At 46.9% G+C, this 115343-nt stretch carries 89 protein-coding genes (2 of these 89 cut by a window edge); 54 read left to right on the top strand and 35 right to left on the bottom strand.

Features of this window, described 5'->3' with window-relative positions; translation table 11 throughout:
* From Q369_RS0101580 to Q369_RS0101545, 8 genes are all read right to left on the bottom strand, one after another.
* Window positions 1-547 carry the 5' portion of a hypothetical protein gene (locus Q369_RS0101580; protein WP_031525894.1) on the bottom strand. Its footprint begins 149 nt before the window's first position, so only the first 547 of its 696 coding nucleotides appear in the window; its start codon is at window positions 545-547; its stop codon lies off the left edge, out of view.
* Window positions 548-552: 5 nt separating this feature from the next.
* Entirely contained in the window at window positions 553-1233 is a 681-nt protein-coding gene (locus Q369_RS0101575) for a hypothetical protein (RefSeq protein WP_031525892.1), read from the bottom strand.
* A gap of 292 nt (window positions 1234-1525) precedes the next feature.
* Window positions 1526-2836, bottom strand: a complete 1311-nt coding sequence (locus Q369_RS0101570; protein WP_031525890.1) for a TolC family protein — start codon at window positions 2834-2836, stop codon at window positions 1526-1528.
* A 17-nt stretch (window positions 2837-2853) separates the two neighbouring features.
* A complete protein-coding gene (locus tag Q369_RS0101565) occupies window positions 2854-3516 on the bottom strand; it encodes an ABC transporter ATP-binding protein (protein WP_031525888.1) in 663 nt (220 codons plus the stop codon).
* Window positions 3517-4056: 540 nt separating this feature from the next.
* Window positions 4057-4329 (bottom strand): Txe/YoeB family addiction module toxin, encoded by a 273-nt coding sequence (locus Q369_RS0101560; RefSeq protein ID WP_031525887.1) that lies wholly within the window; start codon window positions 4327-4329, stop codon window positions 4057-4059.
* Window positions 4326-4577, bottom strand: a complete 252-nt coding sequence (locus Q369_RS27470) for a type II toxin-antitoxin system Phd/YefM family antitoxin (protein WP_035332806.1) — start codon at window positions 4575-4577, stop codon at window positions 4326-4328. The genes Q369_RS0101560 and Q369_RS27470 overlap by 4 nt, the downstream gene beginning before the upstream one ends.
* Window positions 4578-4689: 112 nt before the next feature.
* Window positions 4690-5595 (bottom strand): winged helix-turn-helix domain-containing protein, encoded by a 906-nt coding sequence (locus Q369_RS0101550; protein WP_031525885.1) that lies wholly within the window; start codon window positions 5593-5595, stop codon window positions 4690-4692.
* A gap of 13 nt (window positions 5596-5608) precedes the next feature.
* Window positions 5609-5833, bottom strand: a complete 225-nt coding sequence (locus Q369_RS0101545; RefSeq protein ID WP_031525883.1) for a hypothetical protein — start codon at window positions 5831-5833, stop codon at window positions 5609-5611.
* 188 nt (window positions 5834-6021) lie between these two features.
* On the opposite strand from Q369_RS0101545, the gene Q369_RS0101540 reads away from it, so the two are divergent.
* The 3 genes from Q369_RS0101540 to Q369_RS0101530 are packed head-to-tail and all read left to right on the top strand — an operon-like array spanning window position 6022 to window position 7945.
* Window positions 6022-7266, top strand: a complete 1245-nt coding sequence (locus Q369_RS0101540) for an MFS transporter (RefSeq protein ID WP_031525882.1) — start codon at window positions 6022-6024, stop codon at window positions 7264-7266.
* Window positions 7267-7323: 57 nt separating this feature from the next.
* Window positions 7324-7545 (top strand): DUF8507 family protein, encoded by a 222-nt coding sequence (locus Q369_RS0101535; RefSeq protein WP_031525880.1) that lies wholly within the window; start codon window positions 7324-7326, stop codon window positions 7543-7545.
* The gene (locus Q369_RS0101530) at window positions 7538-7945 is read left to right on the top strand and encodes a putative toxin-antitoxin system toxin component, PIN family (protein ID WP_031525878.1); all 408 of its coding nucleotides are present in this window, start codon (window positions 7538-7540) and stop codon (window positions 7943-7945) included. The genes Q369_RS0101535 and Q369_RS0101530 overlap by 8 nt, the downstream gene beginning before the upstream one ends.
* A 4-nt stretch (window positions 7946-7949) precedes the next feature.
* On the opposite strand, the gene Q369_RS0101525 is transcribed toward Q369_RS0101530, so the two are convergent.
* Both Q369_RS0101525 and Q369_RS0101520 read right to left on the bottom strand, forming a co-directional pair.
* Complete coding sequence (locus Q369_RS0101525; protein WP_031525876.1) at window positions 7950-10352, bottom strand: ABC transporter permease; 2403 nt, start codon at window positions 10350-10352, stop codon at window positions 7950-7952.
* Between the two features lie 154 nt (window positions 10353-10506).
* Entirely contained in the window at window positions 10507-12900 is a 2394-nt protein-coding gene (locus tag Q369_RS0101520) for an ABC transporter permease (RefSeq protein WP_031525875.1), read from the bottom strand.
* A 210-nt stretch (window positions 12901-13110) separates the two neighbouring features.
* Between Q369_RS0101520 and Q369_RS0101515 the strand changes: the two genes are divergently transcribed.
* On the top strand, window positions 13111-14595 hold the full coding sequence (locus tag Q369_RS0101515) for a glycine--tRNA ligase (protein WP_031525873.1): 1485 nt from the start codon (window positions 13111-13113) through the stop codon (window positions 14593-14595).
* A 70-nt stretch (window positions 14596-14665) separates the two neighbouring features.
* Here the strand turns inward: Q369_RS0101515 and Q369_RS0101510 are convergent, their stop codons facing one another.
* A complete protein-coding gene (locus tag Q369_RS0101510; protein ID WP_031525871.1) occupies window positions 14666-14923 on the bottom strand; it encodes a helix-turn-helix domain-containing protein in 258 nt (85 codons plus the stop codon).
* Between the two features lie 387 nt (window positions 14924-15310).
* Here Q369_RS0101510 and Q369_RS0101505 point away from each other — a divergent pair, with 387 nt between their 5' ends.
* The gene (locus tag Q369_RS0101505) at window positions 15311-16786 is read left to right on the top strand and encodes a nicotinate phosphoribosyltransferase (protein WP_031525869.1); all 1476 of its coding nucleotides are present in this window, start codon (window positions 15311-15313) and stop codon (window positions 16784-16786) included.
* A gap of 24 nt (window positions 16787-16810) precedes the next feature.
* Here Q369_RS0101505 and Q369_RS0101500 read toward each other — a convergent pair whose 3' ends face one another.
* The 4 genes from Q369_RS0101500 to Q369_RS0101485 all read right to left on the bottom strand — a co-directional run bounded on the left by Q369_RS0101500 (window position 16811) and on the right by Q369_RS0101485 (window position 24229).
* Entirely contained in the window at window positions 16811-19621 is a 2811-nt protein-coding gene (locus tag Q369_RS0101500) for a M16 family metallopeptidase (RefSeq protein WP_031525868.1), read from the bottom strand.
* A gap of 52 nt (window positions 19622-19673) precedes the next feature.
* A complete protein-coding gene (locus Q369_RS0101495) occupies window positions 19674-20297 on the bottom strand; it encodes a GyrI-like domain-containing protein (protein WP_031525867.1) in 624 nt (207 codons plus the stop codon).
* An 84-nt stretch (window positions 20298-20381) separates the two neighbouring features.
* Window positions 20382-21107, bottom strand: a complete 726-nt coding sequence (locus Q369_RS28170) for a lipocalin family protein (RefSeq protein ID WP_051663861.1) — start codon at window positions 21105-21107, stop codon at window positions 20382-20384.
* 149 nt (window positions 21108-21256) lie between these two features.
* The gene (locus Q369_RS0101485) at window positions 21257-24229 is read right to left on the bottom strand and encodes a DNA polymerase III subunit alpha (RefSeq protein ID WP_035332803.1); all 2973 of its coding nucleotides are present in this window, start codon (window positions 24227-24229) and stop codon (window positions 21257-21259) included.
* Window positions 24230-24285: 56 nt separating this feature from the next.
* Between Q369_RS0101485 and Q369_RS0101480 the strand changes: the two genes are divergently transcribed.
* Both Q369_RS0101480 and Q369_RS0101475 read left to right on the top strand, forming a co-directional pair.
* Window positions 24286-24567 carry a type II toxin-antitoxin system RelE/ParE family toxin gene (locus Q369_RS0101480; RefSeq protein WP_031525863.1) on the top strand — a complete coding sequence of 94 codons (282 nt, stop codon included), beginning with the start codon at window positions 24286-24288 and terminating at the stop codon, window positions 24565-24567.
* Window positions 24568-24576: 9 nt separating this feature from the next.
* Complete coding sequence (locus Q369_RS0101475) at window positions 24577-24876, top strand: HigA family addiction module antitoxin (RefSeq protein ID WP_031525862.1); 300 nt, start codon at window positions 24577-24579, stop codon at window positions 24874-24876.
* Between the two features lie 11 nt (window positions 24877-24887).
* On the opposite strand, the gene dinB is transcribed toward Q369_RS0101475, so the two are convergent.
* Window positions 24888-26117, bottom strand: a complete 1230-nt coding sequence (gene dinB / locus Q369_RS0101470; protein WP_031525861.1) for a DNA polymerase IV — start codon at window positions 26115-26117, stop codon at window positions 24888-24890.
* 131 nt (window positions 26118-26248) lie between these two features.
* On the opposite strand from dinB, the gene Q369_RS0101465 reads away from it, so the two are divergent.
* Window positions 26249-27010, top strand: coding sequence for an XRE family transcriptional regulator (locus Q369_RS0101465; protein ID WP_031525859.1), 762 nt, complete (start codon window positions 26249-26251; stop codon window positions 27008-27010).
* Window positions 27011-27016: 6 nt separating this feature from the next.
* On the opposite strand, the gene Q369_RS0101460 is transcribed toward Q369_RS0101465, so the two are convergent.
* Complete coding sequence (locus tag Q369_RS0101460) at window positions 27017-28798, bottom strand: ABC transporter ATP-binding protein (protein WP_031525857.1); 1782 nt, start codon at window positions 28796-28798, stop codon at window positions 27017-27019.
* A 226-nt stretch (window positions 28799-29024) separates the two neighbouring features.
* Here Q369_RS0101460 and nusB point away from each other — a divergent pair, with 226 nt between their 5' ends.
* From nusB to coaE, 6 genes are all read left to right on the top strand, one after another.
* The gene (gene nusB / locus Q369_RS0101455) at window positions 29025-30191 is read left to right on the top strand and encodes a transcription antitermination factor NusB (RefSeq protein WP_031525856.1); all 1167 of its coding nucleotides are present in this window, start codon (window positions 29025-29027) and stop codon (window positions 30189-30191) included.
* 92 nt (window positions 30192-30283) lie between these two features.
* A complete protein-coding gene (locus Q369_RS0101450; RefSeq protein WP_031525854.1) occupies window positions 30284-30586 on the top strand; it encodes a YtxH domain-containing protein in 303 nt (100 codons plus the stop codon).
* 8 nt (window positions 30587-30594) lie between these two features.
* Window positions 30595-31035, top strand: coding sequence for a DUF1573 domain-containing protein (locus Q369_RS0101445; protein ID WP_035332802.1), 441 nt, complete (start codon window positions 30595-30597; stop codon window positions 31033-31035).
* A gap of 60 nt (window positions 31036-31095) precedes the next feature.
* Complete coding sequence (gene yajC, locus Q369_RS0101440) at window positions 31096-31398, top strand: preprotein translocase subunit YajC (protein WP_031525851.1); 303 nt, start codon at window positions 31096-31098, stop codon at window positions 31396-31398.
* A gap of 12 nt (window positions 31399-31410) precedes the next feature.
* Window positions 31411-32100, top strand: a complete 690-nt coding sequence (locus tag Q369_RS0101435) for a YbbR-like domain-containing protein (protein ID WP_229206707.1) — start codon at window positions 31411-31413, stop codon at window positions 32098-32100.
* Window positions 32101-32117: 17 nt separating this feature from the next.
* Entirely contained in the window at window positions 32118-32723 is a 606-nt protein-coding gene (gene coaE, locus Q369_RS0101430) for a dephospho-CoA kinase (protein WP_031525848.1), read from the top strand.
* Here the strand turns inward: coaE and Q369_RS0101425 are convergent.
* From Q369_RS0101425 to Q369_RS29795, 3 genes are all read right to left on the bottom strand, one after another.
* Window positions 32720-34477 carry a DNA polymerase III subunit gamma/tau gene (locus Q369_RS0101425; RefSeq protein WP_031525847.1) on the bottom strand — a complete coding sequence of 586 codons (1758 nt, stop codon included), beginning with the start codon at window positions 34475-34477 and terminating at the stop codon, window positions 32720-32722. The genes coaE and Q369_RS0101425 overlap by 4 nt on opposite strands.
* A gap of 35 nt (window positions 34478-34512) precedes the next feature.
* Entirely contained in the window at window positions 34513-35340 is an 828-nt protein-coding gene (locus Q369_RS0101420; protein WP_084165619.1) for a glycoside hydrolase family 16 protein, read from the bottom strand.
* 142 nt (window positions 35341-35482) lie between these two features.
* Entirely contained in the window at window positions 35483-35920 is a 438-nt protein-coding gene (locus Q369_RS29795) for a DUF6934 family protein (protein WP_031525844.1), read from the bottom strand.
* Window positions 35921-36037: 117 nt separating this feature from the next.
* Between Q369_RS29795 and Q369_RS0101405 the strand changes: the two genes are divergently transcribed.
* The 6 genes from Q369_RS0101405 (at window position 36038) to Q369_RS0101375 (ending at window position 45012) form a co-directional block, all read left to right on the top strand.
* On the top strand, window positions 36038-37039 hold the full coding sequence (locus Q369_RS0101405) for a GSCFA domain-containing protein (protein ID WP_031525842.1): 1002 nt from the start codon (window positions 36038-36040) through the stop codon (window positions 37037-37039).
* Between the two features lie 59 nt (window positions 37040-37098).
* Window positions 37099-38205 carry an iron-sulfur cluster carrier protein ApbC gene (gene apbC / locus Q369_RS0101400; protein ID WP_031525840.1) on the top strand — a complete coding sequence of 369 codons (1107 nt, stop codon included), beginning with the start codon at window positions 37099-37101 and terminating at the stop codon, window positions 38203-38205.
* A 69-nt stretch (window positions 38206-38274) separates the two neighbouring features.
* Window positions 38275-38532, top strand: coding sequence for a NifU family protein (locus Q369_RS0101395; protein WP_031525838.1), 258 nt, complete (start codon window positions 38275-38277; stop codon window positions 38530-38532).
* 152 nt (window positions 38533-38684) lie between these two features.
* On the top strand, window positions 38685-40400 hold the full coding sequence (locus Q369_RS0101390; RefSeq protein ID WP_051663884.1) for a D-alanine--D-alanine ligase family protein: 1716 nt from the start codon (window positions 38685-38687) through the stop codon (window positions 40398-40400).
* Between the two features lie 112 nt (window positions 40401-40512).
* On the top strand, window positions 40513-43215 hold the full coding sequence (locus tag Q369_RS0101380) for an MGH1-like glycoside hydrolase domain-containing protein (protein WP_051663860.1): 2703 nt from the start codon (window positions 40513-40515) through the stop codon (window positions 43213-43215).
* 33 nt (window positions 43216-43248) lie between these two features.
* A complete protein-coding gene (locus Q369_RS0101375) occupies window positions 43249-45012 on the top strand; it encodes a phospho-sugar mutase (protein WP_031525834.1) in 1764 nt (587 codons plus the stop codon).
* Between the two features lie 51 nt (window positions 45013-45063).
* Here Q369_RS0101375 and Q369_RS0101370 read toward each other — a convergent pair whose 3' ends face one another.
* From Q369_RS0101370 to Q369_RS0101355, 4 genes are all read right to left on the bottom strand, one after another.
* On the bottom strand, window positions 45064-46827 hold the full coding sequence (locus Q369_RS0101370; protein WP_031525833.1) for a M56 family metallopeptidase: 1764 nt from the start codon (window positions 46825-46827) through the stop codon (window positions 45064-45066).
* A gap of 32 nt (window positions 46828-46859) precedes the next feature.
* A complete protein-coding gene (locus Q369_RS0101365) occupies window positions 46860-47228 on the bottom strand; it encodes a BlaI/MecI/CopY family transcriptional regulator (protein WP_031525831.1) in 369 nt (122 codons plus the stop codon).
* Between the two features lie 317 nt (window positions 47229-47545).
* Window positions 47546-47809: a Txe/YoeB family addiction module toxin gene (locus Q369_RS0101360; RefSeq protein WP_031525830.1), complete on the bottom strand. Its 264-nt coding sequence runs from the start codon at window positions 47807-47809 to the stop codon at window positions 47546-47548.
* Window positions 47806-48003 (bottom strand): DUF2683 family protein, encoded by a 198-nt coding sequence (locus Q369_RS0101355; RefSeq protein WP_157488000.1) that lies wholly within the window; start codon window positions 48001-48003, stop codon window positions 47806-47808. The genes Q369_RS0101360 and Q369_RS0101355 overlap by 4 nt, the downstream gene beginning before the upstream one ends.
* Window positions 48004-48224: 221 nt before the next feature.
* Between Q369_RS0101355 and Q369_RS0101350 the strand changes: the two genes are divergently transcribed.
* The 4 genes from Q369_RS0101350 (at window position 48225) to Q369_RS0101330 (ending at window position 54567) form a co-directional block, all read left to right on the top strand.
* On the top strand, window positions 48225-51341 hold the full coding sequence (locus Q369_RS0101350) for a SusC/RagA family TonB-linked outer membrane protein (RefSeq protein WP_031525826.1): 3117 nt from the start codon (window positions 48225-48227) through the stop codon (window positions 51339-51341).
* Window positions 51342-51384: 43 nt separating this feature from the next.
* Complete coding sequence (locus tag Q369_RS0101345) at window positions 51385-52773, top strand: SusD/RagB family nutrient-binding outer membrane lipoprotein (protein WP_229206706.1); 1389 nt, start codon at window positions 51385-51387, stop codon at window positions 52771-52773.
* A 27-nt stretch (window positions 52774-52800) separates the two neighbouring features.
* The gene (locus Q369_RS0101340) at window positions 52801-53277 is read left to right on the top strand and encodes a hypothetical protein (RefSeq protein WP_031525822.1); all 477 of its coding nucleotides are present in this window, start codon (window positions 52801-52803) and stop codon (window positions 53275-53277) included.
* Window positions 53278-53442: 165 nt separating this feature from the next.
* Window positions 53443-54567, top strand: coding sequence for a carboxypeptidase-like regulatory domain-containing protein (locus Q369_RS0101330; protein WP_229206705.1), 1125 nt, complete (start codon window positions 53443-53445; stop codon window positions 54565-54567).
* Here the strand turns inward: Q369_RS0101330 and Q369_RS0101325 are convergent, their stop codons facing one another.
* Complete coding sequence (locus Q369_RS0101325; protein WP_031525819.1) at window positions 54568-56118, bottom strand: FG-GAP repeat domain-containing protein; 1551 nt, start codon at window positions 56116-56118, stop codon at window positions 54568-54570.
* Window positions 56119-56332: 214 nt separating this feature from the next.
* Here Q369_RS0101325 and Q369_RS0101320 point away from each other — a divergent pair, with 214 nt between their 5' ends.
* From Q369_RS0101320 to Q369_RS0101310, 3 genes are all read left to right on the top strand, one after another.
* Window positions 56333-59581: a SusC/RagA family TonB-linked outer membrane protein gene (locus Q369_RS0101320; protein ID WP_031525817.1), complete on the top strand. Its 3249-nt coding sequence runs from the start codon at window positions 56333-56335 to the stop codon at window positions 59579-59581.
* Between the two features lie 54 nt (window positions 59582-59635).
* Window positions 59636-61378, top strand: a complete 1743-nt coding sequence (locus tag Q369_RS0101315) for a RagB/SusD family nutrient uptake outer membrane protein (protein ID WP_031525815.1) — start codon at window positions 59636-59638, stop codon at window positions 61376-61378.
* A 97-nt stretch (window positions 61379-61475) separates the two neighbouring features.
* A complete protein-coding gene (locus Q369_RS0101310; protein ID WP_031525813.1) occupies window positions 61476-65030 on the top strand; it encodes a VCBS repeat-containing protein in 3555 nt (1184 codons plus the stop codon).
* Between the two features lie 118 nt (window positions 65031-65148).
* Here the strand turns inward: Q369_RS0101310 and Q369_RS0101305 are convergent, their stop codons facing one another.
* From Q369_RS0101305 to Q369_RS0101285, 5 genes are all read right to left on the bottom strand, one after another.
* Window positions 65149-65550, bottom strand: a complete 402-nt coding sequence (locus Q369_RS0101305) for an Hsp20/alpha crystallin family protein (protein ID WP_031525812.1) — start codon at window positions 65548-65550, stop codon at window positions 65149-65151.
* Between the two features lie 26 nt (window positions 65551-65576).
* Window positions 65577-65768 (bottom strand): hypothetical protein, encoded by a 192-nt coding sequence (locus tag Q369_RS0101300; protein WP_031525810.1) that lies wholly within the window; start codon window positions 65766-65768, stop codon window positions 65577-65579.
* A 2-nt stretch (window positions 65769-65770) separates the two neighbouring features.
* Window positions 65771-66028, bottom strand: a complete 258-nt coding sequence (locus Q369_RS0101295; protein WP_031525809.1) for a hypothetical protein — start codon at window positions 66026-66028, stop codon at window positions 65771-65773.
* 126 nt (window positions 66029-66154) lie between these two features.
* Window positions 66155-66523, bottom strand: coding sequence for a hypothetical protein (locus Q369_RS0101290; RefSeq protein ID WP_031525808.1), 369 nt, complete (start codon window positions 66521-66523; stop codon window positions 66155-66157).
* An 11-nt stretch (window positions 66524-66534) separates the two neighbouring features.
* Window positions 66535-67083: an RNA polymerase sigma factor gene (locus tag Q369_RS0101285; protein WP_031525807.1), complete on the bottom strand. Its 549-nt coding sequence runs from the start codon at window positions 67081-67083 to the stop codon at window positions 66535-66537.
* A 457-nt stretch (window positions 67084-67540) separates the two neighbouring features.
* Between Q369_RS0101285 and Q369_RS0101280 the strand changes: the two genes are divergently transcribed.
* Window positions 67541-67906 (top strand): T9SS type A sorting domain-containing protein, encoded by a 366-nt coding sequence (locus Q369_RS0101280; RefSeq protein WP_031525805.1) that lies wholly within the window; start codon window positions 67541-67543, stop codon window positions 67904-67906.
* A gap of 71 nt (window positions 67907-67977) precedes the next feature.
* Here Q369_RS0101280 and Q369_RS0101275 read toward each other — a convergent pair whose 3' ends face one another.
* Both Q369_RS0101275 and Q369_RS0101270 read right to left on the bottom strand, forming a co-directional pair.
* On the bottom strand, window positions 67978-69015 hold the full coding sequence (locus tag Q369_RS0101275; protein ID WP_031525803.1) for a Gfo/Idh/MocA family oxidoreductase: 1038 nt from the start codon (window positions 69013-69015) through the stop codon (window positions 67978-67980).
* Between the two features lie 57 nt (window positions 69016-69072).
* Window positions 69073-70026, bottom strand: a complete 954-nt coding sequence (locus tag Q369_RS0101270; protein ID WP_031525801.1) for a sugar phosphate isomerase/epimerase family protein — start codon at window positions 70024-70026, stop codon at window positions 69073-69075.
* Window positions 70027-70148: 122 nt separating this feature from the next.
* Here Q369_RS0101270 and Q369_RS0101265 point away from each other — a divergent pair, with 122 nt between their 5' ends.
* From Q369_RS0101265 to Q369_RS0101225, 9 genes are all read left to right on the top strand, one after another.
* On the top strand, window positions 70149-71435 hold the full coding sequence (locus Q369_RS0101265) for a Gfo/Idh/MocA family protein (RefSeq protein ID WP_031525799.1): 1287 nt from the start codon (window positions 70149-70151) through the stop codon (window positions 71433-71435).
* Between the two features lie 254 nt (window positions 71436-71689).
* Entirely contained in the window at window positions 71690-72025 is a 336-nt protein-coding gene (locus Q369_RS0101260; RefSeq protein WP_031525798.1) for a DUF7668 domain-containing protein, read from the top strand.
* Between the two features lie 234 nt (window positions 72026-72259).
* Window positions 72260-72691: a tRNA (adenosine(37)-N6)-threonylcarbamoyltransferase complex ATPase subunit type 1 TsaE gene (tsaE, locus tag Q369_RS0101255; RefSeq protein ID WP_031525796.1), complete on the top strand. Its 432-nt coding sequence runs from the start codon at window positions 72260-72262 to the stop codon at window positions 72689-72691.
* 40 nt (window positions 72692-72731) lie between these two features.
* Window positions 72732-73958, top strand: a complete 1227-nt coding sequence (locus Q369_RS0101250; RefSeq protein WP_031525794.1) for an alanine dehydrogenase — start codon at window positions 72732-72734, stop codon at window positions 73956-73958.
* Between the two features lie 229 nt (window positions 73959-74187).
* Window positions 74188-74592: a hypothetical protein gene (locus Q369_RS0101245; RefSeq protein ID WP_031525792.1), complete on the top strand. Its 405-nt coding sequence runs from the start codon at window positions 74188-74190 to the stop codon at window positions 74590-74592.
* Window positions 74593-74732: 140 nt separating this feature from the next.
* Window positions 74733-75170 (top strand): hypothetical protein, encoded by a 438-nt coding sequence (locus Q369_RS0101240; protein WP_031525790.1) that lies wholly within the window; start codon window positions 74733-74735, stop codon window positions 75168-75170.
* A gap of 151 nt (window positions 75171-75321) precedes the next feature.
* Window positions 75322-76236, top strand: a complete 915-nt coding sequence (locus tag Q369_RS0101235) for an ABC transporter ATP-binding protein (protein WP_031525788.1) — start codon at window positions 75322-75324, stop codon at window positions 76234-76236.
* Window positions 76237-76266: 30 nt separating this feature from the next.
* Window positions 76267-77592, top strand: coding sequence for an ABC transporter permease (locus tag Q369_RS0101230; protein WP_031525786.1), 1326 nt, complete (start codon window positions 76267-76269; stop codon window positions 77590-77592).
* Between the two features lie 143 nt (window positions 77593-77735).
* Window positions 77736-80708 carry a glycosyltransferase family 117 protein gene (locus Q369_RS0101225; protein ID WP_031525784.1) on the top strand — a complete coding sequence of 991 codons (2973 nt, stop codon included), beginning with the start codon at window positions 77736-77738 and terminating at the stop codon, window positions 80706-80708.
* A 103-nt stretch (window positions 80709-80811) separates the two neighbouring features.
* Here the strand turns inward: Q369_RS0101225 and Q369_RS0101220 are convergent, their stop codons facing one another.
* The 3 genes from Q369_RS0101220 to Q369_RS0101210 all read right to left on the bottom strand — a co-directional run bounded on the left by Q369_RS0101220 (window position 80812) and on the right by Q369_RS0101210 (window position 83967).
* Window positions 80812-81981 (bottom strand): endonuclease/exonuclease/phosphatase family protein, encoded by a 1170-nt coding sequence (locus Q369_RS0101220; protein WP_031525783.1) that lies wholly within the window; start codon window positions 81979-81981, stop codon window positions 80812-80814.
* A 140-nt stretch (window positions 81982-82121) separates the two neighbouring features.
* Entirely contained in the window at window positions 82122-83291 is a 1170-nt protein-coding gene (dnaJ, locus tag Q369_RS0101215; protein WP_031525782.1) for a molecular chaperone DnaJ, read from the bottom strand.
* A 49-nt stretch (window positions 83292-83340) separates the two neighbouring features.
* Window positions 83341-83967 (bottom strand): nucleotide exchange factor GrpE, encoded by a 627-nt coding sequence (locus tag Q369_RS0101210; protein ID WP_031525781.1) that lies wholly within the window; start codon window positions 83965-83967, stop codon window positions 83341-83343.
* A 111-nt stretch (window positions 83968-84078) separates the two neighbouring features.
* Between Q369_RS0101210 and queG the strand changes: the two genes are divergently transcribed.
* From queG to ppk1, 17 genes are all read left to right on the top strand, one after another.
* On the top strand, window positions 84079-85026 hold the full coding sequence (queG, locus tag Q369_RS0101205; RefSeq protein WP_031525779.1) for a tRNA epoxyqueuosine(34) reductase QueG: 948 nt from the start codon (window positions 84079-84081) through the stop codon (window positions 85024-85026).
* Window positions 85027-85107: 81 nt separating this feature from the next.
* Window positions 85108-85521 carry a DUF1761 domain-containing protein gene (locus tag Q369_RS0101200; protein WP_031525777.1) on the top strand — a complete coding sequence of 138 codons (414 nt, stop codon included), beginning with the start codon at window positions 85108-85110 and terminating at the stop codon, window positions 85519-85521.
* A gap of 386 nt (window positions 85522-85907) precedes the next feature.
* Complete coding sequence (locus Q369_RS0101195) at window positions 85908-88982, top strand: SusC/RagA family TonB-linked outer membrane protein (protein ID WP_031525775.1); 3075 nt, start codon at window positions 85908-85910, stop codon at window positions 88980-88982.
* A 26-nt stretch (window positions 88983-89008) separates the two neighbouring features.
* Entirely contained in the window at window positions 89009-90580 is a 1572-nt protein-coding gene (locus tag Q369_RS0101190; protein ID WP_031525773.1) for a SusD/RagB family nutrient-binding outer membrane lipoprotein, read from the top strand.
* 106 nt (window positions 90581-90686) lie between these two features.
* A complete protein-coding gene (locus Q369_RS0101185; RefSeq protein ID WP_031525771.1) occupies window positions 90687-93977 on the top strand; it encodes a VCBS repeat-containing protein in 3291 nt (1096 codons plus the stop codon).
* Window positions 93978-94242: 265 nt separating this feature from the next.
* Complete coding sequence (locus Q369_RS0101175) at window positions 94243-97344, top strand: SusC/RagA family TonB-linked outer membrane protein (RefSeq protein ID WP_031525770.1); 3102 nt, start codon at window positions 94243-94245, stop codon at window positions 97342-97344.
* Window positions 97345-97352: 8 nt separating this feature from the next.
* The gene (locus Q369_RS0101170; RefSeq protein WP_031525768.1) at window positions 97353-98957 is read left to right on the top strand and encodes a SusD/RagB family nutrient-binding outer membrane lipoprotein; all 1605 of its coding nucleotides are present in this window, start codon (window positions 97353-97355) and stop codon (window positions 98955-98957) included.
* A gap of 136 nt (window positions 98958-99093) precedes the next feature.
* Window positions 99094-102402 carry a VCBS repeat-containing protein gene (locus tag Q369_RS0101165; RefSeq protein WP_051663859.1) on the top strand — a complete coding sequence of 1103 codons (3309 nt, stop codon included), beginning with the start codon at window positions 99094-99096 and terminating at the stop codon, window positions 102400-102402.
* Window positions 102402-103715, top strand: coding sequence for a vanadium-dependent haloperoxidase (locus Q369_RS0101160; protein ID WP_031525764.1), 1314 nt, complete (start codon window positions 102402-102404; stop codon window positions 103713-103715). Before Q369_RS0101165 ends, Q369_RS0101160 begins: the two co-directional genes overlap by 1 nt.
* A gap of 76 nt (window positions 103716-103791) precedes the next feature.
* The gene (locus tag Q369_RS0101155; protein ID WP_031525763.1) at window positions 103792-104511 is read left to right on the top strand and encodes a porin family protein; all 720 of its coding nucleotides are present in this window, start codon (window positions 103792-103794) and stop codon (window positions 104509-104511) included.
* A 39-nt stretch (window positions 104512-104550) separates the two neighbouring features.
* Window positions 104551-104850: a hypothetical protein gene (locus Q369_RS0101150; RefSeq protein WP_157487998.1), complete on the top strand. Its 300-nt coding sequence runs from the start codon at window positions 104551-104553 to the stop codon at window positions 104848-104850.
* Window positions 104847-105410, top strand: a complete 564-nt coding sequence (locus tag Q369_RS0101145) for a hypothetical protein (protein WP_031525760.1) — start codon at window positions 104847-104849, stop codon at window positions 105408-105410. The genes Q369_RS0101150 and Q369_RS0101145 overlap by 4 nt, the downstream gene beginning before the upstream one ends.
* Window positions 105411-105612: 202 nt before the next feature.
* Window positions 105613-106488, top strand: coding sequence for a ThuA domain-containing protein (locus tag Q369_RS0101140; protein ID WP_035332794.1), 876 nt, complete (start codon window positions 105613-105615; stop codon window positions 106486-106488).
* 44 nt (window positions 106489-106532) lie between these two features.
* Window positions 106533-109706 (top strand): PVC-type heme-binding CxxCH protein, encoded by a 3174-nt coding sequence (locus Q369_RS0101135; RefSeq protein WP_031525758.1) that lies wholly within the window; start codon window positions 106533-106535, stop codon window positions 109704-109706.
* Window positions 109707-109897: 191 nt separating this feature from the next.
* On the top strand, window positions 109898-111595 hold the full coding sequence (locus tag Q369_RS0101130; protein WP_031525757.1) for a hypothetical protein: 1698 nt from the start codon (window positions 109898-109900) through the stop codon (window positions 111593-111595).
* 196 nt (window positions 111596-111791) lie between these two features.
* Window positions 111792-113747, top strand: coding sequence for a DNA topoisomerase (ATP-hydrolyzing) subunit B (gyrB, locus tag Q369_RS0101125; RefSeq protein WP_031525755.1), 1956 nt, complete (start codon window positions 111792-111794; stop codon window positions 113745-113747).
* A gap of 165 nt (window positions 113748-113912) precedes the next feature.
* On the top strand, window positions 113913-115343 hold the 5' portion of the coding sequence (ppk1, locus tag Q369_RS0101120) for a polyphosphate kinase 1 (protein ID WP_031525753.1). The gene runs 876 nt beyond the window's last position; the window shows 1431 of its 2307 coding nt (coding positions 1-1431); it begins with the start codon at window positions 113913-113915; its stop codon lies off the right edge, out of view.

Below are 115343 nucleotides of genomic sequence, written 5' to 3'. Positions count from 1 at the left end.
CATAACCAATACTGATCGGATTCAGGAATGCAAAGCCGCCTTGAACCGCCCATTTGGGCGATAAGCGCCAAACTACTCCCGCACTGATGCCGGCGCTTAAATTGATTGAATTGATCTTGCTTTCATAAACCAGCTCGTTATTGGTAACCGCGTTGTTGGTTTTGAACTGATACCCGAGGTTCAACGCAGGTCGGGCGTATAATGCAAATTTTTCACCCACCGACTTGTAAAACTCAGCAAAACGCTCAACTCCTAAGCTGAGCTCCCCCAAACTGTTGGGATCTGGTTTATAGTAGCTGTTACTCTGAATATTTAAAGAGTGTGTCAGGCCCCAGCCGACTGCCCGATTGTCTTTGGAAAATTTACCCAAAGAGATGTTGATATGATGATTATAGGCATTCGTATTGGGCTCGTTGCCTTTTTGCCTCACATTATTGAGGTTGTTAAAAAACGACCCGCTGATAAACGATTCGCCTGCCTGAAACTGTGCCGTTGCAATATGGTTCAATAAAACCAGCAGCAGGAATGTAAATATGGAATTTTTCATTGCTCTCAGTTTTTAGGGAAGATATATTTGGCGACGCGGAGGGTAATTACATTTGGGAATGCTGTAGCAATACCGGTATTGAGTGTAAATACGCTGGGAGCGTCATCTTTGAAAGGAACATAATTAGCATTCAGAGAGAGGATATCTGCAAAACCTTCGATGGCCCAGCCATTTTTCTTCGAAACATAAGCAATACCCGGTTTGATACTCACTCCGTATTGCCAGAAATCTCTGTACTCGTTAACCGGCGTGCTGCCCTGGATATTAGTAGTTCTGATCCATTGATATTGAGGCCCAAGCTCACCGTGCAGGAACACCGACCAGTTGCTGCTTCCCAGCGATTTGTACTGGCGGATAAAGGGCAGTAACGCAATCCCCTGTGAAAGTTGGCTGTTCGCAAGATCATTTTCATCGTATTTCGTGCGGTTATACGTTACATTATACCGAACGCCCAGTCCCAGCATAGTACGCTCCCCGATCATTTTTCCAAACTGGATTTCCGGCGCAATGGTGTGTCGCCGGGTCCTCGCAGAATTAAGCGGATCAGCGGGTTCTTTACTCCTTGAAGTTTCCCCATCAAAACTGATCGTACCGCCCACATACCCGGTCCCTTTTTGTATCTGTCCGTGAGCATTCCCGACAAGGAACCAGGTTCCAAGTAAGGCAAATAGAAGAAGTTGTTTCATGACTCTCGTTGTTAGTTTGATGCAGGCAATATACATATCATTAAGTCACCTGAGAATTATTTAAAATATTTTAACTAAAACACAAAAAAAAGAGGCCGCCCCAGCAGGACAGCCTCTTAAAAATTACCGGTACCAAATTTAACCTAACAAGAATTTATGGGGAACATCGGCTGTCGAACGTCGGCAATCGGCTTTCGGCAATCGGCTTTTACTTTGAACTCCCATCGCAAGCCGAAGTATGACAGCCAACAGCCGAAGTATACCTGCGACAGCCGACGGTCGAAGTCCCCCTTTAAAATACCCCTTCCCAGTTCCCCTGGCGGTAATATTGTAGTAGTCTTTGCTGCATTAAGAAGTCATATTTTGCCTGAATTGCATTGGCCTGGGCTTTGCTCAGGTTTGCTTTTGCAAGTGTATATTCAAAACTATTGGCAATACCTGCATTTAGCTTGCTTTCTACCACCGCAAAGCTGGCTGTGAGCGATTCTACCTGGTCGCGGGCCGCAGCATATTTATCGGCCAATGCATCCAGGTTGAGCACAGCCTGCTCGATCGCCTGCCGGAGCTGCTGGTTGGTTACATCCAGCGTGTTCTGCGCAAGCCGCTCCTGGACTTTGGCAAGCTCAACCCGCGGCCGCGTAACCCAGCGGCCCATGATCGGAATATTCAGGCTGAGCAGCAACGAACCGTTTCGCGTAGAGTTCAGTTGGTTCAGGTAATCCAGTTTCCGGTTGCTGGTTGCATAAAACGCTCTCATGCTCGCGCCCAGACTAAGCGAAGGGTAATTAGCCGCTTTAATGGATTTGACTTGATATTTGAAGCTTTCCCTGTACAGCTCAGCACTTTTTATTTCGGGAAAAATCCGCTGGGCACTTTCATAAAGAGCAAGCGCATCCTCTTTTCGCTGCAAAGTGTCTTTGGGATTCAGTATTTCAAACTGGATCTTATCGTCTGGCGTGATGTTCATCCGTTGAAAAAGCGCGAGTCGCGCTGTGCGATAATTGTTCAATGCGGTGATCTGTGCGAATTTATCATTGGAAAGCTGCGCCTTGATCTCGTAAAGCAGATTAGCGCCTACGGTACCTGCATTTACCTGCTTCGAAACGCGGTCGACCTGCTGTTCCGAGGAGAGTACCTGCTGCGTCGCCGCTTCAAGGAGTGCATTGGTGGCAAGTACATTTACATATCCCTGCATCAAAAGAATGGTCTGCGCATTCAGCACCGCTGTCCGGTTTTCTACCGCCGATTCTTTCAGCAGGACACCCTGGCGGATCTGGTTCTGTAATTTGAAGCCCTGGAAAACGGGTATAGAAAAGCCCGTCCCGATCGCATTCAAACCATAAACCTCATCTATATACGCATTGGTATACTGGTCGATGCTCCGCCCCATATTGAAGCTTTGATCGGCCCCGATGTAGATCTGCGGCATGATTTGCGACCTCGTTTGCCGCAGCTGTGCCTGTGCTGCTTCGGCCTGCAGGTTCCCTTGCTGATAGGTAAGGTTGTTCTTGATCAGCAGGTCGACGCAATCTGCAAGGCTAAGGGTGGTCTGGGCCTGGCTGAACAGAGGCAGCAGGCAAACAAGTAGAAAAAAACGTTTCATGGCTAATAGGTATTTTTTTAGGCTAACCAGCCGTCTTTCAGGCGAACTACGCGGTTGCCATATTCGGCATTTGTTTCTGAATGAGTTACTTGTACAATCGTTACCTTATCTTCCTGGTTGAGTTTCTGAAATAACTCCATAATCTCGATCGACTGCTCCGAATGCAGGTTACCGGTTGGTTCATCGGCAAAAATCACTTTCGGGTTATGTACGATCGCCCTGGCGACACCTACCAGCTGCTGCTGGCCTCCCGACAGTTGGTGCGGGAAAAGGTCTTTTTTTGCGACCATATTGAATCTGTCGAGCAATTCTGCCACCCTGCTTTTCCGCTCGGAAGATGAAGTTCCCTTGTAGAGCAGCGGCGTTTCAATGTTTTCATAAACCGTCAATTCGTCAATCAAATGGTAAGCCTGGAACACAAAACCAATGTGGTGGCGGTGCAATTCTGTGCGCTTCTTTTCTGACAATTTTTGAACAGGCTCGTCGAGAAAGAGGTATTCACCTTCCGAAGGCTCTTCCAGCAAGCCCAGGATATGCAGCAGGGTAGATTTTCCCGAGCCCGACGGACCCATAATGGAAACAAACTCACCTTCTTTTATATGTAAATCAATGTGACGCAAAACGTAGGTTTTGCCAAATCCTGCCGGGTAGTACTTTGATATCTTTTCTAACTTAATCATAAAAAATGTTGGGTTTGAGATTCAGGTTGTAATTACGGACAAGCGTTTTGAAAAACAAATCCGTTGCCATCGTCTCTTATGCCAATCCTATTTTAAAAACCCTTGCCAGAATAGTATTCAGCTGGTATTTAGTGGGTTAACATTGATTTGAATGGATTGATCGTTCAAAAACGTACAAATGTGTACGGTATCGGACGAAGCAGACGGACAACCTGAAAAGCTTGTGCAGTTCACTCCGATCTGAGAGAAAGTGTTGGTTAGCGGCGGCGGCCTTCGCCCCTTACACACCGACTGTGAGCATTGTAAATGAAGAGTTTAGACGGGGTTCTACACAAGTCTACAACTCCATCCTTGCTGTTAAAAATGAGCTTATTCAAGTTCCTAAGGTTGAAATTGCCTATTTGAGAGAGAATAAGAGGTTTCGGAAAGAAAAAATAAGGAGTTAAAACCTTTGCCGATGTGGCAAACTGTAATGCAGGAGGAAATAATGATACTCAGAGAACATTCCGGCAGCGGATTTGGGGTAAATATTTCATTGAACTACTCATAATGCCCCTTTGCAGAAATAATCGTAACGGTGATTTTGTTTTCGTCTACGGCATAAACGAGGCGGTGTTCCTGGCTAATCCTACGAGACCAGAAGCCGGCCAGATCGTATTTTAACTGCTCAGGCTGGCCCGTACCGGTATATGGGTGCTCAGTTAGCTCGTCGAGCAGCTTTCGGATTTTCTTCAGGACAGGCTTGTTTCCGGATTTTTTCAGTTTTTCAATCCCATCCAGAGCCTTGTCAGTAAAAGCTATCTGATAGCTCATAGGCCAAGCAGCTGGTCAAAATCCGCTTTATCTACTTTGGTCGTTTTTCCAGCGCGGTACTGGTCAATGCCTTCCTGGATTTCAGTGATTACCTGGGGATCCATGAAGTAGCGGTCCTTCTTACCGACGGGCGTGAGCACATAAGCCTTCTCTTTTCCTCTTTGTATGACAACCTGCTGATTACTGTCAACCAGGTCCATATATTTCTTTTGGTTATCGCGAAACTCGCGGGAGCTGATCACTATCATAATCCTTGCTTTTGTGTACCACTTTGGTACGCAAAATACAGATAAATAGTTCAGGTGCTTTCATTTCTTTCATATATTCTAACTGCCAGCTTTTTGCCAGGTTTGAAGTGTATCAGGAATGGATTTCCATTTTGTAGCCAACACCGTGAATGGCGGTGATTTTTACGGCGGGATCGGGCGCTAATAATTTGCGCAGCCGGGACACAAAAACATCGACGCTCCGGCTTACGATAATGCCTTCGTCCTCCCAAACCGATTTGAGAATAAAGTCTCTTTCAAGTACCTGATTGCTGTTTCTGACAAAAAGGCTAAGCAATTTGGCTTCCCGGTAAGTAAGCTGGCTTTTTGCATTGCCGCATACCAGTATTAGGTTTTGACTATCGAGCGACGAATTCCCGAAGTAAATCTCGGAAGTCTGAATTGCAGCAGCTTCTGTCTTCGGTAGATGTAATTTTTGCTTGTTCCGATTCCAGACAAACAATCCTATTCCGGCGAGGCCGCAGGCAAAAGGTATGATCCACAGCTGAATGCCCGAATTACTTGCTGCATTCTGCGGTAGAGGATCAAAACTGACCTGCAAGGTGAAGCAGCCTTTTTCATTATCTCTATTTTCGCAGGCTACTCCGCCTTTTTGAGTTAGATCCTGGAAATTATAGCCAAGCTGCAACTCACTTGTCTCACAGTTGAACACCATCACATTGTATCCCCGGCCAATATTTTGGGTCTGCAAAGATTCCTGCAGGAGCTTGGGTAGCTTCTCATATTCTCCCAGGTTCTCGACCCGGACTGAGAAAGTATTTGCATCGATTTGTTTGACAGCCGGAATTGTTGTGACCGAATCGCCGGCCGCCAGCAGCAAATGGTGCGCTGCCCTTCTTAATGCTAGGTTAGCTTTCTCTGCAAAGCGTACATTTTCATTGTTGGCAGATACGGTTTGAAAAGCCGGCAACAAAGCAAGTAATGCTGCAAAAAAGAGCAGTTTGAATGGGAAAACAGATTTGTTGCCGGTGTTCGTCATTTGTGAAAATTGATTAGCACTTATCTTTCGAACCTTTCTTTTCGTCCAAAGGTCCGAACCAGTGAAATACCGGCGTGACAATTTTTTGTTTGGCTGGTTCGACAGCTGCTGGCGAAGCAGTTTTCTGGTTTGTTCCCGGTTTTTTGACTGCTTTTTTAACGGGCTTATCCGCCGGCAGCGCGGTAGAAGTAGTCACCGCCAGCAGGATTGCGCAAATGAAGCCTGATGCATTTTTCATAGTTCCGATAATTTTTGTGAATGGAACAAATCTATTCGCTGGGGTGTGAATGCGGGTAAAAGGCTTGTAAAAGCTTGTTAAAAAAATGTAAAACCGTCACTTGCTGTACAAACTTCATTAATTTTCCGCAGAAACAGAACATTATTGCCGGCCGGGCGTGTTACGATGCAGAACACCAACCTACCGAATTGAAAACTGTTTCTCCCCACGATCCTTACGCAGCACTTCGCTATTCCGATTTTCGTTTTTTTATATCAAACACTTTTCTCTTTTCGGCCACGATCCTCATTCAGGAGGTAATTGTCGGTTATGAACTGTATAAAATGACGCACGATCCGCTGGCGCTGGGTCTTGTTGGTTTGGCGGAGGTGATTCCGTTTATTATTACTTCACTTTTTGGCGGGCACATCGCCGATCAGAAGAACAAGATTACGATCATGCACATTAGTTTGGTCGTTATTCTGTTGGGTTCGGTGATCCTGTATGTTGCTTTTCAGCCGGGGATTTACAACTCGCTAACCCAGGGGCAGCATTTGGCAATTATTTATTCGGTTTTTGCATTGATTGGCTTCGCGAAAGGCTTCTATTCGCCCGCATCCAGCTCCTTGAAGCCGTTTCTGGTTCCCCGCACGATTTACCACAATTCGTCTACGTGGAGTAGCTCATTCTGGCAGGCGGGATCAATCACGGGACCGGCGATAGCAGGTTTTCTATATGCATATCTTGGTTTAGCCAATGTGCTGCTGATCGTCATTGCCAATTTTGTGATCTGCTGGATTTTGCTGGGCATGATCAAGACGCGGCCCGAGTTTCCTAAGATAACCACGCCGATTATCGAGAGCCTGAAAGAAGGATTCCGATTTGTTTTCAAGACGAGGATTGTGCTTTACGCCATTTCCCTTGATCTGTTTTCTGTGCTGTTCGGAGGAGTTGTCGCCATTCTGCCCGTGTTTGCAGAGGATATATTGAAAGTCGGACCGCAAGGATTGGGCTTGTTGCGTGCAGCGCCTTCCATTGGTTCGCTGATCACGATGTTCGCGATGGCTTATTACCCGCCGACACATAATGCGTGGCGGAATATGCTGATCGCGGTGGCGGGCTTTGGGATATTTACGATCGTCTTCGCGCTATCAACCAGCTTTTTACTTTCCTGTGCGGCGCTTTTCGCGACGGGCGTTTTCGACAGTGTGAGCGTTATCGTGCGACAAACTATCTTACAGATTTACCCACCTGACGAAATGCGCGGCCGGGTTGCGGCCGTGAATGGAATGTTTGTGAGCTCTTCTAACGAGCTGGGCGCATTCGAATCAGGAGTAATGGCGAAAGCTTTCGGAACTGTTCCTTCTGTTGTAATCGGCGGGATCTTTACAATGGTAGTTGTTACGTGGATCTATTTTCGGTCCAAAGACTTGTTTTCTGTGAGATTGAGTTGATAAGAAGGAAAGTTTTGTGTATTTTCGAAAGAGAGCACACTTATTTGCAATACCTACATGACAGATCATAGTCCGTTAAATCCGCTGCAAATCAGCCTTCTGCGCCTTTTCGATCAAAAATTGAGCGATGAAGAGACGTTGGAAATTCGCGAATTGCTGATGAAGTATTTTGATCAACGCTTAAAAAAGGAGCTGGACAAAGTGCTTGCTGAAAAAAATTACTCAACCGAAGACTATCGTAAAATGTTAATTGACGATAGCTTTGGCGCAAATGGTTAAAGTAGTTATTGATACAAATTGTCTTAGAGCCTCTATTCCTCCGAAAAGCCCATACTATCAGCTATATTTAGATTTTATGGCAGGAAAATTTAAATGGTGCGTCAGTAATGAAATTCTATTTGAATATGAGGAAATACTTGGCAAAACGTATTCTCCCACTACTGCGAATGAGGTTTTGCATCAATTAACAATTGCTCCAAATACTATTTTCAGGGAACCTTTCTTTAAGTGGAATCTCATTGAAAACGATCCAGATGATAATAAGTTCGCAGATTTAGCGATCAGTTCGAACTGCGACTATCTGGTAAGTAATGACAGTGATTTCAGAATGTTCAAAACACTAGCTTTCCCAAAGCTCGAAGTTGTGAATCTGGAATCCTTTTTGAGACTTCTTCGGTAATATTTCACTCCGCCCGTAAGCTCTTGACCGGGTTCATTAATGCAGATTTATACGTTTGAATGGAGACCAGCAAGATAATGGCCGCTGAGAAAGCGAGTGCTATTATTGAGAATGTCGGCCAGTCAGGGGCTATTCTGTAAGCGTAGTTGTTCAGCCAGTTTTTCATTACAATGAAGGCCAGCGGAAATGCGATTACGGCGCCGGTGAGTGTTACCAGCAGGAATTCTTTCAGGAACAGCATAACCACGTTGATCCCCGACGCACCCAGCACTTTTCGGATCCCGATTTCCCGAGTTCGCCGCGCTACACTGAGCGAAACCATCCCGATTATACCAAGCACCACGATGATCAATGCCAGTAATGTGGCCAATTGTGCCGCTCTTTGCAGCCGGATCTCGGATTGATATAACTTTTGCAGAGTCTGATCCATAAAGGTGTATTCAAAAGGTGCGTCGGGCATCAGCGCAGACCATTTTTTCTGAATTGCCGACATAGCCCGAGCCACATTTCCATTCAACCTGAAACTCAGGTATCTGTATGTATTTCCACCACGTACGTGACTAATTGCCAATGGTTTGATCGGTTGATGCATGGATTCAAAGTGGAAATCCTGGATAACACCGGCGATCGTTGCAGGTTCAGGAAAGAAATGGATCCTGACCTGCCGCCCCACAGCTTCTTCGGGAGACTTAAATCCCAGGGTCTTCAATGCAGAACGGTTGATGACAATGCGGTATGTCTGGATAGCTGCATTTGGCTTCGCTAAAAATTCACCGGCCAGTACTTTGATCCCAAAGGTCGATGCGAATTTTTCATCGGTTGAGAAAAATTGGGTGTGTACCGCTTGCGCAGAATCCTGGCCCGGCTGGTAAATGCCGTATTGAGCGCCCGTATTCCCGTTTGTTATTTCGTACGATAAACTAACATCTGTTACTTCTGCAAGACTCGATAGCTCGTTACGGATTCCCTCCATTTTAGCCACGCCTTCGGGCGTCCAGTCGCGGGGTACTGCTATGGAAACCAATGCATTTTTCTCAAAACCCAGACTTTTGTTGAAAAAGTAATCAACCTGCTGGGTGATAATAGCTGCTGCTACAAAGACAAATAAGGCGATCGTAAATTGCAGCACTAGCAGAGATCTCCGGAAACCGACATGCTCTTTGACGGACTTCAACTTGCCCTTCATCGAGTCTACCGAAGGGATTGCAGAAAGTATGAAGGCAGGGTAGGAGCCAGCAAGCAGCCCGATTAGCAATGCACAAAGCAGGGGCAGAATGAACACCCAGGGAAAAAGGGAAATGCCTGACACAAGCTGTTTACCAACAATTTCACCAAAATAACCTCGTGATAACTCATAAAAACCAATAGATAACAAGCTTGCGAATGCGGCCAGCAAGATGGACTCGGCAAGAAACTGCCCGATGATCTGCCTTTTCAGGCTTCCCAGCACTTTTCTTACGCCAATTTCTTTCAGTCTGGAAGAGGAGCTCGCAACAGAAATGTTGACAAAGTTGACAACCGCCATCAACAAAATGAATGCCGTCACAGCCGACAGAATGTAGATCATCTTCTGTACCAGCCCGTTATTGGCTTCGAGATAGTAATCTTTAAGCGGAGTCAGGTAGATACTTACATTTTCGCGCGCACTGGCTGGTGCATTTGTTTTCAGTATTTGCGCAATCGGTTTTTCAAGATCTTTTGGTTCAATTCCTTTTTGTAACTGGATGAAAGTCACCATAAATGGAAAATTCCAGTCCGTTTCTGAGCCTTTGCGGCCTTCGAGTGAGCTGAGGGGGATAAATATCGAGGAGGGATTATTTAGTAAGTGGCTGACCGAGCTGGATTTAAGATCCTTTAAGACGGCTGTTACCTGATACTCCTGCTTGCCTCCTACGAAGTTATGCAGCGTCAGGTTCTGGCCGACAACATCGCTTTTTCCAAAATATTTGAGCGCTTTTTCTTCTGTGATTACGATGGAATTGGGCTGCTGCAATGCAGTCTTAACGTCACCGTGCAGTGCCGGAAAACCGTACATAGAAAGCAGTGTTGTGTCTCCCGTCTGTACATCTTCCCGAAAGTGCCTGTCGCCGCGGGAAACTGCGACGGTAATGGCATCGTAACGGTAATAGCCGGCTACAAGGTTAGGATATTCGTCGCGCAACGTCTTGCCAAGCGGCCCGAAGGTAGCAAAGTCGATGCCCATTTCCGGTACCTTCCATTTACTTCGGACAATGTACTGCTGATCTGCATTCCGGAGATCGGCATTCACCTGCAATTCCCCGTGAATATAACTGCCGACAAGGAACGTGAAAGTAATCCCAACGGCAAGTCCAAAAACGGTCAGAACAGAGTAGAATTTACGTTTCAGTAAATTCCGCCAGGCAATAGTGAAGTAGTTGTGCATCATAATCCCGGTATTTTTATCAGGTTTTGACAAAAATAGCCGGGATTAAAGACGTTGATTTTCGTTTAACTTTTTTTAACCTCCAAAGAAAGATATCGTTCCCTCAGAAGGCTAACAGCCAACAGCTAAAAGCTAAAGCTCTTCGCTGTTGCCCAACTCACTCCGTCCTCAAACTCTTCACCGGATTCATCAATGCAGATTTAAATGCCTGCGCACTGACAGTTACCAACGCAATGACGACTGCGATCATTCCGGCTCCGGCGAAGATCCACCAGGAGAGCGGCTCACGGTATTCGAAGTTTTTGAGCCACTCGCTCATAGCGTAGATGGATACCGGTGTTCCAACGACAATCGCAATAAATACCAGCTTGATGAAATCTTTGGACAGCAACATTACCACGCTTTGAACACTCGCGCCCAGTACTTTGCGGACACCGATTTCCTTCGTTCTGGACTCGGCGGCAAATGCAGCCAGGCCGAATAGACCCAGACAGGCAATCAAGACAGCAAGTACTGCAAAAGTGAGCATGATGTTTCCCTGGCGCTGCTCGGAAGCATATTGTTGGGCAAAGTTCTCGTCCAGGAAGTGAAAATCCAGCGTAGCTTCCGGGTCGAATTCCTTGTAAGCCTGACGCATATAAGCAAGTGCTTCTTTGGTCTTTTCCGGTGCAATTCTTACATAAATATTATCTCCGTCACCCGGCGCAGGGGCTTGTAATACCAGCGGCTCAATCTTGTGTTGTAGTGAATAAGTATGGAAATCAGCCACAACTCCTACAATAGTCGCTTCTTTCGTATTACCTTTGTCGTCGATGAAGTACTTGATCCGCTTACCGACCGGATCTTTCCACCCCTGCTTTTTGACCAAAGCTTCATTTACCATTGCGCCGGCTGATAAGTCCGCTTCTGATTCCGAGTTCAGATTGCGACCCGTTACCAGCTTGATCTCCATGGTTTTAAGGAAATCGCCGTCCACTGCAAACTTCTGTACCATTTGGGTGCTCGGGCTCATCTGGCCATTTTCTTTCTCCATAAACATACCGGCCGAACCTATGAAGTTGGTGCCGATCGGGTTACTTGAAGATGCGACGCTTTCGATATACGGACTTTCCGACAACTTCTGTTTGACGGCACGAACCTGGTTTCTGACCTCGTTTTTATCAATGTGGAACACGAGTACCTGACTTTTATTGAAGCCCAGATCTTTGTTGTTGACGTAATGGATCTGACGGTAAACCACCGCAGCGCAGGCGATCATCACCACCGTAGCTGCAAATTGAAATACAACCAGCGATTTGCGGAGATATGCACTGCTAATCTGGCTGCCGATCTGACCTTTCAATGCATTCACAGGTCGGAAACCTGAAAAGCGGATTGCGGGATACAAGCCGCTTATCAATCCAACCAGCAGGACAAATGCGGTGGCAACCAATGCGCTCAGCAGGTCGCTCCGGTAACCAAGCGTAAGTGATTTCTCTGCCAGTTCGTTGAAGAGCGGAAGCGAGATAACGACCAGAATAAATGCCACCAGACCCGACAAGATGGTCATGATCATCGATTCCGTCAAAAACTGTCCGATCAGCTGGCCCCTTTCTGACCCGATGGATTTTCTGACACCTACTTCGCGGATCCGCTTCATGGAACGGGCAGTGTACAGGTTGACATAATTGATACAGGCTATCAGCAGGATCAATGCGGCGATGGCAGAGAATACGTAAACGGTATTTGCATTTCCGTTCGGGCTGATATCAAAATCCAGGTGCGAGTTCAGGTGGATTGATGTAAGTGGTTGAAGCTCCATTTGGTAGCTTACATTGCCCATTTCTTTTTTAAGGTATTTAGGGAAAAAACCTGCCAGCTTTTTCTTGAAGTTTTGACTATCCGTACCGTCTTTCAGCAGCAGGTAAGTATAAAGTTCAAATTGCTGCCAAGCGGTAGTATAGTCTTTGGGTAACGAGCGTAATGCGCTGAATTTAAGATGAGAGTTCGCAGGGACATCTTCAATGACCGCAGTCACGACGTTTGGAAAGTTGTTGCTGAACAGTACGGTTTTTCCGACTGCCTGGGAAGCGTCTTTGAAAAGCGTTTCGGCCAGTGTTTTTGTCAAAACAATCTTCTGCGGCTCTGTCAAGGCGCTTTTTGCATCACCGTATAAAACAGGGAAGGAAAATACATTGAAAATAGAAGGATCAGTAAAATAAATGTCGTTTGCTACTACCTCGTTTTTACCATATTTCATTGCGCCGCCGCCTTCTGAACTGATACGAACCGCGCTCTCTACTTCGGGATAGTCTGCTTGCAGGGCAGTGGCAAATGGCGCAGAGGTAAGCGGGATGTGCAGGTTGCCTTCGTCCCACGTCGCTTGCTGCACAACCCGTACAATGCGATCCGCTTTCTCGTGAAAGCGGTCGTAGCTCAATTCATCGGCGACGTAAAGCAACATCAGCCAAACCGCTGCCATGCCAATACCAAGTCCGAAAATGTTAAGGCCGCTGAAAAGCCTCTGTTTGCTGAGGTTGCGGAAACTGATTTTGATATAGTTGAACAGCATATTGCGCCTAGGTTTGTTTGTATACCCCTGTTAAAAACGTATGCCAATTTTGCATATACTCTAATATACAGTGAATTACATCTGATTGTCGCTATATTTTGTCCGCTTTCGAACATTGGGCTTACGTATGTCCGGTCAAAATACCTAATTTTGCCAACTTCCTAGTTTTGGATGCATGAACAGTCTTTTCTCTTTGATTTTTTAACCAGAATGAACCCAACACCCGCTACCTCTTTACAAGATATTGTAGGGCACGCCAAAGAATACGGCTTCGTTTTTCCTTCTTCTGAAATATACGACGGTCTGCAGGCTGTTTACGACTACGGCCAGAACGGCGTCGAACTTAAAAATAACCTGAAAGCCGCATGGTGGAAGGCGATGACGCAGCTGCACGATAATATTGTGGGTATCGACGCCGCTATCTTCATGCACCCGCTCACGTGGAAAGCTTCGGGGCACGTCGACGGGTTCAATGATCCGATGATCGATAACAAGGATTCTAAAAAGAGATACCGCGCCGATCAGCTGCTCGAAGGCAAAGCGGAGCAATATGCTGCAGAGGGTAACGAAGAAAAAGCAAAAGCACTGCTGGAAGAAATGGGGCGGCTGCTCAGTGCAGAAGACCTGAACGGCGTTCGCGAGCTTATCATTGCTGAAAATATCAAATGCCCGGTTTCGGGAACTACCAACTGGACAGAAGTGCGCCAGTTCAACCTGATGTTCAGCACGCAGGTGGGCTCGGTAGCAGAAGATTCCAGCCTCATTTACCTGCGTCCGGAAACTGCGCAGGGGATTTTTGTAAACTTCCTGAATGTACAGAAAAGCGGCCGGATGAAAGTTCCATTCGGTATTGCACAAATTGGAAAAGCATTCAGGAATGAAATCGTGGCGCGCCAGTTTACTTTCCGTATGCGGGAATTTGAACAAATGGAAATGCAGTTTTTCATTCGCCCTGGTACTGAAATGACCTGGTATGAAGCCTGGAAAGAGGCGCGTATGAAATTCCATAAAGCGATTGGTTTACCAGCAGAAAAGCTGAAATTCCACGACCACGAAAAGCTGGCACATTATGCCAATGCGGCGGTGGACATTGAATTCCAGTTTCCATTTGGTTTCAGGGAAATTGAAGGTATCCATTCAAGAACGGATTTTGACCTGCGTAACCACCAGGAGCTTTCGAAGAAAAAACAGCAGTACTTTGATTCTGATCTGGATGAAAATGGCAAACCTTACGGAAACTACATTCCGTACGTGGTGGAAACATCAGTAGGCGCTGACCGCCTGTTCCTGGCTACTTTCTGCAATGCTTATACTGTGGAAACAGTAGGTGAGGGCGAAAACCAAAAGGAGCGTACTTATCTGAAATTGCATCCTGCATTGGCACCATTCAAAGTTGCGGTACTTCCATTGGTGAAGAAGGATGGACTGGCGGAAAAAGCACAAGCAATTGCGAATTCACTTAAATCGTCATTCAGAACAGTGTACGATGACGGTGCGGCAATCGGCAAGCGTTATACCAGACAGGATTTGATCGGAACGCCATTCTGCATTGCAGTGGATTACCAGACAATGGAAGACGATACCGTAACCATCCGCCACCGCGATTCAATGGAGCAGGAGCGTGTTGCGATCAGTGAATTGAAAGAGAAAATCGGACATCAGGTAGCAATCGAGCGGATCCTGGAAGCGATATAAATAGAATTTTGAAAGAAATGAAGCGGGCTGGCTCTTAATGGAGTCAGCCCGTTTTGTTTGTTGTTGATGTTTACTCTGCGGTGTGCAGGCGCACCAGATCTTCTGCATTTCCTCTGATCAGATCCACCGAGTCTACTTCAAGAATTTGCGCGATCTGAATTAATCGCTCCAACGTAATGCGCGTGTAGGCAAGCTCAATTTTACTATAAGCATTTTGAGATATGCCCAACTTCATTGCGAGGTATTCCTGTGTGTAATCTCTGTACTCCCTGATTTTCCGGATATTCAGCGCCACGGATCTGATCTTCGCCTCTATCGATTGGTCCATGAAACTTCTTTTTTGTTCGTAAAAAATTCAGTTTTACGGATACATACGACCAGCACACTGCGAAAAGATCAATGGCGAGATATCCGTTAAATCATCCGTTCATATACGTTAGGTAATCTTCTTATTTCCGGAACATACATAATTTCTTGTAAAGAACTGAAATTCAGTCTAAAAGTTTTAAAACATAGCTTTCAGGAATAAAGCTTAATTTTTTTGCAAAAAAATTTAAACCTGCTCCTGCAAACAGGAATTGCACCTGCGCAGCTTGCTTGAAAGTGTCAACTGGTGCGAAAACTGCGTCAAACTGTTATTGAAGAAGAGGCTGGTTAGAAATAACCGCCTTTTTTTCATTAATTGAGCAGCTTAAAACACCAATTACACATTATTATGATCAATCAGCTATACGGCACTTCTCTGAGCCTGCTTACAGACCTTTATCAGCTCACAATGGCTTATGGTTACTGGAAATCGGGCAAGGCGGAGCAGGAAGCAGTTTTCAACTTGTACTTTCGCAAACACCCGTTTCAGGGAGGATTCACCATCACCTGCGGACTCAACAGCGTGATCGAATATATCAAAGAGTACCGCGTAAGCCAGTCAGACCTCGACTATATTGGTTCCTTAAAAGGAAATGACGGGAATGCATTGTTCGAACCGGGTTTTCTTGAATATTTATCCCAAATGGAGCTGCAATGCAGTATTGATGCTATTCCGGAAGGTACTGTCGTGTTTCCAAACGAGCCGCTGCTGCGCGTACAGGGACCTATCCTGCAATGTCAGCTGCTGGAAACGCCGCTGTTGAACCTGATCAATTTCCAGTCTCTCGTCGCCACAAAAGCTGCACGGATGCGGCTGGTGGCAAAGGATGATACCTTACTTGAATTTGGTTTAAGGCGCGCGCAAGGTCCCGACGGCGGGGTAACTGCCAGCCGCGCGGCTTATATCGGCGGTTTTGATGCAACTTCCAATCTGCTCGCCGGCAAAATTTACGATATCCCGGTAAAAGGTACCCACGCGCACAGCTGGGTAATGTCTTTCGATTCCGAGCTGAAAGCATTTGAAACTTACGCGCAGCATTTGCCGAATAATGTAACCCTGCTGGTAGATACCTATGATTCGCTTCAAGGTGTACGCAATGCAATTGAGGTGGGGAAAGAGCTGAGAAAACGCGGCTATGAACTTGGGGCAATACGGCTGGATTCCGGTGATCTGGCTTATCTAAGTATCGAGTCACGGAAACTGCTCGACGATGCAGGATTCCAGCAAACGAGTATTGTTGCCAGCAATGATCTCGACGAGTACATTATGGACAGTCTTAAAATCCAGGGCGCAAAAATCGATATCTGGGGAATTGGTACCAAACTGGTTACAGCGTATGATCAGCCTGCATTAGGCGGTGTTTACAAGCTTGCCGCGATCAAGACAAGCACCGGTGAATGGGATTATAAGCTGAAATTATCCGAACAGCTTGTCAAAGTTTCCACGCCTGGAATTCAGCAGGTTCGGCGGTTTCGGGACGGCAAAGGTTTTGTGTCTGATATGATCTTCAATATCGAAAATCCGCTGATCGGTAAGTCGACGATGGTTGATCCTTATGATTTTACAAAAAACCGGTCATTTGAAGAGGGAATGCATTTTGAAGATCTGCTGGTGCCTGTTTTCGCAAAAGGCCAGCTCATTTACAATCAGCCTTCCATTCATGAAACCCGGCAGCGGGTCAAGGATCAGCTTGCGCATTTTTACAAAGGAATCAAGCGTTTTGTAAATCCGCATACTTATCCGGTTGGATTGGAAAAGCATCTTTTTGATCTAAAAACGAACATTATCATGAAATTAAGACAAGGCCAGCCCGCTGCGCAGTAATGCAGCAGGCTGGCCTTCGCGCTACTATTTCTTCTCAGGCATTAGCACAACCTGGATGAAATCGTCATCATTGAAATACTTACGCGCAGCTTCTTTGGTACTGGCAACTGTAATTGTTTTCAATAGTCTATCCTGCTGGAAAATCTCGTCCAGATCGTCTCCCAGGAATGTATTATCGTCGAGGTAACTCAGCCAGAAGCTGTTTGTTTTAGTAGCTGTTTCCATTTGTCGGCGTGTTTCAGCTACAAACTTTTCAATGTCTTTCTGGTCGGCCCCGTTTGCCTTTACCTTCGCGATTTCCTCTTTCGTGCGCTTGATCAGCTTTTCCACATTCTCCGGCGCACATCCGAAACCAACTGTAAACCGGTATCTTCCTTTTGGAAACTTGTCGGTGCTTTCTGACACACTTACGCCATAAACCCCGCTCTCTTCCTCGCGCAAAGCCTCGATCAGTTTGATCTGTAAAACCTCCTGCAAAGCTTCTATCTGAATGTTGTTTTCAGGATTGTAATCATATTCTCCGCTTGCAACCAGCGTCACACGACTTTTGGGCTCCATTCCTTTATAAATCGTCTTTTCAATTTTTCCTTTTGGAGGGAAAATATTCGGATGATTAAAGTCGTCGTTCCTTTCTGTCGAAGGCAGGCTGCCGAGGTATTTTTCGATATAAGGCTTGATGGAGTCCACCCGGAATGCGCCTACAAAGGTGAAAACGAAATCGGAAGCATCAGAAAACCGGTCTTTGTAAATCGTTTCAGCGCGATCCAGGTTAACCTTATCCACACTTTCTGGTTTGAGCGGCTGGCGTTTCGGATTGTAATTTGTCAAAACCGCATTCAATGAATCCGAGTACACTTTCTCGGGAGTCAGTGTCTTCTGGATATTTTCCAGGTAAGCTTTCTGGTTTGCCAAAATCCCCTTAACCAGTTCTGCATCTTTGCGCGGCTCTGTAAAATAAGCATAGATCAACTGTAAAGTGGTTTCCAGGTCTTTCGGATTAGTTTCACCTCCGATACCCTCGGTAAGCTCGCTGATATAAGGCCCGGCGCTCGCCGTTTTGCCTGCCAGAAACTTTTGCAGCTGCGTCTGGTTGTAAGGTCCCACACCGCCAGACTGGATCAGGTAACTGGTAAAAACACCCGTTTCGCGCTCTTCCGGAAAAAGGGAATAACCGCCCCGCGCAGTCGCTTTGATCAGGATTTCGTCGTTTTTGAAGTCAGTTGGTTTCAGCAATACCTTCACGCCATTCGAAAGGGTAAGCTCAGTAACATCCAGCTTTTCCAGCTTCTTTTCCGATGTAACTTTTCCCGCAACAGGCTCTTTGCTCAGCAAAGGCGTATCAACAACATCGTCAACATAAGCAGTCACATCTTTTCCGGCATCCTTTAACAATGCACGGATCTCCGCCTCGGTTGGTAATGCGTCTTTGCTTTGTTCTGGCCCCATCACTACCACCGCCCTGTTTTTATCTGTAATATATTTTTTGGCCAGTGCGTTCACCTCGGTGAGATTGACGCTTTCCAGGTGTTTTTTGACAAATTCAAAATAGGCCGTCATGCCCATGTAAGGCTTTTCGTGCAGGAAGTGGTTGAGGTACTCCTGTACGTGATTCGCAGATTTGGTCTTGTCACGTTCCCGGTAATACTGTTCGATGCTGTTGAAAAAATCCTTCTTGGCACGATCGAGCTCAGGCTGTGTGAAGCCAAATTTTTGAACACGTGCATTCTCTTCGAGCACAGCAGTCAATGCAGTTTTCATGGAAGCCGCATCCTTGGCAAGTGCTACGGATGTATAAGAATCCAGGTTGCCGAGGAAATCCCCGTACTCACTTCCTCCGTACAGAAAGGGCGGATTAGGCTTTTGGGTGAGCTCCTGCATGCGTTGTCCCATCATCGCATTATACAGGGCCTGGGCGAAGTTGTTCCGGACATCCTGCAATGTTTTTTCCTTGCTGTTAGGCTGCTTGTAGATCAGCTGAATGAGATTTTGAGGATATTCCGGGTCCGTAACAATTGCAACCTGCGTAGATCCGTCGAGCGGAATTTCATACTTCGTGCGCTTTTTAGGATTGACAGGCGGCGCAATGGAGCTGAACTTTTGTGTAATGATCGCTTCCACTTTGGCAGGATCAAAATCACCCACCGCAATCACGGCCATCAGGTCAGGCCGGTACCAGTCTTTGTAAAACGCCTTGATCGTTTCCGGTTTGAATGACTTTAAAATGCTGTCCTTCCCGATCGGCAGACGGGCTGCATACCTGGAATTATTGAGAATTACTTTCAGGAATTTGTCACGCATTCTTTGCTGCGCGCCACGGCCCATTCTCGATTCTTCTAAAACAACGCCCCGCTCTTTCTCGATTTCAGCCGGGTCCAGCAATGCACCGTGCGCCCAGTCTTCAAGTACCTGAATGCCTTTTTCAAGTAATCCCGCCGAATCTGTCGGGATCGGCAGCATGTACACAGTCTCGTCAAAGCCGGTATATGCATTCAAATCAGCACCAAAGCGTACTCCCGTTTTTTGCAGGAAGTTGACCAGTTCGTTCTTGGGAAAGTTGGTGGTACCATTGAAGTTCATGTGCTCCATGAAATGCGCCAGTCCCTGTTGCGCATCGGTTTCCAGTACCGATCCGGCCTTCACAGCCAGTCTGAGCTCCGCCCGGTTTTTCGGTTCGGTGTTCTTCCGGATATAGTAGGTGATCCCGTTTTTCAGTCGGCCGGTTTTTACGTCGGGATCAAGCGGTATTTTTTGCGAGGCCAGATCCTGCGCTGAAACCAGCGAAACAAAACCCGATCCCGTGATAGCAAAGCAAAAAGCGAGAAATGCCTTTTTCATTTTTTGAATTTTAAATTGATGTAAACCCAGTGAAACGAAATATAACTCTTTTCTATTTGACCGGTTCTCTGAGAATGGTTTTTAACTTTTCAGGTGAAGTTTTTCGAAAATCGGACAGATATATTTCGTGGTGCAGACCATTTTTCTTCAAGTCGTGGCGGGTTGTAAAGTCATTCAAAATCTGCAAAGTCTCTGGCTCCTGATCGAATGGACCTTTGTGCATTACTTGTACACATTTTCCCTCTTTCAGCTCAAAAAACGAAACTGCCTTGATCAATTCCTGCTGCTTTTTGGCGAATACAGCTTCGACAGCCGTATTCACTTCACTTGCTGTAATTTGCTCAGGCAAGCGGATAAGCAGCCGGTATTCCCACTCACTCCGCGGGATCTTCAAAGGGGCATCAGAGATGGATATACCTGAATATTGCTGCTCGTCGTACCACCAAAGTGCTTCCAGCTTTGGAACAATAAAATCGTTTCCTTTGGCTTTTGCGTCAAATTTCAGTTTATAAGCAACCGGATAAAGCGCCTGAATGTGCGCGGCAAATTCCTCCCCGGCAGGATCTCCTTTGCCGGTTATCGAAATGTATTGTACAATGCCGAATTCGACGATCTCCGGCCTGTCAGCGGCATTATAGTAACTTTTGCATGTTTTCTTGAGATCTTGCCTGTTCATAGCTGCATGAGTTTGAAGTTGATTCCCGAAGTAAGTGCTCCGGATTGACAACCGTATGTCAGCAGATTTATAAACAGCCCTTTATTAGAGGGCGGTCGGGCACCTGATACCTTTGAATGCAAGTCCGCGCCGGTATTTCAGTTTTGAGCGATTTTTAAAAACCATTGATCCGTTCTTTTCTTCCACATCCCCAAACCCTTCAATCCACTGCGCCCCCTTTTTTAGGAAAGCTACTTCCCTGGTCGACTCTGTCCCTTCTGACACGAAGGTATATTTGGCGTAAATGGTATCACCGCGCATTATTCCATCGATTTTACCCTGATTACGATCTTTTTCAAAAAACGCGTAAAACAACTCCCCGGTGACAATGCTGTCCGCGACATTGATGTGCAGGAATGCAGAGTCTTTTTTGGTTTTGTACACAAAGCATTCGTATAATTCAAAATCGGAGATCAGCTTTTCAGGATTGCCTGTTTTCGCATAATTGAGCCGTTTTCCATTAGTCTCAACCACGAGCGTGCTGTCTCCGACAGAGATGATTTTCATTGTATCCGTTACATCGTCGGTGCGTTCGGTAAACTCGTTTTTCCCGGTCAGGATTAGCAAGTCGCCCTGTTTTTCCCATCTCTCATAAGTTTTGGATTCAAGATTAATCGCGGTAGCCCGGCCGTCAGCCTTCAATGTAAAACCCCTTTTGTGTTGTGGCTGATCTGGTATCTCGGTCACCCAGCTACCTGTGATGGAGCCGGATTCTTTGGAGCAGGAGACGATGGCAATGAACGCACAGAAGATCAGGATATGCTTTAACATCAGGCGGGGTGGTTTGTGGTTGCGCAAAAATGGACTATTCTCATGAATAGCAAAACTGTTCTACAACGAAAAACAACTTGCCTGCATTATCCCAATGCCGTCAAATGCAGATTTTTGGAGACTGAGCAGACCAGTAAAACAAGCACCTGCTACTTTTCCCTGGCCACAGAATCCATTCTGCTGATTTCAATCACATCTACCGTCATAAACCCAAACTCTTCCGTGACAATACCCCGGATTTTGTAAACACCTTTGACCGAGAAGTTGGCTTTCGTGCCTCTTGGAAAATGGACCGTATCGATGAACTGCCCTTCCTGGTCCAGAAAAGTACCGAAATGCATTGCCTCGCCCCGCGAAGTCCGCGTATTTTTAACCGCAACCAGATACCCGTACTGGATCACTTCCTGGTTTACATACCGGTGAAGGTCCTTGCTCATCACACTCGGCGGAAGCGGATGTTTCACAAGCGCAAACGGACTGCAAAGCGGGTACCCCAACAATTCGATCTGGTCATAAGCATCGTCGATCGCGGACGAGTCAAAAGAGGGGAGCTCGTAATCCTTGATTTCTGTCTGGAACAACTGCTTTTGCGGCGCCTTTACAGGTGTGGTGCTCAGCCGGAAATGTGCTTTCCATAACAAAGTCTTCTTGTCAATCCCGGTAAACCGAAAAGCATCAATGCGGATCAAAATGGTCAGCTGTTCAATGGAAATAGCAACGCGGTCCAGGAAATTGTTGAGTGACAAAAAAGGTCCTTCCGCCGCGCGCGCCTGAATGATCTTGGTAATGGTTTTTTCTTCAATTTCATTCAGGAACTGCATTCCGATGTAAATATCTTTTCCTTCGATGACGGTTTGGGCGTAACTGTGGTTGACGCACGGTGCCAGCACATTTCCGCCGAGCATTCGTGCCTCGTGGATGTACAATTCCTGTCCGTAAAAGCCGCCGCCATTGTTGAGCACGGCTACCATAAATTCCAGCGGGAAGTAAGTTTTGAGGAAAAGCGTCTGATAGCTTTCCACGGCGTAGGAAGCAGAATGCCCTTTTGCGAAAGCATAGCCGGCGAAACTGGCGATCTGGTTCCAGATTTCCTGCGTCATTTCTTCATCATAACCTTTCTCCCGACAGTTTTTGAAGTACTTACCTTTTACCCTTTCAAACTCCTCTCTTCCCCTGAACTTGCCACTCATTCCGCGCCGGATCACATCCGCTTCGCCCAGGTCGAGCCCGGCAAAATAATGTGCAACTTTGATCACATCTTCCTGGTACACCATGATACCATAAGTTTCTTCCATTAATTCCAGCAATTTGGGGTGCGCTTCCTCGCGCCGCTCGGGGTGGCGGTGGCGGAGAATGTACTCGCGCATCATCCCGCTTTTAGCCACGCCCGGCCTGATAATGGAGCTTGCCGCCACAAGTCCAAGGTAATTATCCACTTCCAGCTTTTTCAGAAGCATGCGCATAGCAGGCGACTCCACATAAAAGCAGCCAATGCATTGCGCCTGTTTGATCAGGTTGTTGATATTAGGGTCTGTTTTGAATTTCTTCACATCATCAATATCAAACTCGGGTGCGTCGGGTCTATTATATTTGATTACTTCGAGTGTCTCCTTGATCTTCGCCAGCCCTCTTTGTCCGAGAATGTCATATTTATTCAGGCCAACATCCTCTGCGATCACCATGTCGAACTGCGTAGTAGGAAAGCCTTTAGGGGGAATGTCGGTAGCAGAAAAGTAATGGATCGGCCGCTCCGAAATCAGTATACCTCCTGCGTGGATACTGAGGTGGTTTGGCTGGTTGTTCTTTTGTAGATAATCAGCGTATTTGATCACCAGCGACCCATATTGATCGAGTTTCCGGGGATCGTACTTTCCATTGCTCAATGCTTCAATCTCGTAAGCAGGCAAGCCGAAAACCTTCCCCAATTCCCGCACAGCTGCACTATGCTGGAAAGTACTGTAAGTCGCCAGCAGTGAAGCCTGGCCTTTTTTGCCAAAAGTATCGAAGATATACTGTGTCACATCTTCCCGGTCACGCCAGGAAAAATCAATATCGAAGTCTGGCGGGTTTTTCCTGTACAAATTCATAAACCGCTCGAAGTACAGGTCGAGCTCGATAGGATCTACATTCGTGATATTCAGCAGATAAGCGATGATACTGTTTGCGCCACTCCCGCGCCCTACATAGTAATATCCTTTTTCCCGCGCATAGCTGGTAATTGCATGATTGACGAGGAAAAAGGGAATGAAATTCTGTTTCTCGATCAATTCCAGCTCCATATTAAACCGGTCCAGAATGACGTCGTTCACATTCGATCCATAGCGGTACCGCAGTCCGTCGCAGCCGAGCTGAAAAATGCGCTGATAATCATCCTTTTTGCTTTTCCCAAAAACCTGCAAATTCTGATGTTCGCGTTCATCTCCGAATTTGAAATGGACATCACATTCATCCAGCAACTTTTCGGTGTTGTAAATGATTGTCGAAAGATCCTTTTGGTTAAAGTGGTAGGTCAGCACTTTGCGCGGCATGATCTGTTCGTCTTCGGAGCCGGTTTCCGAGGTAAGCAATTTGCTGAGCATTGTATTTCCGTCAACCGCACGCAAGAGCCGGTGTGCATTGAAATCTTTTTTATGCCGGAATGTAACTGCCTGCTGAATAACCAGCTTGTCTTTAAATTTGAATAAATGTGAAAACTGGATTTTGTTCAAATCTTTCAGCGAAATGCCAATGAATTCATTTTCGCCAAAATGCTGCTTTTTCACATTATTGACCTTTTCAAAAGGGTATATAAATGCGGTATCCTCTAGTTGCGGTGCTGCGTCGGGGAAGTTCGACTTCTCATTCAGGTGTTTGGATAAAAACCCATTCAAGGCCTGAAATCCCACGTTGCTTTTCGCCAGGCCGACATACTGTTGTTCAATTCCGTTCCGAAAATCTATTCCGACAACCGGTTTGATGTCAAACCTGGGCGCGAGCCGGATGAAGTTCAGGCAGCCGGAAGTATTATTAATGTCTGTCAGTGCCATACAATCATAATCATTCTCCCGCCCCAGCCGAAGCAAGTCTTCCTCCGGAATCATCCCGAAACGCAGGCTAAAATAGGAGTGACAGTTGAGTAGCATTTTTGTCGGATATCTAAACTTTATACTTACCTTGTGCGTTACTAACGCGATACGTTATGATTGTGAGTTTTTCGTCCAAAATCACGGAAAAAATCTGGCTTGGAGAGCGGGTACCCTCGCTCCCCATGGATATCCAATCTGTTGCGCGGCGAAAACTGAGAATGTTAAACAACTCACAGACCCTGGGTGACCTCAGAATCCCGCCATCAAACCGGTTGGAAAAGCTATCCGGGAATTTGAAGGACTTTTATAGCATTCGTGTCAATATTCAGTGGCGGATTATATTTAAGTGGGTTGATGGAAATGCTCTGGAAGTAGAAATTGTTGATTATCATTAACTGTACTCAATGGAAAAGCTAGGAAACATTCACCCCGGGGAAGTGCTGCAGGAAGAATTTCTGATACCGCTGGGGATTAGCGCCTATAAATTGGCCAAGGATACTTCGATTCCGCAAACAAGGATCAGCGAGATCATCAAAGGACGTCGCAGGATCACTGCGGATACGGCACTCAGGCTGGCCAAATATTTTGGGACTTCTCCCAAATTTTGGCTGGGATTGCAGGATGATTTCGATCTGGAAGAAGAGCAGCATCACATAATTAATGAGTTAAACAACATACAAACACTGCAGCAGGACGCAGCCTGATCTTCAAGCGGCTAGGCATTTCTGTGTGCCGGAATAATGGGCGGGTCGCCGTTGAATGGGTTTCCCATGCTTGAAATGTTGGGTATCCCGAGTGTTGTCGCCCAGCTGATAATGGAATTCCCACGCTCGTCGATCCCATATTTATCCCTTATGTAGTCCATTGCCAGGTACAGGTTCAGCCGCTCTTCCGAATCGTCGAACATATTGATCTGGTGATTGCCGGATACCAGGTCGCTGAAATTCACACCTACCAATCTTACCATCATTCTGCGGTTGTGCAGCTGGTCAAAAAGCCGCTCTATATGCGGGATCAAGACGTGATCTGCTGAGGAGTAAGGGATTTTGACCTGTTTGGAAAAGGTATTAAAATCGGAATACCGGATCTTGACGGACACACACGAAGTCAGCTTGTTGCCTGAGCGCAGCTGATAGGCCAGGTTTTCTCCCATTGCACGGATCATTTCGCGCATCCGCTTGATATCGCCCGTATCTTTTCCGAAAGTGCGCTCGTTGGAGATAGACTTACGCTCATGAAATGGGATAATAGGAGAGTTATCCAGCCCATTGGCGCGGTTCCAGAGCAGTATGCCGTTTTTACCCAAAACCTGGCTCATGACCTGCACCGGCATATCCTGGATCGTCTTCACATACCGGATCCCCATGTTTTGCAGGATCTTGTCCGTCTTTTCGCCCACCATCGGTATCTTCTTAACAGGCATCGGGGCAAGAAAGGACTTTTCCATTCCCGCTTCGACTTTGCGGTGATTATTGGGCTTAGCTTCTTCTGTGGCTACTTTCGCGACAATCTTGCTCGTTGAAAGTCCAAGCGAAATCGGCAGTCCGCTCTCCCGCCTGATGCGCTCGCCGAGGTTGGTAGCAAGCTTGTAAGAGCCGAAAAATTTATCCATTCCCGACAAATCGGCATAAAACTCATCAATACTGGCTTTCTCAAAAACAGGCACAGTTTCACTGATAATCTCCGAAACAATCTTGGACTCCTTCGAGTAGACACCCGCATCGCCACGGATCACAATCGCTTCCGGACAGAGCATTCTTGCCGTTTTCATAGGCATTCCGGAATGTACCCCAAATGCCCGCGTTTCGTAACTGCATGCAGCAACTACACCGCGATCGCCCACGCCGCCGACCATAACCGGCTTATTTTCAAGCCTGCTATCATTCTTTCGCTCCACGGAGACAAAGAAGGTATCGAGATCCAAATGCAATATCGTGCGGTCCACAAGTTGGAATATTTACGTGTTGATGGATTTATTCCAAATATATGGATCATTTCCATTCTAGAAAAGGAAATATTCCAAATAATTATTATTTTTGAAAAGACATCGATTTTGAGTAACTGATCAACTGACAAATGCCGACCGAAGAAGAGTTTAAGCGTTTTAAACAAGTAAGAGAAGAGTTGAATCTGACCCAGTCAGCATTCGCGGAAGAGTTGGGTATCAGCGCAACTACGGCCGACATTGAGCGGGGCCGCACCCGTATCCCGGGTCAGGTTGTAAAGGAGCTATTAAAGAAGTATCACATTAATCCACTCTGGCTTTTTGGTGAAAGCAGCCAGAAATACCTGCATTCTGATAAAGTTTCGGTTGCGCCGAAAGTAGTAACGGTTGATAGTGAGGGTAAAGAAAATATTGTCCTGGTCAATGCAAAAGCCGCCGCAGGCTACCCGAGTAATATTGGTGACGCGCAATGGTTTGAGCGTCTGCCCGCATTCGGTATACCGCTTCCTGAGTACCGCAATGCTACTTTCCGCGGTTTTCAGGTCGACGGAGATAGTATGTCGCCCGTGCTGCAATCAGGTGAATGGATCGTCGGGAAAGCTGTTGATGATATGGACGGACTGAGCAATCGCCGCATGTACGTGATTGTCACTGCCGACAGTGTGTTGGTTAAAAAGATCCAGAAAGAGGCAAATTCCGGTTTCGTAAACCTGGTATCGCTGAATCCGGACTATGCGCCAATCCGGATTGACCAAAACGAGATCCGGGAAATGTGGCAGGTGAGCAGTAAGCTGACATTTAACCTCGAAGCCGATACGCAGCAGGTGAGCCTGCAAAGTCTCCATCAGGAGATGAAGGAGTTGAAAGCGGAGGTAAAAAGGCTGGTAAAATAATCCGGATTACACTTCCTCTGCCATCAGCTGCTTTTCGTACAGCTCTTTGTAGGCACCGTTTTTCGCCATTAATTCTGCGTGCGTACCTTGCTCGATAATCTTTCCTTCGTCAAGTACCACGATCCTGTCGGCAAGTTTCGCTGAGGAAACCCGGTGCGAGATAATAACCGAGGTACGGTGGTCCATAATACGTTTCAGGTTGTTGAGAATGATATTTTCCGTGTTTGTATCAACAGCGGAAAGGCAGTCGTCGAGAACTAAAATCTTGGGATCCCTTGCAATAGCACGGGCGATAGAAAGTCTTTGTTTTTGTCCACCCGAAAGCGTGATGCCTCTTTCACCCAGTACAGTATCGTAACCCTGCGGAAAGTCAATGATGTTATTGTAAAGATCAGCGTCTTTCACAGCCTGCTCAATGCGTTCGAAAGGCATATCGAGGGTGCCGAAACGTACATTGTTCTGGATCGAATCTGAGAAAAGGAAAACATCCTGCGGTACATATCCGATTTGGCGGCGGTATGCGTGCACATCATAATCTTTCATCGGCGTACCGTCAATTAAAATCTGTCCGCCAGTCGGATCGTAGAGCCGGCAAAGCAAATGCGCGAGCGTACTTTTTCCTGAACCCGTTGTTCCGAGTATCGCGACCGTTTCGCCGGCCTTGATATCGAGATCAAAGTCGTACAGCGCCTGGATACCTGAGTCGGGATAAACGAAATTCACGTGTTCGAAGCGGATACCGCCGTCTAGTTGCCTGATCAGATTTTTTTCAGAGACCAGCGGCGTTTTTTCATTCAGAAATTCATTGATACGTGCCTGAGAAGTTGCTGCACGCTGGATCTGGCTGGTTGTCCATCCAAGCGCCATTACGGGCCAGGTGAGCATATTGACATACAAAATGAACTCGGTAATATTCCCGGGTGTCAGTCGCCCATTGATAATTTCCTGTCCGCCCACATAGATAATCAGGATATTACTTAACCCGATCAGCATAATGATCACCGGGTAAAAGAATGCGTCAACTTTGGTCAGAGCGAGGGATTTTACTTTAAATACCTCGGCTTCTTTTTCGAAATTATCGTAAGAATGCTTTTCCTGAACAAAAGACTTGATCACGCGGATTCCTGAAAATGCTTCCTGCACATAAGTCGAAAGCGCCGAGAGCTGCTTCTGGATTTCCTGCGAGCGTTTCATGATCATGCTGTTGACCACATATACGCTTACTGACAGTACCGGCAATGGCAGCAAAACATAGAATGTCAGCTTGGGACTTACTGAAACCATGTAGGATATTACCAGCACAAAAAGAACCAGCAAGTTGATCCCGTACATCAATGCCGGACCAACATAAATGCGGACATTACTGACATCTTCCGAAATCCTCGCCATCAGGTCACCCGTACTATGGCGGCGAAAAAATGCGGCAGGTAGTGTCTGATAATGCTGGTAAATGTCGTTTTTGAGGGCAAATTCAATGTGCCGTGACATAACGATGATTGTTTGCCGCACAAGGAAGAGGAAGATACCTTTTAACAAGGCCATTAACAGGATCAACAGTCCGTAAAGCAGGATACTGAATGCAAAAATGTCGTACATCTTAGTTTGCAGCGACACTCCGTTAAAAAGGTAATACACATCCAGTGTTTCGATTACCAGATCAAGCGCGTAACGCACGAGCTGTGCTGGAATAATGCCAAAAAGGTTGGAGATGACAGTAAAAACGATACCCAGAATGAGGTACCATTTGTATTTCCATAAGTACTTATTGAGGTACTTTAATGCTTTCACCGGCTATGCTTTGGGTAAGAAAAATGTTACTTTGAAATAGGCAACATCCTATTTATTTAAAACGTTGCAAATTTAAGGCAGGCGTTTCATTTTTTCGAATGTGAACAAAATGCGCTAATTTCGCGTCAAATTTTAGATGCTGCCGCAGGGTACAAGACCAACCTTGCTTTAATATGAAGAAACGTTCTTTGAATTACTGTACTTTTTATACAATTAGTCCCGGCTTATGCTGAATAGGAGATTATTAAGAACCAAGGCTGTTCAGGCACTTTATGCTAGGCAACTGACTGCTGAAGCAAACCGCCTGCTGGCGTTGGATCACATTGAGGAGGCTTTCGCGCCGGATCTGAATTCGATGGAATTTCAGGACAAACAAAAATTGTCGGGCATGAAAAAGCTGGCGAGCATTGCTTTGGACGAGTTCATCAAAAACGGAAAACTGAGCGAAGACGAGGAATTGCCCGAGCGCGTGGTACGTGTAGCAAGAAGTGCCTATGAAGCTTACGACAGGCAAACCAAGTCGGACGGAGAGAAGCTGGTAAGAAGGGTTTTAAACGAAACCGAGCTGATCCACGTAGATTTTGTACGGATTCTTTCCATGCTGATTGAACTATCGCATCAGGCAAAGATCGACCGGGAAAGAAGATATGATGATCCGGAATCGCCTTTTCCGAAAGATTCGGGACTGAACTCAAACCGGGTAATCCAGCTTTTGGCCGAAGATAAAAGCCTTGAAGAAGAGATTATCCGAAGTGGGATCAACTGGAGTAATGAAATGGGTGTGATCCGGAAAACATACCGCGAAGCACTTCGGAAGGACGAGATCTATGAGGCTTACTGTCGCCAGGCCTCGCATACTCCGGAAGAAGATCAGGCGTTGGTCCAGCACGTGCTGCGGCAGGTAATCCTGAAACACGAAGTTCCGCTAGACTATCTGGAGCAGCGTGATCTGTACTGGGCTGATCACAGTGAACTGATCCGTGGCCTTGCTATCAAAACTTTGAAATCGGCTGATCATGCGCATACATTCCAGCTCGCTCCGCTCACAAAAGATTGGGAGGAAGACCGCGAGTTTGTTGAGGAATTATGCAAGATTGTAGTCGCCGAAAGTGATCAGTATGATGTATATCTTGATGATCAGCTGAAAAACTGGGAGCTGGAAAGGATTGCATTGGTAGACCTGATCATTCTGAAAACAGCATTGGCCGAGCTCATTCACTTCCCTGGAATACCGGTAAAAGTGACCATCAATGAGTTTATTGAAATTGCAAAAAGGTACAGTACCCCAAAAAGTGGTAAGTTTGTAAACGGCGTCCTCGACGTACTTTCCGTGAAGCTCGCGAAAGAAGGAGTGATCAGGAAAAGCGGCCGCGGACTGATCGATAATAAATAATGCTGGCTTTTGCCGCATTGCAATGGAATAATTTTTGGAGCTGTCGGAGATAGGAAGCCTATGGCCGACTCAACAGCTAAAACTAGGAAATCATGAGTAAAACCAGTAACAGTCTAATTGCATTTCTGACCGGTTGTGTCACAGGTGCTGCATTGGGAATTCTTTATGCACCCGACAAGGGCGAAGTGCTCAGGACACAATTGACTTATCGTTTGTCCAAATACCGGGAAAAACTACAGGAAGTAGTTCAGGACCTTATAGATAAAAAAGACCAGCCTGATAACTTTTCACGTTCGGAAGGAGAGCGGGTTGTAAACGACGCGCGCGAAAAGGCTGAAAAACTGCTCGAAGATGTAGACCGCCTCATGGCGCAAATCAAAGGTCAGGCAAGCTGAACCGCGATATGAAACAAATATTCACTTGCATACTCCTTGCGGTATCACTGTCCTTTTACAACTGTTCCAACGGCGAAAAAGGAGAAAATGAAAAACAGGCATCTTCAAAAATGCCTGTTTTTGCATTGATCGACAGTGCATCCTATGATTTTGGGACAATACAGGAAGGCGCAATTGTAGAGCATGATTTCAAGTTCAAAAACGAGGGTGAATATCCTTTGATCCTGAATAATATCTCTTCTTCCTGTGGCTGTACTACACCTGAATGGCCGAAAGAGCCAATCGGGCCTAATCAAACATCGAGTATCAAAGTGCGGTTTGACACTAAAAACAAAACCGGTCCGCAAGTGAAAACAATTACGGTTTATGCCAATACAGAGCCGGCGTATTCTGAATTACGGCTTAAGGGAATCGTAAATGCAGCACCAAAGCCGCAAGAAACCAAGTAACCAACTCTATCCATTTAAGACTGCTTTGCGGTCTGAACTTACTTAACCCATTCAATTAAGATGAAGCTTTCTCTTTTAGCACAGGCAGCAACCGACGGTTCTCAAACTATGATTTACCAGGTTGTTATGTGGGTCGGAATTATAGGTGTGTTTTATTTCTTTATGATCCGTCCGCAGCAGAAAAAACAGAAGGAGCAGAAAGAGCTGTTGAACAACCTGAAAAAGGGTGATCAGGTAGTCACGATAGGAGGGATACACGCAAGAATTTATACCGTTGAGGAAGCGACTGTAACGCTTGAACTCGACAAAGGAGTAAAATTAACTGTCGACAAATCGGCAATCTCACGCACAATAGCAGGATAAACCTATTAGGCCGTGAATTACGTACCACCAAACCAAAATAGAATCAAAACCTTTATTGGATGCTTGCTGGCCGCGTCTTTCTTCTGGCTGATGAATGTGCTGAACAGGGATAATTATTCAATCAAGCTGAATTATCCGCTGGAAATAGAGTACGATCAGGCCTCGTACGTTCCCATGCAGCCGCTTCCACGGCGGATTTCGGTCAATGTTTCAGGGGACGGATGGAGGTTACTCCAGAAATCCTGGCTTAATTTCAATGCCAACCCTGTGGTTTACAAAGTGGTCAATCCCAATGTGAGGAATGTAATCAACTCCACTGCGCTCACCGACCAGGTAGCCGAGCTCTTTCCGGGATTGAATGTCAACTACGTGGTATCTGATACTTTTGAGTTGAGTTTTGAGCCAAAAATCAGAAAAATCATCCCAATCCGGGTTGATAGTGCGGGTATTGAAATCAGAGAAGGTTATGTAATTTCCAGCATTATTAATGTATCTCCTTCGTTGATTTCGGTTGACGGGCCGGTTTCATTGATTAAGACCTTTCCCGACACGATCCGTATTTCTGTGCCAACTCCGAAGATCCAGAACAATTACGACGAAAGCATACCCATTCCACTGCCCGTTTCGCCTCTGGTAGATGTGAGTCACCGCGACGTATTTGTAAGTTTTGAGGTGGCACAATTCCTGAATGTACCTTTATAGTAACGCGCCGTAAGATCATGTCAGCTCCGCTTCAAATTGGTGTTACTGGTGGAATTGGTTCGGGCAAGAGCGTTGTTTGCGAGCTGTTTAGTTGCTTGGGGGTTCCCGTTTACAATGCGGACTCCAGGGCAAAGTGGCTTACCAATCATCATCCAGGGATCAGGCAGCAGGTAACCACGCTGCTGGGTCCGTTGGCGTACAATGCAGGCGGTCAGTATGATACTTCGTTCGTCGCATCAGTAGTTTTCAAGGATGAAGCATTATTGAAGCAGTTGAATGCGATCGTTCACCCGGTAGTACAGGAAGATACCGCACACTGGGTCGCGCGCCATTCCAGCGCTGCTTATGTGATCAAAGAAGCCGCAATCATGAAAGCGGCTGGTGAAGGTAATACGCTCGATTTTGTAGTTGTTGTCGAGTCGCCCGTCGCACTTCGTGTTGCAAGAATATTGAAGCGGGACACGCGATCGGAGCAGGAAATCAGGGCTATTATCGATCGGCAGGTGTCCGACGAATTCCGAAGCAAAGTGGCCGATTTTGTTATTTCAAATGATGAAAACGCCGCATTGATCCCCCAGGTTATGCAGCTGCACAGACGATTTTTAGCTTTCGCCAAATCTTAAAAATCCACATCAAGCCCCAGCGCCTGCTTCAATTCAAGCAGGTACGGATTTTTCTCAGCCATATAATTGAATTTTTCAGCGGGAGTATACGGAAGTCGGTTGACTTCTTGCGGAGCAACGCGCGCATTCACATCTAATTTTGGCGCATTCAGGCGGCTCTTCAAAAAGCCAAGCAACTCGTAACGCACGTTCTGGAGTGCTTCAAGCTGGTGCGTATTCGCCAGCGCGATTTCAATGGAAGAACCTTCCAGCTTAAACTCACTTCTTAGTGTAAGTTCCTCCGTCGTTGAATTTCCCCCTTCTCTGCGCTTTTCTGCGAACTCATACCAAAGCCGCTGCAGCGCTTCAAAGCTCAACTCTTCCTTTCTGACCCCGTTTGTAAATGCACTACTATCCTGCTGCCGGGTTTCCGCAACAGCCTTCGCTGCCGGCTGATGATTGACCGGCGGCGTCATTGCAAGCGGAATGGTATTCTTCAATTTGGAAGACGTAACCGGTGCCGCTACACCGGCTGGCGCAGGTGCCTGGGCGTTACCATTGCTGTGTGGTGAGGCATTGTTTTCACCAGCTACCGTGCCGTTTTTTACTGGTTCGGACTCAGGCTCAACTTTTTTTTTTGCCGTTTCATCAACGGCGGCGAGTGAGTTTAATTGAAGGACATTGGGAATGTTGGCCAGCTTCATCAGGCAAAGCTCAGCATGTAGTCGCTGGTTCTTGGCAGATTTATAATTAATGTCGCACTGGCCGGTTATGCTCAATGCAGACAGCAGGAAGCTCATATCCGCTGCCGCCGACTGTTCCAGATACTTGCGTTCCGCGGAAGCTGAAACTTGGAGCAAGGTCACAGTGGCAGGATCTTTACAAACCAGCAGGTTCCTGAAATGCTCCAAAAGGCCTACCACGAACAAATGTCCGTCAAATCCTTTTCTCAGAATTTCGTCAAAGAGGATCAGAGACTTGGCAATGCTGCCGGCAATAAGTGCGTCTGTTATTTTGAAATAATAATCGTAATCAAGAATGTGCAGGTTTTCCAGCACGGCTGCATAAGTAAGCCGGTTGTCGGTTGAAAAAGTCACATTAAGGTCAAACATCGAAAGCGCGTCGCGCAAGCCGCCGTCGGCCTTTTGTCCAATGAGCTCCAAAGCCTCACTTTCTGTCTCAATACCCTCTTTTTTCGCGATATCAGCGAGGTGGTATGCAATGTCTTTGGACTGAATTCTGTTAAAATCGAAGATCTGGCACCTGGAAAGGATAGTGGGCAGGATCTTGTGCTTTTCGGTGGTAGCTAAAATAAAAATAGCATAGGTCGGCGGCTCTTCCAGGGTTTTGAGAAAGGCATTAAAGGCAGCCTGCGAGAGCATGTGCACCTCGTCTATAATATAGATTTTATACTTGCCGGTTTGAGGCGGATAGCGCACCTGGTCAATCAGGTTACGGATGTCTTCAACCGAGTTGTTTGAAGCAGCGTCGAGCTCGTGGATATTAAAGGAAGCATTGTTCTGAAAGCTTACGCAGGATTCGCATTCACCGCAGGCTTCTACATCATCACCAAGGTTTTGACAGTTGATCGTTTTTGCCAGGATACGCGCGCAGGTTGTTTTACCAACTCCTCTTGGTCCACAAAAAAGAAAGGCCTGGGCGAGGTGATTGGTGCGTATTGCGTTTTTTAATGTAGTAGTAATGTGTGATTGCCCAACCACCGAATCAAAGGTAACCGGGCGGTATTTTCTGGCGGAAACAACAAAATTATCCATGATGCAAGATACCTCCGTGCAATGGATTTTCAAAGCTACTTTTTCTCCACCAGCGGGTAAACGCGCACGTAATCCACCAGCATTTTTTGAGGGAAAACGCTGTCGTCCACGCCTTTTTGCCCGCCCCAATCGCCTCCTGCGGCAATGTTTAAAATGAGGTGAAAAGGCTTATCAAAAGGCCATTCTGCCCATTGGTAAGCGGCTTCTTTGGGGAAAACGAAGTAAGGTTTATTGTCAACTAGTATGGTAATGGATGCGGGAGTCCATTCACAGGAATACACATGGAAGTCTTCCGAAGCACGGTCGACGATCACGCTGTTTCCCTTGTTGGTTTTGGCAACGTGATTGAATGCTTTGGTGTGGATGTTACCATGTACGCGGTCCTGGTCGAAGCCGACGTGTTCCATAATATCGATCTCTCCATTGTCAGGCCAGCTTTTATTCCCGTAATTATTTTCGCTGTACAGCATCCAGATAGCGGGCCACGTTCCTCTGCCTTTTGGCAGCTTGGCCCTTACCTCGATCTTACCGTACAAGAAATCCCCTTTTTCCTTGGAAACGAGCCTGGACGAGCTGTATTCAGCTTTGCCCGATTTCTCCTTGATGGCTGTAATAACGAGGTTACCGTCCTCGACTTTCGCATTCTCGATCTTGTCAGTGTAATTCTGCAATTCATTGTTTCCCCAGCCATGATCGCCCGTTGCGGAAGACCATTTCGCCGGATCAGGTTTCCCGGGTTGATCAAACTCGTCCTGCCAGGAAGGTGTGGAGGCGAAGGTGTACTCTTTGTCTGACTGTGCTATCGTTTCAGGTCGCGAGCAGCAGAATAGCAGAATAAATGGCAGAAACGAAATGTAACGCATCACTTTGAATTTTGACCTTTTAAAAGTGAGTCAAGCTTTGACTTATCAATCTTGCTTAATATGGAATTTACCTCATTCAGTTTTTTCTGTACAATAGGATGATCGGACAAAGTAGCTGGATTCATCTTTTTCTGTTTCGAGTTCATAGCTTGTTACCTATAATATAGAGATCGTAGAATTGATTTGGCTGAAATTGCTCAGCGCCTTCTTTCGTAAGTCCTAAAATAATGTATTTCCGGGATAACTCATTGAGGTTGCTGGAAATTGCAATGCGATACAGTCTCTGTCTTTTTGCTTCGCTGCCGGCAAAGACTACTCTGAAAGCCTTGTCAAGGGACAAAAAGTGCTCAATGATGTTAAATGTCGTTGCCAGAACTTTATGCATGTCCTGATTTTTGGTCTCTGTCTGATCACAGAGCTCTCCGGAACTCAGTACATCTAATAATGCCACGTTGTATAAATCCGGATGTTCGGTCCTGGTTAGCAGTACTACCTTTTGGACGCATCTGTCTGCACTTATGCTTGTAAACGTGTAACAGTATTCTGATGCTGCATGATGAGGATAAATTTCTTCCCGCATTAACTCTTAATAGTGTGTTTAAATATTTTTCTAAACGTAAACCTTTCCAGAATAACGATCATAAAGTAATTCTCCAACGGTTTAAACTTACCTTTGCAGACCGCACTCAATGTTGTTATGAAAGAAATCAAATTCAGTACAGAAGTAGAAATCCCCGCTTCCGAATGGAAGATGGATCATCAGTCAAAAGTGCTCACGCTTGGGTCGTGCTTCGCGGATGTCCTGTGGCAGCAGCTAAGTGCCTATAAATTCCCGGTGCTTAACAATCCCCTGGGGACGATTTTCAATCCGCTTACTATCGCTAAAACAATTGATTCTGCCTTGGAGGAGCGTTCTCCGGCTTCGGAGTTATTCATGAAGACGGAGGATGATATCTGGTTGCACCACGATTTCCACTCTTCGCAATGGGCGGGTAACCGGTCGGAGCTGGAAACGAATATCAAGTCGCATTTGGTGGAAGTTGGCGCTTTTCTTAAAGAAGCCGATCTGCTGGTTATCACACTGGGGACCGCTTATGCTTACCGCCACAAGGCCAGCAATATGATTATCGGCAATTGCCACAAGCTGCCTGCGGATCAATTTATAAAAGAGCTTTTGCATCCCGACCAGATCATCAAGGCCATGGAGCCGCTCGTGCAGAAATTGCTGATGTTCCGCCGGAGCCTGCGCATTGTCCTTACCGTAAGTCCTGTCCGGCACACGCGCGATACGCTGCCGCTCAACCAGGTGAGTAAGTCGATATTGAGGCTGGTTTGTCACCGGCTCTGCGAGAAGTATAAGCATATCATGTACTTCCCGTCGTACGAGATTATGGTAGACGAGCTGCGCGACTATCGTTTTTACGATTCCGATCTGATCCATCCCAGTAAGCTGGCAGAAGATCACATCTTCAATGCATTTGCAAAGACCTATATCTCGCCCGATTCGCATGATCTGATGCGTCAATGGGATAAAATCATGTTGACGCTCAACCACCGGCCATTACATGGATTTTCGAAAAGTCACCTGAAATTCCTGAAAACGCTTTGGAGTAAGCTGAATGAATTTTCAAGAAGAATAGACGTCACAGAAGAGCTGAATGAAGTCGAAAGGAGAATTGGAGAATTTCCTGTTTCATAACAAACTCAAAGACCATTTTCTGTGTTGAATAGAATTAGTTAAGGTCGTCAACCATCGTAATGGGAGAATTTACAATCAATAAAGAAAAAGTATTACAGGCGCTAAGTACTGTCGAAGAGCCGGATTTGAAAAAAGACCTGGTGACACTCGGTATGATCCAGGATATCGAGATCGGAGTTAACCAGGTTCAATTTACAGTTGTTTTAACCACCCCCGCTTGCCCCCTCAAAGAACTGATCAGAAGGAATTGCGAGAATGCGATTCACGAGCATCTGAGTCCTGATGTTGAGGTGATTATCAAGCTCACTGCCAATGTAACTTCTACCCGGCAGACGGGCCCGCTCATTCCTGGTGTTAAAAACGTGATAGCTATTTCATCCGGCAAGGGTGGAGTAGGGAAATCTACGGTGACAGCCAATCTGGCAATGGCGCTGCACAGGTCTGGTGCGAAGGTGGGGATTATCGATGCGGATATTTTTGGTCCATCGATCCCGGTGATGTTCGGCGCTGAAAATATGCAGCCGACCATTACTCCGAAAGACGGCAAAAATTACATTAACCCGATCCGGCAGTATGGGATTAAAATGATCTCCATTGGATTTCTGACCCCGCCCGACAGCGCAGTTGTTTGGCGCGGACCAATGGCAAGCCAGGCTTTAAAGCAGTTTTTTGCAGATACTGATTGGGGCGAACTTGATTACCTGCTGATCGACCTGCCGCCAGGTACCAGTGATATCCACCTTACTTTGGTGCAAACGGTTCCGGTAACAGGAGCAGTAGTGGTGACTACTCCGCAGAAAGTGGCGCTGGCTGACGCGATGAAAGGTTTGGCAATGTTCAGACAGCCGCAGATCAACGTTCCGATTTTAGGTATTGTGGAGAATATGGCGTGGTTTACGCCGGAGGAATTACCCGATCATCAGTACTTCATTTTCGGAGAAGGTGGCGGACAGAAGCTGGCGGATAAATTCGATGTGCCGCTGCTGGGTCAAATACCGCTCGTGCAGGGAATCAGAGAGGCTGGTGATGAAGGAAGGCCTGCTGTGATGAACACGAATCCGATTGTTAATGATGCATTCAGGGACGCGGCAGAGGCACTTGCACAGCAGGTAGCGATCAGGAATGCGAATAAAGATAAGACCGTTCCCGTCGAAATTCAGGTCTGATTTCCGGCCTGTTTATGATTTGATTTTTTGAATATTATCTTGCATCTTAGCAAATACATAATAGAACCAATGGATTCCAAAGAAAAAACATTAGAACTTATTGAGCAGGCACTTGAATCAGTGCGGCCCTATTTGCATGCTGACGGTGGTGATGTGAAACTTGTTGAATTGACTGATGATAACATTGTGAAGCTTGAATTGCAGGGATCTTGCCAAAGCTGCCCAATGAGCGCCATGACATTTCGTGCGGGTCTTGAAGAGTCAATTCGTAAAGCAGTACCATATATTAACAAGGTTGTTTCCGTGAACGTACCGGCGCTGGCTTAACCGTCAGATCTATATAAAATCATCGAAAAGGCAGTTCTCTAATATGGGAACTGCCTTTTGCTGTTTTAAACCGGCCAGTTTTTTCATACAGATTGATTCCTCCCGAATAGTAGCTTATCTTGCGCGTGTTGAATAAAAACCGCGATTATACTATGCGTATAGGAATATTTTTTGGAGGCCCTTCACGAGAAAGAGAGATATCATTTGCAGGTGGGAAAACAGCTTTTGAGTATCTCGACAAGTCACTTTTTGAACCAATACCTGTATTTGTCGATAGCTTCGGAAGGTTCATCCTGCTTGAAAAGCAACTGATGTATTCCAGTGAGATACGCGAGTTCTATCCGCCAAAATCCCATCAGAAAGCCGGCTTCAAAACGTACATCGAGTCTTTTCCTGAGCTGGCTGTTGAAGCTTTGCCGGTCGAGATTGGTACGATCATTACGCCTGCCGATTTCAATAATCATTTTGATTTTGCATTTCTTGCCATGCACGGTCCCGACTGCGAGGACGGCGCGATTCAGGGTTTGCTCGAATGGTATAAAATCCCTTATAGCGGCCCTGGTTTAATGGGCTCAGCTGTGGGTATCGATAAAATTTTACAAAATGAGATGATCGCGCTCGTCAATGGGCAGCAGAAGAAAAGCTGGACGCTGACTTACAAAAGCTGGATTCCGCAGGAATATCCATTGTTGTTTCAGGTACTTAAAAAGCACCTCGGCCTGCCGCTCGTGATCAAAGCGCCGCATCAGGGCTCGTCGATCGGCGTAGCAATCGTGAAAGAGGATTCGCTGGAAGAATTCATCTCCGCAGTCAACCAGTGCTTTTTCAGGATTGAGCTGGAAGCAGATACCTGGAAATCATTTGGAAGTGGAGAGAAACAAGCCTGGGGACAAAAGATAGCGAACCTCGACGAGGGCATTGGATTCCCTGTTGTGTTAGCAGACAAAACCATTTACCATCCCGCTGATTTGATAAGTGAGCTGGATACCTATTTTGCTGCGGGTAATGCTTTGGCCGCATTGAGCAGCTCGAATGCGGAAGACCAGGTGTTAGTAGAAGAATACATCAATGGACAGGAATTTTCGTGCGGCTGCATTCAGTTCGATGACGGAAAGCCGCTTGCATTGCCGCCAAGCGAGGTGATCAAAATGGTACAGGTTTTTGATTTTAATGCCAAATACAAACCCGGTGCCAGTCGCAAGCGCATCCCTGTTGATACTTCTCTTAAAAAAAACCAGGAAATTCAGCGGGTAATCGCACAGGTCTTCGAACAGCTTGGAATCAATGTATGTGTGCGGATCGACGGATTTCTGACAGAAGACGGCCGGATTGTGCTTCACGACCCTAATACAATTCCCGGTATGTCGCCCACCTCGTTTATATTCAAACAAATGGCGGAAATCGGCCTGAATGTGACGCAGGCGCTTACTTATCTGGTTCGTCAGTCTATTCGCGAGCGGATCAGAACTGGTAAAAATACCTGGGCGCTCCGGACTTTGCTGGCCAATCTGGATGCGAAAATCAATGCAACCAATGCGAATGCAAAACCAGTCGAATACATCGTTTTCGGCGCGACGGACGAAGAGTATATTAATGCCCGTCTTCGTTTCGGTGCATTGAATGCGCAGGGGAACACCTTGCCTGTGCCTGTGCTAAAAGCAAGTGATGGACAGATTTACAAGCTTACTACCCCGCTCATGTTCAAGGAATATGTGGCAGAGGTAGAGGCGCTGCTGAAAGCAGAACGTCACGCGCTACTTTCGGAAACGTCTGCCCGTGCAGAGCAGCTGACGCAGTTTTATGCCGGCAATGTTTCGTTCGAGGTATCGTCCTATCCTGACCTGGCGGCGATGCAATTAAACGCCTGAAACGTTGCCGGGTTTTCAACTTTCTACCTGTTTTTGCTGGTTTTGGTGACCGGTTTTTTAAATTGGGTAGATTTTACAATGAAATTCATTCCTTTCGATAACATAGATATTAATGGCAAACGGCGCTGAAAAGGTAAGATTGAGCCTTCAAAAAGATAACAAGGGATGGAAAAAGTGGGGGCCTTATTTGTCCGAACGCCAGTGGGGAACTGTACGGGAAGATTATAGCGGAAACGGTGATGCCTGGAATTACATTACCCACGAAATGGCTCTGTCAAAAGCTTACAGGTGGGGCGAAGACGGAATCGGCGGTTTTTCTGATAACAAACAGCATATCTGCCTCTCCTTCGGATTCTGGAACCATAAAGACAAGATTTTAAAAGAGCGGATATTCGGACTTACCAACAGGGAGTCTAACCACGGTGAGGACGTAAAGGAAATGTACTATTACCTCGATAGTACCCCCACGCATTCTTACACCAAAATGCTCTACAAATACCCGCAGCAGCTTTTTCCTTACGACAAGCTGCGCCAGGAAAATGGCCGCCGCGGAAAGCAGGATCCTGAATACGAAATCATGGATACCGGCGTGTTTGAAAATGATGAGTATTTTGACATTTTCATTGAGCACGCGAAGGCGGATGAAGAGGATATCATGATGAAAGTCACGGTGTTCAATCGCGGCCCTGTTGATGCCCCGATCACTGTGCTACCTACCATTATGTTCCGAAACACGTGGTCGTGGGGGTACGAAGCTTTTAACTACAAGCCTATCATGAACGGCATCTCAAACCGTTTGGTAGAAGTAACCCACCGGAAACACGGGAAATACAACCTTTATCTGGATAATGCCGACGAGCTGCTGTTTTGTGAGAATGAAACAAACTTCAAAAAGCTTTACGGTACTGCCAACAACACTGCTTATCCCAAAGACGGGATCAACGATTACATTGTTTCTGGTGGCAAAACAAACACCGTCAACCCCAATAACATTGGTACCAAAGCATCTGCCCGGTTTACACGGACGGTAAAAGCCGGAAGCAGCGAAGTGTTTCGTCTGCGCTTTGTTAACCACACGATCTCAGAGCCTTTTGGTGGGTTTGAAGACCTTTTTGCGAAGCGGATCCGTGAGGCTGACGAATTTTATGATGATTTGCAGCGCGACGTTTCGGATGCTGATTTAAGGTCTATTCAGCGCCAGGCTTATGCGGGAATGCTTTGGAGCAAGCAGTTTTATTACTATAATGTATACGAGTGGCTGAAAGGTGATCCTGCTCAGCCCGGACCAAATCAGGGACGGAAATGGGGTCGTAACTCCGGCTGGAAGCATTTGTACGCGGCGAATATCATTTCAATGCCGGATAAATGGGAGTATCCCTGGTTTGCAGCCTGGGACCTTGCATTCCATTGCGTGCCGCTCGCCAGGGTAGATGCGGATTTTGCCAAAAGGCAGCTCGAAATTCTGCTCCGCGAATATTATATGCACCCCAATGGGCAGATACCCGCTTATGAATGGAATTTTTCTGATGTTAACCCGCCGGTTCATGGCTGGGCTACTTGGAAAGTGTATGAAATTGACCGGGAGCAAAACAATGGAGTAGGGGATATTCAGTTTCTTGAAAAAATATTTCACAAACTGCTCCTGAACTTCACCTGGTGGGTTAATCAAAAGGACGATACCGGAAATAACATTTTCAGCGGCGGCTTTCTGGGGCTGGATAATATTGGTGTTTTCGACAGGTCTACTCCAATGCCTTTTGGCGGAAAGCTGCAACAGGCTGATGCGACTGGCTGGATGGCGATGTATACCCTCAATATGCTTCGTATTTCCGTTGAAGTGGCGCTTGTTCACCCCGTTTATCAGGATATGGCGTCCAAATTCTTTGAGCACTTCCTGCATATTGCGGGTGCAATGGAGTCCATTGGCGGGAAAAATTCATCGATCAGCTTGTGGGATGAGGAGGACCAGTTTTACTATGATGTAATCCACATTCCAAACGGGCAAAGTATCCTGTTGAAAGTAAGATCGATCGTCGGATTGATCCCGCTTTTTGCTGTCGAAATCCTGGATCCTCAAAACCTGGATAAGCTGCCAATTTTCAAAAGGCGGGTTGAATGGGTGCTTGCGAACCGACCGGATCTGGCAAGGTTAATATCACGCTGGTTTGAGTCTGGCAAAGGAGAGAACCGTTTGCTGTCGATCCTGCGCGGTCACCGGATGAAAATGATCATGAAAAGAATGCTTGACGAAAGCGAATTCCTTTCAGATTACGGCGTGCGCGCATTGTCCAAATACCACGAGCAGAATCCTTACAAGTTTTATATCAACGGTGAGGTTTTGCAGGTGGATTACACTCCGGCTGAGGCACTTACTGATATTATGGGCGGTAATTCCAACTGGCGAGGACCGATCTGGTTTCCATTAAACTACCTGATTTTTGACTCCCTGATGAAATTTCATGCATACTATGGCGAGGATTTTATGGTAGAATATCCAACCAATTCCGGTAATCTGGCAACTATTAAAGAGGCAGCTGTGGCGATTGCCTGTCGCCTGATAGATATTTTCAAAAAAGATACAGAAGGAAACCGGGCAGTTTACGGCCACGATCAGAAAATGCAGAAGGATAATAATTTCAATGATCACGTGCTGTTTTACGAATATTTCCACGGAGATAATGGCCGGGGCTGCGGTGCCAGTCACCAGACCGGGTGGACGGGACTTGTTGCTGAACTGATCCACAAAACCGCCAAAGAAACAGCTAAGGAAGACGAAACGGAAGAAGCCGGGGCCGCAAAAAAATCACTGGTATAAGTTTAAAAATTCTTAATCATACTTCAACTACTTATGACTGCAAATCTAGAACCGAGTGTAATGGCCAAAGTAAATAGCTGGCTTAACGGTGATTACGATATTGACACAAAGCAATCCATTCAGCAATTAATAGACGAGGGAAATGATACTGAGCTGACGGACGCATTTTACAAAGACCTTGAGTTTGGAACCGGCGGGCTTCGTGGGCTAATCGGTATCGGATCCAACAGGATGAACCGCTACACAGTTGGAACTGCAACGCAGGGTTTGGCCAACTATCTGAACAAAGCTTTTCCAGGAGAAGAGATCAAAGTGGCGATTGCGCACGACAGCCGCATTAAGTCAGACGAATTTGCACGCATTATCGCAGATATTTTTTCAGCAAACGGGATCAGTGTCTATCTGTTCGAAGCACTGCGTCCGACTCCTGAGCTTTCTTTCGCGATCCGCGAGCTTGGTTGCAAGAGCGGGGTTGTAGTGACTGCTTCACACAATCCGAAAGAATATAACGGATACAAAGCTTACTGGGACGACGGTTCTCAGGTGGTTGCACCGCACGATAGCAATATCATCGGCGAAGTGAATGCGATCCAGTCGATTGATGAAGTTAAGTTCGACGGAGACGCTTCTAAAATCACAAAAATTGGTAGTGAAATTGACGAGAAATATATCAACCACATTCTTTCACTGTCTATTTCAAAAGACGCTCTGGCGCGCCAGAAAAACTTGAAGATCGTTTATACCCCATTGCACGGAACAGGTGTTACATTGGTTCCGAACTTGCTGGCGAGAATGGGCTTCGAGGCTGTGACCGTGATTGAAGAACAAGCTGAGCCAAAAGGCAACGGGCAGTTTCCGACTGTCGTGTATCCCAATCCGGAAGAAACCGAGGCAATGTCGAAAGCGGTTGAAAAAGCAAAAGAGATCGACGCTGACCTTGTAATGGGCACAGACCCGGATGCCGACAGGGTAGGTATCGCAGTAAAGAACCACCACGGCGAAATCCAGCTTTTGAATGGAAACCAGACAGCCAGTGTGCTGATCTACTATCTTTTGAATGCGTGGAAAGATGCGGGTAAACTGACGGGTACGCAGTTCGTCTGCAAAACCATTGTAACTACCGACCTGATCGACAAAATGGCGGCTGCTTTCGATGTGAAATGTTATAACACCTTAACCGGTTTCAAGTATATCGCCCAGGTAATCAGGGAGAAAGAGGGCGTGGAGCAATTTATTGGCGGCGGTGAAGAAAGCTACGGATACCTGATCGGGGATGCGGTGCGCGATAAAGATGCGATTGCTTCCTGCGCAATGATCGCCGAGCTCACAGCTTATGCAAAAGATAAAGGTCTGAGCCTTTTCGATATGTTAATGGAAATCTACAAGCAATTTGGTTTCTATTACGAAGGGTTAATTTCTTTGACCAAAAAAGGTAAAACCGGCGCTGACGAAATTCAGCAGATGATGGCTGATTTCAGGGCAAACCCTCCCAAGTCGCTCGCAGGCTCACCGGTGATCAGAATGGACGACTACAAGGCACTCACTACAACGGATTTTACCAGCGGAACTACCAGCTCCATTCCTTCCGGTGAAATGGGTATTGAACCTTCCAATGTGTTGCAGTTCTTTACCGAAGACGGCACCAAATTCACCTGCCGCCCATCAGGAACGGAGCCGAAGATTAAATTTTACGTGGGAGTACGCGCTGCTTTGGAAAGAAATGAGGACTTCGACAGTGTTTATGCTTCCTTGAAAGAGAAGGTGAAAGCGATTGGCGAAGAGCTGAACCTGAAATAACTTTGTCGATAAGTAGAAAAATGCGAAGGCGGTCCAAATGGGCCGCCTTCATTATTTTGTATATGCGATGATCATTTTCCTGGGAGTGCCATTTATTACCGTCACTTTTTCGATCCGTTCGATTGCCAATGCATTCATTTCCTGGAATGTGGCTGGTTGGGTATTTATGTAAAGTTCATGCTCTTTGCGGGTATCTGCTATTCGTAGGTTGTCGTCGTTAGACTTTCCGATACCAGTGGAAACGAAAAGTTTATCGCCGGACTTGCCTGTTAATGCGTCTTTCAAATAGACGGTGGTGGAAAAGGCTCCTATATTGGTTGTAATTTTTTGCTGAAAATATGCGACTTCATTTTCCTTCTTAATGAGCAATGCTTTTTCATAATCTTCTGTAAGTGCATTGATGAGTGGTGCCGGTGGAAGCTGGCCCATTCCGATGCCTCCTTCAAGAATATAACCCGAGTGACCTTTGATAGGACTAAAATCATCTTCTCCATTGCGGGAACCCGCACCTGACTGTCCCCGGCTGTTTCTTGTCGTGACAGAGATTGATGTGATGAATTGTTGAAAGGGGTCGAATTGTATTTTGTTGATCGCAAGTTCAGCGCCAAACTTATTAACAGCTTTTCGGACTTCGTTGATATCATCCCAGTCCATCAATGGAGTAATTGCCCAGTATATCGTATCATTTCTGATCAAAACACCTTTAACACTCTCTGCCCGCTCCCTGCGGATCTGAGTGGTGTCTGCTGCCGGAGAAATGGTTTTTGGTTCCGGCTTGGTGTTTGTTTCTGACTTATCGGGTTCGTTTTTGGCTGGCTCATCCAATTTCGGTGCTTCGGGAATTACTACTTCCGCAACGAGCGGCTTTACAAGCGGGCGGATTTCGGCTGGTGCCAATGCGACAATTCTTTCGCGAAATGGCGCAACGAATGCAGAAGAGATGTAAATCAATGCGATCAGCGTAGCATATTTAGCCCACGCCATGTATTGAGATGGTTTTCGGTTCATCATCTTGATGCGTTTCTTTAAAAGTGATTGCGCAAAGGAGTTTGTTAAAGGCAGCTCGTGGGACCGCATTACCGTATTTAACAGGTTATATTGATATTGTTTTTTCTCAAAACCATTATTCAGTACAGCCCGGTCTGCCAGGTATTCGAGATTTTCCTGCACCAGCTTCTGATGAACCCACACGAAAGGATTAAACCACAACAGGATCTTTGATAGCTCGGCCATAAGCAGGTCGGCACTATGCCATTGTCGCGCATGTTCCGTTTCGTGGGCAAGTATGTTACGCAATTCGGATTCAGAGTGTCGATTCGGGTCGAGTATGATCCAGTGAAAAAATGAATACGGGGTACTGCCGGGTACGTTAATGATCTTGGTATCGTAATCCCATTGTTCTTTCCGACTTTTGACAACCAGCATTAAAAGGCGGCCAACCTGAACAAGAAAAAGCGCGGCTAAAATGGATACGCCAGCGAGGTAAATCATCAAAATCCATTCTGATAACGACAAGGCCGGAAGAGCAGGCGTAGCAGGCACCTGGAAAGTGCCGGATTGAACCGCGGAAATTGGTTCGGCAAGAATGGGCATTTTTCCTACCACCTTCGGAATGTGATGGTGAAATTCGGTTTGCACCCTCAAAGGTCCCCACGCCGGTAAAGGAACAAGCGGTAATAACCACGCTGCTAGTGCATTCAACCAGAGCAATGCACGGTTGAGCTTCGAAAATGTCTCAAACTGGATCAGCCAGCGGTAGCCCAGCGTAAGTACAGCCAGCAGCAAGCTGACCTTCATCAGGTAAGGGAACAACATAGGTAGCAGATTAATGGTGGTACATCAACTCTTTACTCTCCTTCTTCAATCATTTTGATTATCTCACGCAGATCGTCGGGTGTTACCTTTTCATTTTTGGCAAAATAGGCTACCAGATCTTTGTACGAATCATTGAAATAGCCTCCGACTACCTTATTCAGCACAAAGTGGTTCTGGTAATCTTCCTTTTTGACAACCGGAAAATACTCGTACGTATTTCCAAACTGCCGGTGGCTCACATACCCTTTCTCTTCCAGGTTCCGGATAATGGTCGACAGGGTGTTGTAATGCAAAGGCGGATTTGTAAACATCGGAAGCATGTCTTTTACAAACGCGTTTTCCAGGCTCCAAAGCACCTGCATTACCTCTTCTTCCTTGTTGGTTAACTTCTCAAATTCCATGTTTTAAATGTAGAAACTATTTTTATAGTTAGCAAACTATTTTTCTAGTAATTGTAAATTGAGCTAATTCTTAGTGGGTTTTCAATTAACACTTCATCCTCGCTAAGTGACCGCAGGATTAGGTGCAATGTATGCCAAGATCAGGTTTTAGTAGCAGGACGTTGTATATGTCGAGCCGTAGTTCAAAGCATTGATTTTGAACGAAGTAGTTGCTCATTTTGGCCAAAGCAGGTGAGCTAAATCTGGCGGCGGTCAGAAGAATGGCGTTGGACTCGGCGCGAATGTAAATATATTAGGGGAGTGGCACTAACAGGAAGTTAGTAGTGTCCTCTTAGCGATTCTATTTTTATAAATTCATCGGTCACCTGATAGATAATTCGGTGCTCTCTGTTTATTCTGCGAGACCAGGATCCTGTAAGCTCGTATTTGAGTGCCTCGGGCTTTCCGATGCCGTGAAAAGGAGTCTCGAGTATAGACCTGAGTAGTTCTTCTATTTTCTTCTGGATACTGACATTGCCAGTCTTTTTCCAATATTGAAGATCTTCCTGGGCTTTGTTGGAGAAACTGAGCTTCCTGCTCATTTCCAGAGATCATCAAGTTCAATAACCTTGTATTCGCCATTCTCGAATTGCTTTCTGCTCTCCTGTATTTTGGCTACAAATTCGGGATCATAATCATCAGCTTTTGTAACAAAGGATATCTTCAACGCTTTTGCAAAAGCTTTCAGTGCTTCAAGCTGCTCCTTGTTCTCCGGATGAAATACTAATGTTTCCATGTTCATTTTGGCTTACATGTAAAGATAAAGGAAGTGACGGCTTTTAGCAAAACGAAAAAACTGTCGGTAACTACAGGCAAATCATGCGGACAAAGTTCCATATTCCAACCAACACTTCATCCCGGCTAAGTGACCGGAGGATTATTTAGAATCATGAATATTGATACTATTTAAAGAAAGGATATTAAATTACACGGTAAAGCACAACAAACTTAACTAATATGATGAATAAACTACTACTCAGCAGGTTAGCGGCATTCCTGCTGATTTTGCTTGTTCTGTTGACTGCTGCACATGCGCAAACCGGAACTGTGAATGGAAAGGTGCGGGATCAGGAAGGGAGCGAAATTCCGGGTGTGAGCGTCAGTGTCAAAGGGAGCTCACAGGGAACGTCTACGAACGAAAATGGAGATTACACGATCAATGTTGCACAGGGCAGTACGCTGGTTTTCAGCTTCATTGGCTTCAAGCGCACAGAGGTCGTTGTAAGCGGACAGCAGGTTATCAATGTTACCCTGCAATCCGAAGCTTCCATTCTCAACGAAGTGGTGGTGACCGCGCTCGGGCAAACGCAGGAAAAGCGTGCGATCGGGTACTCGGTACAGTCGATTAAATCGGACGAGATCCGGAATTCGGGGAATCCGAACATGATCGGTGCATTGCAGGGAAAGGTAGCGGGGGCGGTGATCACCGGATCTGGCGGCGCGCCTGGCGCAGGTGTGAACATCATTTTGCGTGGTATCACTTCTTTGAGCGGCAGCGCCGATAATCAGCCACTTTTTGTCATCGACGGCATTATCATCAGCAATGCAACCACTGCTGGCAACCCGCTTCCAAGTGCAGGTTCAGCCTCGCCGGGAGCATCAGAGCAATTTGCCAATACCAACCGCGCCGCCGATATCAATCCCGACGATATTGAAAGCGTGTCGGTACTGAAAGGTCCCGCGGCTACTGCGCTCTACGGATTGCGCGCCTCGAACGGTGCCATTATCATCACTACAAAGAGAGGTAAGTCGGGTAAAATGAATGTGTCCGTTTCCTTGTCGGGCGGACTGGATGTGCTCGGGAAATCGCCGGATATCCAAACGCGCTTCATTCAGGGCAGGTTTGGCGAATTCATTTCGCCTACGGAGGTGAGGCAACGTACGCCGTACCAGTCTTTCGGGCCTTCCATTATCGGGAACAGTACAGACCAGATTTACGACAATTTCAGAGGTTTTTACCAAACAGGTTACCGCACCAACAACAATGTCTCCATCACCAAAGGCGGAGAAAAGGGGAACATTTACTTTTCGGTTGGCCATAATTATCAGCAGGGTATTGTGCCGACTACGGATTTTTCGAGAACATCGGGGAAATTAGCTGGAACATATAATCTGACCAAAAACTTCTCGGTATCTGGTTCCTTCAATTACATTCGGTCGGGTGGGAAGCGGCCGCCCGCTGGGGATAAGTCGATTTTCAGTGCATTGGCTTACTGGCCCAATACTTACGATGTCAATGATTATCTCAATCCTGATGGTTCGTATAAGAATTTGCTGCCCGGTTTTACCGATAATCCCAGGTACCTGGTTGAAAAGAGCCCGAGGATCGATAAAGTCAATCGCTATATCGCAGACGCGACCCTGGACTACAAGATAGCCGACTGGCTCACAGCCAAGTACCAGCTTACTTTCGATGCATTCAACGAGCGCAGGTTCAGGCAGGTAGACAGTACTTTTGACGTAGGAACTGCAGTAAAAGGTTTTTTGATCAAAGAATATATCAATTACCGCGAGATCAATTCCAATATTTATGTCACTGCTTCCAAGCAATTTAATGAGAACTGGAATGGTTCGCTGATGGTGGGGAACTCCATTGTAGACAGCCGGAGGCCGGATAGTTACTATGAGCGCGGGGAGGGTTGGAGAGCACCTTTTACAGATGAAATCAGTAGCTACCGAAACCAGCAGGTAAGGCCCTACTCGCCGCTGCAATACCGGATCGTAAGCTTTTTTGCCGATGCCAAACTCAGCTACAAGGAAATGCTTTACCTGAATGCAACCGGTCGGAACGACATTGTTTCCACGCTCCCTACTGCCAGCAATTCGTTTTTCTATCCATCCTTTAGTGCCGGTTACATCTTCACTGAAAATCTCCCCAAGAACAATTTCCTTACTTATGGTAAGCTGCGCGCCTCCTGGGCGCAGGTTGGGAAAGGCACGGATCCCTACGTAATCGGGGCTTATTATGAGATTGCGGATAATTTTCCATTCAATAATGCGGTACCCGGCTATGTGCGGCGGTCTACAACGGCATCGGATAACCTCAAACCTGAACGCACAACTTCCATGGAATTTGGTACCGAATTGCGCTTTTTCAAAAACAGGCTGATGCTTGATGCCACCTATTTCACAATGGATAGCAAAGATCAGATCGTGCGGGCGCCTGTTTCAAATGTTTCGGGCTACTCGTTTTACTATACCAATATCGGGCTGATCCGGAACAAGGGCGTTGAGTTGCTGGTGTCCTACAAACCGGTGCAGACTTCCAGGTTCACCTGGGATATGTCGCTGAATTTTACCAAAATGTCGGGCAGGGTAATTGATATGCCCGATGAACTGGAAGAGATTTCTTATTTCGACAATGGCAGCAGGGGCGTTCTGAAAGTGCGTGAAGGGAGCAAAGTGGGCGATTTGTGGGGACTGGATTACATGCGGGCGCCGGACGGACAGAAGCTGATCCAGGCAAACGGATTTCCATTGACAAGTCTGGTCACTACACCTTATGGCAATGCATTGCCCGACTGGACAGCGGGTTTGACCAACACATTCAACTACAAAGGATTGGGCTTGTCTTTCCTGCTGGAATGGCGGCAGGGCGGCGATGTCGTCGATCTGGGCGAACGGAATGCATTCCGCGCAGGGTCAATCAAAATAACGGAGCGGAGGTACGAGCAAGTGGTGTTCAAGGGTGTTGTCGAACAAAAGGCTGCTGACGGGCAGGTTACCTATGTGCCCAATACCAAACCGGTAGTGCTCGACGACGCATTTTACAATCCTTCAACCGCCCGCTACATGGGCAATGCAGCCGACTTCAACATACAGGACGGATCGTGGTTCCGGCTGAGAACGGTCAGTCTGAATTATGCATTGCCAAAAAACCTTATTGCGAATACGGTCTTCAAAGGGGGCGTGCGATTCAGCTTTACCGGGACGAACCTCTTCCTCAATACGCCTTTTCGCGGGTATGATCCGGAGGCACTTACGTTTGGATCAGGCACAAACCTGATTGGTTTTGTGGGCAGGAACAATCCTGCGACAAAGAGTTTTCAGCTTGGCGTAAATGTTAATTTCTGATACTATGAAATCTTTGAAACAAATATTAACAACGTGCGCCGCTATGTTAATCCTGGCAGGCTGCAATAATTTTCTCGACATCAATGTAGACCCGACGCTGAAAGCCGAGGCGAGTTTGCAGGAACTGCTACCGACTGCTCAGTTTTACACCGGCGAAGCAAGTTACCAGCAGGCTTATGTTGCCTGCCAGTATGCACAGCAACTCGGCAATGCAATTGGGGCAAATGGCATCGATACCTACGCCGAAACCGATAATATACTGGGTTGGACAAATACCTATTTGTACGTCGTGCCGCAGCTGAATGCGATTATTCAGAAGGGTACAAGTGAGAGCGCGCCGGCATATGTGGGTATTGCCAAAGTTCTATTGGCGTATAATCTTGGACTCGCGACTGTGAGCTGGGAAAACATTCCTTACTCCGAGGCCGATCAGAAGAATTTTACGCCGGCTTACGATACGCAGCAACAGATTTACGAAAGCATGCAGCGGCTGCTTGACGAAGCTGTTGTGGAACTGACTAAAAACAGTGGCACAAAGCCGGCAACTGACGACCTGATCTATGGCGGCGATACTTCCAAATGGACAAAGCTGGCTTATTCACTTAAAGCCAGGTATGCCATGCACTTATCCAAAAAGAACCCACAGGCGGCTGCCCAGGCGGCTCTGGATGCGTTGGCAAAGGGAATGGAAGGAAACGAAGATGATTTTCAGCTGCAATACAACTCCAAAAACCTGAATCCCTGGTACAGTCGCGTTGCCATTCCGAATACTACGAGCAATTTATCGGTAACCTTCACCAATACTTTTGTAGACCTGATGAATGGGACAAAGCAGGCTGTTGTTGATCCGAGACTGCCGAAAGTGATTTCACTTAAAGGCAGCCAGACGGTTTACGCAGGTGTGGTACCCGGCTCGGGCAGCGGCTCAACGGTGGACCTGACTGCGCAATCCTGGCATTCGGGCATTAACTCGCCGCTTGTGATGATGCCTTATTCCGAGCTGGCCGCCATCGAGGCAGAAGCGCGGTTCCTGCTTAATGGAGGCAGCGAAACCTCAGCAGGTACTACCGCGCAAGGTTATGGCGCGTATCTCGAAATGATCACTTCCAACATGCAGAAAGTGGGAGTTTCCAATGCAGATATAGCCACTTACATTGCCTCCGCACCTGTGAACCCAGGTGCTGGAAAGCTCACTTTGAAACACATTATTACGGAAAAGTTTAAAGCGATGCTGCTGATCGGAGACATCTGGACGGATATCAGAAAATATGATTACCTGGACTTTCCGATGCCCACGAATGTAAATCCCGATCTGCAGGGAAGCCGCATTCAGAGGATGCGTTATCCCGATTCGGAGATTACCAGAAATTCAAAGTCAGTGGAGGCCAACCAGAAAGATCCGGCGGTGCCCATGTGGCTTTTTACCAAATAAATTCCTTCACTAACATTTGAAATAACTATGAAGAAATATATCAAGCTGGCCTGCGCACCCCTGTTTGCCCTGGTCTTCCTGAGTTCCTGCTACGAAGAGCCCGATCTATTTGATGACCTGCTCGTCAGCAATGGAAAAGTGGCTCAAATTGCAGTTTTGTGGCTTGGCGATACAAAAGTGTATTCGGCAGCGGGCGTTTTGCAGCCCGGTATTACGGTGGATTCTGCTACGATGGTGAATGTCAATATTGAGTATACTTCGGAAATCGGGGTGAAAGAGTTCAAGGTATATAGTGCGCCTACAACAACCGGCACGCAAACACTGATTGCGACAGTTCCCGCCGGAACTCAGAAATACGATGCAGAGCTGCGTAATTATGTTGTCAAAGTGCCTGTAAAAGCGCCTCAGGCCAGGAACACGACAATAGTGTTGTTTGCGGAAGTGATTGCGGATAACGGGCTTCCGTCATCTCAGCGGAATGTTACCCTTAAAACAACCCCCTGATCTGCTAATGTGATTCAATAAAGTAAAATCCATCGCGCACATTGTAATACTTGATGTGCGCGGTGGATTTTTTAATAACCTGCGTGGCCACTGCTTTGAACACTTCACTTTATCTTTGGCCAAAAAGTTAGGCTACCAATGCGGCTCCAATCCCGATTTATATATTTGATTTTAAGTAAACAGGCCGGAATGCTGGTTACGCTGCTTCTCTTTACCGGCCACATTGCCTTAGCTCAGCAGCCAGCCACAGTCAAACTGGTAGGAAAGGTAACGGATGAGAAAACGGGGAAGCCGCTGCCTTTTGCCAATGTTTTTATCAACAATTCATCCATCGGGACCAATGCGGATGAGAATGGAAGCTACAAACTCGCTAACCTGCCGATCGGTAACCTCGAACTCGCTGTTTCATTTCTTGGCTATGAAACGATCAAGCAAACGCTGCGCTTCGAGCAGCCTGGTACCAAAACCGTGCTGTTTAAGTTGAAGGAAGGAATGGAGCTGCAAGGTGTAACCGTTTACGCACGGAAGGACAAGAAGCGCGAAAAACACCTGAAAATCATTACCCGCGAGCTATTGGGCAATAACCGGTTCAGCAAGCTTTGTAAGATTGTCAACCCTGAAGTACTGCGCATTTCACTGGACGATAATGGCCACCTTAGTGCGCAAACTATCAATGCGCTGATCATCGAAAATTATGCGCTCGGTTACCGCATTCACCAGGACCTCGATGATTTCGACTACTTCGCCGGCAAAGTTTACTACGGCGGCAGCACACGGTTTGAGCTGTTGGTTCCCAAAGACGATGCGCAGAAAAAGCTTTGGCGCGCCAACCAAAAGGTAGCTTATCAGGGATCTCTCAAACATCTGATCGCAAGTATGGTTTCCGACAGCCTCCGTGAGCAGGGATTTAAGGTGTACCAGGTAATCCCGGATTCGCTGCGCCGCTTTAATACAGTAAGAAGCGCCTCGGGGTATAATACGATTAAGAACCATTTAAACAACCGCATAGAGCCGGTGAGAGGAATGCGGCTGGTGCGCGACGGTGAGTTGGCAACAGAGCGCCTGATTGTATCCAAAACGGCTCTTGAAGTCTTTTATACGTCGAAAAGAGGACGGTCCCCGTATTCCGATATGCCGTTTTCATATACGCAGATTTCGATGCCGCAGGGGTATATAGTGGTAACGCCGCAGGGCTGGGTGGTGATGCCAATGGGATTTGAAATCGCAGGTGACCTTGGCAACGATCGTTTTGCCAATCTGCTGCCTGCCGACTGGAAGCGCGACGATTGACTATCGCGCGGATTTTGCAACCGTATTGTTTTCGAGAATGATAAACGGAAGCCTGGTATTCCAGTCGGGCTGTACGCGGTCCTGGTTCAGAAATCCCCTTGAAAAATTGCCCAGCACAATGTCCGTGTCTCCGTCGCCGTCCCAATCTGCCGCGTCCATACAGATCCATCTTCCAAGCCGGTCAATGGGCACCCTCTTTGGTGAGAAAACACCTTCTTTTTTATCCTGAGTAAAAATCAGGAATTTCTCGAATGGTTTGTTTTTGAGGTCTGCGAAGAACGCAATGGTAGCGATATCTACCTTTCCGTCTTTGTCAAAATCTGCTGCTGTTGCTTTTGTGCAGCCATTTACGGGATAAAAGAAGGTTTGTTTAAATGTAAAATTCCCTGTATTCGTGAAAATGTATAAACCGTGGTAGGGTTTCAGGATGCGGGAATAATCACTATTGTCTCCCGCAGTGTAGATAATGTCTTCCAATCCATCTTGATTGACATCAACCAGCTGAAAGCTGCTCGATCCGTACACCGGAGGAAAACGCAGGATGTTCTTTTCTATAAATCCGCCTTTGCGGTCATTCGTAAAAAGCCAGATCCCTTCGTCACCGTGCGCGAAGAGTGCTACTAGATCCGGCCACCCATCCGCATTGATATCACGTATATTGATGCACGTTGCTCCTGGCATTTCCCGGATTACCTGAGTTGTGAAACTTCCGTCGCTTAATTGTTTAAGCAGGTACAATCCTCCCGTATTATGGCCGAATGCGCAAATCGTATAATCAGTAAGTCCGTCACGATTACTGTCGATCGGGCGCGTTTCAATGGGCCGGATCAGCCCTTTTGAGAGATTATGCAGCTTGGAAGTCGGGTCGTTTTCGAGCATGATCACTTGTCCTTTCGTCTCGTCCGAGGCGCTCATTCCGCCCATGCAGGTAAGCAACGTCAGAACTCCTTTTTTTGCTGAAAGACTAAGATCGACAGGTGGAGAGGGGAGGTTGTGAAGCAAGCTTTTGCCGAGCTTCGCATTGTACAAAAACAACGCAGGATCAATGGCAGAACCTGAAAAAACGGAGTGTGTTGCACTGTCAATCCTGATAAGCATAGTGCTTGCAGTGGCAGAATCCTCTCCCGGCATTATGACGGAAAAAAGCTCCTTTTCTATCATTTCTGGCTGTTTTTGCGCAACCTGCGTGAGCGAATCGGGTGCAAGCGTTTGGTAGTAGGCAAGTATTTTCTGCCAGTCAGGTGAAGATAGCGTTGACGTTTTGCTATGGAGATACATATTTCCTTCCAGTACTTCGATGCCTAATTTTTCGGCCATCGCAGGCAGTACTGCATTGCGCCAGGTAGCCTTGTCCAGCAACGCGGGCACGGGGAGCTGATGGCAGTTTCCACAATACGCTTTTGCCAGCTCGCTTCCCTCAGCAACACGCTTTTTCTCCCGTGCAGATTCACAGGCAGCCAGGACGAGTGTCAGTGAAAACAGCAGCAAGCCAGGCACCCTGATCCTGGAAAGAAGTAACCGTAAAATTCCTTTATGTTTAAGTGTAACCATCAGTAACAGAGCTAAAATCGTATAACGGCGACTGCTAACGCCAACCGCCAAAATAGCGCGGAAATGCACTTTTGACGATCAGGTATGACATTATTTTATCTTTTTATAATACTAAAATATATTCGAAAGAAAATATTACCTGCAAACAGACAATTAATTGTCCGAATAATAATAGATTTGATAGCTTAATAAATTATTAACCTAATAGAAAACTATGAAAAGAATTTACAAGAACTCCCGCTGGAGTGTCTTATTCTCCTTCATGCTCAGTTTTGCGACACTCGTCGCAGTTGCACAGGATCGGAAAATTACGGGAAAGGTGACTGACGTGGCGGGGGTAGGAATTCCGGGTGCGACAGTAGTACTCAAGGGAACTCAAACCGGTACGAACACCAATGCAGATGGTGAGTTCTCGATGAGTGTGGGCGCTCCTGATGCCACGCTCATTATCAGTTTTGTGGGCTACAAGACCCAGGAAGTGGTGGTTGGAAATCAAAGTGCCTTGTCCATCAGAATGGACGACGACGTGTCGGCGCTTGAAGAGGTAATTGTTACCGGTTATACCGTTGACAGTCGTCGCGAAACTACCGGCGCGGTATCTACCGTAAAATCCAAAGACCTGACCGCAACACCTTCGGGTAACGTCGAGCAGCAGCTGCAGGGACGTGTAGCCGGTGTAACGGTAATTACCAATGGTCAGCCAGGTACTACCAGCCAGGTCCGCGTACGTGGCTTTGGCGCATTCGGTGGTAACGAACCATTGTATGTCGTGGACGGAGTACCTACAAACTCAACCGATTTCCTTAACCCGGACGACATTGAAACAACCACCGTATTGAAAGATGCGGCTGCGGCTTCCATCTATGGAGCGCGTGCTGCGAACGGCGTAATTGTTTATACAACCAAAAAGGGTACAAAGAAGGCTAAAAAGCTCTCTATCACTTACGACGGTCTGTTTGGTTTTACAACACCTGGAAAAGGCCAGCCGATGCTGAACCCACAGGAGCAAGCTGACTGGACCTGGCAGGCGATCAGAAACGATGCATTTCAGGGTGACTCGCTGCCGAAATTCAACAGCGTGGCACAAGGACAGTATGGAACTGGCGATACCCCGGTTTTGCCCGATTATATCAACGTGGGCGGAGCTACCGGTGTAAGAGGCACATTGGACCTGGAAGCCGAGCGTAAGAAATACAACATCAATCCAGCAGCCGGTACGATCTATCAGGTAGTTCGTGCGAACAAGCAGGGTACTGACTGGTATGATGCAATCACACGGAATGCACCTATGCAGCGCCACACCCTGGGTTTTTCAGGAGGCGGTGACAATAGCCGGGTTTACGCTGGTTTTAGTGCGCAGGACCAGAAAGGAATTCTGCTCAACAACAGTTTCAAACGTTATGCATTCCGCATTAACACGGAGTTTGACGTAGTTAAGAATTTGAGAATTGGCCAGAATGCACAGTTTACCTATTTGCAGGTACTCGGTCAGAATGGTGGAGCTGGTGGACAGGGTGTTGCATCTGAGGAAAATGACATTCTGTCAGCTTTCCGTATGCCTTCTATTATCCCGGTTTACGATGAGTTTGGCGGATATGCAGGTACTGCCGCGAAAGGTTTTAACAACCCTAGAAACCCGGTTGCGTCGCGTGATGGTTTGAAAAACAATAGTGCATTTGCAGGTAACGGATTTGGTAACTTCTACGCTGAGCTGGATGTGATCTCAGGACTTACTCTGAGATCGAGCATCGGTGCGCAATACAACAACTACGCCAGCCGCGGTTTCAACAGATTGCAGTATGAAAACTCTGAAAACAACTCTGCGTTTGGCTATAATGAAGGTTCTGGTCACCGTTTTGCGTGGACATTTACTAACACCCTGAACTTCAAAAAGCAATTCGGATTACATAGCCTCGATGTATTGCTGGGTCAGGAAGCATTGAACAGCGGTGCAGGTAAAAACCAGAGCTCTTCCGGTTTGAACCCATTTTCGACTGATATCAATTACATCAACATGAACAATGTGGGATCGCGGATTGTAGGCAGCGACTTTTATAAAGGTGTAAACTTCTACTCGTTATTTGCCCGTGCCAACTATACCTTCAACGATAAGTATATCGTGACTGGAGTTGTGCGCCGCGATGGTTCTTCCCGCTTCGGATCTAACAACCGTTACGGGGTATTCCCTGCATTCTCTGCTGCTTGGAGACTTTCTTCAGAGAACTTCATGAAGAGCATTCCATTCATCACTGAGCTTAAAATCAGAGGTGGTTACGGTTTGATGGGTAACTCTAATAACGTTGACCCAAACAACCAGTACAGCTTATATGGTGCAAGCCTGGGACAATCTTCTTACGATTTGAATGGTACTAACTCCAGCGCGCTGGAAGGATATTACCGTACACGGATCGGAAACAGAGATGCTAAATGGGAAACCAGTATAACGAAGAACATCGGTATCGACGGAACATTCCTGAAAGGCAAACTGGACATTATTGTGGATTTCTGGCAAAAAGATACCAAAGACCTGTTATTCCAGGTTCCGGTAACTGCTACTGCGGGGTATGATGCAGCTGTTCCTTCCGTTAACGTTGGTAAAATGTCGAACAAAGGGATTGACTTGCAGGTAATTACCCGCGGTCGCATCAGCAATGATCTGGGCTACGAGTTCAACTTCACTGCCGGTGTTCTGAAAAACAAGATCGAATCACTTGCTCCTGGAATCGAATATCTGACAGTTAACCCTGATTTCCGTGGAATTAAGCCGATCAGAAACCAGATCGGATACTCAATTTCTTCATTCTACGGATATAAAGTGGTAGGCTTGTTCAAGGACGATGCAGAAGTTGACGCTGCTGCAACTCAGGAAGGTGCAGCTCCGGGCCGTTTCCGTTATGAAGATATCAATGGCGACGGTGTTATTACTACCGACGACCGTGCTTACCTGGGCAGCCCTGTTCCCAAGTTTACAGGTGGTGTAAACCTTCGCTTCACCTTCAAAGGGTTTGATCTTGAAACTTACATGTATACTTCAATCGGTAACAAGATCTTCAACGTTTCGAAATGGTTCACAGACTTCTATCCTTCATTTACCGGTGCTGCTGTGAGCGCACGTGTTAAAGATTCCTGGTTGCCTGATCGTACCAATACCGAAACGCCGATTTTCGAAAGTACTTCCAACTTCAGTACCAACACGCAGGCTAATTCATTCTACGTGGAAGATGGTAGTTTCTTCAGATTGCAAAACCTGACACTGGGCTATACGCTGCCCGGAAACCTTCTGAGCAAGATCCGCATGCAGAAGCTGAGAGTGTTTGCTTCGACCAACAACCTGTTCACGTTGACCAAATACAAAGGTCTTGATCCAGGCGTAGGTGGAAGTGCAGATACCAACTTTGGTATCGACCTGGGTAACTATCCTATTACAAGAAGCTACACAGTTGGTATCAACCTGGGTTTTTAATAAGAGCAAAGCGGTTGACAACAGTTTAGAACATCGATTAACATTTCTAAGAATATGGAAAAAATAGTATCAAAGAGTGGCCTGTTAGTTTTAATCATGCTAATGCTGATCGGCTATTCGTGTAAAGAGAGCTTTTTGGAAGTTCCGGCAACAGGTCAGCTGGATGAAGGCCAGCTTTCTACCAAAAAAGGGATAGAAGGTGTGCTGGTATCTGTTTACGGCCAGCTGAATGGTCGTGCAAACAGGATGGCGAGCGCGAGTAACTGGGTTTGGGGAAGTATCCGGGGCGGTGACGCCAACAAAGGAACTGACCCGGGTGATTTCAGTGATATTAATCCAATTCAGCGTTTCGAGTACCTTTCTACACAGGGGGTAATTGTTGACAAATGGAAAGGTAACTACGAAGGAGTAGCCCGCGCCAATCTGGTGATGAGACTGTTGGCCACCAATCCCGCAGACGTAACTGACGAAGACAAGAAGAGAATTGGCGGAGAAGCAAGATTCCTGCGTGCCCACTACTATTTCGAGCTGAAAAGAGGCTTTAACAATACCCCTTATGTAGACGAAACAGTGGATTACGGAACAGGTATCGAGAAGGTTCCTAACACGACCGATCTGTATCCAAAAATCGAGGCTGACCTGAAATTTGCTTACGAAAACCTGCCTGAAACGCAAACAGCAGCAGGCCGGATTAACAAATGGGGAGCAGCTGCTTACCTTGCGAAAGTGTATATGTATCAGAAAAAATTCGCAGAGGCCAAAGCTCTGTACGACCTGATCATTGCAAACGGAAAGACCACTAACGGTAAGAAGTACGCGCTGGTACCACGTTTTCAGGACGCATTTAAGGCTGCAAACGACAACAATTCAGAGTCGGTATTTGCAATCCAGGCAGCGGCAAATACAGGTAGCGTAAACAACGCAAACCCTGATTTTGACCTTAACTGGCCATACAACACAGGTCCGAACGGTCCTGGTAACTGCTGCGGGTTTTTCTCGCCAAGCTTTGAGCTGGTTAACTCATTCCGCACAAATGCAAGCGGACTTCCATTGCTGGACGGATCCTATAATGTAGGTGCGAATGAAGTAAAGTCAGATATGGGCGTCAAAAGCGATGCGGCATTCACGCCGGATGCAGGTCCATTGGATCCACGTTTGGATCACTCGGTAGGTCGTCGCGGAATTCCTTACCTGGACTGGATCGACCACCCAGGTGCTGACTGGATTCGTAACCAGGCCAATGCAGGACCTTATTCACCTAAGAAATACGCTTATTACAAATCGGACGTAGGATCGTTGCAGGATAACAGCTCCTGGACACCAGGTTACACTGCGATCAACGTGAATATCATCCGGTTTGCAGACGTACTTTTAATGGCAGCAGAGGCTGAGATTGAGGTTGGATCTCTTGAAAAGGCACGTGAGTACACCAACATGGTACGCGAAAGAGCGGCACTTCCTTCGAGCTTTGTAAAAAATAAAGCAGGGGCGAATGCGGCTAACTACGTAATCGGTCTTTACAAAACGCCCTGGGCTTCCAAGGATGAGGCCCGCAAGGCAGTACGTTTTGAGCGCAAGCTTGAACTGTCAGGGGAAGGTCATCGTTTTTATGACCTTGTTCGTTGGGGAACTGCCGCTACCGAAATCAATGCTTACCTGACTTACGAAGGCAAAAAGCTGAGCGGTGCATTGGGTGGAGCTAAGTTTACGCCTAACAAAAATGAGTATCTCCCGGTACCGCAGGAGCAGATTGACCTTGTAGGAAAAGACGTACTTATCCAGAATCCAGGCTACTAACAGTTTTTTAATAAACAAACAAAAGGAGATGGTATTCATTTGCCATCTCCTTTATTAATTTAGGACAATCCTTCTTCATTTTACCATATTGAAATTAATGGCGGCCAAGTATTCCATTCTGTCTGTTTTATTAGCTGTGTTTCTGATTTCCTGTAAAAAGGAACTCAAAACGTTTACCGAACTCGACACCAACGAAACAGGAATTAACTTCTCAAACCGGATCACGGAAAACGATACCATGAACATCCTCGCATTCGAGTATGTGTACAATGGTGGCGGCGTCGCGCTCGGGGATTTCAACAATGACAGCCTGCCGGATGTTTATTTCACAGGAAACACTGCCCAGAACAAGCTATACCTGAATAAAGGCGACTTCAAGTTTGAAGATGTAACGGAAAAGGCCGGAGTTGCGCCGAAAAACAAATGGTCGACGGGAGTGGCTTTGATCGATATCAATAATGACAACCTGCTGGATATTTACGTTTGTGCGTCGGTTCGGGACGTGGCGCGTGAGCGGGAGAATATGCTCTATGTTAATCAGGGATTGGACGCGAATAATGTGCCGGTTTTCAAGGAAATGGGCAAGGAGTACGGGATTGCAGATACTACCCACACCACCAATGCAGCCTTTTTTGACTATGACAACGACGGTGACCTGGATCTTTTTCTGGTCGTCAACGAAATGGACGATAACAATTTTCCAAACAGGTATCACAAGAAGATCGTCGACGGATCTTCCCGGCGAACTGACAGACTTTACAGAAATGACTGGAATTCGGAATTGAAGCACCCGGTTTTTACCAATGTTTCAAAAGAAGCAGGCATTCTGATCGAAGGATATGGTTTGGGGGTGAATGTGACTGATGTGAACCAGGACGGGTGGAAGGATATATACGTGACCAACGATTACCTCACGAATGATTTGCTTTATATCAACAACGGCAACGGGACCTTTACCGATAAGGCAGGTTCTTATTTCAAACATACCTCGCATTCAGCGATGGGAAATGATGTAGCTGACATCAACAATGACGGGCTGGTAGATGTGATTGCGGTAGATATGATGCCCGCTACAAACAAGCGGAAAAAAATGATGACGCCCGCAAACAGCTACGTCACTTACCAGAATAACGAGCTTTTTGGCTACCAATATCAGGTTGCAAGAAACACTTTGCAGCTAAATCTCGGCGCAGCAGGAAACAGTAAAGATCCTGTTTTCAGCGAAGTTGGCTTGCTGAGCGGAATTGCGGAAACGGATTGGAGCTGGGCACCAATGGTGACTGATTTCGATAACGACGGGCTACGGGATATGATTATCACAAACGGATTCCCGCGCGACATTACTGATCTGGATTTTATTGCCTACCGAAACGAGGTTTCCAGTATTATGGAGCCTAAGATGATGCTGGACTATGTTCCCGCTGTGAAGCTCAAAAACTTCGCATTTAAAAACACAGGTAACCTCGGATTCAAAGATGTGACAGGCGACTGGGGCATTGAGAATGCCGGATTTTCCAATGGAGCGGCTTATGCAGACCTGGACAATGACGGCGACCTTGATTACATTATCAACAACATCAACGATTCAGCCTCTGTTTTCAGAAATAACAGCATTCAGATCAAACCGGCAGAAAGTAACTTTTTACGAATTGGCTTCAAAGGAGAAAGGTATAATCAAAAGGGGATCGGCGCAGTTGTGGAGATCACTTATGCAAGTGGTCAGAAGCAGATTGCTGAAAACTCACCCTACCGCGGCTATCTTTCAACAGTGGAGCCAGTGGTGCATTTTGGTTTGGGTAAAATACAGCAGGTGGATCGCGTAAAAGTAACCTGGCCGGGCGGCAGGTCTCAGGTTTTACAGAATGTGAAGGCAAACCAGGTTCTTGTCGTAAGTGAAAAGAATGCGGTAGAAGGAAATAATGTTGAAGTCGAAAAAGAAGCTGGTAAACCACTTTTCACTGATATCACAAATGAGCTGAATGTGCCTTATGTGCATGAAGAAACGGATATCATCGATTTTAATGTGCAGAAACTGCTGCCACACAAAATGTCGCAATTCGGACCGTCCATGGCGGCAGGAGATGTAAATGGGGATGGGCTAGCTGATATTTTCGTCGGCGGCGCCATGCAGCACAAAGGCCGCTTCCTGATCCAGCAGGCTGGGGGGCGTTTCAAAGTGTCGGACTTGCTGCCAGGTGCAGAAGGCTTGGAGAAAGATACGGAGGATATGGGCGTGCTGCTCTTTGATGCAGACGGAGATCAGGACCTCGATCTCTTCGTCGTAAGTGGCAGCTACGAAATCAACCGGGATTCTCCGGGACTAAGGAGCATTCTTTATCTCAACGACGGTAAAGGCAAGTTCAGCATCGATACTGCTGCGCTCCCCAATCTGCTCGTTAACGGTTCCTGCGTGAAGGCAGTTGACTTTGACAAGGACGGTGATCTTGATCTTTTCGTGGGAGGCCGTGTTGAGTCGGGCATGTATCCGAAACCTGTTTCCAGCTACATTTTACGGAACGATTCACAAAAAGGTACTGTCAGGTTTTCCGATGTGACAAAATCCATTGCACCTGAACTCGTGAACATGGGGCTCGTTTGTGATGCATTATGGACCGATTTCGATAACGACGGCTGGATGGACCTGCTGGTGGCAGGAGAATGGATGCCTCTCACGTTTCTTAAAAATGAAAATGGGAAGCTGCGCCGGATCGAGTCGGGACTTGAAAATAAAAAAGGCTGGTGGGGTAGTCTGATCGCTGGGGACTTTGATAATGACGGCGATATGGATTACATCGGCGGAAACCTGGGGGCCAATACTTTGAGCCGGGCTACCGACGAGCGGCCAGTCCATGTTTATGCCAAAGATTTTAACAACGATGGTTACTTCGACGCGATTCCTACTATTTTCTACAAAGCTGAGGATCAATCTTATAAGGAATTCCCATACAATACAAGGGACGATTTGGGCAAGCAGATCATCCAGGTAAGACAGCGGTTTCAGGAATACAGCAAATTTGCACAAGCTTCGTTGACGGACATTTTGAAACCGGAAGAGATGAAAGATGCATTGCACCTGACAGCCAACTGGATGAAGAGCAGTTACATTGAAAATCTCGGAAATGGAAAGTTTTCGATACGCGAGCTGCCGCTTCAAGCACAGTTTGCGCCGATTTTCGGGATGATAGCCGACGATTTCGATCAGGACGGAAACCTGGATTTACTTGTTTCAGGAAACGATTATGGGTCGGAAGTCTCCGTTGGCAGGTACGATGCTTTTTACGGATTGGTTTTGAGAGGAAATGGAAATGGTACATTCCAGCCGCTCAGCCATACAAAAAGCGGATATCTCACCAAAGGCAATGCAAAAGCGACTGTGCGAATCCCGACTTCCGGCGGCAACTGGCTTACTGCTACTTCGCAAAACAGGGATTCCATTCGTTTTCATAAATCCTCACATTCGGCGCGGCTCATTCCTGTATCAGGCTCTGAAACGACTGCATTGCTGAAACTCAAAAATGGGAAAAGCAGGAGAGAAGAGTTAAGCCATGGATCTTCGTTCCTTTCGCAATCCAGCCACGTGCTGGCACTGCCGCCTTATGTTTCCGAGGCTGTGATTTTGGATTCCAAAGGTTCAAAAAGAACTGTCAGGTAAGGTGATCAGTGATTCGATAGTCCGGCAGACTCTTCGAAATTGGCCCTACCTGAGCGTGGATGCAAAAAAGTCCGCTGAGCAATGTGGTCAGCGGACTCTTTGCATTCAAATGACTGTATTAACTTACTTTAATTTCCTGTGCAGGCTTTTCAGAGCCGGGGATAATCGGAAGTGTGAGGAGCAGAATGCCGTTTTGATACTCAGCTCGGATATTTTCTGGATCCACTGTTTCATCGATCATAAATGTACGTTCAAATGAAGCTTTACTGAATTCGTGCCGCACCCAGTTTCGGTTTTCGCGGGCTTCTTCTTTCAGCTGGTACGAAATGCTCAGTTCGTGTCCCTTTAAATTGATCCTGAAATCTTCCTTGGCCCTGTCGGGTGCGAATACGAAGAGTTGATACTCGCTTTCGTTTTTAAGAATATTGACCGGTACACGGTATTCACGGGAGTTACCGGCAAAGCGGTTGTAATGATCGTGGCGCACTCCAAAGCCGCGATTTCCATATCTGTTACACATATTTGTTTGTTTTAAATGGATACTCATTAATACCTGCGCTCAAAGCCCGGGTTCAGGTCCGCAGGCTTTTCCAGCTCGCCCCAGTGCCTGTCGCAATGGCGTAGACCGTGTCCGCGAAAGTGTCTGGGATGGAACCGCGTCCCTGCGGTCAGGTGGAGGCTTGCAGCTGTAATCAGCGCTACGCTGATCCCCAGCAAAATTTTGGTACTTCTTCTCATGGTTAGATTTGTTTTGGATAATTGTTGGAATGATCCCGCAGGCTTTCTTTGGTTTCATAAATCTCATAACGGTCGTAGAACGGCGCCCGCGATCTGTGCCCACGCCATCTTCCGAACTGTCTTCTGCCTGCTACCAGCCGGAAAATCAAGCCGAAAACAAGAAGGAACAGGAGTGCCTTGAAAATGAGAAATGGAATGAGAAAAAGCAGAAAGCCGCCGAGGATACCTGCGAGTACTACTCTTGAAATGGATGTGATCATGGCCGAATGAGTTGATTAGCTGTTTGATTACAATGCAGTTCAATGCATTAATGAGGCAGACGGGTAAGTCGGGATTTTACTTTAAGCTTGACAAAAAATAAAGCCCGGTCGGCTGACCGGGCTTTCCTACATATTTTCTGGCGGCTTTCTGCATCGGTTCCGCATTTCCTGCTTGAACCTGATCCTTTCGTCCGGCGTCATCTCTTTCCATTTGTTTCGCCATTCACCAAAACGGGACGGTCCATTTTCACGGTTCCATCTGCCCCAGCGCGGAGGCCCGCCGCCGCCCGGCCTTCCGAAATTGCCGAACAATATCCGGCACAAAAGGAGAAGCGCTACCGACTGCCAGTAAGTGATCTCGTTTACATCCACGAGCAAGGGTAGTGTCGCATTCCAAAGAAATTTCACAACCGCACCCAGCAGCAATGCGGCGAGCAGGGCAAATACAGGGAAAAAAAATGCAAGCCGCCTTCTCTTCATGTTGCGCTCATTCATGGTTGACAAAGTTAATAATTTACAAACTCCCGGTAAACCGTTTCCAGCCGCTCCCGCAAATGCCGGACCGCATATCTTTTTCGGGAAATTAAAGTCTTGATATTTTCTCCAGTTCGATCTGAGATCTCCTGAAAAGTCTGGTCTTCCATTTCATTCCATATAAAAACCTGCCGTTGGTTTTCCGGCAGTTCTTCCAAAGCAATTGTAAGCTGTTCCCAAAAAACTTCTTTCAGGTAAGCCGTTTCCGGCGAGTTGTCGTCGGCCAGCAGAATCTCCTTGAAGTTAAATTCTCCGTCTTCATCTTCATACCCGTAATCTTCCAGAAAGTCGGGTTTTTGTTTCCGGTACTTATCGATAATGCGGTTTCGCGCAACCCGGTACAGCCAGCTTCCGACCTGCTCGATTGCTTCTACCTCAGGCACACTGCTCAGCTGGTACCAGACATCCTGCAAAATATCTTCCGCATCCTCATCGGAATTCACACGCTGACGTATGAATCCCATTAACTGCTTACTGTACGCAGCGACGGTCTGGATGATATTTGGCTTTTTCTGGGACAAGCGTTGAAATAAGGTATTACCAATCAGGTAGACGGGGATCGCGGCAAATTACTTTAAGGTTTTTTGCCACGAAGACACGAATGCACACGAATGCAGGTAATTAACTTTCGTGTCCATTCGTGCATTCGTGGCAGGATAAGATTTTATCTCCTGCAAATTCAAAGAATAGTACAACAAACCGCCAATTGTACTTTTTACAGTTTACTGTCAAATTTCAAACGACTTGTTGTACTTTCATTAGAAACATATAACTATTCTAATATTAATAGATAACAGCAAAAAGAACTTTCTTGATCTCAAAATCAGCCTATTGACTTTCAGTGCACAATCCAGCTACCTTTGAATTGTCAAAACGGTTAAGCAACAGCAAAAAAATTGATTTTGACTAGTGCAGTGATAGTAAAAGATTGAAAATATAAAAAGTACAATTATTAACGACTTTAAAACATTAAGTAAAATGAAAAAGACATTTTTAGCAATTGCAGTATTGGTGGGAGTATCAACTGCAAACTTTTCAGTAGCTGCGGACAAAGCAAAAGAAAACAGCGCTTCGATCGAAGTTGTTTCTAACAGCGAATTGAAATTCAAACTGACTCTTGAAAACGTAAAAGAGAGATCTTCTTTGTCTATCAAGAATTTCAGCGGAGAAACTGTTTACAGCACTTCTCTTCCAAAATCAGAGAACTACTCAAAAATATTTGACCTGTCAAACCTTGCTGACGGAAACTACAGCTTCGTGATCAACAACGGAAGCGAAGTATCTACGAAACCTTTCTCTATCTCAACAGAGACAAAACGTCAGGTAACTGCGGTAGTAAAATAGTATAAATTTGTTGATCAAGTATAAAAATAGCAGCCCGGTTTGAGGCTGCTATTTCTTTTTTAGGGTACCTGCTAAAACGGTAGTACCTTCTTCTCGCGGCTGCTTTGCGCCGCCAGGTCGATCACACGTGTAGTGCGCAGAATTTCTTCCGGCTTTACGGCCAGCTCTGCATTGTTCACAATCGCATCATACACATTTTGGTAAAAGGGCGCATAATCCCCGGCTTCACTTTCGATCACGCCTGTAAAGTCTTTGCTGTATAATTTTCCCCAGCGGTCTTCCGGTTCCACACCCCAGGGCTGCGTTGTTGGCAGGATATCTTTTCTTAATGTTTCCTCCTGAGGATCCAAGCCGCCTTTGATGAACGAACCTTTGGTGCCATGCAAAACGTACCGCAGGTGATTTTCATAGATCATCAGGCTGGACTTCACGATTACCAGCTTGTCTTTATACCCTAAGCGGATATCAAAGTAATCATCGATCTCGGAATGCGGCCGTACCGTGCGAATTTCTGCAGTAACCGTTTCAGGCTCACCGAAAAGCACCAGTACCTGGTCGATCAAATGCGGACCGAGGTTGTAGAGATTGCCGCCCACGGGTACGCTTTTCTCCTTCCAGGATTCGGTTGGTACCACTTCACGGTAGCGATCGTAATGGCTTTCAAATTCTATTATATCGCCTAATTTTCCTTCTGAAAGGATTTTTTTGACTGTCAAAAAATCAGAATCCCATCTCCGGTTCTGGTAGGCAGTGAGTACCAGCCCTTTTTTCTCCCCCAGTTCGAATAGTTGCCGCGCTTCTCCCTCAGTGGCTGCAAATGGCTTTTCGATCACCACATGTTTGCCGTTTTCCAACGCGTCCATGGCGTATGGAAAATGGGTATCGTTGGGTGTGCAAATGAAAACCAGGTCAATCGACTCATCGCTCAGCAGCTCGTCGACGGAGCGTGCATTCCCGATTTCCGGGTCAAAAGCCTGCGCTTCGTTTTTGCTTCTTTCAACAACGGTTTTGATTTTAAAACCTGGATTAGTGCTCAGAAAAGGCGAATGGAAATAGCGTCCCGACAATCCGAAACCTATCAACCCGACATTCAGAATTTTTGAAGGCATATCATTTAAATAGTTAGACTTAATGCAAATGTAACTTCACGCAGCTGAAAATGCGTTTTAAGCTTCCGCCCACAGCTGTTTAGCCTTGGCCAGATCTCTTTTCATGGCATCGAAAACCACTTTTTTGTCGACGGTAATTTCGAATGCACCCTGATCGGCCCCGCCCAGCGGATATTCCAGGTGAAGGCAGATCGGCACTTCTACCTTGTGCTCTTTCAGGAGTTTAAAATAAGTTTTGAAATCAACCATACCCTCGCCGAGCGGCACATTCTTCGGTCCCCATTTCCCGTTGGTTTTTTCCCAAACAAAATCTTTCAGTACAATGGTCCTGATACTTGGACGGATCAGATTGAAGCCCGTTTGCCAGGAAAGTCCGCCTTCGAGCGTCGCGTGACGGATATCATACTGTGCGCCCATTGTTTTCGGATTTGCCTTTTGCAGGATTTCCCAGATCTCGAACATGGAAGCGCCGACCATTCTTCCCGCATGGTTTTGATAGCAGCCTACCAAACCCAGCTGTTCGTTCAGCTGGCTCAGCCCGGCCATTTTTCCTTGGTATTCTTCCAGGAGCTGCGGGATTGTTTTCTGATCGTTGTATCTGTACCAGTTCATCCGGTAGTACTTGAAGCCAAGTTTTGCCGCGGTTTCCAATAATTTTTTGTCGACCGGATTGGTCGCATCTTCCACAGCTGTACAAAACAGCGAAGGCGAGAAACCAGCTTTTTTCATTGCTTCCACCGCCAGCGGTAAATCTGTCTCCACTTTCTCGGGCAGTACATGGCCTTTGGGGCGTACCGTCAGGTCGATTCCGTCGAAGCCCATTTCTCTGGCAGCTTCGGACATATCCTGATAATTCAGGAATTGGAGGTGTTTTGAGAAGATGTTAACCTTCATCGTATCTGCATTTGCACTGGGCTTTACTGCAAATGTGTCCGTCGAGAGCAGCGGGACAGCACTGGCTGCAAGTGCACTTTTGATCAAAAAATCACGGCGGGAAAGAGCTTCAATCATGGTCTTTATGTTTAGGAAAAACAGTAGCGAACAGCGTACATTTTACAAAGACGAGGTTTTCAGTAGAATTACTGACTTCACGCTTTATTTTACTTTCGTTAGGGATATTTCAATTAAAAAATATGAATGTAACACGTCTGAACCGCCGCGACTTTCTGAAAGCCGGAGCGGTCGTTTCCTCGTTCATGATTGTGCCGCGGCACGTTTTGGGAAAAGGTTTTACTGCGCCGAGCGACAAGATCGTATTTGGCTTTATCGGCTGCGGCCGTCAGGCCGGTGGGTTGCGTAACCGTTTTATCGCATTGCCCGAAGTGCAGGTAACTGCCGCCTCTGACGTTTACCCGGTCAAGCTGGAAACATTTTTGACAGCTGCAAATAAATCGTATGCAGAAAAGACCGGAAAAGCCGACTATAATGCTGCCAAAGCGCATTCGGATTTCCGGCAGATTCTTTCCGACAAAGATATTGACGCGGTCGTAATCGCTTCGCCAGACCATTGGCACGCTTCAATGGCGGTTCTGGCTGCAAAGGCGGGAAAGGATATTTACTGCGAAAAGCCATTATCGCTCACAGTACGGGAAGGTAGGGCCATGGTAGAAGCAACCCGGAAACATAAGCGGGTATTTCAAACCGGTAGTATGCAGCGGTCTGCGCCTGAGTTTACGAAAGCCGTGCAGCTGGTGCGGAGTGGTGCGATCGGGAAAGTTGAAAAAGTGTACGTGAATGTTGGTGGGCCGCCAAAGGTTTGGGACCTGCAAGCCGAAACCCCACCAGCCGGACTGGACTGGAAAATGTGGATGGGCCCAAACACGGTCGACAGACCCTACAATAACCAGCTCGCGCCCGCGATAGACGCTAATTTCTGGCCGGCCTGGCGAAACTATGATGAATTTGGCGGAGGCGGAATGACCGATTGGGGCGCTCATATGTTTGATATTGCGCAATGGGGCTTGAATATGGACAGCAGCGGCCCGGTTGAGCTTATCTATTCAGATCCGAAACAAGGGCTGATATATAAGTACGCAAATGGAACAGAAGTAATTCACCGGCCCATGGAAGGCAAGCAGCATTGCCACTTTGTGGGAACGGAAGGAGAAGTATTTGTTGCAAGAGGAGAACTGAAAACCACGCCGGAAACTTTGAAAGACAAGACTTTTCAGGAAGGCGAATCCGATGTATATGTGAGTACAAATCATTACCAGGATTTTATCAATGCAATCAGGTCACGCAAGCCGCCCATTTGTGACGTGGAAGTCGGGCACCGGACAGCGAGTGTTTGCAACATCGGCAACATTGCATACCGGCTTGGCCGGTCGCTGAAATGGGATCCGGGGAGGGAGAACTTCGTGCAGGATAAAGAGGCAGATAAGCTGCTCGGAAGAACAATGCAGAAGGAATGGAGAGTGTAAGTAAAGAATATTGAAAGTAAACCGGAGATGGGTCGCAGCTCCGGTTTTTTGTTTTATAGGATTGTGCGAGCTCGCCATATCATAACAAGACGTTGCGGTCCGAGGTATGCCCGGAAACAGATACTGGAATGCACTTTCTGTACACTTGCGAGGAAAAGCAACAGTCCTGCGGCAGAGCATAAAATAGCAATCGGTAATCTTGGAGTAACTTTGGATACAAAGACGAGAACACGTTTCAAATGAGAATTGAATGTATGGAAAAGGATAAAGCGATTTTAGCTTTCAAGCAACTGATGACGCTCATTGCAAACAGGCAATTCGGACTAGTTTATGATCTGGATTATGAAAAGGAACTGACCGAGGAGGAGATTGAAGAGATCGTGGATTCCCACCCAGGAACACTGTCTCCCACTCCTGACGACGTCATAGAAGATACCTACCTTTTTGAAACATTGTATCCCAATCAAGTAGCAGCTGACATACCCCTGTATTATGATGGAGAACGTGGAGATTTAACAGTGGGCTGCCGGGTATTTGATGTTGGAGAGGACGAATATAGATTCGCAATAGAAGAGATTCACGTGATGTAGGAAAACTAGTTTTTGATTATCAGTTTGTGCGCATTGTTCTCCGGCCCGCTCAGAAAAAGAAACTTAGTGCCTTAAACTATCTTTCTGATTGAATTAGGGAAGCTCGCTGGAGTTTGAAAGAACGGAGTGAAATTCAACATTCCTTGAACCGCCGATGCAACGACATTTGTTTTATAGACTGGTCTTCCACGCACATTATATGCCGGGTTCTTTCAAAATGTTTATTTTTGTAAAATGAGCAATCAGCCAGTGACAATACGGTTCAGCAAATTGGAAGAGTTGGAGCAGGTATCCGCAGAACTGATGCAATTTGGAAAGGATATCCCGGTGTGGCTTTTTGAAGGTCACATGGGCGCGGGCAAGACGACATTGATCAAAGCCATTTGCAGGCATTTAGGCGTTCAGTCACACGTACAAAGTCCCACGTTTTCGCTCGTAAATGAGTACGCGGCAGGTCAGGATGCTGTTTTTCACTTTGATTTTTACCGGATCAAAGATGAAACGGAAGCATTGGATATGGGAATTGAGGAGTATTTCGATTCAGGCTCATTCTGCTTCGTGGAATGGCCGGGAATGATCGCATCCCTCTGGCCGGAGCATTACCTGCATCTTGACCTCAGCGCAGACGAAAATGGCACGAGAATATTAAATGTTAAGAGGATTTAAGAATAACACATACCGGATTTAGTTTCACTTTCTTCGTTCAATGGCGCAATCACAGATCACCGGCTTCGAAGAGCTGGCCAAGCAGTCGATATTATATCCCCAGGAGTCATTAATGGCTGTTCGTAAAGATCAGAATGCATTGCACATAGGTCTTCCTAGGGAGGTTTCGCTGCAGGAAAACAGGATTGCATTGACGCCGGACGCGGTCGGGATACTGGTGCGGAACGGTCATGAGGTTTGGGTGGAGAAAGATGCCGGAAAAGGAGCGAACCTCTCAGACCACGAGTATAGCGAGGCCGGGGCCAAGATCGTGCAAACTCCCGAGGAAGTGTATCAGGCCAAGGTTATCCTCAAAATCGAGCCGCTTGTAGACGGTGAATTCGGTTACGTAAAGTCCGGTACTACGGTCATTTCTGCGCTCAATCTGCCTGCGCTGGAAAAACAATATTTCGAGAAGCTGAATGAATTGAAAATTACCGGAATCGGCTATGAGCTGATCGAGGACAAAGTTGGAGGTAAGCCGATTATCCGTGCAATGGGAGAAATTGCCGGCAGTACGGTGCTTCTGATCGCTGCCGAGTACCTGTCGACACCAAATGGCGGTCGCGGTATCATTTTGGGAGGAATAACGGGCGTTCCGCCGACCAAGATCGTGATCCTGGGCGCAGGTACGGTCGCTGAATACGCGACGCGGGCTGCAATCAGCGTCGGGGCTGATGTGAAGGTGTTTGACAAACACATTTACAGATTGCAGAGGCTGAAATATGCGATTGGTCAAAACCTTTATACTTCTATCATTGACTCCGATATCCTTGCGGAGGCAATTGGCCGGGCAGATGTAGTAATTGGGACAATGCGCGCTGAAAACGGATTGAGCCCGTTGGTTGTTACCAAAGAAATGGTCTCGAAAATGAAGGCAGGCTCAGTAATCATCGATGTAAGTATTGATCAGGGCGGCTCTTTCGAAACATCAAGAATGACTACTCACAAGAACCCGACTTTCAAATACAATGACGTAATCCATTATTGCGTACCGAACATTCCGTCGCGCGTGGCGCATACTGCAAGCACCGCATTGAGCAATGTATTTTTACCATTTTTGTTGCAAACCGGCACAATAGGTGGCATTGAGGAAATGATTTATGCCAACCGTTGGTTTATGAAGGGAGTTTATTGTCACAAAGGAACACTCACCAACTCCCACATCGCCCGAAGCTTCAACATGCGGTACAAAGATCTGACGTTGTTGCTGGCTGCGAGAATGTGAAGGGGCCGTCGGCAGTCGGCTTTCAGCTATCGGCTTCTTTTGATGTAAAAGTAAAAATGCTGATTGTCGAAGCCAAAGAATAAAAAAGCCAACTGCCAAAAGCCGAAGTAAAAAAAAGCTGACGGCTGAAAGCTGAAAGCCGAAGTAATCTAAAAAAATCGCCGACGGCCGACCGCCGAAGTAAAAAAGCTGACCGCCGAAAGCCGAAAGCCGAAGTAATCTAAAAACAATGATCAACAACAGTAACGAAAACGCCTTGATGGATGATGCTAATTCTCCGGAATTGAATCAGAAGCTGATGGGGCATATATCAGAGGATTTTGTAAAAGTGGCCGACCAGTTAAAGGAGGCTTCTTACCAGATCCGCAAACGCGGATTTTCGGATTTTCCCATTTTTGTAGTGACCAACAATGAGCTGCACATCGGCGCATTGCTGATTGATGCACAGGAGCTGTCAAATAAATTCAGCTACCGGGCATCTTATATGCAGGAGTTTGTAGATCGGAAATTGATCGGGGAAGAATCAATGCTGCTTTTTACCGAAAACTACAAAAACGCCGATGAATATTGCTGCCTGTTTGCATTGATCGGCGAATTCTCAGGTTTTGTTTTCGTGCCTTATCCGGAAGATTAGGCAGGTACCAGTAAATAGGTTTTTGACAAAGGAATAGCCGCTGGCTAAACAATAGCGGCACGTTAAAGAATGGGGCGTTAGGTTTGCAGGGAATCTGACTAGATTTATTTATCTCTTTTTAACCATAAAATCGCCCCTCAATGGAATCAAAACTACCTCTTGAAAAGGAACTTGAACCTATCTTTCTCGGCAAATTCCCGCCGTTTTCCGAAAGCGTTAAGGAGTTTTTGGTCACTTACGGACCTTACTTTATTCTTGTTTTATCGATTATCGCAGTATTTGGACTTGTCACTGCTTTCGGCATCGGCAGTGCTGCATTAGGCCTTGGCGCAATGCCGGCCGGGATCGGGTTTAACTTCTATCTCAGTATTGCATTAGGTATACTCACATTGATTATGTACCTGATGGCATTCAATCCGTTGCGCGCCAGAAAACGCGCTGGCTGGAATTTGCTTTACTATGCCGTGCTGATCGGTGTTGTGAGTAACCTTGTACAGCTCGCCTTGCTTTTTGCAGTTTTTGGCGCCGTAATCGGATTTTGGATCTTATTCCAGATCCGGGAGAAATATGTGATCTGATACTTCGCACACCTTCATTGATAAAGCGAGCGGTTTCCCGCCCGCTTTTTTATTTTTACCGCTGGTCACCAAAATCCGCTTTCTGCTTGTAACTTTAATAATACCCCTCTACTTTGCACTTTTTGGTGCCTTAACCCTGGATTCTCAGCAAATGAATATCATAGAAGTCAGAAATGTTACTAAAGAGTACGCCAATCACGTGGCACTCGATGATGTAAGTATCTCCATTCCAAGAGGAAAGATCTTCGGCTTGCTCGGTCCGAATGGCGCGGGGAAAACTTCGCTGATCCGCATTATCAACCAGATCACAGGCCCGGACAAAGGCGAGATCCTGTTCGACGGGGAGTTGTTAGGTGACAAACACATTTCGAGAATAGGTTACCTGCCCGAAGAAAGGGGTTTGTATAAGAAAATGAAAGTGGGTGACCAGCTGCTGTACCTGGCGCAACTCAAAGGTTTGTCTCAAAAAGAGGCAATGGAAAAGCTGAAACACTGGTTTGTTAAGTTTGACATCAAAACCTGGTGGGATAAAAGTGTGTCCGACTTGTCAAAAGGAATGCAGCAGAAAATCCAGTTTGTATCCACTGTTTTGCACGAGCCGGACCTGATCATTCTCGATGAACCTTTCTCGGGATTTGACCCCATCAATGCCAACCTGATCCGCGACGAGATCCTGGAACTTAAACAGAAAGGCTGCACGATCATTTTCTCCACACACCGGATGGAAACCGTTGAAGAGCTTTGCGATCACATAGCTTTGATACATAAATCGAAAAAGGTGCTGGACGGCCCAAAAAAGGAAATCAAAGAGCAGTTTAAAACAAACACTTACTTCGTCGAATACAAAGGTTCGCTACCCGTCTTGGAGGGACTTTTCGAAATATCGGCTGACAAAGAAGTGGAAGACGATTACCGCCGGGCGACCATTCATATTGGTGAGAATAGAAGTCCTAACGCATTATTGGCTAGCCTTTTACCTAATGTAGAAATCCGTTCCTTCGGCGAGAACATACCAAGTATGAGCGATATCTTCATGCGGTCTGTTAATGAGATACCTGAGGCCTGAGCTGCTTAACCAACCTTAACTTCCTTCCAAATGCGCAATATTTTCCTTGTCATAAAAAGAGAATACCTCGTCCGTGTCAAAAAGAAATCCTTTCTGATCATGACCTTGCTGGGCCCGCTGCTGTTCGTGGGCTTTTATGCGGTAGTGATCTGGGTAGCGATCGGATCCATCGATACGAAGACCGTACAGGTTCTGGACGAAAGCGGCTTGTTCCGCAATGAATTCAAGGATTCTGAAACATTAAAATTCAGCTTCATTACCGGCGATCTTGATTCTGCTAAAACGGGTTTCAGAAAAGCGGAGGCAAATGCATTGGTTTACATCCCGAAGAATGTGATCAAAGAGCCCAAATCGGTGAAGATATATGCTGCAAAAAATGTCAGTATGGACCTTAAATCCGAAATCGAGAAGGTTATTGAAAAACAGATTGAAGATATCAAGCTCTCGGAGGCAGGTATTACACACAAAATACTGGAAGATTCACGTGTCAATGTCAGCTCGGAAACGATCAGCCTGAGTGAGGAAGGGGAGAAAACCAGTAGTTCAGGCGCAGCTACTGTTATTGGTGGGATCTGCGCGTTTCTGATCTATATGTCTGTTTTTATTTATGGAACGCAGGTAATGCGCGGGATCACCGAAGAGAAAACCAGCCGCATTGTTGAGGTAATTATATCATCCGTAAAGCCATTCCAATTGATGTTGGGTAAAATCATCGGAGTAGCACTTGTGGGGCTTACCCAGTTTGTACTCTGGATCCTGCTCACAACCGCACTTACAAGTGCCACTTCTGCTATTCTGAGCAGTCAGATACCGAAAGATTCCGTGCAAATGCAGCAGCAAATGGAGAATGTACAAAAGGGAATGCCCAACCAGAATGTACCCGGCGGATCTGTGGAAAACCCGATAACGGAAGTACTTGGCGCTATCAATAGTCTCAACATTCCGCTCATTCTGGGCTGTTTTCTGTTTTACTATCTGGGCGGGTACCTGCTTTACAGCGCGCTTTTTGGCGCAGTAGGGGCGGCGGTCGACAATGATGCGGACACGCAGCAGTTTATGCTGCCCATTACCTTGCCAATTATTTTCTCGTTCGTATTCGCGCAGTTCGTACTCCGCGATCCCGACGGAAGTCTCGCATTCTGGACCTCGATCATTCCATTCACATCACCGATCATCATGATGGTGCGGATCCCGTTTGGCGTACCTGCCTGGGAGATTGCATTATCGATGGTTTTGCTTGTTCTGGGCTTTATGGCAACTACCTGGCTGGCTGCCCGGATTTACCGTGTGGGTATTCTGATGTACGGGAAAAAGGTGACCTATAAGGAGCTGGCGAAATGGATTTTTTACAAGTAGTTCTTAACACTTTTTAAGAGAGTAAGGGACTTTACCTTGTTGTTATTTTGCTATTTTTGGCCCATCGTTGATAAAACTGTTTTGTCAATGAAACCAGTTTAGCACATTTTGCATATCATATTTTTTAATTTACCATCTCTCAGATGACCCGTTTCAACCGTTCCAACAACATTGCGGGTTGGATTGTATTCGCAATAGCCTTCATCACCTACGCACTTACCGTTGAACGAACTGCCAGCTTTTGGGACTGTGGCGAGTTTATCGCCTGTGCGTTCAAATTACAGGTGCCTCACCCCCCGGGAGCACCCTTTTTTCTTTTAATAGGCCGCTTGTTCTCATTATTAGCATTTGGCGATCTTACCAACGTGGCTTACTGGGTCAACATGGTGTCTGTGTTAAGCAGTGCACTCACGATCCTGTTTTTGTTCTGGACAATCACGCTGCTTGCACGCAAGTTCGTCGCCAAGCCTGAAAACGAAATGACAACCGGCGACCTGATCCTGGTACTAGGTGCAGCTGCAGTTGGCTCACTGGCTTATACCTGGTCCGATTCGTTCTGGTTCTCAGCAGTTGAAGCCGAGGTATATGGTATGTCTTCGTTTTTTACAGCGATCGTAATCTGGGCTGTTTTCAGATGGGAGCGGGTAGAAGATCCTGCTGCCGAAAATCGCTGGCTGATCCTGATCGCTTACCTGGTGGGTCTCTCTATCGGTGTTCATTTGCTCAACCTGGTTACCATTCCGGCGCTTGCATTGGTTTATTATTTCAAGAAATATCCGAAACCAAGTGTTTTTGGCGGAATAATGGCATTTGTTGGTGGTTTGGTGATTCTGGCTATTATCAACTCCGGCATCATCCCCGGCCTGCCGAGCGTTGCGGGTAAATTCGAGATCTTCTTTGTTAACTCGCTTGGATTGCCCTACAAGTCCGGAGTTATTTTCTTCATTATCATTTTCCTGGGCGCATTGATCTGGGGGATCCGGTATTCTCATCAAAAAGGCAATGTGCTGCTCAACACAGGCTTGCTTTCACTTGCCTTTGTATTGATCGGCTATGCGAGTTACCTGATGGTGCTGGTACGTGCAGAGTACAATCCGCCTATTAATGAGAACAATCCAAACGACGTACTGAGCTTTGTTTCCTATCTGAAAAGGGAGCAGTATGGAAGCCGCCCGCTGCTTTTCGGACCTTCTTTCGTGTCCCGTCCGGTAAGTCAGAAACGTGGTGCGCCGATGTACCGCAAGCAGAATGGAAAGTACGCGATCTACGATTATCGTCCTGAGTATGAATATGAGCCAGGCAGCAGTATGTTGCTGCCGCGTATGTACAGCACGCAGCCCGGTCACCCGCAATTATATCAGCAGTTAACTGGTCTTGCCGAAGGTCAGAAGCCCACAATGGGGCACAACCTGTCGTTTATGTTCTCTTACCAGATTGGTCACATGTACTGGCGCTATTTCCTGTGGAATTTCGTAGGCCGGGAAAGTGACGAGGAAGGTGCAGGGAATCTGCTTCCCTGGGATATCAGCAAGAAGTACCCTGAACCGATCGAGAACAATAAGGCGCACGATAACTTCTTTATGCTGCCGTTCCTGCTTGGCTTGTTCGGTATCGTGATGATGTATTTCCGCCAAAAAAGAGACCTGCTCGTCTTGGGACTGCTGTTCATTCTGACGGGCGTCGCATTGGTGGTTTACCTCAATTCTCCCCCAACTGAGCCACGCGAGCGTGACTATATCTACGTAGGATCTTTCTATATATTCTGTATCTGGATCGGATTTGGAGTACTCGCTATTGCCGATGCGATCAGCAAGTTTATTGGCAATTCATCGACCAGGGCCATTGCTGCGACGGGCATTGCGATGGTAGTTCCGGTTATTATGGTTGCCAAAGGTTGGGACAATCACAACCGCAGCCACCGGTACCATTCAGTTGATTTTGCTAAAAACCTGCTCAACTCCTGCGCACCGAATGCGATCCTGTTTACAGGCGGCGATAATGATACATTCCCATTGTGGTACGTGCAGGAAGTGGAAGGTTTCCGTACCGACGTGCGAGTTTGTAACCTCAGCTTGCTCGGTACCGACTGGTATATCGATCAGATGAAACGCAAAACCTATCTGTCAGAAGCGCTTCCGATTTCCTTGGACAAGAGCAATTATGCTTTTGGTAAAAACGATATCGTTCCTTTTTATGAAATACCGAGTGTGAAAAATGGTATTAACCTGAAAGAATACCTCGGACTGGTTAAACAGGAGAACAAGGCTATTCAGGTGCCGCTGACGAGTGGAGATATGACTTCAATCCTGCCTTCGTCGGTGTTGTTCCTGCCGGTGAATGCAGATGCGGTTAAAAAGATGAACATCATTAAGTCGGACCTGCTGCCTTTCGTAAGTGACTCGATCAGCTGGACAATCGGCAAAGGTGATTTGTATAAATCTGACCTGATCATGCTTGATATCATCGCAACAAACGACTGGAAAAGGCCGATCTACTTCTCGTCAACATTGGGCGGATCCAGCTACCTGAACCTGAAAGAATATATGCAGCTGGAAGGTTATGCGTATAGATTGTTGCCTGTGAAAGTGCCGGGCGCAAGCGATGGTTATGTGAATGCGGACGTGATGTACAACAATTTGATGAACAAAATGTTCTGGCGCGAGCTTGATAATCCGAATACCTATTACGACAATACGTACCTGGGTTCTCCGGTTGCAACTGCAAGAATTGCATTCCTGCGCTTAGCCGGTCAATTGCTGGCAGACGGTCGCAAAGACGAAGCCAAGAAAGCGATTGACAGATCGCTGGCGACAATGCCTGACGAGAGTATCCCTTACGATCAGTTCTCGGCCAACTTCATTGGGCCATTGTTTGATCTGGGAGAAACAGCCCGTGCATTAAAGATAGCAGACACAATGGTGACCCGCGCTGACGAAGTGCTTACGTGGGCTAAGGATAACGGAACCACGCGCCGCCGCGACAGTAACGTTTACCTGTACATTCTGCAAGTTATTGTGCAGGAATGCCACGAAGCCAAGCAGGAAGCCGCTGCTAAAAAGTACGAGCAAGTTTTCCAGAAACACCTGGCTGCATTTAATATGTATGGAGGGCAGTAGTCTTCGACTGCGCTCAGACTGACAAGCTTCTTACGTTGTCACAAGGAGCGGAGTCGAAGTGTTGTCACCCTGAGCGCAGTCGAAGGGCATGTACACAGACGGGCTAATCCAGCTTCACTTTCACCCAAACCAAACGGTGATCGGAGCTGGATTCTCTTTTTTCTACCAGTTCGGCCATTGGTTCTCCTTTTGCAGGCCAGAATACACCGCTGTCAAGGATCTTGAAACCATTTTTGGACGGAAGTACGTAGTCTGCACGCATTCGCCAGAATGCAGTATGGTTTTTGGCAAATGCATTTCCCGCGCTATGTTCCGCGCCGCCTTTGCTTGCCGGAGTTAGCTCGTTATTAATCTTCGGATCATTGAGCAATGAACGTATTCCCTCGCCAATTGCATTGCCTTCATCTGGCGAAGCATTCTGATCACCCATGATTACAAATGCGGCATTTGAGTCCAGACCGCCTTTTTTCCCATTGTCGTCATAAATGTATGCGCCGTCACTGATGTAATCTTTCCAAAACCGGATCTCGTCATGATTGCGCTTTCCGTTGCGGTCTTCGGGACCGTCGAAAGAAGGTGGGGTAGGGTGGCTGGCAAGTACGTGGATTGTTTTTGCTCCCACCTTCACTGGGATATCCCAATGGGATTTTGACGAAAGAGGAAATTGTGCCCAAGCTTCCGGCGAGTACCAGTCACTTCCGTCAGGTTTGGTGATTTTTAATGCACCCGGCATATCTTTCCATTTGAAGTGCTGGAAAGTCCTTACCTGCGCCTCGTCGATCGGATACCGCGATAGCAACGCCATTCCGTACTGGCCCGGGTAATTGCCAAAGCCCCAGGCGTCGTTTCCGTACTGTTCCGCTTTCCCGTTCCCGTCAAGGTCGAACGGACTAGGCTGGCCGGTATTTACTGTTGAATAGTAGTAGTAAGGATAATCAATCCCTTTCGCGCCGTCTGAATCGGTCTGTAGGTAGTTTTTGATGAATGCGCCCACGCTTGTGGTTCCGTCTTTCACATAATCAAACTCATTCAGCAGAATGACGTCAGGACGAACAGTTTTGATAATCCTCGCAATATTCCTGATCTGCTGATTGCGGCCCGAAGACAGTTCTTTAACCAGGATTTGTTCTGAAAGCCCGGGTGTGCCACGCGGAAAGTAGTTTTCCGCTTCCATACTTACATTATAAGTAGCCAGGGTAAGTTCATTTGCCGACTGCGCCTGCAGCTGAAAAGTAGCGGATGTGATCAATAGAGATAAGAGTGTTTTTTTCATAATAATAAATGCTGAACAACAAAAGTATCCGCAACAAGGGTAATGAATGTTACGGCAGTTTGAATTTTTGGAAGTGGGCGCTGGCAACAAAAAAGAGCCGCCTCCCGAAAGAAGCGGCTCGTGTAATTCAGGTATTTATATCAATGAAAGAAATCCTTCATTTTATCAAAAAAACCTTTTTCGTTCTTGCCTGGTTTCGGCTGGAAGTTAGGCGAGTGGCGCAGCGATTCCAGCGTTTCACGTTCGTCAGATGATAGCTGCTGTGGTGTCCACACATTAATGTGAACCAGCTGGTCACCTTTTCCGTATCCATTCAGGTCTTTAATGCCTTTACCTTTCAACCGAAGGATTTTACCTGCCTGCGTACCCGATTCTACATTGATCCTCGCCTTTCCGTCAATCGTTGGAATTTCGACCGAGGTACCTAATGCAGCATCGATGAAGCTCAAATGCATATCGAAAACAACGTTATTTCCATCGCGTTTCAGCATGGCATCTTCTTCTTCCTCTATCACGATCAGCAGGTCGCCTGCCATTCCGCCGCGCGCTGGTACATTACCTTTGCCCGACATCGACAGCTGCATTCCTTCTGCCACACCGCCCGGTATATTCAATGTAATCAGGTCGTCCTGCAAAAGTCTTCCTTCACCCGCGCAAGCATCGCAACGTTCGCTGATGATCTTGCCATCTCCGTTGCAGGTAGGACAGGTGCTGGTAGAAACCATTTGTCCAAGCATGGTACTTACTACCTTGCGTACCTGACCGGTTCCGTTACATCCATTACAGTTTGTTAGCGAAGTGCCGTTTTTGGCTCCGTTACCGCCGCATGTATTACAGGTTACGTGCCGTTTTACCTTTATTTTTTTATCAACACCGTTCGCAACTTCTTCCAGGTTCAGTTTAAGCTTAATGCGCAGATCTGAACCTTTCCGAACACGACGGCCGCCAGGACCACCGCCCGCACGACCAAAAATGTCCCCAAATGGGCTGCTATCTCCGAATATATCTCCGAACTGAGAGAAAATATCGTCCATCGTAAACCCGCCGCCTCCGTAGCCACCAGCTCCGCCGCCGCTTGCGCCGCCTACACCCGCGTGACCATATTGATCATAACGTGCCCGCTTGTTATCGTCGCTCAGGATGCTGTAAGCTTCTGCTGCTTCCTTAAACTTGTCTTCCGCAGTCGGGTCGTCAGGGTTCTTGTCCGGGTGAAACTTGATCGCAAGCTTGCGATAAGCTTTCTTAATGTCATCCGCAGTAGCTTGCTTGTCTACGCCTAGTACCTCGTAATAATCTCTTTTCTTTGCCATTATGTTTTGCTAATGTACCATGTAAAGCGGCTGAGCAATCTTGATTCAACTAAGCCCCTACTATCACTTTCGCGTAGCGTATGACCTTGTCATTTAAATAATATCCTTTTTCAATTTCGTCAATCACCTTGCCTTTCAGATCATCGGAAGGCGCAGGGAACTGTGCGATCGATTCGTGGATCTCGGCGTCGAAAACTTCTCCTTTCGAGCTCATTGCCTTCAATCCTTTTGATTCCAGAGCCTTGAACAACTTATTGTAAATCAAATCCACACCTTCTTTCAATGCTTCCACATCGGTGGAAGAATCAAATGAAACTTTGGCACGTTCAAAATCGTCCACGATCGGGAGAATGAGCTTTACCATGTCGGCGCCGGCACCTGAAATCATTTCAAGCTTTTCCTTGGCTGTTCTTCTGCGGAAGTTCTCAAAATCCGCATACAGACGCAGGTACTTGTCTTTCAGCTCAGCAATCTCGGTTTTTGCTGCCGTCAATGGATCAGCTTCCTGAGCAGGTGCTTCATTTTTTATTTCCTGTCCTGCATTGTCAAGCGGTACCGAATTGGAAATTTCGTTGTTTTCATCATTTACCGTGCTGTCAGTTTCCAATGGCACATTTTCCTCGTTCATTTCGTAATTTTTGTCTTGATCTATGTTGAAATCTGTGTTTTCAGGCATAATTCTTAATAATAACGTGACTTATACAATGCACCAATTGAAGTAAATTATTTTGCCAGAGCTAAAATACTGACAAGATGGCATTTTACAATCAATTTGTAAATTTGCAAGATGACCAGCGCAGATCTAGTAAGCCAGGAAAGGAGTGGGTTCGTGAAAATGAAGGCGAAAGAAATCGGCTTCGACTTCTGTGGTATTTCCAGAGCGGAGTTTCTGGAAGAAGAGGCGCCGCGCCTGGAAAAATGGCTTAACAAAGGCCAGAACGGGCAAATGGGTTACATGGCCAACCATTTTGACAAGCGACTTGATCCACGTAAGCTCGTTGATGGTGCAAAGAGTGTTATCTCCGTGCTCTTGAATTACTATCCCGAAAAGCAGCTTCCCCAGGGAGAGGACGATCTCAAAATATCCAAATACGCCTACGGTACCGATTACCATTATGTATTAAAAGAAAAGCTGTCGCAGCTTATGCTGGCGATCAGTGAGGAGGTTGGGGAAGTAAATGGCCGGGTGTTCACGGATTCTGCGCCGGTAATGGACAAAGCCTGGGCGGCCAAAAGCGGACTGGGTTGGGTCGGGAAGCACTCCAATTTGCTTAACCGGGAGATGGGCAGCTTTTTCTTTATTGGGGAAATCATCTGCGACCTCGAATTGGCTCCCGACGGTCCCGTCCAGGATTACTGCGGTACCTGCACCCGCTGCATTGACGCTTGTCCGACCGATGCAATTACAGAACCATTTGTAGTCGACGGGAGCAAATGCATTAGTTACTACACCATCGAGCTGAAAGAAGCGATACCGCAGGACGTTTCGGGCAAATTTGACAACTGGATATTCGGATGTGATATCTGTCAGGATGTATGTCCGTGGAACCGTTTTTCCAAGCCGCACTCTACGCCCGCATTCGATCTGCCGGAAACTTTGGCAGGGTTTAAAATGAGCGATTGGCAGGAAATTACGGAGGAAGTGTTTAAGGAAATTTTCAAACGGTCGCCTGTAAAAAGGGCCAAATTTGAAGGTTTGAGGCGTAATATCGATTTTGTTATATCGTCTAAATAAAAAGCACAATTAATAGTTAATCCTTTTATATTTGGGTTCGTGAGTTCCTTTCGATGACTGAATAACACACTCAATCTTAACATGAGAAAACAATCTGTCAATCTTTGGGCCGTGCTGGTGTGCGTAGTGATCGGGCAAATTATTCCTCCAATATGGTACAGTGCCTTTTCTGAAAAGTGGATCGCGTTGAATGGTTTCACCATGGACCAGATCAAAGCTGCCACGAGCCCGGCTCCTTATCTTGCAAGCATTGTTTCCTCCTCGTTCATGGCCTACACAATGGCCTGGGTCTTCACCAAAATTCCCGTTAAGTCTGTATGGAGCGGCTTTCTGACAGGTTTGCTGTTCGGGGTTGTCTTCATCCTGTTTGACACGATCGTCAAAGATCTTTTTTCCCTCAAACCTTTTCTCCTGGCGCTGATCGACGGCGGCGTGAGTGTATGCGTTTATGCCATTACGGGAGCTGTGTTAGGCGGCTGGCGAAAGTACTACTAGCTTCTGCGCCAAAATCCCGCCGCGCTTTTCAATCTTATTATAATACTAGTTCAATAACATGCTCCACGCGGCCTGTCGTGGCTTTTTGCGTGCGTTTTCCGCGTTGTGCCGGCAAAGCTGCATTCCGTTGTTCAATGGGTGTTGTAAGTAGCAGCCAACGCCGAATCTAAATTGGTGTTTCGAGCACGCAGCCAAATTTCTTTTGATGTTATAAATGTATTCTCGACAAATAATATTTCTTTTCAGCTGCATTGTTGCACTTTTAACGGCTGTGGTTCTCATTATCTCAGAATATTAGTTTAGTGCAATTATAATTAACCGAATAAATTGCTATTCTGTTGAAATGAATATAAATTTCAAAAAATTTAAAAAACCCAACGAAACCTATGACTAAAAATTTACGGTTGATGCTACTGACGTTCGTTCATGTAGCATTTCTTTGTTGCACCGCATTCGCCCAGGACCGGCAGGTCACGGGGAAGGTGAATGACGAGAATGGTGCAGGACTGCCAGGGGCTAATATTCTCATTAAAGGCACCACCCGGGGTACAAACACAGACGCTGACGGTAACTTCTCTATTTCTGCTGCGTCCGGTTCCACGCTGATCATTTCTTCAGTAGGTTATACCTCGAAGGAAGTAGCCGTAACCGGATCTGTGAGCACAATTACTGTAAGCCTTGATCCCGATGTACGAAACCTCGGAGAAGTGGTGGTAACTGCATTAGGTATCGAAAGAAGCGCGAAGTCGCTTACCTACGCAACCCAGAAAATTGACGGGAAGCAGCTGACCGATGTCCGCGATGCCAACTTCGTGAATACCCTTTCAGGTAAGGTGGCGGGTATCGTGATCACACAGGGTGCAAGTGGGCCAGGCTCTGCTACCCGCGTTACTTTGCGTGGTAACCGCTCCATTTCAGGTAATAACAATGCGCTCTTTGTGGTGGACGGTGTTCCCATTGATAACACGGTTCAGGGACAGGTGGGCAGCGATTTTGGTGGTGTGAATGGAAGCGACGGTGCTTCGAGCATCAACCCCGACGATATTGAGTCAATGAACGTACTGAAAGGAGCGGCGGCGTCTGCACTATATGGTAGCCGCGCGGCCAACGGGGTTATTATGATCACGACAAAAAAAGGAAAGGCGGGTTCGGTTTCAGCAAACATCAACTCCGGTGTCGTAATTGAAAATCCATTCATTCTGCCGCAGCTTCAAAATACGTACGGACAAGGTAATGGGGGCGCTTTTGCTGAAAAAGCGAGTCAAAGCTGGGGTGCAGCCGCTACTACTTACCCGAATAATGTAAAGGATTTTTTCAGGACCGGCGTGTCGACCAACAATTCGATCGGTATCTCGGCTGGAACTGACAAGGTGCAGACTTATACTTCTTATACCCACAATAGCAACCAGGGCATCATTCCGAACAATGGATTGACGCGGCACACTTTGAACCTGCGTATAGGCACGCAGTTCAGCAAAAAGTTCTCTACTGACGCGAAAATCACGTACACCAATCAGACCATCGAAAATAAGCCGCGCGCCGGAGAAGAAAGTGGTGCTGTGATGAATGTGTACAAAGTGCCCAGGAGCGTTGATCTGAACACTTACAAGAACTACGAGGACGAGAATGGAAATCCAACTTACTGGACTACTTCTTCCATTTACATGAACCCTTACTGGACGATCAACAAAACACCAAATACGGAAAAAAGGAACAGGACTATCATTCTCGGCTCTGCCAAATACGAATTGACAGATTGGCTTAATGTGCAGGGAAGGATCAGTTTCGACAGGTATGATGACCGCATTTCAAGAAGCTGGGCCAACAGAACATTGCTGTTTGCTGGCACAGGCGGATCTTACGAGGATTTTACAAACAATATTTCTGAGAAGAACCTGGATGTAATTGTTTCGGGAAATCATAACATCGGTAAAGATTTTGCATTGACTTACAACTTCGGTGCGGGACAAACTTACAAGCGCTTTTCGCAGGTAGGTGGTTTTGCAAACGGTTTGAACGTGCCAAACAAGTTTGATCTTTCATTCGCCACTACATTAACCCAACGGGCTGATTTCAGTGAAAAAGAGCTGCATTATGTATTCGGTACCGCTTCTCTTTCTTACAAAGACTTCCTGACCGTGGATATGGCGGCGCGCAATGACTGGTCTTCTACATTGCCAAAACCTTACTCGTATTTCTATCCGTCATTCGGAGCAAACATCGTGCTTTCTGACGCAATGCAACTGCCTGAGTGGATCAGCTTTGCCAAAATCAGGGGATCGTGGGCGCAGGTAGGTAATGATACCGATCCTTATCAGCTGGTTCAAACCTACACTTTCTCACAAGGTGGCGGACCTGACAAGCTGGGCTTCATTTCCCGTGATGATACCAAACCTGCCGAAAACCTGAAACCCGAGATTTCTTCTTCAACGGAGTTCGGTATCGATCTTCGCACATTTGATGGTCGCCTGGGACTGGATGTAACTTATTACAATTCCAATACGGTAAACCAGCTGCTCAAACTGGCGCTGGCGCCTGCTTCGGGATTTGCATTCCAGTTTATCAATGCGGGTAAAATCAATAACAAAGGGGTAGAAATCTCCCTCTCTGCCAAGCCGGTCAGAACTGCAAACTTTAGCTGGGATATGATGGTGAACTTTGCACGTAACAAAAACACGATTGTAAAGCTAAGCCCTGAAATCAAAGAAGCTGCATTGGCAGGCGGATACGGACGTACTGCCAGCCCGATTGTAAGAGAAGGCGGCTCCTACGGAGATCTTATCTCACAGAAATGGGATCGGGACAGCACAACAGGCGCATTCATCCTGACTACCCCGGATAGCTTAGGTAAAGGTGGCGGCCGTCCGGTAGTAACTAAAACCAACGAGATCATAGGGAACTTCAACCCGAAATTTACATTGGGTTTCAGCAACCAGTTCAGCTACAAGAATTTTGTGTTAGGGTTTTTGATCGATGGTCGTTTCGGAGGTGTAATGACTTCTGGTACAGAAGCTAACCTGGCTTTTGACGGAAATGCAGCATACACCACCAACAACAGAGAAGGTGGCTGGGTACTCCCGGGCGTGACGCGCTCAGGCGAAGCCAATACTTCGGCGATTAATGCGGAGGATTTCTGGACAACAGTATCAGGCGGTCGTTATTCGTGGGGTGAATTCTTTACTTATTCCACTACCAATGTTCGTTTGAGAGAGCTTTCGCTCGGTTACAATATTCCGACTGGTCCTAACTTCTTTATCAAGAATGCGCGGATCTCGTTCATCGCACGTAACCTATTCTTTATCTATCGTGGAAGCGCTATCCTGGATATCCCGGGAGTTGCCAAGAGAAAGTTGCCGTTTGATCCGGACGTAAACCTGGGTGCAGGTAATTTTCAGGGTGTAGAATATGGAAACCTGCCTTCGACGAGGACCATCGGCTTGAATCTAAAACTAGGTTTCTAATCACAAATCATTATTAGGCTACGACAATGAAAATAAATATAAAATACAAAAAGATAGCGTGCATTGGACTGATAGCTGCAACCGTCGGAATCGGCCAGGCTTGTACCGGCGATTTTGAGGAAATGAATACTAGCAAGACAAAGCTGACGACTTTGTCGGACGACGAGCTTCCATTCCTTTTTTCCCGTGCACAGCAGCAGGCATCTTACTCGAGTGGAACATACCAGATCGCGCAAAACCTGTTTGCTGATTTGTATGCGCAGTATTTTGCTACTTCCGCGACCTACTTTCCTACAGATCGCTACGCAATGCGCTTTGACTGGCTTACAGGTCACTGGAACCCGATCTACACGCAGGTGGTGCCGCAGCTGAAAACCTTGTTTGAACAAACAGATCCAAACTCGGCTGAATATGCGTTGGCGAATGTGATCTGGGTGTTTGCATTCCACAGGCTGACAGATTACTACGGTCCGATCCCTTATTCGGCAGCAGGTACCCCGGCTTTATCCATCAAATACGATTCGCAGGCTGACATTTATAAAGATTTTTTTGTCAGACTGGATGCAGCTACTGCTGTGCTGAAAGGCAAAACGAAGGAAGTTCCTTACGGAAAATTTGATTTGATCTATAAAGGCGACGTGAACAAATGGATCAAATTTGCTAACACATTACGCCTTCGTCTCGCATTGCGGATCTCAAAGGTAGATCCGGCGGAAGCCAAAAAACAGGCAGAAGCAGCTTATGCGGGCGGCATTATGACAGATATTGCAGATGACGCATATATGGGAAAAACGCAGACAGGCGACGATGCCAACGGTCTGAGCCGCATTGCGGTATGGAATGAGTTCCGTATGAGCGCATCGATGGAGTCGGTATTAAAAGGTTATGCTGATCCGCGGATTGGTGTTTATTTTCAGCCCGCCAGCGGAACGGGTACTTATGAAGGCTTGCGCAATGGTTTGACGCCCACTCAGCTGGCTGCCGCACCAAACAGCAACAACAATAACTCGAACGTAGGTACAAGATGGGCTACCGGCTCTGGCGCCGACTGGACAACTGTTTTCGACACTCCACAAAACATCCTGCATTCTGCCGAAGCTTATTTCCTGCGTGCAGAAGGTGCATTGAATGGGTGGGCAATGGGCGGAACTGCTAAGGAGCTTTATGAAAAAGGCATTACTGCTTCGATGAAGCAATGGGGCGTTTCGGATGCAGCTGCGGCGGCTTACGTCAACAGCCTGAACAAACCTGTTGCACCTGGTGATCAGCAAAATTCACCTGCTATCTCCAATATTCAGGTGAAATGGGACGATGCAGCCAGCATCGCTGTAAAACGCGAGCAGATCGGTACGCAAAAATGGCTGGCGCTGTACCCAGACGGTCTGGAAGCCTGGGCAGAAGTGAGAAGAACGCGGTTCCCTAAGCTGTACCCGGTTGTGAATTCGGACAACGAAGATTTGAAAAACGGCGCGATGATCCGCAGAATTCCGTTCCTGACCACAGAGAGGCAGACAAACGGAGCGGCAGTAAAAGAAGCCGAGGCGTTATTGGGTGGTCCTGATAAAGCGAGCACACCATTATGGTGGGACAAGAACTAGCCCCGATGGTGCTCTTGAAGTAAGCAAAAGGCGGGCTATGTGCCTGCCTTTTTGCTATTTAAATAATCCTCCTCTTTTTTGAATCGAGATTACAACTTTTGAAATAATGAAAAACAGCTTTCTGGCTCTCGTTTTATGCAGTATCCTGTTCTCCTGCCAGTCAGAAGATACCTTATTTACGCTGCTGAAACCGTCGCAGACTGGCATTGACTTCAACAACTTCATTGATGAAGATGCTTCGAATAATGTGCTGGAATACGGATATTTTTATAATGGCGGCGGGGTTGCAGCAGCCGATTTCAATAATGACGGACTCGTAGATCTTTATTTTACGGGAAATATGGTTGCCAATAAATTGTATATCAACAAAGGAAATTTTGAGTTTGAAGATGTATCGGATAAATCCGGTACTGCATTGAATGAGGGTTGGAAAACAGGTGTATCGCTGGTAGATATCAACGACGACGGCTGGATAGATATTTACGTTTGCCGCGCCGGCGCGCAAGACCCACGCCTGCGTACCAAGCTGTTGTATGTCAACAATGGGAAAACGGCCGACGGGATACCCACATTTACCGAAAAGGCAGCCGAGTACGGGCTCGATGACCGTTCTTACACTACCCAGGCAGTTTTTTTCGATTATGACAAAGATGGGGATACTGATTGTTTTCTGCTCAATCACTCGGTTCAGCAATATGCCGGCTTCAGCAACCTCATTGCCAATTACCGCCAGCAGCGAAATGATGCTTACGGAAGCAAGCTGCTGAGGAATGACAACGGAAAATTCACAGACGTGACCGATTCTTCCGGTATCGTATCGAATGTCCTTAGTTTCGGATTGGGGATCAATATCAATGATTTTAACAATGACGGCTGGCAGGATATCTACATTTCCAACGACTATAACGAAAACGACTATCTCTATCTGAATGAGAAGAACGGGCGGTTCAGGGAAGTGATCCGCGAGGCGACCGGTCACGTTTCGCTGTATTCAATGGGCACGGACGCGGCAGATATCAACAACGACGGACTTGTGGATATTCTCACGCTGGATATGCTCCCGGCCTCCAATGAGCGGATCAAGCTTACTTCCGGCGATGATAATTACGACAAATACCAGCAGCTGCTCCGCGCAGGCTTCCACGACCAGACCATGCGGAATATGCTGCAGCTGAACAGCGGCGTCAATGCCGACGGCGTGCCGGTTTTTAGCGAAATCGGTCAGCTGGCAGGTATTTCGAATACGGATTGGAGCTGGGCGGGTTTGATGGCGGATTTTGATAACGATGGCTGGAAAGACATTTTCATATCAAACGGATACGCCCGGGACTACACCAATATGGAGTTCCTGAAATACTCGACTGATCTTCAGGGGCAAGGGGGGAAGCAGCCGACACAAATGGAGATCATCGCCGAAATGCCCCCGATCGACGAACCCGATGATATCTTTCAAAATCAGAAGAATCTCACATTCGCAAAAAAAACAAAAGAATGGGGCTTTGAAAAAGGTAACCAGTCCAATGGCGCCATTTACGCCGACCTAGACAATGACGGAGACCTTGACCTGGTTATCAATAATGTAAATCAGAAAGCATTTGTATACAAAAACAATGCAGAAACGAAGCTGCCCAACAAGTACCTGAAAGTAAAGCTGGAAGCGCCCAAGTTCGCGTTCATGGCGGGAGCGAGGCTGGATTTATATTCCGATTCGCTTACGCAGACGCACAACTTTCAGCCGGTACGCGGCTTTCAGTCTGCGCAATGGGATGCGGTACATTTCGGGCTGGGCAGCGCGCAGCGTATAGATAGCCTGATTGTGTCCTGGGCGGATGGAAGCAAGCAGATTGTGAAGAATATAAAACCCGGCACACAGCTGGTGCTGAAATATACCGATGCGAGAAAGTCTTCCGGTGAACAGATCCTGCCTCAAACCAAGATATGGGAGCCGGAAAATCTCCTTGATTTTACGCATACCGAAGACCTGCGTAACGATTTTCGTGTACAAACGCTGTTACCTGCAATGCTCTCCGCCCAAGGCCCGCATTTTGCAAAAAAGGACATTAACAAGGACGGAACTGAGGATATCTATGTTGGCGGTGCGCGCGGGCAGGCCGGCGCTTTGTTCGTGAGCAAGAATGGGAAATTTGTGAAATCGCCGCAGGCTGTATTTGAATCTGATGCTGCTTTCGAAGATGCTGATATGGAATTTTTTGATGCGGACGGGGATGGAGATTCTGACTTGCTCGTGACCAGTCAGGGGTATGAGCTCAATGCGGGCGATCCGTTGTTGCTGCCGCGGCTTTATATCAACGACAATGGGAAATGGCGCAAAGCAGCAATGCCCGCGGCCGGTTTGAATGCGGCAGTAGTGGTGAGTGCCGACGTGGACAAAGACGGTGACGCGGATCTCTTTTTAGGTAGCCGGGTAACACCGGCCCTGTTTCCTGAAAGTACCGGGGGTGTTCTGCTGATCAATGACGGAACAGGGAAGTTTTCAGACCAAACCAAAACCAATGCACCTGAGCTGGCTGGCGCGGGAATGGTAACTGACGCCGTTTTTCAGGACCTGAATGGCGATGGATTTCCCGAACTGCTGCTCACTACCGACTGGGGACCTGTAAAGGTATTTGCCAATAACAAGGGAAAGCTCGCCGACGCGAGCGCAGCCTGGGCAACCAATGCACTGACCGGCTGCTGGAATACCATTGAGGGTGCTGATCTGGATGCTGACGGGGATATGGATTTTGTTGTGGGGAATATTGGGACAAACTCGCAGTGGAATGTTGTTTCTCCAAAAGGCCTATCTATGTACGCCGCGGATTTTGACAATCTTAACCGCATTGTGCCGGTGATCGGAATTACTGAAAACGGAAAGGAATTTCCTTTTGCGAGTCGCGACGAGTTGCTCGATCAGGTTCCTTCATTGAAAAAGAAGTATAATAACTATGTTACCTATTCCACCGCAGCCCTGAACGAAATACTCCCCGCGGAAAAACTGAATGCGGCCAGGAAGCTGGTGGTGAATGAATTCAGGAGCGGGGTTCTTGAAAATAATGGCGGCAAGTTTACATTCCGTCCATTGCCGGTCGAAGCCCAGTTTGCCCCTGTTTATGCCATTGCAATCACCGATATGGATGCAGACGGAAAACCGGACCTTATTCTCGGCGGTAACATCAGGCAAACACGCGTGCGGCTTGGAAAAAGTGACGCTAGTTTAATGCAGGCGTTTATCAATAAAAGTTCGCAGCAATTTTCATATCTCCCTCAATACAGCAGCGGATTTTACGTTAAAAGCGATGTGCGGGACATTGCAGTTTTGAAGGCTGGCGGAAATAATTACTTGCTGGCTGCTGTCAATAACGGGAAGATCGAGGGGTACAGGTTGAGAAAACGATAAGTTTAAAACTACCATTTTGAAAGCCCTGGTTGTTCACAGCCGGGGCTTTTTGTTGCTTGCGCCTCAGAGGTACTTATTTATACCAATCAGTTTTGTAATTGAATGTGCCGGAAAAATGATATAAAAAATAAATAATGCCCGGTACTTCATAAAATTATTTAATTACCGCAGTTTTTTAAGATATTTGCCTCATGGATAAGGTGCAATAACTTTATTCTGCATTTACCAATTTAACCAAATTAAAAATTTATTAAAGAAATAATCTATGAAAGAAAAGCTACCCGAAACCCTCTTCCGGGTTTTGTTTTCGGTGTTATTTCTTCTGGTAACTACCATTTCTGCCTTTGCTCAGGAAAGGACGATTACCGGTAAGATCTTGGATGAAAAAGACCAGGGGTTGCCTGGCGCTTCCGTGACCGTAAAAGGAACCACAAAAGGAGCAAATGCGGATGTTGACGGTAATTTCAGTCTGGCCGGTGTAAAAGATTCCGACGTAATCGTGATCAGCTCGATCGGGTACATGAAGCAGGAAGTTACAGTGGGAGCACAAAGCTCGATTAGTGTGAAGCTGCAACCTGACGTAGCTAACCTGGAAGAAGTTGTTGTAACTGCCTTGGGTATCTCCAAAGATGCCAGAAAGCTAGGATACTCGGTAACTACAATAGGCGGGGAAGTAATGACCAAAGCCCGCGAAACCAACGTAGCCAACTCACTCGCCGGACGTGTTGCCGGTTTGAATGTGAAAGGTACAAGCAGCGGCCCTGGTGGAACTGCCAAGATCCTGATGCGCGGTATGCCAAGTATGAACTCGGCGGGTTCTCCATTGATCGTGATCAACGGCGTGCCGATGGATAACACGCAGCGCGGAAGTGCAGGGGAGTGGGGTGGAGCAGATGGTGGAGATGGAATCGGTAACCTTAACCCGGACGATATTGAGTCGATGACCGTTTTGAAAGGTCAGGCTGCGTCTGCATTGTTTGGTGCGCGTGCGTCCAATGGTGTTATTTTGGTTAAAACGAAAGCGGGGAAAAAAGGTGATTTCTCTGTAGATTACAATTTGAACTACTCCCTCGATGAGCCTCGCAACATGACCGATTTTCAATATGAATTCGGTCAGGGAGATGGCGGTATGAAACCGACTACAGCCGTGGCTGCACAGCAAACTGCCCGCCAGGCATGGGGTGCCAGGCTAGACGGTTCACAAGTGATCCAGTTTGACGGTAATAGTTATGCTTACTCTGCCCAAAGAGACAATATCAAGAACTTCTATCGCATGGGTTCCAACTTCACAAACAGTGTGGCGGTGACCAAAGGTGGCGACAATGGATCATTCCGGTTATCGCTTGCGAATCTTGATACCAAATCGATTATTGAAAATAGTGGATTAGGCAGAAAAACAATCAACCTGACAGCGGATCAGAACATTACCAAGCGGCTGAGTATTAATGTAATGGCGAATTACATTGACGAAAAAATAAAAGGTAAGCCTGTTTTGAGCGATGGTCCGATGAATGCCAACAACGGTATTTTCCTTGCACCAAACATCGATCAGCGCATTCTCGCGCCGGGCTTCAATCCTGAAACAGGAAAAGAAATCGTTTTCAGTGATGACGAATATGTTACAAACCCGTACTTCGTTGTTAACCAGTTTGTTAATGACGTAAAAAGGAAACGTTTGATTTCTGCTGTTGCGGTGAAATATCAGTTCGCTGACTGGATCTATGCACAGGCAAGAGTTGGTTATGACAATGCGAATGACCGTATTTTTAAAGTAACTCCTTGGGGAACAGGTTTTTCTCAGAATGGTAGAGGCGCGCTGGATGAACTTTCCAATGCACAGCGTACAGAAATCAATGTAGATGGTCTGTTGGGTGTTACAAAAAGCATCGGCGAAGATTTCACGGTGGACGCGATCCTCGGTGCAAACCTTCGTAAAAACCAGTATGAAAAAGTGCAGATCGGTGGTAGTCCTTTTGTGCTTCCTTATTTGTACAGCTGGAATAACGTGGTGAATTTCAACAGGAACTACGAAGTGCAGAATAGTGAAGTGCAGTCAGCCTACTACAGTGTTGATCTCGGATACAAGGGAATCCTGAATTTGACCACAACCGGCCGTTATGATTCATATTCTACGCTGCCAAACAGTGCAAGAAGCATTTTTACACCTTCTGTAACAGGTTCGTTCATCTTTACAGATCTTTTGAACTCATCTACACTTAGCTTCGGTAAGGTTCGTGCTTCTTACGCCCGTACGAGCGGAGAGCCCGCGACGCCTTATGGAACTGCTATCTATTATGGTGTAGGCAACTCCTTTAACGGCGTTCCGACAGGTAATTTCAGCGATGAGCTTCCAAACTTGTTCCTGAAACCATTTACGAAAAGTGAGGTTGAAGTTGGATTTGAGTTGAAATTTTTTGGAAGCCGTCTTGGACTGGATGTTTCTTACTACAATCAGAAAACGAAAAATGAAATCATGCCTGCCACATACAGCAGTGCAACAGGTTACGTAAGAGGTGTGGTAGGGTCTGGTTCAGTTCAAAACAGAGGTTTGGAAGTAATGGTGACAGGCTCACCGGTAAGAACTTCGAAATTTGACTGGAATGTATCTTTCAACCTGACATCAGTTAGAAACAAGATCCTGAGCACAGATCAGGATAACCTTGACATTAACCTGGGTTCTAACCGTGCCACATTGGGTAATGCGGTAACGGCGTTCGTAGTGGGAGAGGCTGGCCCTCAGATTCGGGCGTACGATTACAAGTATCACGCAAATGGGCAGATCATTGTAGATGCTTCCGGTTTACCTGTTCGCGATGACAAACTGACCAGCTTCGGATCGGTATTGCCTACATTGTATGGCGGACTAAATAACGACATCAGATTGGGCGATTTCAACTTTGGTGTTCTGGTTGATTACAACTACGGTAACAAGATCCTTTCTGCAACCGAGAACTACACTTACAGAAACGGTTTGAACAAAGCGACATTGGTGGGCCGCGAAACCGGTGTAACTACGGGCGTTACCGAATCGGGAGCTCCTAACACGGTAACTGCATCCGCGAGAGCTTACTATACAGCTCTGGCAAATAATGTCACGGGAATCAGTGTCGTGGACGGCGACTTTATCAAACTTCGCCAGCTTACATTAGGCTACAACCTGCCAGCCAAGATGGTAGAAAAATGGCCTTTGATCCGTGCTGTGAACATTTCTCTGGTGGGACGTAATTTGTTGTACTTCACAAGAGAAACCAAGAATATTGATCCGGAAGCTACTTTCGGTGCCAACCTGAGATACGCGGGTATCGAAGGAACCAGTTTACCTGCAACGCGCAATTATGGTGTGAATGTAAACTTCAAGTTTAAATGAAAATCGACATGAAAAAGAGTATTATAAGTATGATCGTTTTAGCAGGGCTGCTTCCGTTGTCCTGTACAGATAGCTTTGACGACCTGAACACCGACCCGACCAAAGCAACAGGTGAAACATTTGATGCCAACTTGCTATTGCCATCTGTTCAGTACAATTATGTGGATGCCACGGCAGGTTATAATGGTGGGATCCTGTTCCAGAGCATGTGGGTGCAGATTTTAGCATCTACAACTTCCGGCGCAGCCAATTATTACTCTAATGGCGACAAATACGGTATTTCGAGCAATACCAACTCGTATCTGGCTAGCACATGGAATAGGGGTTTCCGCGCAGCCAGCCTTGCTTATGAAATGGAGCAGCTTTCGAAAGACAAGCCAGCACTTGTAAACCTGATGAACATTGCCATTATAATGCAGGTACAGAGCATTGCAACAATCTCCGACACTTACGGGGACGTACCTTATACTGAGGCGCTGCAAGCGAAAACGGGCATTACATTGCCGGCATATGATACGCAGGAGGCAGTTTATAAATCATTGCTGACAAGATTGGAAGCAGCCGTGGGTGCTTTGAATGCTGATGCAGCCATTCCAACCAACGACTCATTTGAAGGTTATGAAGGGAACATTGTAAAATGGAAGAAGTACGGTTACTCGCTGATGCTGAAACTGGCGATGCGTTTGACGAAGGCAGATCCTGCCACCGCCAAAGCTTATGCAGAGAAAGCAGCAGCAGGCGGCACATTTGCGAGCGTGGCTGATGATGCATATATCATTATGGACGAAGCTAATGGTTATAATAATGGTAATGGAGCAGCTTTGTCTACACCAGCAGATATTTATCAGGTAAGATGGAGCAAGACGATGATTGATTATCTGAAAGCTACGAATGATCCACGCCTAGGCAGAATTGCAGAGGTTCCTGCGCCTGGCTTGACAGCTAATCAGTCGATCACTTCCGCAGGCGATAACACACCGGAAGCTCAGTTGGGCCTTCCAAACGGGTATGACCTGAATGGCGGTGCAACGGACATTTCAAGAAGCGCCGGCTATCCCGGCGGCACCGGAGCAGGGGCAAATGTGACGCCAATCGGCCGTTACTCACGTCCGACCTCAATTTACCGGTCAAGAAGCGCACCACTTTTCGTGCTTACCTATGCTGAAACTGAATTGCTGCTTGCAGAAGCCGTAACAAGAGGTTATGCAGTTGGCGGAACGGCAGCGGCACATTACAAGAATGGTGTCTCTGCTGGTATTCAGTCACTTGGTAAGTATGGTGCAGCTGCTGCGATCACACCTGCGGTGGCGGACGCTTATGCAACAGCGCACCCGCTTGTGCCTGCGAATGCTCTGAAACAGATCAATGAGCAGATATGGGCTACAACAGGTATCTTGTTCAACTTCACAGAATCCTGGAACAACTGGAAGCGTTCTGGTTACCCTGAATTGAAACCTGTCAACTATGTAGGTAACTTCTCAGGAGGAACGATTCCAAGAAGACAGCCTTACCCAACCACAGAGGCTGCTCAGAACGGAGCCAATTATGGCGAAGCAGTAGGCAGACTTTCCAGCGGAGACAACTGGGTTTCCCGCATCTGGTGGGATAAATAATATTAAAGGGGTAAGGAATATAAATTTTCTTACCCCTTTGAAATAAAATGACTGTGCTAAGTTTTAACTTCAACCAAAAGTTGAAGTTTTTTGATTTTAGGTAAATCTCCTCCTGAAACTGGTAATGCTGCATTAAATGAATAACAAGAGCAGGTATTTCTGTTTTCTTTTTACCCTTCTTTTCGCCTCTCCATTGCTGCTAAGAGGCCAGCAGCCGCTTTTCCGCCTGCTTCCACCCAAGCTGACCGGGGTAGACTTCGTCAATCCGATCAATGAGGACGAGCGCAGCAATGTAATGTCCTACGAGTACTTCTATAATGGCGGCGGTGTGGCTGTCGGCGATATCAATAATGACGGTTTCGACGATCTTTTTTTTACTTCCAATGCAGGTCCGAACAAACTATACCTGAACCTCGGCGCGAAGGGACAGCTGATGAAATTCAGGGATATTACCAGCTCTGCGGGAAAAGGATTGGAGGGACGAAAGGGCGGCTGGAAAACGGGCGTGACAATGGCGGATGTGAATGGCGACGGGCTCCTGGACATTCACGTGTGCTACTCGGGGAAAGTATCCGACGAATTGCGCAAAAACCAGCTTTTTATCAATCAGGGGAATTTGAAATTCGTCGAACAGGCGCAGGAATACGGACTGGATAATGTAAGTTACAGTACACAGGCAGCCTTTTTTGATTATGATAATGACGGAGACCTGGATATGCTGCTGCTCAATCACAGCGTCAAAAAGATCGATAACATGGAACTGGCGCGGGCGAAGCAGGAAACCGACGCGCTGGCTGGCAACAAGCTTTTTGAAAATCAGAATAACAAATTCACAGAAGTTACGCAAAAAGCAGGTATTCACCAGTACCCGCTCACATTTGGACTGGGAATGGCCATTTCGGATGTGAACCAGGACGGGTGGCAGGATATCTACGTCACCAACGATTACAACGAGCAGGATTACCTATACATCAACAACAAAAACGGTACGTTCACGGATGTTACCAAAGAGTATTTCAGGCATATCGCCCAATTTTCAATGGGCGTCGACATTGCCGATTTTAATAACGACGGACTGCCCGACATTATGTCGCTCGATATGCTGCCCGAGGACAATCAACGGCAAAAATTGCTTCAATTACAGGAGAATTACGAGTCTTTTGAATTGATGACCAACCAGAACCTGCACAAGCAGTATATGCGGAATATGCTGCAGCTGAATAATGGGAACGGTACATTCAGCGAAATAGCCCAGTTTGCGGGAGTTTCCAACACGGATTGGAGCTGGAGTCCGCTGCTGGCTGATTTTGATAATGATGGTTTTAAAGATCTCTTTGTTTCAAATGGTTATTTCAGGGATTATACCAATAAAGATTTCCTGCGCTACTGGGGCGATTACAAGATCAAGCGGGCTGTGGATAAAGAGCCGTTTTACCTGATGGACCTGGTGAAAGCGATGCCTTCGACCAAGCTTGCCAACTATATTTTCAGGAACAACCGTGACCTTACTTTTGCTAAAATGCAGGATAAATGGGGGCTGGACCAACCTTCGGTTTCAAGCGGGGCGGTGTATGCAGACCTGGACAATGACGGCGACCTCGACCTGGTCGTGAACAACATCAACGAACCTGCGTTTGTCTACGAGAATACAGGGAGCGAATCAAGAGAAACGCATTGGCTGCAAATCAAGGTGAAGCAGACTGGTGCTAATACCGCTGGTACCGGCTCGCGCGTTTACGTTTATACTCCTTCGGGAATGCAGTACCAGGAGGTTAACCAAAACAGGGGCTATTTATCCAGCTTGCCTCAGCGGCTGCATTTCGGACTGGGAAAAGAGGCAGCTGCCGATTCGGTGAAGGTCATTTTCCCGGACGGATCTTCTAAAATGCTGCGTGCAGTGAAAGGCGATCAGCTGCTGGTCGTGGAACCTGATAGAGGATTAGAAAAAGAAGCTGCTGCCGCGGAAGCTGCGTCTGTCTTTCAGAATGCAGGCGATTTGATCACGCATGTTCATGAGGGTTTCAATGAAAATGATTTCAAAAGGCAGCCGCTGATGCTGACGATGTATTCTCAAACTGGCCCTGTTATCGCAAAGGGTGATGTGAATAAGGATGGTTTTGAAGATATTTTTATCAGCGGCGACCAGAATAAGCAGGCTAAAATCCATTTGCAAAAAACCAACGGTACTTTCGTGCGGTTGCCCGGATTTTCAATCGGCGACGAGAATGTATCCGCTACGTCGGCTGCTGCCTTTTTTGATGCAAATGGCGACGGGTATGATGATCTTTACGTGGCAAAAGGCGGTTACTCGATGTTTGAGCCGAACACTTTTTCACTGCAGGATGAAATTTACATGAGCGACGGAAAAGGGCAGTTGAGCCTTTCGGTACTGTCATTGCCCAATCTGAAAGCGAGCAGCAAATCTTGTGTTCGTCCTTTTGATTTTGATAAAGACGGCGATATAGACTTGTTTGTCGGCGGCCGCGTGATTCCGGGCAGGTACCCCGAGGCGCCGGTTTCCTTTTTGTTGTTAAATGACGGTAAAGGGAATTTCACAGTGAAAGAATCGCCATTCTTCAAAATAGGAATGGTAACAGACGCGCAATGGGGTGATCTGAATGGTGACGGAAATGCAGAGCTAGTAATCTGCGGTGAAATGATGCCGCTGAAAATATTCTCTTTCAACGGGAAGGATTTTGAAGATCAGACGGCAAGTTACCTGGGCGAGGAGATCAGTGGATTCTGGTCGGCATTAAAGCTCGAAGATCTGAATGGCGACGGCAAACCCGACATTATCGCAGGGAATATGGGACTGAACTCGCAGATCAAAGCCAGCAAAGAAGAGCCAGCAGAGTTGTATTTCGCTGATTTTGACAAAAACGGCTCCATTGATCCTTTCTTCAATTTTTACGTACAAGGCAAGTCGTTCCCTTTCGTAAGCCGCGACGAACTGAACGATCAGATCTATCCGATGCGCAAGAAGTTTCCTTTCTACCGCGACTATGCGAATGCATCGATCCAGGAAGTTTTCTCCAAAGAAGATCTTGAAAAATCCACGAAACTGGAAGTAAATGAGACCAGAAGCCTTTGCTTCCTGAGCACAAACGGGAAGTTTGAAAAAACGGTCCTGCCTTTGCAGGCGCAATTTGCACCAGTATGCTCCATTTTGGTTGAGGATTATACTGGGGATGGTAAAAAGGATGTTTTGCTGCTTGGCAACAAGACCGATAACAGGCTTAAAATCGGTAGTATGGATGCTAATTTTGGCTGTTTGCTCACAGGGAACGGACAAGGTGCATTCAGTTACGTGAGTCAGCCGGTTTCAGGATTGTCTGTGCGGGGCGATGTAAAAACCGCATTTAACATCCGGATCAACAAGCAGCCTTTTGTCACAATAGGCGCTTTTAATGAAACACTCCAGTTTTACAGGTACAACAACAAATAATGCGCAGGTTAATACTGTTTTTGCTTCTTCTGAGCCAGGTTGTTTTTGCCGGAAAGGGCAAGGAAGATCTCCGCATGCATTTGCAGCCGGCTGTTTTTTCTGTTACCATGGTGATGATCCACGACGTGGTAAATCCGCCCGCTGCCAGCCGTTTCTACACCTATTGCTTAATGGGCGCCTATGAGATCGCGGCGAAGAACAACAAGCAGATCGTTTCACCTTCAAATTTTGTCAAAGGTTTGCAGCCGGTTACGGTGGCAGACAAAGGCTGTAACTACCAGATTGCGGCCTTGTACTGCATTCTCGAAACAGGCCGGTTGATTATTCCTTCGGGATATATGCTCGAAGAGGACCAGAAGAAGCTCGTGATCAGTTTGCTGCGGGAGGGCTACTCGCAGAAGGAGATCGACGGGGCTATACAGGTGGCGCAGGATGTTGCCAAACAGGTTGCGGCAGGTGCGGCAACGGACGGATATCTCAAACTGAGCACCAGAGTGCGGTACCGGCCTAAAAAAGGTGAGGCATACTGGTACCCGACGCCGCCGGGCTACATAGAGGGCGTGGAGCCGCATTGGCAGACGATCCGGCCGATGATCATCGATTCGAGCGCGCAATTTGTACCCAAACCACCGGTGGAATTCAGCAAGGATACTACCAGCGCGTTTTACAAACTGGCCAGGGAGGTTTACCTAGCCGGAAAGAACTTGAAGGAAGATGAACGCTTTATCGCTTCTTACTGGGATTGCAATCCATTCGCGATCAATACCTCGGGCCACATGTCCATTGGTTTTAAGAAGATCAGTCCTGGCGGGCATTGGATGAATATTACCGGGATAGCAACCACCAAAGCCAGGCTGGATCTGGACAAAGGCATTATGGTGCACGCCATTGCAGCGGCGACTTTGATGGACGGGTTCATCAGTTGCTGGGATGAAAAGTACAGGAGCAGCCGCGTCCGGCCGGAAACGGTGATCAACCGGTCGATGGACCCTAAATGGCAGCCGCTCCTGCAAACACCTCCATTTCCCGAGTACACCAGCGGGCATAGTGTGATCTCAACAGCTGTCGCCGAAGCACTTACTTACCTGCTCGGTGACAATTTCACGTTCCGGGATGACACCGAAGTGATTTTCGACTTGCCTACACGTGATTTCAAATCGTTCAGACAAGCTGCGGAAGAAGCTGCAATTTCACGTCTGTACGGCGGGATACATTACCGCGACGCCATTGAGAACGGGCAGGAGCAAGGGAAAGCGATTGGCCGGTTTGTTGTAGAGAAGCTCAGAACCAACGGCATCAAGCCGGTACTCTGACATTAAGTACCGGTTGGTAATCAAACTTGGCCCAAAATTGGATAGTTTTGGACTCTGTATAAAGCTAATTTCCATTATGATCAGAGCACTTTCACTGCTTCTTGCATTCGTTTTTTCAGCCGGCTGTTTATTTGGGCAAAACCCGGCGGGCGCGGAGTGGAGAAAGGACAGAGAAGCGGCAGCAGTGTTGGTGAAAGAGAAAGACGCAAATGTCAACAAGCCCCCCAGGTGGGAGTATGGATTAAATGGCGGTTATGCTTACCGGCTTTTCAGGCCAGGCAGGATCTCGGATCTGGCGACTAAGAACTACATAGATGATCTGAAATCGGGATTTGCGGCGGGTGCAAATGTCTCTTATTTTCACTGGGAAAAAGTCGGCTTCGGGCTTCAATATGAGTACTACCAGGGAGAGGCAGCGGCTGCGGATGGTTTGAAAGAAAACGTAACGATCCAGCATTTGAGCGGCTCGGTGATCTACCGGCATTATTTGAAAAATCACACCACTTCGGTACTGAGCTCATTTATGCTCGGGTACCAGCCGTATCAGAACAAAGCTGCATTGGGCGCAGAGCAACTTACATTCACAGGCAAGACAATGGGCTGGGGTATCAGCGTCGGGCTGGAACAAAAGATCAGCAGGCATTTTGCCCTTAATCTTACCGGCAGCGCCATGATGGGAGCGATTTACAGAATGAAGCGAAAAACGGGTATCAGTACCCAAACACTCCATTTATCCAAAGACGACAGTGTCGATCTCTCCCGCGCTTCCCTGACACTGGGATTGCGTTTTTTTTAGTGGCTTCTTTACATTAACACACACACTAATTGCATGAAGATGAACAAGTTCGTAATGTTATTAGGCGTAGGCTTAATATGTTTTTTCCTTATCTATGTGATCATTAATCAGGCTGTGAGTATCTCCTATCTGAGAGCAGGACTTGAAAGTACAGAGAAAAGCCTGAACCTTGTAATTAAGTTGGTTAACTCGACAGATCTTACGAAAGATCAAATCATCAAAATTTTAGAGACTGATACGCTGCTTTCAGGCAATCGCATTTTTGGAGATACAATAGAGATTGATGAGGTTGATCTCATCTTTCAAAATAATCGACTTAAAAGTATTTCAGTCAGATGATTAATGTTGATCCTCCATTATACATTCTCCTGCTCGCAATGCAGCTTTTTACGAAACCAATTGAGAAAGAAAGTTCTTTGAGTAACCGCGAGATAGCAATAGAAATTTACTTACTAGAGTCGGACAAAATAAGGTACTCGGACAACAGCATGGCATTCTATCCTGACGAGTCAGATCTCCCCCTTTTGCCCTTAATAACAAACGAGGAAATAGTCTCATATCGGAAGAAGGTGCCTTCCTCACAAGATGATACTGTTTACCTGCTAAGATTGAATAAGACCGGGATTGAAAAAATTAGGAAGTTGACAAATGTTCAGATAAGTAGGGGCAGGCCATTTGCGATCTGTATCAATAGAAAGCCTGTATTTGGCGGCTATTTCTGGCAATCATTTTCGTCCTACTCCTGTGACTGGATCGTTATTCCACTAGATTTTGCATCCGGTGAATTATCAATTTTGAATGGCTACCCGTCTACAAAGTTTTCTCGTGTAGATGAGGATCTAAGAAAGAGTAGTGTTCTTAGCGAAGCTTTCGAAGATAGAAGCCGTTCTAATAAATAATTTTCTCAATCGCTTTCATGGAGTTTATTGCTTTTCAACTAGCACTAAGTAAGGGAAAAATTGGATTTGGGAGTCTTCTTAGTATAGGTGTTATATCTTTCCGGAAAATTTCAGAGTAAACCTGAATAGGATGCTGGCAATGCAAGGTATTCCGTTACTTTGGATCTTAATTCTAAACTCTTAAAAGGCTGACCTTAATCGCATGAGAAAATTGCTTCCCTGCGGCCGCCCCTGGCTGCTGATTTTTGCATTACTTTCCATTTCTTTATTTACAAACGGCGTTGTTAAGGCGCAGAAAAAGAAGCCGGTAGTCGTTTTCGTCACCGGCGATCACGAGTATAGCGGCGAAGAGACACTCCCGATCCTGGCTGCCGAGCTGGAAAAGAACTATGGGATGAAAACCGTTTTCCTGAAAGCCAAAGACGGGCCTAATGACGAAAAGAATATTCCCGGTCTGGAAGCGCTGAAAGATGCAGATCTGGCCGTATTTTATCTCAGGTGGCGACAGCTGCCCCCCGACCAACTTGCGCACATTGATGCTTACTTGAAAACAGGTAAGCCGGTGATGGGTTTCCGCACCACCACTCACGCATTCAACTTTCCGAAAGGCCACGAAAGTGAGAAATGGAATGCATTCGGCGAGTTTGCATTGAATTCGCCCCCGGGATGGGGCGGGGCTGCCAAGCATACGCATTACGGTCATGAAAGCAGTACAGATGTGACCGTTATTCCGGAACAAGCAAAAAATCCGATACTTACTGGCGTGAAAGGATCTTTTCACGCGCGCTCGTGGCTGTACCGCGTACTGCCCGACTACCCGACAAAGAATTCTACCTGGCTGTTGATGGGCAAATCGGTAAATCCTGACAAGGAAGCGATCGAGAATCCGGTAGCGTGGACAGGTACCAATTCGTTCGGTGCCAAAGTTTTTATGACTACCCTCGGGCACCCGGAGGATTTTCAACTCGAACCTTTTCAGCGCCTGATCGTCAATGCAATCCACTGGGAGCTGAGTTTACCGGTTCCTAAATGGAAAGGCAAGATGAATATCGACGTTGCATACCGCGGTATGAAATAGTACCTGCATTGATCCTAATCCCAACCTTTAAGAATACCATTAAAATGTCTAAACCCAGAAGAATCAGCGTTCACGTATCGCTCATTGTATTCGGATTGGCGCTGATCGCATTCAGTGCATTCAAGTTCAATCAATCTGCTTCCATTACTCTTCAAAAAGGCGCACATATCGTTTTGCTCGGCAATAATTTAGGTTCGAGGATGATGAATTACGACAATTTTGAAACGGAACTGCACGTGCGCTATCCTCAGAATGAGCTTTTTATCCGTAATATGTGCGACGGCGGGGATACTCCTGGTTTCCGGCCGCACGCCAGCCGCAATTCACCCTGGGCTTTTCCCGGTGCTGAAAAATTCCAGACAGAACTGGCCAATCCTTCACAAAGCGAGGGGCATTTTGATACGCCAGACCAGTGGTTGACCAGACTGAAAGCCGATGTAATCGTTGCATTCTTTGGGTATAATGAATCTTTTCAGGGTAAAGCAGGGCTGGCAAATTACAAAGCTGAGCTGGACGCTTTTATCAAATATACTTTGAGCCAGAAATACAACGGCAGCACTGCACCCCAGCTCGCTATCGTTTCCCCGATTGCATTCGAGGACCTGACAGACAGGTACGATCTGCCAAACGGCAAGAAGGAAAATGAGAATTTGCTGCTGTATACCAACGCAATGAAAGAAGTTGCCGGACAGAATGGAGTGCTCTTTGTGGATGCATTCGCACCATCGCAAAAATGGTACGCTGAAACCAAGGAGCCGCTTACGATCGACGGCTCGCAGCTGAATGAAGAAGGTTATAAAAAGCTCGGGTTGCTGCTCACAGATCAGATTTTCGGTAAGTCTTCGCACAAAGCAGAAGCAAACAGAAAGCTGGTACATGAAGCGGTGGACGAGAAAAACTGGATGTGGCACAACGATTTCAAAGTCCCTAACGGCGTGCACGTGTATGGTCGGAGGTATAACCCATTTGGTCCTGATAACTATCCTGCGGAGATCGAGAAGATCCGTGAAATGACAGATATCCGCGATAAAGCAATCTGGCTGGCTGCTTCAAAAGGACAGAAAACCGATTTTGCAGCGGCCGATAAGAATACCAGGCCGCTTCCGCCGGTGAAAACGAATTTTAACCCGGAGAAAAACGGCAGTCTTACTTACCTGTACGGTCAGGATGCATTAAGCAAGCTCAAAGTGCCGCAGGGCTACAAAATCGAGCTTTTTGCTTCCGAAGAAGAGTTTCCGGATCTGGCGAAACCAATGCAAATGTCTTTTGACAACAAGGGACGGCTCTGGATCGCGACAATGCCAAGTTACCCGCATTATAAGCCAGGTGATACGAAGCCAAACGACAAGATCATTATTCTGGAAGATACCAACAATGATGGTAAGGCGGATAAACAGACTGTTTTCGCTGACGGGCTGCATTTACCGCTCGGCTTCGAGATTGCTCCGGAAGGGGTGTATGTATCTCAGGGTACAAACCTGAAATTTTTCGCAGATACCAATGGAGACGATAAGGCGGACAAAATGGAAATCCTCCTCAGCGGCTTTGATGACCATGATACGCACCACAACAGTCACGCGTTTACGGTGGATCCGTCAGGTGCAATTTACTCTGGCGAGGGCGTTTTCCTGCACACCAATGTGGAGACTTCCTACGGGCCAGTACGTGCTACCAACGGAGGTTTTTACAGATATGCACCGCAGTTGAAGAAACTGGAACGTACCGCACAATTGTCGATCCCGAATCCCTGGGGTATTGCATTCGACGATTGGGGACAACCGTTTTTTGCCGAAACTTCCAGCCCTGATGTACGTTGGATGCTGCCGGGTACTGTGTTGCCGAGATATGGAGAAGCTACCCACAAATCCGTGCAGCTCGTGGAAGAAAAGCACCGCGTACGTCCGACGTCGGGCCTTGAATTCGTATCCAGCCGCCATTTCCCGGATGAGCTGCAAGGCGATTTCCTGATCAATAACACCATTGGATTTTTGGGTACAAAAGAGCATACGCTGGTAGATGACGGCACAGGTTATAAGAGCCGCCACCGCCAGGATCTCGTTGTAAGTGAAGACCGTAATTTCCGACCTGTTGACATGGAATTTGCGCCCGACGGCTCGTTGTACGTGATTGACTGGCACAATATCCTGATCGGCCACATGCAGCACAATGCGCGCGACCCGTTGCGTGACCATTCGCACGGTCGTGTTTACCGCATTACTTACCCGTCACGTCCGCTGGTGACGCCTGCCAAAGTAGCAGGTGCGAGCATTGAAGAACTTCTGAACAACCTGAAACTGCCGGAGTACCGCACCAGATACCGGACAAGAAGGGAGCTGAGAGGACGGAATGCAAATGAGGTTTTGACCAAAATGAATACCTGGATCGCCGGACTGGACAAAAACGATCCGAAATACGAGCACCACTTGCTGGAAGGGCTGTGGGTAAGCTGGGGATTGAACAAGGTAGACCAGAAGCTGCTGAAACAATTACTGAAAGCGAAAGACTACCACGCGCGGGCTGCTGCCGTAGAGGTGGTACGTTACACAGGTCACCAGGTACCGGATCAGGCTGCATTGCTGATGCAGGCGGTCAGGGATGAAAACAGCCGGGTACGTCTGGTTGCCATTGTTGCGGCTTCGTGGATCGGTAAAGAAAAAGGGTTACCGATTTTGGCCGAAGCTAAAAAAATGCCGCTTGACGATTGGATGATCCACGCGTGGGAAGCCGCAGATGCGCATTTGAATGATCGGAATGTCAAGAAGGAAAAAGAAGAAGTTGCACAAACGGCGCTGAAAGGCAACGATCTGATCTTGTTCAACCAGGGCAGACAGATTTACGCCAAAGAAGGTTACTGCGCGACTTGCCACCAGCCCGACGGTAAAGGATTGGCTGCGGCAGGGTTCCCTCCGCTTACCAACACCAATTGGGTGCTCGGAAGCGACGAGCGGCTGATCAAGCTGGCTTTGAAGGGATTGCTGGGACCTATTGAGGTAAATGGGCAGAAGTATCCTGGACAGGTACCAATGACGCCTTTTGGCGGGCTTCTGAAAGACGATGAAATGGCAGCTGTGCTCACGTATGTTCGAAATTCGTTCGGAAATAAGGGTCCTGCTATTACTCCGGAGAAGGTGAAGCAGGTACGTGCCGCCACCGAGAGTAAGAAGGACTTCTACTCGCCTGATCAGTTGCTGAAAGAGCACCCAATGGAGAAAATGTAATAGAATGCAGCGTATAAACGCAAAGAGCGGCCCAGGGCCGCTCTTTGCGTTTATACGCTGCATGGTGCCTTTGCCTAAGATTTGCCGGAAAGTTTGAGATTAAAGGCGTTAATCTTTTAGATTTGTCTTCCGCAGTCTGGCTCCTTCACACAACAGGCCGCTGCCTGACTCTCATCTATTAGGTTAAATTTATGCAGCGATTCTTAGCGGGCATTGTGATAGTCCTTGTTGCCCTTGGCTACTTCGTGTACAATTATTATTACGCAGTTAACTTCCCGTATCAGGACGATTTTCTCCTCATTCAGTTTATCGAAACGATCTCGCAGGGCGGGCTGGGTATTTTAGGCGTTACTAAGGAGCTTTTCAGAACATTTAACGACCACAAAGCAGCTGTGCCGCGGTTTGTGTCGCTGATCAACTATCATTTGACAGGGTATCTCGATTTCCGGGCCTACATTGTCATTGTTTCGATTAATGTCTGCTATATCTTCTACTTTTTATACCTGCAATTCCGGAAGTTAGATTTGTCGCTTTGGTACTTTGTGCCGGCAGCATTCCTGTTTTTCCAGCCGCTTTATCACGAGATCTCAAACTGGGCACTGACGGGAATGCAGCATTCTTTTCTGACTGCATTTACAGTTACTGCGATCATGCTCGTCGCCCGGCGCACCAGCGGCGCTTTTCTTGGTGCGATGTTCTGCTGCTTCCTGGCAACTTTTACGCACGGTAACGGGATACTTTCATTTCCGGCGATCATCTTCTATTTTCTGTGCATCAAGGATTTCAGGGGCGCGGTGATGACATCTGTATTTATGATCGGGTGTTTTCTAATTTACATTGTCGGCTACGAATCAGGGCAGGCGGGAAAGCTGCCTACCAGCGTAATCAGCTTTCTTTCCTCGTTATTCGGTTTAATCGGTTCGAGTATGTCACTGTGGTCAGCTCCGGTGCTTTGGTCGGCAGTTTGGGGGATTCTGATCGTTGCTTTTGTTCTCTTCATTGTTGTTAAAATCGCTCGAACTTACTTCAACAAACCGGTGGTTATCAAGCCAGGTACTGTTGAGCTGGTCGCCCTTTTTGCATTCATCTTCATTACCAGCTTTGTGGTGGCGCTGTTCCGGTCGTGGGCGGGCAGCACGATCGCAAGTCGCTTTCAGATATACGCTTCACTAGCCACGGTCATTTTTTACCTGTTACTGCTCAGTTATTCACCATTTTTCCGGCGAATGCGGGTAGTGTCTATTGGGATTGGCCTCAGCGCGTTCTACTGCATTTATTCCTATTACAAATTCACGGGAATGGTGGCCGGGCAGAAAACGGTTTATCTCGCAGATGTTTACAACTGGAAAACCAATCATAATATGTTTTCAGTTGAAAAGTCTATTCTCCGGAATGCGGATTTCTATCTCACGCCAGCTTACCGGAAAGGCTTTTTCAGGCTCCCGCAGCCTGTTGTTGAAAAGGCACAGCTGGATTCCATGTTTGCTGCGCAGGCTTCTGCGGCAACGGATCACGGCATATATTTGGAAGAATGGGAAGTGGATCGCGTTACCAGGGATACCACGGAGCTACTTACGTACTATTTTGTTTCAAGTACAGTTTTGCCGGTTAGGAAAGGGCTTGCTGGCGACCGGTTTATGGTTTTGAAAGACCGTGCCAGCGGACAGGTGCACCTGGTGAATGCCAATCCAAAGGTGGAAGCCAGAAAAGAGATCTTGACATCCGGAAGTTATTACAAACCTGGTTTCAATGTCCTTTTCCGGATCGACGATCTGGTGACAGGCAGCTATGACCTGGGCATTCTGGATGTGGAGGACGATTACACGAAAGCGTTTTACCGGCTCGACAAAGCGCTTGTTGTCACCGCCAGCAGCATCGTGCTGCAATAGGTATAAAAACCGTTCTTCCGCATTATTTTACCGCTGGATTAACCGATCTGAATATTGGTTAATTAATATTTCCTGTTGCCCCATCCCGTCGCATTAAATCGTTCCCGAAGGCTGGATTCCTCCGAAAAAAAACGTATCTTTACATGCTTAAAAAGCCTGAAAATGGTTCTTTTTATCCAAGTGAAAAACAAACTATATGTCAAACGAAACAGTGCTTGAAGTAAACAGTTATTCAGCTGAAAATATCCAGGTTTTAGAAGGTTTAGAAGCCGTCCGCAAACGTCCGGCGATGTATATCGGTGACACTGGTTTTAAGGGAGTTCACCATTTGATTTGGGAGGTTGTTGATAATTCCATTGATGAAGCAATGGCCGGCTATTGTGACACCATCAATGTTACGATAGAAAAGAATAACTCTGTTACAGTACAGGATAACGGTCGTGGTATTCCGACCGGAATGCACCCGAAAGAGAAGCGGTCTGCGCTTGAAGTGGTACTGACAGTGCTCCACGCAGGAGGTAAATTTGACAAAGACACATATAAGGTTTCAGGAGGTTTGCACGGGGTAGGGGTTTCCTGCGTAAATGCACTTTCTATACATCTCCGCGCGGAGGTTCACCGCGAGGGCAAAATATTCGAACAGGAGTTCAGTGAAGGCAAGCCGCTTTATCCTACCAGGGTAATTGGCGAATCCGAAAAGACAGGGACATTTATCCATTTCCTTCCTGACTCAACCATTTTTACAGTAACCGAATTTAAATACGAAACCGTAGCAACCCGTTTGCGCGAGCTTTCGTATCTGAACAAGGGGATCCGCATTACACTGGAAGACAAAAGAGAAGAGGACGAAGAAGGCAAATTCCGCGGCGAAGAATTTTATTCAGAAGTGGGTTTGAATGAATTCGTTACTTACCTCGACGCGACAAGGCAGCCGCTTATCCCGCAGCCGATCCACATGGAAAGCGACAAAGGCGCGATTCCGGTCGAAGTGGCGATGATGTACAATACATCTTACAGCGAGAATGTGTTCTCTTATGTGAACAACATTAATACCATCGAAGGAGGAACGCACGTTTCCGGTTTCCGGGCTGCATTGACCCGTACACTGAAAAACTACGCAGAGAAATCAGGTATTCTGGCAAAGGAAAAAGTAGAGATCAGCGGGGACGATTTCCGCGAAGGCTTGACGGCTGTGATCTCCATTAAAGTACAAGAGCCGCAGTTTGAAGGACAGACCAAAACGAAGCTGGGTAACTCGGAAGTAACCGGGGCAGTTAGCCAGGTAGTGGCTGAAATGCTCGATACTTATCTGGATGAGCATCCCAAAGAGGCGCGCGTTATTATTGATAAAGTGATCCTCGCGGCGAAGGCGCGTATCGCAGCTAAAAAGGCGCGTGAAATGGTTCAGCGCAAAAATGTGCTCACCGGCACCGGGTTGCCAGGAAAACTGTCTGACTGCTCTGAAACTGACCCTAACGTCTGCGAATTGTACCTGGTCGAAGGGGACTCTGCGGGTGGGACTGCCAAGCAGGGCCGTAACCGCGCTTTCCAGGCGATACTACCGCTTCGTGGTAAAATCCTGAATGTGGAGAAAGCACAGGAATACCGCATTTACGAAAATGAGGAGATCAAGAACATGTTCACTGCCATGGGCGTGCAGATCGGAAAAGATGGTGACGAAAGAGCGCTGAATATTGACAAGCTGAGGTACCACAAAATTGTGATCATGACCGATGCCGATATCGACGGAAGCCACATTCGCACGCTGATCCTGACGTTCTTCTTCAGATATATGAAGATCTTGATCGATCACGGATACATTTACATTGCCCAGCCGCCGCTTTATCTCGTGAAAAAAGGGCGTGAAGAGCGTTACTGCTGGACAGAATTGCAAAGAGAAGATGCAATCCGGGAAATCGGCGGAGGAAAAGAAGACTCTGTGAACGTGCAGCGATATAAAGGTTTGGGGGAAATGAATGCGGAGCAGCTCTGGGAAACAACGATGAACCCCGATAAGAGAAGCTTAAAGCAGGTTTCTGTGGAATCAGCCGCAGAAGCAGACCATTTGTTCTCCATGCTGATGGGCGATGAAGTAGCCCCGCGGCGCGATTTTATTGAGAAAAATGCAAAGTATGCACGTGTTGACGTATAGCCTCTGATTCGCATCGGATCAATCGAAACGGATGGTTGTCACTGGCAGTCATCCGTTTCTTTTTGAGCCGAAAATTAACAGAAACTTCATCGACCCGAAAACAATAGATTATTTACATTCGTTGAAATTTTAGCAGGTTTCTTACAACTCATTAGATTCTAGTTTATGCCCGATTCGAGTAACCATACATATAACAGTGAAAAAAAAGGTAAGTTGACAAACTTGTTAGCATTCTTCAAGAGCTCCAAAGAACCCGTGCCTTCTGAGGAAAGCAAGGCGATTACTTTGTCTGAGAAAGCTACTACGCAGGTTCAGCAAAGCGACATGATCAGTCGCGACCTGAGCTGGCTGAAATTCAACGACCGGGTACTCGATCAGGCGCTGGATGAGAGCAGGAACCTGTTCGACCGCCTTAAATTTCTTGCGATTACTTCTTCCAATCTGGACGAATTTTTTACAATCCGTGTCGGTAGCCTTTACAACTACCTGGACTTCGGAAAAGAGCGGCTTGATTATTCCGGCCTGCGGGAAATTCCGTTCCGGAAGGTGATGATGCGCGATATACATGATTTCGTGCGCCGGCAAAATGAATGTTATTCCAACCAGTTGAAGCCACTTTTCTCCAAGCACGGTTTCCGCATTGTTGATCTGGAAGAGACCACGCAGGAAGAAAAGAATGCAGTTGAAGAGTACTTCGAGCGCACCGTTTACCCGATGCTTACTCCAATGCTCTTCGATTATACCCACGCATTTCCGGTATTGCTCGCCAAGGTTCTGGTACTCGGTGTGATCACGCAGGTGAAAGGAACCACTTCCGAAGAAGACAGGAAACTGTCTTTCGTGCAGCTTCCATTGAACCTGCCGCGATTCTATGTAATTGAGCGGGAGGACGAACTGTTGTTTATACCCATTGAAAATATCGTCAGAAAGCACATTAACAAGCTGTACCGGAATGTAGATATCGCATCGACGAACCTGTTCCGCATTATCCGGAACGGCGATTTCACATTGGAGGAAAGCGACGATATTGAGGCAGATTTTATAGATGAGATCAAGCAGAAGATCAAAAGCAGAAGGTTGGGGCGGGTGGTGCAGGTATCCGTTGAGCCGGGGATTAATCCTGACTTACTGAACCTGATCAAAAAGCGTTGGGAAATCGACGACTACAATGTTTTCCCGACAGAAGGATTGATCGACTACACCGCTTTCTGGAACATCATCAAGCATCCGGAATTTAAGGATCAGATCCCGCCGACCCACCCGCCGGTACCACCGCTTGGACTTGACAGGGAACGTATTCCCGATATTTTCGAAACCATGCGGGAAAGGGATATTCTCCTGCACCATCCCTACAACAATTTTGAGCCGGTTTTGCAGCTTCTCGAACAAGCAGCTGAGGACCCGAAAGTATTGTCGATCAAATTGACCATTTATCGCCTGGCGAAAAATTCACGTGTTACTGAGGCGCTGCTGCATGCTGCTGAAAACGGGAAGCACGTGGCAGTATTGTTTGAGGTAAAGGCCCGGTTCGATGAGGAAAATAACATTCGGGAAGCGCAACGGCTGCAAAAAGCAGGCTGCTTTGTGATCTACGGG

Source organism: Dyadobacter crusticola DSM 16708 (assembly GCF_000701505.1).
Lineage (GTDB): Bacteria > Bacteroidota > Bacteroidia > Cytophagales > Spirosomataceae > Dyadobacter > Dyadobacter crusticola.
The sequence above is the reverse complement of the archived record's forward strand: the minus strand, read 5'-3'. Positions and strand labels throughout refer to the sequence as shown.

Bases quoted from the DNA above. Each gene is read 5' to 3' on its own strand.
- Q369_RS0101575 (WP_031525892.1), bottom strand. From the start codon at position 1,233: ATGAAACAACTTCTTCTATTTGCCTTACTTGGAACCTGGTTCCTTGTC.
- Q369_RS0101570 (WP_031525890.1), bottom strand. From the start codon at position 2,836: ATGAAACGTTTTTTTCTACTTGTTTGCCTGCTGCCTCTGTTCAGCCAG.
- Q369_RS0101565 (WP_031525888.1), bottom strand. From the start codon at position 3,516: ATGATTAAGTTAGAAAAGATATCAAAGTACTACCCGGCAGGATTTGGC.
- Q369_RS0101560 (WP_031525887.1), bottom strand. From the start codon at position 4,329: ATGAGCTATCAGATAGCTTTTACTGACAAGGCTCTGGATGGGATTGAA.
- Q369_RS27470 (WP_035332806.1), bottom strand. From the start codon at position 4,577: ATGATAGTGATCAGCTCCCGCGAGTTTCGCGATAACCAAAAGAAATAT.
- Q369_RS0101550 (WP_031525885.1), bottom strand. From the start codon at position 5,595: ATGACGAACACCGGCAACAAATCTGTTTTCCCATTCAAACTGCTCTTT.
- Q369_RS0101545 (WP_031525883.1), bottom strand. From the start codon at position 5,833: ATGAAAAATGCATCAGGCTTCATTTGCGCAATCCTGCTGGCGGTGACT.
- Q369_RS0101535 (WP_031525880.1), top strand. From the start codon at position 7,324: ATGACAGATCATAGTCCGTTAAATCCGCTGCAAATCAGCCTTCTGCGC.
- Q369_RS0101530 (WP_031525878.1), top strand. From the start codon at position 7,538: ATGGTTAAAGTAGTTATTGATACAAATTGTCTTAGAGCCTCTATTCCT.
- Q369_RS0101525 (WP_031525876.1), bottom strand. From the start codon at position 10,352: ATGATGCACAACTACTTCACTATTGCCTGGCGGAATTTACTGAAACGT.
- Q369_RS0101520 (WP_031525875.1), bottom strand. From the start codon at position 12,900: ATGCTGTTCAACTATATCAAAATCAGTTTCCGCAACCTCAGCAAACAG.
- Q369_RS0101515 (WP_031525873.1), top strand. From the start codon at position 13,111: ATGAACCCAACACCCGCTACCTCTTTACAAGATATTGTAGGGCACGCC.
- Q369_RS0101510 (WP_031525871.1), bottom strand. From the start codon at position 14,923: ATGGACCAATCGATAGAGGCGAAGATCAGATCCGTGGCGCTGAATATC.
- Q369_RS0101505 (WP_031525869.1), top strand. From the start codon at position 15,311: ATGATCAATCAGCTATACGGCACTTCTCTGAGCCTGCTTACAGACCTT.
- Q369_RS0101500 (WP_031525868.1), bottom strand. From the start codon at position 19,621: ATGAAAAAGGCATTTCTCGCTTTTTGCTTTGCTATCACGGGATCGGGT.
- Q369_RS0101495 (WP_031525867.1), bottom strand. From the start codon at position 20,297: ATGAACAGGCAAGATCTCAAGAAAACATGCAAAAGTTACTATAATGCC.
- Q369_RS28170 (WP_051663861.1), bottom strand. From the start codon at position 21,107: ATGTTAAAGCATATCCTGATCTTCTGTGCGTTCATTGCCATCGTCTCC.
- Q369_RS0101485 (WP_035332803.1), bottom strand. From the start codon at position 24,229: ATGCTACTCAACTGTCACTCCTATTTTAGCCTGCGTTTCGGGATGATT.
- Q369_RS0101480 (WP_031525863.1), top strand. From the start codon at position 24,286: ATGATTGTGAGTTTTTCGTCCAAAATCACGGAAAAAATCTGGCTTGGA.
- Q369_RS0101475 (WP_031525862.1), top strand. From the start codon at position 24,577: ATGGAAAAGCTAGGAAACATTCACCCCGGGGAAGTGCTGCAGGAAGAA.
- Q369_RS0101465 (WP_031525859.1), top strand. From the start codon at position 26,249: ATGCCGACCGAAGAAGAGTTTAAGCGTTTTAAACAAGTAAGAGAAGAG.
- nusB (WP_031525856.1), top strand. From the start codon at position 29,025: ATGCTGAATAGGAGATTATTAAGAACCAAGGCTGTTCAGGCACTTTAT.
- Q369_RS0101450 (WP_031525854.1), top strand. From the start codon at position 30,284: ATGAGTAAAACCAGTAACAGTCTAATTGCATTTCTGACCGGTTGTGTC.
- Q369_RS0101445 (WP_035332802.1), top strand. From the start codon at position 30,595: ATGAAACAAATATTCACTTGCATACTCCTTGCGGTATCACTGTCCTTT.
- yajC (WP_031525851.1), top strand. From the start codon at position 31,096: ATGAAGCTTTCTCTTTTAGCACAGGCAGCAACCGACGGTTCTCAAACT.
- coaE (WP_031525848.1), top strand. From the start codon at position 32,118: ATGTCAGCTCCGCTTCAAATTGGTGTTACTGGTGGAATTGGTTCGGGC.
- Q369_RS0101425 (WP_031525847.1), bottom strand. From the start codon at position 34,477: ATGGATAATTTTGTTGTTTCCGCCAGAAAATACCGCCCGGTTACCTTT.
- Q369_RS0101420 (WP_084165619.1), bottom strand. From the start codon at position 35,340: ATGCGTTACATTTCGTTTCTGCCATTTATTCTGCTATTCTGCTGCTCG.
- Q369_RS29795 (WP_031525844.1), bottom strand. From the start codon at position 35,920: ATGCGGGAAGAAATTTATCCTCATCATGCAGCATCAGAATACTGTTAC.
- Q369_RS0101405 (WP_031525842.1), top strand. From the start codon at position 36,038: ATGAAAGAAATCAAATTCAGTACAGAAGTAGAAATCCCCGCTTCCGAA.
- apbC (WP_031525840.1), top strand. From the start codon at position 37,099: ATGGGAGAATTTACAATCAATAAAGAAAAAGTATTACAGGCGCTAAGT.
- Q369_RS0101395 (WP_031525838.1), top strand. From the start codon at position 38,275: ATGGATTCCAAAGAAAAAACATTAGAACTTATTGAGCAGGCACTTGAA.
- Q369_RS0101390 (WP_051663884.1), top strand. From the start codon at position 38,685: ATGCGTATAGGAATATTTTTTGGAGGCCCTTCACGAGAAAGAGAGATA.
- Q369_RS0101380 (WP_051663860.1), top strand. From the start codon at position 40,513: ATGGCAAACGGCGCTGAAAAGGTAAGATTGAGCCTTCAAAAAGATAAC.
- Q369_RS0101375 (WP_031525834.1), top strand. From the start codon at position 43,249: ATGACTGCAAATCTAGAACCGAGTGTAATGGCCAAAGTAAATAGCTGG.
- Q369_RS0101370 (WP_031525833.1), bottom strand. From the start codon at position 46,827: ATGTTGTTCCCTTACCTGATGAAGGTCAGCTTGCTGCTGGCTGTACTT.
- Q369_RS0101365 (WP_031525831.1), bottom strand. From the start codon at position 47,228: ATGGAATTTGAGAAGTTAACCAACAAGGAAGAAGAGGTAATGCAGGTG.
- Q369_RS0101360 (WP_031525830.1), bottom strand. From the start codon at position 47,809: ATGAGCAGGAAGCTCAGTTTCTCCAACAAAGCCCAGGAAGATCTTCAA.
- Q369_RS0101355 (WP_157488000.1), bottom strand. From the start codon at position 48,003: ATGGAAACATTAGTATTTCATCCGGAGAACAAGGAGCAGCTTGAAGCA.
- Q369_RS0101350 (WP_031525826.1), top strand. From the start codon at position 48,225: ATGATGAATAAACTACTACTCAGCAGGTTAGCGGCATTCCTGCTGATT.
- Q369_RS0101345 (WP_229206706.1), top strand. From the start codon at position 51,385: ATGTTAATCCTGGCAGGCTGCAATAATTTTCTCGACATCAATGTAGAC.
- Q369_RS0101340 (WP_031525822.1), top strand. From the start codon at position 52,801: ATGAAGAAATATATCAAGCTGGCCTGCGCACCCCTGTTTGCCCTGGTC.
- Q369_RS0101325 (WP_031525819.1), bottom strand. From the start codon at position 56,118: ATGGTTACACTTAAACATAAAGGAATTTTACGGTTACTTCTTTCCAGG.
- Q369_RS0101320 (WP_031525817.1), top strand. From the start codon at position 56,333: ATGAAAAGAATTTACAAGAACTCCCGCTGGAGTGTCTTATTCTCCTTC.
- Q369_RS0101315 (WP_031525815.1), top strand. From the start codon at position 59,636: ATGGAAAAAATAGTATCAAAGAGTGGCCTGTTAGTTTTAATCATGCTA.
- Q369_RS0101310 (WP_031525813.1), top strand. From the start codon at position 61,476: ATGGCGGCCAAGTATTCCATTCTGTCTGTTTTATTAGCTGTGTTTCTG.
- Q369_RS0101305 (WP_031525812.1), bottom strand. From the start codon at position 65,550: ATGTGTAACAGATATGGAAATCGCGGCTTTGGAGTGCGCCACGATCAT.
- Q369_RS0101300 (WP_031525810.1), bottom strand. From the start codon at position 65,768: ATGAGAAGAAGTACCAAAATTTTGCTGGGGATCAGCGTAGCGCTGATT.
- Q369_RS0101295 (WP_031525809.1), bottom strand. From the start codon at position 66,028: ATGATCACATCCATTTCAAGAGTAGTACTCGCAGGTATCCTCGGCGGC.
- Q369_RS0101290 (WP_031525808.1), bottom strand. From the start codon at position 66,523: ATGAATGAGCGCAACATGAAGAGAAGGCGGCTTGCATTTTTTTTCCCT.
- Q369_RS0101280 (WP_031525805.1), top strand. From the start codon at position 67,541: ATGAAAAAGACATTTTTAGCAATTGCAGTATTGGTGGGAGTATCAACT.
- Q369_RS0101275 (WP_031525803.1), bottom strand. From the start codon at position 69,015: ATGCCTTCAAAAATTCTGAATGTCGGGTTGATAGGTTTCGGATTGTCG.
- Q369_RS0101270 (WP_031525801.1), bottom strand. From the start codon at position 70,026: ATGATTGAAGCTCTTTCCCGCCGTGATTTTTTGATCAAAAGTGCACTT.
- Q369_RS0101265 (WP_031525799.1), top strand. From the start codon at position 70,149: ATGAATGTAACACGTCTGAACCGCCGCGACTTTCTGAAAGCCGGAGCG.
- Q369_RS0101260 (WP_031525798.1), top strand. From the start codon at position 71,690: ATGGAAAAGGATAAAGCGATTTTAGCTTTCAAGCAACTGATGACGCTC.
- tsaE (WP_031525796.1), top strand. From the start codon at position 72,260: ATGAGCAATCAGCCAGTGACAATACGGTTCAGCAAATTGGAAGAGTTG.
- Q369_RS0101250 (WP_031525794.1), top strand. From the start codon at position 72,732: ATGGCGCAATCACAGATCACCGGCTTCGAAGAGCTGGCCAAGCAGTCG.
- Q369_RS0101245 (WP_031525792.1), top strand. From the start codon at position 74,188: ATGATCAACAACAGTAACGAAAACGCCTTGATGGATGATGCTAATTCT.
- Q369_RS0101240 (WP_031525790.1), top strand. From the start codon at position 74,733: ATGGAATCAAAACTACCTCTTGAAAAGGAACTTGAACCTATCTTTCTC.
- Q369_RS0101235 (WP_031525788.1), top strand. From the start codon at position 75,322: ATGAATATCATAGAAGTCAGAAATGTTACTAAAGAGTACGCCAATCAC.
- Q369_RS0101230 (WP_031525786.1), top strand. From the start codon at position 76,267: ATGCGCAATATTTTCCTTGTCATAAAAAGAGAATACCTCGTCCGTGTC.
- Q369_RS0101225 (WP_031525784.1), top strand. From the start codon at position 77,736: ATGACCCGTTTCAACCGTTCCAACAACATTGCGGGTTGGATTGTATTC.
- Q369_RS0101220 (WP_031525783.1), bottom strand. From the start codon at position 81,981: ATGAAAAAAACACTCTTATCTCTATTGATCACATCCGCTACTTTTCAG.
- dnaJ (WP_031525782.1), bottom strand. From the start codon at position 83,291: ATGGCAAAGAAAAGAGATTATTACGAGGTACTAGGCGTAGACAAGCAA.
- Q369_RS0101210 (WP_031525781.1), bottom strand. From the start codon at position 83,967: ATGCCTGAAAACACAGATTTCAACATAGATCAAGACAAAAATTACGAA.
- queG (WP_031525779.1), top strand. From the start codon at position 84,079: ATGACCAGCGCAGATCTAGTAAGCCAGGAAAGGAGTGGGTTCGTGAAA.
- Q369_RS0101200 (WP_031525777.1), top strand. From the start codon at position 85,108: ATGAGAAAACAATCTGTCAATCTTTGGGCCGTGCTGGTGTGCGTAGTG.
- Q369_RS0101195 (WP_031525775.1), top strand. From the start codon at position 85,908: ATGACTAAAAATTTACGGTTGATGCTACTGACGTTCGTTCATGTAGCA.
- Q369_RS0101190 (WP_031525773.1), top strand. From the start codon at position 89,009: ATGAAAATAAATATAAAATACAAAAAGATAGCGTGCATTGGACTGATA.
- Q369_RS0101185 (WP_031525771.1), top strand. From the start codon at position 90,687: ATGAAAAACAGCTTTCTGGCTCTCGTTTTATGCAGTATCCTGTTCTCC.
- Q369_RS0101175 (WP_031525770.1), top strand. From the start codon at position 94,243: ATGAAAGAAAAGCTACCCGAAACCCTCTTCCGGGTTTTGTTTTCGGTG.
- Q369_RS0101170 (WP_031525768.1), top strand. From the start codon at position 97,353: ATGAAAAAGAGTATTATAAGTATGATCGTTTTAGCAGGGCTGCTTCCG.
- Q369_RS0101165 (WP_051663859.1), top strand. From the start codon at position 99,094: ATGAATAACAAGAGCAGGTATTTCTGTTTTCTTTTTACCCTTCTTTTC.
- Q369_RS0101160 (WP_031525764.1), top strand. From the start codon at position 102,402: ATGCGCAGGTTAATACTGTTTTTGCTTCTTCTGAGCCAGGTTGTTTTT.
- Q369_RS0101155 (WP_031525763.1), top strand. From the start codon at position 103,792: ATGATCAGAGCACTTTCACTGCTTCTTGCATTCGTTTTTTCAGCCGGC.
- Q369_RS0101150 (WP_157487998.1), top strand. From the start codon at position 104,551: ATGAACAAGTTCGTAATGTTATTAGGCGTAGGCTTAATATGTTTTTTC.
- Q369_RS0101145 (WP_031525760.1), top strand. From the start codon at position 104,847: ATGATTAATGTTGATCCTCCATTATACATTCTCCTGCTCGCAATGCAG.
- Q369_RS0101140 (WP_035332794.1), top strand. From the start codon at position 105,613: ATGAGAAAATTGCTTCCCTGCGGCCGCCCCTGGCTGCTGATTTTTGCA.
- Q369_RS0101135 (WP_031525758.1), top strand. From the start codon at position 106,533: ATGTCTAAACCCAGAAGAATCAGCGTTCACGTATCGCTCATTGTATTC.
- Q369_RS0101130 (WP_031525757.1), top strand. From the start codon at position 109,898: ATGCAGCGATTCTTAGCGGGCATTGTGATAGTCCTTGTTGCCCTTGGC.
- gyrB (WP_031525755.1), top strand. From the start codon at position 111,792: ATGTCAAACGAAACAGTGCTTGAAGTAAACAGTTATTCAGCTGAAAAT.